A 105,273-nucleotide genomic window follows, 5' to 3' on the forward strand; every position below is an offset into this window, starting at 1 on the left:
GGATGAAAATGGTGCAATTACAAGTGTAAACTTATCTGATATTCTTTCTGGTAGTAAGGTGTTTAAAGATTTCTTATCTCAGTTTGTATCTAGTGTTTCTATTGAGGAAACAGTAACTACACTGGATAAAAAAGACAAAGGTGTTTATACTTACACAAGTGAGGATAAGACAATCACTAACATCGACATCATTGCAGATGTAAATACCAATTTTGGAGATATTATCAACAATGAAGAGGTAAAGAACTTACTTAATCAATACTTTAAAGATAATGTACCTGCAGGAGTTGTAACCTACGTAAAAGAAGGCGATAACTATGTGTTTAAGTACATTAATGAAAAAGGCGAAGCAGTAGAGATTGATCTAGCTAGTGATTTAATAAACAACCAAGAATTTATTGATAATATTATCAATAAGCTAGGCGGACTTTATGGAAATGTGGTTTATAATAACCAGGATAAAAAGTTCTATTATATAGATGGCCAAGGTGCTCAGCAAGAGATAGATTGGAGCGTTTTAGATACAACTAACTCAAGCTTTACTTTAGAAGGAGATTTCTTAACCATTACTGATAGTAAAGGAAACACTGTGAAATTAGCAGTGGAAGAGATCGCTTCTAACTCCACTTTTGTAACTAATCTAGCAGGTAACAAAGAGTTTGTAACCAAGTTAGGGGATAACATTGATTTTGTAACTAACGTAACAAATAACCAAGAGTTTATTGATAATATCATCAACAAACTAGAGGGAACTTACGGTAATGTTGGTTATGATAGCACTACTAAAGAGCTTTACTACTTTGATAAAGATGGTAATAAGGTAACTGTAGACTGGAGCGATTTAGATACAACTAACTCAAGTTTTACTCTAGAAGGAGATTTCTTAACCATTACTGATAGTAAAGGAAACACTGTGAAATTAGCAGTGGAAGAGATTGCTTCTAACTCCACTTTTGTAACTAATCTAGCAGGCAACAAAGAGTTTATAACTAAGTTAGGAGACAATATTGAATTCATTACACAGGTAACAGAGAATAAAGATTTCATCGAAAATATTATCAATCAGTTAACTGGTACTTATGGTAATGTTGGGTTTAATCCAACAACAGGTGACTTCTATTACCTAAATGAACAAGGAGAAAAAGTAGCTATTAATTTCCAAGAAATTGTAGCCTCAGCTGAGACTCTAACTAGTTTAAGTGGAAGTAACTTAAATGAAGAAGCTTTACTTAACTACTCGGATGAAAATGGTGCAATTACAAGTGTAAACTTATCTGATATTCTTTCTGGTAGTAAGGTGTTTAAAGATTTCTTATCTCAGTTTGTATCTAGTGTTTCTATAGATGAGACAGTAACTACACTGGATAAAAAAGACAAAGGAGTTTATACCTATACAAGTGAGGACAACACAATCACTAACATTGATATCATTGCAGATGTAAATACCAATTTTGGTGATATTATCAACAATGAGGAAGTTCAAAAGATTTTGAATAAATACTTCGAAGATAATCGACCAGAGGGTAGTGTGACTTATGTAAAACAAGGGGATAACTATGTGTTTAAGTACATCAATGAAAATGGAGAAGCAGTAGAGATTGACTTAGCCGATGTTATAAAACTTTATGAGACAGAGACTACTATGACTCCGCAGAAATACACCATGTATGTGTACATGGATTTTGTAAACGGCCAGTATTTGGAAGTTCATGAAGATAAACTTAGGGAACCGGTTGCAGGAGAGATAGAGGTAGATCCTATTCGAACTTATGAATCAACAATGTTTGTTTATAAAAATGAGAAAGATGTTGAGGTGCAGATCAAAGGTAGTGATCTTTTTGGAGCTACTGGAAGTGAAGGAGGAGCTACTTTAGAGACTGTCACCAAGTTAGAACTTGTAGATAACTATGCTGATTTAGGTAAAGCTTTAGTTTATACGAATGAAGAAAAAGTGGAAGCTTCTATTTTCATAGATGATCTATTCGAGAATTCGGAAACCCTAACTACTCTTGAGGCTAAAGCGGATACCCGTGAATTGGTTTATACCAATGAGAAGCAAGAAAAGACAATCATTCCTTATAATGATATTGCTCAACAGCCTTGGAACACAGGTAGAGATGTACCTGCTACTTCAAACGATCAAGATATATATACAATGGGTTGGGTTGGAATTGGTTATAAAACTAAATCTGATTCTCCTAATGAGATGCTAAGAGTAAATGGTAGTATTACAGCGACCAATAGTTATTATGCCGATTATGTGTTCGAAAGTTATTTCGATGGATATTCTGAACTTAATTACGATTATAAGTTTAATGACTTGGAGTCTGTGGATACATACATTAAGAATAACAGACACTTACCTGGTATTACACCAATTAGTGAATTAAAACTTACAGAAACTGGTTACTCTTTTAATATATCCGAATTATCTATTCAATTGTTAGAGAAAACAGAGGAGTTATTCCTTCACGTTATTGAACAACAAAAATCTTTAGATGCAAAGTCGGATCGTATTGACAACTTGGAAAATCAGGTAAATGATTTAACCAAACGCTTAGAAGCTCTAGAGGCTATGATGAAATAGTTCTTATATAATTCAAAATTAAGATTGATGAAAAATACTAGTAAAGTGGTGTTTAAATTAGTTTGGATGGTAATTGTAGCTATGTTTTTAAACATAGCTGCAATCTATGGGCAGACTAATAATTATACCACTAAAATAAAGGATGGTAGTGTTGCAAATAGCGCACCAACCGCCATAGCAAACTCTTTATTAGAACTAGAGAGTTCCAATAAAGGATTTTTACTGCCAAGAATGTCTACAGCTGATAGAAATAAGATTTCTATCACAGATAAAGAAAGAGGTAATGGGTTGGCAATATACAATACCGATACGGATTGTGTAAACTATTGGAGTAAAACCGGTAATAGATGGTTAAGCTTATGTGGGACTTTGTCTCCTGCTATTATAGAATTACAAGATTGTAGTAAAATAACATTGAATGCCTCTGGAGATAAGATGCTTCAGCAAGGTAAGTATTTGAGAGATAGTGATATATTGTATGTTAGTTTAAATGTATTAGAGCCTGGAACTTTCGACATTAGTGCAATGACTGATAACGGTTATTATTTCTCTCGTGCAGGGAGTTTTGATACCTCAGGACTATATACTATAGCATTAGAAGGATTAGGAACTCCTATGAATGGAAATGAAACTGTGGGGGATTTAGTAACCTTTACAATAAATGGAAAGCAGGCTACAAATTGTAATAATTTCCGAATCAAAGTTAGACAATCAAATATTGATTATACCCTTGTAGAGCCTCAAGACATAACTGTGGATTGGAATGCTTACATAGGAATGGCTTTAAATGCAAATGACCATAAAGTAAAATTAAAAGTAAACGTAAAATCTGTAGGAGTTTGGAGAATTCAAAGTACTCAGACCATAAACGGGATGTCTTTTAGTGGTTCAGGAGAGTTTATCCAAGAAGGGGAACAAACCATTGAGGTTTTAGGACAAGGAGTACCTGTTGCTGCTACAGCTATCGGAGCGCCAAATGTCTTTAGTTTCACTACTAATTCCGCTACTAATAACAACCCTACTAATGTAAAGGTAAGAGTAAATGTAAAACCTGTAGACTATAGTTTGGTTTGTGATGACCAACAAAATAAAATAGAGATACGTGGAGAATTTAAAGAAGATTCAAAATTAACAGGAAACAATTCTATCTTAATACCTGTCAAGGTACTTGCTCCAGGGCAAACAACTATTGAGTTAAGAGGTAATTTCATTACAGCAAATGGACAAAGTCCAGTTACTTTTAAGGCAGAGAATGTCAACTTGACTTTTAATGCTAATCGTAATAATATTCAATATGTGACTCTGTATGCTAATGATGTAATGATTCCAAAAGGAACTACACAGATCAAGTTCTCTTCAATTACTCCAAACAATAGTGCAGTTTGTAGTTCATTTCCTACTATTTCTGTGGAGAGTCAACCTATACGTTATTCTATCCTTTGTAATACAATTCGCGTTAATGGAAACTATACTGTAGGAGGGAAATTTTCTCAGGATAATTATATTGAATTAGATGTTGATGTGGATTATCCAGGAGAGTATAATATTCAAACGGATGAAATAAACGGTGTTTCTTTTAGTGGACAAGGTAGTTTTACAGGTAAAGGAACTCAAAAAATACGCCTTACTCCAAAAGGAGAATATAATGATGCGGATAATCTAGTATATACTGTTACTACAAACAGTCAAGCAGGTACAACAACTTGTTCCACTACTGTGAGAGTTCAATATAGAGAAATTGTGATTTTAACTTTAGGTAACTATAATTATGGACCTAATACAGGAAATGTTTACGCAGGAGGAGCCATTGCAAATAGCCGTGTTAACTTCGGACCAAATGGAAAAGTAAAAGTTCAGAATATTAGAATATTAACTAGTAACGTACAAGGGGAAGCGCTAAGAACCTTTATTAGAAACAATAAAGTAGATATTATATTCAGCGTGATTGCTTACCCTATCAGTGCTCAAACTTCTAACGTATTAGAGGACTTTATTAAAACAGATAAAGGAGTATTTATATTAAGTGATGAAAGTTATGTAAGAAATTATAGTAAAGCTTTTATTGAGCGTTTAACTGGATCAAGTGGACTAGTTGCTGATGGAAGATTTACAATGACTAACCCTGTTCTTAGTGGTTTAGGTAATAATCCAATTATCAATAATGTCTTTGGAGATTTAAATGGTAAATATCTAGGTAACGATGCTGCAAATGGATGGTATTATCAAAACTTACCTTCTAATGTAATTCCTTTAGTGAGTAAAAGTGGTAATTCAAATGACGTATGGTCTTTTATGCATAAGGATTTAGGATTTGTTTTTGTAGGAGATGGTGGTTGGATTGTTGGAACTAGTAATAATACTAGCTTAAGTATTTGGCCTTCTCGTTTTACCAGTAATGGAACTCCAATTGGTAAACCTTATTATCAAGGCGTGGAGGTTTATAACAGTGTTTATTATGCCAATATTTTAGCATGGGCAATTGACTATGTGAAAACAAATAAAGCAGCAAACTAATAAGCAAACAAAGCAAAAGTATAACCAATAGTAAGGCTAGAGTTTTAGAGATTTTTCTAGCTCTAGCCTTATTTGCTTAAAACAGAACATATGTATTTCATAAAAGCAAAATATAGCTATAAAAGGTTTTTTTATCTGATGTTTTTTACACTGATGACAATTTTTAGTGTATTAGGACAAGAAGGGAAATCTAAAAGTGGGACACAAATTAATGACTTAAGTGTTAGTGGTCCCAATGTTGCTCCACTAGACTTTAGTATTCTAGATTTAAATTCAAATCAACGAGGATTTTTAATGCCGAGGATGAGCACTTATGAGCGCCAGAATATTCCAAAGCTTGCATTGCAAAATGGTTTGATGATTTATAATACAAGTATAGATTGTATTGAGTTTTTTAGTCAGACTCGAGATAGATGGCTAAACTTATGTGGGGAGTTAGATCCTGCAAATATTATTATACAAGATAGTAAATGTAGTGAAATTAAGGTAGTAGGAAACTATTTTCAAGATGCCTTTTTAGAATCTAGGGCTAATATAATTTTGTTGCAAGTAACTGCTTCCACGGCAGGTACGTATCAAATAGAGGCCGATTCTTACAATAATGGCCAAGCAAACGGCTACTCTTTTTTTGCAAGTGGTGTGTTTCCTGAACCAGGTACTTACAGTGTTGTTTTACGTGGAAGTGGTACGCCTATAAAAGGTTATGATAGAGATTTACAAGGAAAACCTAGTAGTAAAGGAGATGAAATACGCTTTATTTTAAATGGGGAGTCTGTGTCTTGTGTAGTGTATAATTTTGTGGAAAAAGAATCTTTAAGATTTAAAATTGACCGTATTGATCAACAGGGAAAAATATATACAAATGTAGATCTACAAGACCAGCGTAGTGGAGAATTAATTGCTGTCATTAAAGACTTTACTATGGGAGGAGAAGCAAAAGTTTACACCATGGATAAAAATGGAATGATCTTTAGTGGTTCCCATATTTTAAGTCCAAGTGAGATTACAAACAATTCAGCAAAAGTAATCTTAAAGGGCCAAGGAGCAGCTTTAATTCCTGTTGAAACATCGTATGATTTTTATACTAACTCTTATGTTCGTCAGGAAAATGGGGAGTCTATAGAGTATTTCCCTGGGAAAGTAAAAATAGAAGTTGTAAATGTAGATTTTAACTGTGAATCTTCTGAAAATAAAATAACTCATCAGGGAGTATTTGCCTATAAACAACCTTTAACCCAGGATAATAAAATAGTTGTTCCAGTACAAGTGTTAGCTCCTGGTAAAGGACAAATTAAAGGGGTAATAGAAGTAAATGGTAGTGGTTTTGGTTTTCAAAGTGAGAAAATAGAGTTCTCCTCTGGAAGCGTTGATTTTGAATTTAATGATGCTACAAATGATATTCAACAAGTGGTTCTAACTCCATTACCTGGGACTGGTATGCCAACTGTAGCAGGTAAAGATATGATAATGGATATTTCAATGGAATCAAAAGGAGCAAATGAATACGATCAAAGCTACCCAATCCAAGAGATTTTTGTTCAAGGTTGTCAGTATGCTATTACTCCTGATGGACTACCTGTTATTTACCAAATTAAAGACATTAAGTTGAACAGTAGTTTTAGATCTATATCTCAAGCTTCTAGAACACCTTATATCACACCAAAAACTTCGATGGGAGACCAAGGAAGTGAGGACTTTAAATTAGATGTTACCATTGAGGCTAGTTCACCAGGGGAATATCATATTAAAACCGATGAGATTAATGGTATTTACTTCGAAGGTTCTGGTATAATTGAAGACATCGATGTAACCAACAAAAGTAAAGTAGTCAGTCTAAAAGCTTTTGGACGATCTAACATTGATTTACCTTCCTCTGAGGCTAGATTTACACTTACCACAAATAGTACAGAACAACAAAATATAGTTGATGCAATAGATGTGGATTTTGTGTATAGACCTATGACAATGTACTCTTTGGGACATGGTGCAGGATTAGGATGGCATATTGGTGGAATTACAGGACACCTTTATTCCGGATTACCCAATGCAATACGTAGAGCAAATCATTTTGGATGGAATGGAGTTGTCCGTATTGATAAGCTGAACTTGATAGATTTGCCCAATTTTGAATCTGGTGGTATAAGTAACTATGGAGAACTTAATAATAGGAATACATTTTCTAATAAATTAGGACAGTCGGATATGGTATTCTTCGGAAGTGGAGGCTCAATAGTTTCCAATGATGTTAAAGATCTATTGATTGACTTTATGAAGAATGAAAATGGGGTAGTGGTTATGGCAGATAGCGATCAAGCTAATGCAAAATATATTATAGACAGAATTTCAAGTTCCGCATCTACGCTATCTTTTACTTCCTCTACTCTAACATATAGAAATAATGCCAATAGAGTTGTTAGTGATTTAAGTGCTCAGAATCAAGCAATTTTAGGAAGTGAGAATAATTATTTTGGTAAAGAGTATTTGCCTTTACAAAACCTATTGTTGGGAGCGCATGACACAACAGGATTCTTAATTAATCAATTACCTGAAGACTTTGAAACAATTGCATATTTAAATGGATCGAATGCAGGCAGTAGAAATAATGTGTATTCCTATGTACATAAAAAGTATGCCTTTATTGGAATAAATAACCGATATGCAATGGGAGGATATACATCAGTAAATGCAAATACGGGACTTTCTACTAATAGTAATAGCTACCCATCTGCTTCTAGGCTAGGTACTGGTGAACCAGTAGCAGTGTCTTATGCAGGAGGTCATGTTTGGAACTCGTTGTTTTTTATGAACGTAGTTCACTGGGCGATTGACTATGCTCAAGAGCATCAGGAGAATAAAGTAAAATAGTAAAATAGTTGCAGGGCAAGTTTTTGCCCTGCATTTTAAAACAAAATGCTATGAAATATACACACATATATATAAGCTTTTTTTCGAGTTTATTCTCCATGGGAATGCTCTCTCAAGAAAAGCCAGAGCCTATTATTTCCAATAGTGGAGTCCTTTATATAGGGTCAGAAAAAGAAATTACTGTCAGTGAAGATTTTGACAATAAACAAGGTGGGCAAATGATTGTTGATGGAACAGTTTATTATCAAAAAAACTTCAATAATGATGATTTATACTACTACTCTAAAGGTAAAAATACTTCCAAAGCAATTTTTCAAGATGATTTGAAAACTGGTGTAATACAAAAGATTACAGGAAGTAGTCCATCGGAGTTTTATGATATAGTTTTTGAAAAAGATAATGTTGATGACGATGTAGCTTTTAATCTTCAAAACGATATTAATGTCTTTGGTACAGCCTATTTCAATAATGGACGAGTAGCTACAAATAATAGAGAGTATGGATCCATGGTTTTTCACCCTGGGTCTCACACTAAGAATGCTTCCAATGATAGTTACGCAAGTGTTGTCATGGAAAAAATAGGAGATGAACCTTTTATGTTTCCTAAGGGAAGTAATAAATCATTGGGGTATGTTCGAATCAGTGCACCACCAAAATCCACAGATGTTTATGGTGCATATTATTTTAATGATAATGAAAACTTTTTAGTAACTCGTGTAGATAAAGAGCCTCATATTGATGTTATTAATGAATTTGAGTATTGGTTAATCACTAAATCTGAGGTTACCAAGCAGGACCAAGGAGTTTATATCACCTTTAGTGTAAGGGAGCCAACTCCTTTAGAATTATTGGAAGACCAAGGCCAATCTTTACGAGTTATTTACTGGAATGAAACTAAAAATATTTGGGAAGATAAAGGGGGAATTGTAGATATAGCAAATAAAGAAATTACTACAGGAGAGCCTATTACAGAACTTGGTTTTTTTACTGTCGCAACTATTAAACCAGAGGACCCACTACCGGATGATATTATAATTTATAATGCTGTATCGGCTAATGATGATGGACAAAACGACTATTTCTTTATTGAGAATATAACTCGTTTCCCAGAAAATAGGGTGCAAATTTTTAACCGTTGGGGCCAACTAGTATTTAGTACTACCAATTACGATAGTAATGGTAATGTATTTACTGGTGATGCTCAAGGAAAAGGAGTTGTATTAAATAGCTCAGAAAAACTTCCTTCTGGAACCTATTTTTATTTAGTAGAGTATACTATCGAAAATGAGAATGGAAAACGCGCACTCAAAAAATCGGGTTATTTACATTTAGAAACCAACTAGTTTTATACAATTTTAGTTATGCGATTATTTAAAAAAATTATAATGATGGGATGTGCTTTATGTGCTTTTGCTGAGGTACATGCCCAACAAGATCCCCTATATACTCAATATATGTACAATACAACTGCCATAAATCCCGCCTATGCTGGCTCAAGGGGGACTTTGAGTGCATTTGGACAATATAGAGCGCAGTGGGTTAATTTAGACGGAGCACCAAAAACAGCCAATTTTAGCGTTCATAGCCCAGTTGGAGATTCTCCAGTGGGGTTAGGAGTTAATTTTACCAATGATAAAATTGGTGCAATGAGTGAAAATAATATTTCTATTGACTTCTCTTATACCATTGATCTTAATATGCAATACAAATTGGCTTTTGGTTTAAAAGGAACTGGGAACTTACTATCAGTAGACTACACTAAATTGGATATATACCAGGAAGATCCAATTTTTCAGAATAATTTAAAGAATGAGTTTAATCCGAATTTTGGTGTGGGAGCATATCTATATTCGGATAAAAGTTATGTTGGTATTTCCATTCCAAGTATGTTAAATACAACTAGGTACAAAGACAATGACTTTAGTTTAATGCGAGAGAAGATGCATTTTTATGTAATGGGAGGTTATGTATTTGACCTGGGATATAACTTAGATTTTAAACCTGCTTTTTTAGTTAAAGCAGTCTCAGGTGCTCCTGTGCAAGTAGATTTATCTGCCAATTTCTTGATGTATGAAAAGGTAACTGCAGGTATCGCATATCGATGGGATGCTTCTGTGAGTGCTTTGGTAGGATTTCAAGTAAACCAAGGATTGTTTATTGGTTATAGTTATGATGCGGATACCTCTAATTTACGCAGATATAATGCAGGATCTCATGAGATTTTAATGCGATTTGAGTTGAAAAACATGTTCAAAAGAGTATCCTCGCCGAGGTTTTTCTAAAAATGAAATGATATGATTAAACAGATAATTCGATTTGCTTTGTTAAGTTTTTTTCTAAGTTTAAGCCTTTGTAATTATGCTCAAATTAGAAGAGAAAAAAAAGCCGATCAAGATTTTGAACGCTTAGCTTTTGTTGATGCGATAAAGATCTACGAACAAATTGCAGATAAAGGGTATGTAAATACTGTGATCTTGCAAAATTTAGCAGATTCCTATTATTTCAATGGAAATTTGATACAAGCCTATAAATGGTATTCTTTACTTTTTGAGGGAACTTATCCAGATAAAGAAATTGCTTCACTGGCCTCGGAGTATTACTATCGTTATGCTCAGACATTAAAAGCAGTAGAGAACTTCTCTAAGGCCCAGGAGTATATGGATGCCTTTGCTAATATGGAACAGCAAGACACTCGGACTTTGCTTTATAAGCAAAACCCTAATTACTTAGAAGAATTACAAAATAAAGAGGAATTTTACAAAATAGCTTTACTAGATATAAATTCAGATTATTCGGATTATGGAGGGGTTATTTTCGGTAAGCAATTAATTTTTACGTCCACAAGGGCTACTAATACAAAAAATGGAGGTTTGATAGATCCTTGGACCAATCAAAGTTATAATAGTTTGTATAGCTCTTTAATCAATCAGGATGGATTCTCAGAACCAGAATTGTTTGTTTCCGATTTAGAATCACAGGTAAACGATGCTTCTGCAGTATTTACAAGTGATAATAAAACGATGTACTTTACTCGTAATAATTCAAAAACAAATGGTAGAGGAAAAGCTAATAAACATCATGAATCAGTTTTGAAAATCTACAAAGTATCTAAACAAAGTGATGGTAAATGGGGACAGATCCAAGAATTACCTATTAATTCGGATGATTTTAATACGGCTCATCCAGCCTTGACCCCAGATGGCAAATGGCTTTATTTTTCTTCCGATAGAAAAGGAACAGTAGGACAATCCGATATATTTAGAGTACCTATATATGATGCAGAAGTTTATGGGCAGGTAGAGAATTTAGGTCCTATTATAAACACAGAAGGCAGAGAAAACTTTCCTTTTATTTCCTCCGATTATAAATTGTATTTTTCCTCTGATGGACATCCTGGTTTTGGTGGTTTAGATGTTTTTATGTGCCAGTTGTACTCAGATGGAACCATTGGAAAAGTAAATAACTTGGGTACACCAATAAACAGTAGCCTTGATGACTTTTCTTTTTATTTAGATGAAAGTTTAAAGAAAGGGTTTGTAAGCTCTAATCGCTTAGAAGGTAGAGGTTCTGATAACATTTACTTTATAGAACAAAAACCATGTAAACAAGTGGTTTATGGGGAAGTTTTTGATAAAGATACCAAAGATGCATTAGCCAATGTTAGGGTAATAGTATCTAATGATTTACAGCAAAATATCGATACAATTTATACCAATTCAAGTGGTTCTTTTGAAACAAAGTCTTTAAATTGTGATCATAAGTACCGTTATAGAGTAGAGTTAGAAAAGTATGCAACAACGGAAGTATTGTTTACTGTACAAGAAAAATTAAAAGATAAAATTTTCTCCATAGCTATGGAAAAGAATCAAATACAGATTTCCTTGGAAGATGATTTATTTACTAAGCTAAAATTAAAACCTATTCTATTTGACTTTGATAGCTCAGCAATTGATAGGCAAGCAAGTATGGAGTTAATCAAAATTGTAGAAGTAATGAAGGCTCATCCTTCTCTTACCATAGATATTCGTTCTCATACCGATAGTAGAGGGCAGGCTAAGTACAATATGAATTTATCCCAGCAACGTGCAAATTCTACAAGAGATTGGATAATAGCCCAAGGGATAGATCCAAGGCGTTTAACTGCTCGAGGATTTGGTGCAACACAATTGATAAATCAATGTGATAAGACACAAAATTGTAGCGAACAAGACCATCAAGAAAATAGAAGAAGTGAGTTTATCATTTCCAACATGTAATCTTAATTTCACTATCTATAATTCATCTTTAAAGCCTAGAATAGCAAGACACTACTTTAGGCTTTATATTCTGATGAAAAAAGTTTGTATATAAAAAATCACCCGTTGTAAAATTACAACGGGTGATTTTTTATAGTTTAAATAGATTCTCTATTATTTGCTAGCTAAATAACGCTCAGCATCTAAAGCAGCAGTACATCCGCTACCAGCAGCTGTAATAGCTTGACGGTATTCTGAATCTTGTACATCACCACAAGCAAAAACTCCTGGTAAAGAAGTTTTACTACTCTTACCAGATGTAATTAAATACCCTGTTTCGTCCATTTCTAATTGTCCTTGGAAAATATCTGTATTAGGTTTATGTCCAATAGCTACGAAAAATCCAGTTGCAGGAATAACTGATTCAATATTAGTTTCTTTATCTAATACTTTAACTCCAGTTACTACTTGACCATCTCCTAGAACTTCTACTGTATCTGTGTTCATTAGAATTTCAATATTAGGCGTGTTTCTAACACGTTGTTCCATAATAACAGAAGATCTAAATTTATTTGAACGAACAAGCATAGTTACTTTCTTACATAATTGAGATAAGTAATGTGCTTCTTCACAAGCTGAATCTCCAGCTCCAACAATAACTACTTCTTGGTTTCTGTAGAAAAATCCATCACAAACCGCACAAGCAGAAACTCCTCCACCTAAATTAAGGTAGTGTTGTTCTGAATCTAATCCTAAATATTTAGCTGTAGCCCCTGTTGAGATAATAACTGTATCTGCGTGGATTTCAATGGTATCATTGATCCATACTTTTTTTACATCTCCACTTAAATCTGTTTTAGTTGCCCATCCATCGCGAACATCTGTACCAAATCTTTTAGCTTGTTCTTGGAACTGCATCATCATTTCTGGTCCTGTAATTCCTTGAGGGTATCCAGGGAAGTTCTCCACATCGTTTGTTGTAGTTAATTGACCTCCAGGTTGCATCCCTTGGTATAATACCGGTGACATATTAGCACGTGCAGCATAAATAGCAGCAGTATATCCAGCAGGCCCTGACCCAATAATCAAACACTTTACTCTTTCTATAGTAGACATAATTGTATCTTTATTTGTTATTAGAACAAAAATAGTTTTTTTATACTCTAAATAAAATAAGAACACCACAATTTTATTAATACCCTTATAAATAAAAATTATTGTTTTTTTTCTTGCGTAGTATATATAATGTTTATATATTTGCACTCGTTAAAAACAAAGACCGTACTCGGGGTGTAGCGTAGCCCGGTCATCGCGCCTGGTTTGGGACCAGGAGGTCGCAGGTTCGAATCCTGCCACCCCGACAAAGCCACTGAATTTTCAGTGGCTTTTTTTTTTGTTCTAATCCCAAAAAGTATTTTTCATAGATTAAGTAGGTTCAAGCATAAAAAATTATAGACTATCTAAAATGTTGTGTTAACCTTAATAGGAGAAAAACGTTGTCTATAACTTTCCTATATATAGTTCTAAAGTGCTTGCTTTCTGCATTAGCAATTTTCTGCTTTCATTAAAGTAACTCAGGATATGCCCCTTGTATACTGTCAAAAAATAAGTCTATTGTTGTGAAGCGAAAAAAAGAAGGTTTTATTGTCACGATGTTCCCAATTTTAAAGAAGAGTCTTCCTTGTTTTATGTAAAATAGTGTTTTTTCGATTATACCTTATTAGTAATTAAAATTCAGATAGAGGTAAGAGAAATAATTACTTTTCACTCAGTGTAACTGTTTTTCACGAGCATTCTACTTCTAAAGAGGATCTATTATGCAACTTGTCTATAATAAAAAGATACATTAAAAATATATTAACTTTATTAGTCAATAGCGTCTAAAGTAAATTTAAGGCATAAAATTTCCTCCACTTTTTAAAGATAATTTGTTTTATTGAATTTTGAAATAAGCGTTTTTAATTTCACTTAATACTGTAAATATAGGTATAGGAATCAATAAGATTTGGCCACATGTCGTATATTAGCTTACTTAAAAAAACAACTACTTTATTTTAAAATTATAATGAAAAAAACATTCACATTTCTTAGCTTACTTTTTTTTACTACTCTTTCTTTTGGACAAAATCCAATCGTATTAGGGGAGGAGTATTTATTAGAGATTTTAGACCTTGATTTTACTAGAGGAGTTACTGAGAAAGTTCAAGTGAGAAAAATGGCCGATTATGCATTGTATAAAAGAGTTAAGCAAGGCGTTAAGCGTCAGGAGTATTTTTCAAAAGAAGATATAAAAAAAGCTAATGAAACTATTCCTTTTATCGGAGAAAAAGGAAAATATGTATTAAATAATGGTTCTCAAGAATTTCATTTTAATTTGGATGAGAATGGTCGTCTTTCTGGAAGAGGGAGTCTTGTGGTAACCAAAGAGGAGAACAAGGCTTATTGGGATTTTGAATTCGACGATGCAAAAGTAACGAGTGTTGAAATAAAAAACGAGCCTCAAGGTAAACCTATTATGATAATGAGCTTTGGTGATTTAGATTTTATGTTACAGAACTTTGACCCACAGACTGGTAAGCTTGTAGAAAAGCAGACTCTTCAATATTTCGAAGATTCTGAAGACTTCATTGAGAGTACATACAATCAAGCAGATATTTTAGTTAACCAAACCAATAGTAAACTAGCAACGGAAAAGACTTTTTATGACAATGGTAAACTAAAAATATCTCACAATCTACTTTCAGGAGATAAGCTTTATTATGATGAAACAGGTGATGTAATCCAACGTTCTTATATCCTTAATAGCTTAATTTATGATGAGTTTTATGAAAATGGAGTACTAACTTCTAAGAAATCTAAAAATTATATCGGATCTATAGAAACTCAGTATTACTATAGTAATGGAAATTTAGAAAGCTACGAAGTTTTTGATCATAAAATTGGTGAGAGTAGAAAGTATGATAAGAATGATACTTTATTGAGCACCCAGCCAATTGGAGCTGTAGCTTACTAATTCAGGGGATTTTATTTTAACCCTACTGTTCAACTTTTGCTAAAAAGCAGTTAAGTTAAGACTTTAGAATATTGGCTTGTCCTACAACTAATTTATAATACCACTGGAATGAAAAAACTATTTACTTTGTTTTGCCTACTTTTTTTTACCTCGTTTTGCTTTGGACAGGATGCAATTGAATTAAGTAAGGAATATTTTTTAGATTTTAAGAATATAGATCATTTTAAAAAAGGTAGCGAGCAACTACAAGTAAAAGAAAGAGTTAATTATGATTTGTATCTACAAGTAAAGGAGGCTTTTAAGTATTCTAAAGGCCCAGAGGGATTGGATTTGAAAAAAGCCTTTGAAATGACTCCTTTTAAAGCAGAGAAGGCAGAATATATTGTAAATAATGAATACCAGCAATTCCATTTTAATCTAGATGAAAATAGTCTTCTTAGTGGAAATGCAACACTTGTGCAAAGTGAATATAGAGACCAATACTATTGGAATTTTAACTTCGATGCTGGGAAACTAAAGAATGCTGAAGTTAAACTGGACCCTTTGGGTAATACTATTAGAAGAGTAGATATTAATGATTCAATTTTTATGGTACAGTTTTTTAATAAGAATACTGGAAACCCTACAGGAAAAAGGGTAATTAAAAACTACAAGGATCCGGCTAACTCTATTGATATTACTTATGATAAAGAAGGTAGTATAGTTGAAGAGAACAATAAACAACTAAAGACCAAGAAGACTTTTTATCCTAATGGGAATTCCAAAACATATGAAAATGCCTTAACCCAAGAAAACATAAAGTATGATGATATGGGAAGAATAACACAGCATTATTATATTGTTGATGATAAAGAAGGTCATCTTGAAACTTACCAACAGGGAGTTATACTTAGTAAAAAGTCTCGAAGTTTAGATGGGTCTGAGCTCACTGAGTATTATTATAAAGACGGCAACTTAGAGGGCTATAAGGTTGTTGATTTTGTCAATGATCAAACTAGGACCTACGATAAGAATAAGAAGTTATTGAGTACAGAAACTAATGTTTATAAAAACTAATGTTTATAAAAACATACAATCCTTTTACATATTCCGGTAATATAAAAGTCTTATGATAAGGGATGCCCTTAGAGAGTTTTACTATGTGTTGTCTTTTCAGATCAAAGTCAGTATTTAATAGGAGGTCTTTTGTAGCCTTTTTTAAAATCGATTAGTCTTTTTTGGGGAGTGTATAGTTGGAAGGACTATGGAATAATTATAAATTAATAGACTTAAAATTAAAGCGCTATGGATAGTTTATGTTGTAAAGAGTGTGATGAATCTATTTTGCTAGAAAGGGCAGAGAAAAACAATGGGTTTTGTGACTCTTGTTTTGAGCAAAGGTACCCAGTATATTTTGATTGTAAAATTAATGTCTTACACCGTAAAGGTATATTTAACTGTGGGAGTTGTTGGAAGGCATTTATGGTAGATTTTGCAACACACACACAGACTTTTTTTACAGAAGATTCAAAAGAATATTCTATTTTGGACCTTTCTCAAAACGCAAAATTCGTAGCAACTCTTGTAAATACCTTTACAGCTAAGGATAGATATTTGAAAATTATAGATGTTGCTACGAGGCAGGTTGTCTTTCAGACCAATGCCTTTTTTACTTATGAAGTTCTATTTACTTCTGTGGAGGACATTATCATTTGTAGGGCGGCTATAAAGAAAAGTAAGACGGAGAAAACATTTGTTTTCAACTTTAAAACCCAAGAAATTCTATATACTTTCCCAGTAGGAAAACCTTTAGAATATGGAAATGTAAACTTTGAGAATCATACTTTTACTTTTTCTAGCTTTAAAACCAAGGGAACATTCATTACTATAGATTTAAAAAGCTTAGAAACAACTACTACATTTATAGAATCTTGCAATGTAATACAGCGTATTTATCGTTTAAATAATAAAACCTGTTTTATTATTGATAGTAAGTATAATATAATGAGGTTAAAGGATAATGAAATAGTGTGGAGGACAAAATTAGACTTGGGACAAGCGTTACATTATGCCCCAGAGTTTTTGATCCATCAAAATAAAATTATCTTCACAACACCTAACTATAAAGCTAAACAAAGCAATATAGAAAAAGATCACAGGTACTTCTTTTCTATTTTGATGGAAGATGGTCATTTAGAGCTAATTCAGATTCCTTTAGCAGCAAAAATAGGTAAAATTATGCCATTTTTGGAAAATAGCGCAATAGACAATTTTGGAAATATTTTTAATTTTGACACTAAACTCTTGAGCAAATTTCCAATAGAAGAGTATTGTCCTTGAGTATAGTTAAATACAATATAAGCCTTAATCAAATAGCCAAGCATCCTTTGGGTTAGACCCTAAAAAGTGAAATAAAACTTTACTTAAAAAAGAAATTCTACCTTTGTTGTAAAGCAGGATAAATAGGAAGCTACTGGCTGATTTAGGTTTGGAAAAAGGAAAAGTGAGCTTAGTAGAGCATAGTACTTTGTGGGAAAAATATGCTAGGCAAACCATCGTTGAGTTAAAAGAGATATTTGGCATATACGCTTTAGATATTCAGCATATTGGCAGTACGGCCATTCAAGGCATTAAAGCCGAGCCTATTATCGATATAGTTTTTGGAGTAAAGACTTTAAGTGATGTTGCAAGCTTCAAAGATAAATTAGAAGATAGAAACTATATATCGACCATTAAGAGATAATGATGAGTTTTTTATAAAAGACAGTTTACCTCAAAAAATAAGGTCACATCACATCCACATTGTAGAACATAAAAGTGAGCTGTGGAGTAATTATATTAATTTCAGAGATTACTTAAATACTCACCCAAAGCAAGCAAAACTCTATCAAAGATTGAAGCAAGAATTACAGCAGACTTATGCAAATAATAGGATAGAGTACACTAAGGCTAAGGAGAAATTTATTCTGGATATTTTAAAAAAAGTAAAAAAATAACCTACTATAGAAATTGGGGGAGTCTTTGAGGTGTTTTTTAGTCTTTAAAAGACCTCTTTCATTGTAGTAAAGGTTTTGTAACTTTGTGTGTATAGAATACAGCAGGAGTTTTTGAATCGTTCAAAGTATAGATGTACCTTTTTTAGAGTACAATTTACATTCTCCTTGTTTGGATTTTCACTGCCGAATTTTATTAGTCCTTTTGGGCTAATTAATATAAAAACAACCATATAATGAAAAAAAAAGTAGCCCATTCCATTTTAGAATTAGCTATTGTCTCTCAAGACAGTACTTTTAAACAAACCTTAGATAATTCTTTGGCTTTGGCAAAAGTGGCCGAGCAAACAAATTATAAAAGATATTGGTTTGCAGAACACCACAACTCTGACTCTGTTGGAAGTAGTGCTACTTCTATTCTTATAGGTTTTGTGGCAGATAATACATCTACTATTCGCGTTGGTTCTGGAGGAATAATGCTTCCTAATCACTCCCCTTTAATAATAGCAGAGCAGTTTGGTACCTTAGCGCAGCTCTATCCCAATAGAATAGACTTAGGTTTAGGCAGAGCTCCTGGTACAGATCAATTAACGGCCCAAGCAATTCGATCTGACTTTATGCAAGCAGCTCATAATTTTAAAGGGGAAGTAAATGCTATAGAAAAATATTTTTCTACACAAAACCGCACAGCTAAAGTTCGCGTAGCTATAGCAGAGGGTACAAATGTTCCTATTTATATACTAGGGTCAAGTACTGATAGTGCGCATTTAGCCTCTGAAAAAGGACTGCCTTATGCTTTTGCAAGCCACTTTGCAAGCAATCATTTATTAAATGCTTTAGAAATTTATCGCAATAAGTTTCAGGCCTCTGAGCATTTAGAGTCTCCTTATGTTATTGCAGGGATAAATGCAATTGTTGCTGATACTGACGAGCAAGCACAGCGTTTGTTTACCTCTTTAATTAGAATGTTCTATGGTTTAGTAACAGGAGGTAGTACAAGATTATACCCCCCTGTGGAATATACCCAAGATTTGCAGGGTATTTTTATGCATCCGCAAATTCATCAGATGCTAAAATATTCCTTTGTTGGTAGTAAACAGACCGTTAAAAAACAAGTTAAGGAGTTTTTAGAATTAACCCAAGTGGATGAATTAATCGTTGTATCCAGTATGTATGACATAGAGGATCGTTTAAAATCAGCACGTTTATTCGCCCAGGTGATGCAAGAAATAAATCAAGAATAATAATATAAACACAGAAAAAGCTACTGATTATCAGTGGCTTTTTTTGTGTTTTACCTAATGTAAGCTTATTTATATAAGGTTTTGTAAAATACTAGTTGTATTTAAATAAAGGGATGAATAATTTTAATTGTAAATTTGTTAAAAGCATATCGTTTGTAAAATTTAAATAAAAAATGAGTATATTATATATTAAAAATATGGTTTGTAACCGTTGTATAATGGTGGTAGAAGATCAAATGAAAGCTTTAGGTATAGACATAAAAGATATTAAACTAGGAGAAGTAAGTATTGTAGATGAATTAAGCCCTAAGAAGAAGGCCACTCTACAAAGTAGGTTAGAATCTTTAGGATTTGAGCTACTTGATGATAAAAAGAGTAGAGCTATTGAACAAATCAAAACCATTATAATCGATTTGGTGCATCATCAAAATAGTGAGATAAAGACTAATTTATCTGAAGTTCTAAGTAAGCAGCTTAATCATGATTATAATTACTTATCTAATTTATTTTCCGAAGTGGAAGGCACCACTATTGAGAAGTATTTCATCGCTCAGAAAATTGAGAGAGTAAAGGAGTTACTAGTTTATGATGAATTAACCCTTAGTGAAATAGCTATTGCTTTAAATTATTCTTCTGTAGCTTATTTAAGTAATCAGTTTAAAAAGGTGACAGGATTAACTCCTAGTAAATTTAAGCAAATTAAGCAGGACAAACGAAAACCTTTAGATAAGGTATAAGTAAAAGTTACAAAACCTATCCATAGTTTTATAACAAGGTTACACTAAATATTGTTCATTTTTGTATTGTAGAATTTAAACAACCCATAATATGGCAACAAATAAAGAATTAATCTATATTCCTTTAGAGGATGTAGATAGTCAGCATTGTGCAATGATCGTTGAAAAAGGATTGGCGCAGGTTAAGGGTGTTGATACCCAAAAAGTAGAACTCAATAACAATAGAGCAGTTATAACTGTAGAGGATAACGGTATTGTACAACAAGCTGTACATGCTATTAAAGACCTTGGTTATGGAGTTGCTTCGGTAAAACAAACTTTTCCACTTTTAGGAATGAGTTGCGCTTCTTGTGCAGGTAGTGCAGAGAGTATCGTAAAGTTAATTCCAGGGGTAGTAGATGCTTCGGTAAACTATGGAACAGGTAATTTAACTTTGGAATATCTTCCAAATATGTTAACTGCACAGCAGATTAAAAATACCCTTATAGAAGGTGGGTATGACATATTGATAGAAGAAGAGAGTAAGCAACAAGAAACTTTAGAAACTATCCAAGAGGAAAAATACCAAAAACTTAAAAACAAAACTATTTGGGCAGTTGTTTTGTCTTTACCAGTGGTAATAATAGGAATGTTCTTTATGAACATGCCATATGGTAATGAAATTATGTGGGCTTTTTCTACTCCAGTTGTATTATGGTTTGGAAGAGATTTTTTCATCAATGCCTTCAAACAAGCCAAGCACCGCTCCGCTAATATGGATACTTTGGTAGCCTTAAGTACAGGTATAGCCTATGTATTTAGTGTTTTTAATATGCTTTTTGCTAACTTTTGGATTAAAAGAGGTTTAGAGCCTCACGTATATTTTGAAGCAGCAGCAGTTATTATCGCCTTTATTTTATTGGGTAAACTATTAGAGGAAAAAGCCAAAGGAAATACCTCTACTGCTATTAAAAAACTAATGGGGCTTCAACCTAAAACGGTTACTATAGTAGAAAAGGATGGTACACAGATTCAAAGGGACATAGACATGGTTAATGTAGGAGATGTTATCCTTGTAAAACCAGGGGAGAAAATTGCCGTAGATGGCCTAGTAGTCTCTGGTAATTCTTACGTAGATGAGAGTATGTTAAGTGGGGAGCCTATTGCTGTTTTAAAAGTCGAAGGTGAAAATGTGTTTGCAGGTACTATTAACCAAAAGGGAAGCTTCCAATTCAAAGCGGTTAAGGTAGGAAAAGAAACCATGCTTGCTCATATCATTAAAATGGTACAAGATGCCCAAGGTAGTAAAGCTCCAGTACAAAAATTAGTAGATAAAATAGCTAGTATTTTTGTACCTGTTGTTATGGGGATTGCTGTTTTAACTTTTATATTGTGGATTATATTGGGCGGGCAAAGTGGTCTAGTTCATGGATTATTAGCTGCAGTAACGGTTTTAGTAATTGCTTGTCCTTGTGCCCTAGGTTTGGCCACTCCAACTGCTATTATGGTAGGTGTTGGTAAAGGGGCTGAAAATGGTATCTTAATTAAAGATGCAGAGAGTTTAGAGCTAGCTCAAAAAATTAATGCAGTTATTTTAGATAAAACAGGAACTATTACACAGGGTAAGCCTGAGGTTAGTCAGATGCAATGGTTAGACAATGATAAGCAAAGCCAGAACATCTTATACAGCATAGAAAAACAAAGCGAACATCCACTTGCTTTAGCGGTAATTAAGCATCTTGATACAGCCCAAGATATAGAGCTTACAAATTTTGAGAGTATCACTGGAAAAGGAGCAAAGGCCGATTATAAAGGGGAAACTTTTTATGTAGGTAATCAAAAGTTATTAGAACAGAATTCTATTTCTATAGATGCTTCTTTAAAAGAGCAAGGTGAAAAATGGACAGGGCAATCCATGACAGTTATTTGGTTTGCAGATAGTAAAAAGGCATTAGCTGTTGTGGCAATTGCCGATCAAATCAAAGCTACTTCTGCTGAGGCAATTCAAGAATTACAGGCAATGGGTATTGATTTATACATGCTTACTGGGGATAATGTGGCAACAGCTAAAGCCATTGCAGAGCAAACAGGTATTAAGCATTATAAAGCAGAGGTAATGCCTCAAGATAAAGCAGACTTTGTCAAAGAATTACAAAGCCAAGGTAAGATAGTAGCAATGGTAGGAGATGGTATTAATGATAGTACTGCTTTGGCTACAGCAGATGTGAGTATAGCTATGGGTAAAGGAAGTGATATTGCTATGGATGTAGCAAAAATGACTATTATTTCTTCTGACTTAACTAAAATACCTCAAGCTATACGCCTTTCTAAACAGACCGTAGCTACTATAAAACAAAACTTATTCTGGGCATTTATTTATAACTTAATTGGTATTCCAATTGCTGCAGGTATACTTTACCCTATCAATGGCTTTTTGCTAAATCCTATGATTGCTGGTGCAGCAATGGCTTTAAGTAGCGTAAGTGTAGTAAGTAATAGTTTGCGTTTAAAATGGAAAAAATAAAATTGGATTAAAAAGCTTTTTCTCCGTCAATAATAATAAAATAAAAATTTAAAATACATTAAGGCAATTAAAAACCAAGGCCGTAGCCTTGGTTTTTAATTATGCCCAAACAATTCAATATGGGACACGATCACGGGCATACCACTGGTAGCGATGCCAATAAAAAAACTTTAATTATTAGCCTAGTTATTATCACTATTTATATGATCGTTGAGGTCATAGGAGGACTACTTACCAATAGTTTGGCTTTACTAGCCGATGCGGGTCATATGGTAAGTGATGCGGCTTCTTTACTGATTGCCTTAGTTGCTTTTTCTTTAAGTGGAAAAGTAGCCGATTATGGAAAAACCTATGGTTATAAGAGATTTGAAATATTGGCAGCCGTTTTCAACGGAGCCACTTTAATAGCAATTTCTGCTTATATTATTTACCAAGCTATTTGGCGATTTACTCATCCAACACTGATTGCATCTAAAGGAATGCTAATTATTGCATTTATTGGATTGTTGGTCAATATTTTAGTTGCATGGATTATGTTTAAAGGAGCTGATGTAAAGGACAATTTAAATATGCGTAGCGCTTATTTACATGTCATTAGCGATATGCTTGGTTCTGTCGGAGCCATTATTGCAGCTTTACTTATTATGTTTTTCGGATGGCAATGGGCAGACCCTGTAGCTAGTATTTTGGTATCGGTTCTTGTTTTAAGAAGTGGATATTTAGTGACTAAGTCTTCAGTGCATATATTAATGGAAGGGACTCCAGAGAATGTGGAGCTGGAAAAAGTAACGCAAATAATTTTACAAACTCCAGGGGTTAAGCAAGTACATGATTTGCATGTTTGGACTATCACAAGTGGATTAAATGCCTTAACTTGTCATATAGCAGTAGATAAAGAAATGACCATCGTACAGAGCGAAAAATTACTTGAAAAGATAGAGCATGATTTACAGCACTATCATATTGATCATGTTACTATACAAGTAAACACTCTAGTAAAGCAAGAAGGACATTCTGTTTTATGTAGCGCAAAGGCTATCCCTTTAAAAACGGGACATGTGTGTCATTAATCTAGTTTTAAAAACTGTAAAAGTCATAAAATAAACAAGAAATAATGTAATACTATTTAGCAATAAAAAGACGAATTTTGTATTAATATAAAACACGAAAAAACAAACACTATGGGAAATATAGAATTTAAATTTAAAACAAACCTTAATTGTGGGGGATGTACCTCTAAAGTACAGGCAGATTTTGATGCAAATACAGGAATTAGCTCTTGGGAGGTAGATACTGCTAACCCAAGTAAAATTTTAACGGTTGTCTCTAATGGGATTTCACAGCAAGAAGTGATGGATATCGTTAAGAAAAAAGGATTCAATATAGAGCCTTTAGCATAAGAATTAAACCTATTTATAAAAAAACCTATTTATAAAAAAACCCTATTGCAATTTTGCAATAGGGTTTTTTTATCTATATAACGGATATAATTATTCTTACTTCGGCTTTGTTGCAGTGTTATTTTTGATGTCTTAAGGTACTTTGATTGTTTTTTAGAACAATTTCTTGATCTTTAAGACTTACAATCTGCCAAACAATGGTATCTGTGCTAGATACTTTATTACCAATACTCTCTTGTACTAAAAATAGAGAGTCCTTATTTTGCCACCATTTCTTGTATTGCAAAGTAGCCATATTAATACTCTGTGCAGTACCATCTTTAAATAATCTAACCCCTTGGTTTTGGTTTTGATCAATTGGATTAGGTTCTACCCAATCTCCTACTAAGGGTTGAGTTTGTTCTACATTTTCCTGTTTGTCTTGGGCTATATTTTCATTGTTTTGTTTACAAGAAATAAAACAGATAAAAGCTAAAGGGATAAATAGAAATTTTTTCATTTTCATTGGATTTTATAGGAGAGTTTTACTCAAGTAAAAGTACAAAATATTTTGTTTTATAACTACTGTGAGCTAGACTTAGTCAGGAAGCTTTCAAAAAAGTTTAGTATCCCCTAATAAAAAGTAGAGCTTTAGATATTTTTATTTCTATTTAGCTAAAAAAACCTTAATTTTAGAAACTTATTAAGTAATAAGGTTAAATAAAGTGAAATCTATTTTAACTTCATAAAAGCGGTAATTACACCTGGTCTTTTAAGAATTTAAAGTTAGCTATTACCCTTATCCTACTAACACTAGAAAATTGATATTAGTTTTTAAACAAAATGGCTAAGCAAATAAAGGTATTAAAATGTCCTCAATGTGGAAGTACACAGCCGCTTTCTATAGCAAAAGATCACTTTCGTTGTAGCAAATGTGATTCCGATTTTATCTTAGATAATGATGAGATCAATATTAATGTGAAACATACTTTCTCTGGACATCCACCTGTTAGAAAGATCAATTATAAAGCTATTGGAATAGGGATTTTCCTAGTAGTTATTTTCCTTATGGTTTATCCTTTTGGCTCTACATCGAGCATTAAGCAGGTTATTGCTCCAAGTACAAACTCTTATTACCATGAGAATATAAAACCCCAAAGTATTGATCTATTTAATACATCTAAGGGACTAGTTGTTTTTTACATGGAGTCCCGTGATATGGCTCAAAGACAAAACGATGGTGTATTTGGGATATTTTATGATCCAAAGACTAAGCAGGTTTTAAGTGAAATACAACTATCTAGTGATAACTCGGCTAAGATAAAGACAAGGCATTTCCCTAGTCAAGAGAAATTTTACTGTATAATAGATGGCCAGAAAATAGCCGTAGTAGATCCTCAAACATTGACTATAAAGGATTACACAAATAGCATTTCCTTGGCTAAACCAGCCTTAGAGAGCGGTTTTTCGAAGGTGGATTTTGTAGATTCTAATAAAGGAGATGGCTTAATTTTGACTACCAATTTAGATAGAACTTTTTATTACTTCCCAAGCCAAGATCAATTATATACTAAAAAAGCCTTTGAACACTTAAGTGAAAGTGGAAATAAAGGAGTTAGTAAAACTGACATTAATAATACAACTTATTTGTTTGTAAATAGTGAAAATATGGCCTCTAGCAATATAGCTCAACTCTTTAGAGTAGAGTATAAATATGCCAATGGAGCTCCTGAGAATAAGATAACTTCCTTAAAAGAACCTACTTTGACTGCTAGACAAAAGGATATGCATCGCATTGTTGATCTGCAGCCAATTACCGAGCAATTTATATGTTTTAGTCCAAAGGTAGTTTATCAAGATAACCAAGAAGTAATCATTACCTATAAGCCAACTTTGGCCCAAAATGCTGCTTCTATTTTAGAGCTAGTATCTAAAGATGGGAAAAGTTTATGGAAGGTAGATTATCCCTCTGGTACTAGCTTTAATAGCGCAGTAAAGGTGGATTCTACCTATTATTTACTAATCGGGAATGATAAAATATCACAAATCAATACGCAAGGGGAAAAGTTAGACTTTGACCTTTTTTAATAGAATAAAAATATAGCTTATTAATACGATATAATTATGGGATTAAAATCATTTTTTAAAAGACAACTAAGTACGGTAGTCGAATGGAAGGACCAAGAATCTAATTATTTATTTTATAAAATTCCTACTCCTACTAGTGAGATTAAAAATGCCAGTAAGTTAATTGTATCTCCTGGACAAGGATGTATCTTAGTATATGATGGAAAAGTACAAGATGTACTAGATACTCCAGGAGTTTATTTACTTTCAAGTAAGAACATACCTTTTATCACTACTTTATTAAAGCTTAGCCAAGCCTTTGAGAGTGAGCATAAGATGCATCTTTACTTCTTTAGAACAGCTGAGATAGTTAATCAATCATGGGGTACATCTAATCCTATTAAATATATAGATAGCCAATATAATATCCCCATTGAATTAGGTGCTTATGGAAATTATTCAGTAAGAATGGAAAAACAACAAGAGCTGTTTACTAATGTAATAGGATCTAAGGATGTTTTTACTACAGAGGATTTACGTGAAATTATCACTGGACGTATTATTGCTTCTCTTACTTCTTATTTGGCACAAAGTGCTTTTTCTTATAATCAAATAGATGCTCATCTAATTCTAATGTCTGAACAAATTAAGGCCAATCTAAATCAAACTTTAGATAAGCTGGGTCTTGTTTTGACAGATTTTCAAGTAGAAAGCTGTTCTTTTGATGAAAACACCAAGGAGCATATTCAAAAAATAGCTTCTATGACTACTGAGGCTCTTGCAGCCGAGCAAGTAGGAATGAATTATATTGAACTAGAAAAGCTTCGTGCTTTACGTGATGCTGCTCAAAATGAAGGTGGTTTAGCTGGTGCAGGCTTACAAATGGGAGCAGGTTTTGAGTTAAGCAAGACCATAATGGATCAAAAACCAGATAGCTTCCAAGGTGCAGTTGGGGACAAAGATCCTATTGAGCAATTAAAAGCATTAAAGGAATTGGTAGATCAACAGATCTTAACCCAAGAGGAGTTTGAAACTAAAAAAAGAGAAATTCTTTCCCGAATCTAAGCCCATGATCAGTCTGAGAAAATTTTTACTAAGCCTTTTGTTGTTTCTATTGTTTATACCTATGTATGGACAATATACTGGAGGAGTTTCCTTAGAGGATGGTGTTTTTCAAGGTGTTCAAATTTTAAACGGACAACCCCAGAATCAATCTGTTTCTATAGAGCAAACTTCATTGGGTAATGGTGTTCAAGTTTATAAAAACAGCAAAGATCAAAGTAATATTAACGGTACTTATTACCTTATTTTAAGTCCCAACGGACTAAGTACTGGTGTATTGCATTTTTCTAATGGTTTATTAGATGGCTTATCAAAGGTTTATTACAAAGAGCAATTAGATAAGGAGTTTAATTATCAAAAGGGGAAGCTACATTTACAGAGTAAGAATTATTATGACAATCAAGCTTTAAAAAGTGCCAAGTCTTATAATAATGGGGTATTGGAAAATGCTATATACTACCATCAAAATGGTCAAGTAGAAAAGCAAATAACCTATGATAAACAAGGTTTACAAGATGGTTTGATGGTAGTATATGACCCTGAGGGGAATTGGATAGAAAAATCCAATTATAAACAAGGTTACTTACATGGAGAAAGCCAAAGAATCTTAGAGGATAATTCCAAAGTAATAGCCCATTATCAAAAAGATGTTTTAGTTGGTGATTACAAGGAGTATTATGACAATGGACAGTTAAAATACCAAGGAAAATTTGACAAAGACGCACAGTATACTTCCCTTTGGAAACACTATAGAGTAGACGGGGTATTAAAAGAGACTTCTACCTATGAAAACGGAAAGCTAAATGGGGTTTCTATCACTTATTTCGATAAAGATAAAATTCATCTTTATAGGGAATACAAAGATGAAAAACTCCATGGTAAGGCACAAGAATATGAACAAGAACCTTATGGACTAGTGATGGAAACAACCTTTAATGAGGGAGAATACCATGGAGTTTATAAGGCTTATTACCAAGGGTTTTTATGGAGAGAATCTATGTACAATCAAGGGGAAATGATTTGGGAAAAGCAATATCTTAATGGTAAGTTAGACAAGGTTAGAATGTTAGATGAGTCTGGCGTTTTAGTGGATGTACTAAAATATGACTCAGTAGGTAAGCCCACTTATAACAATAAGAATTATAAGAAGAACAAAGAGGTACTATTCTTAGAAGACCAGTATGGAATTATAGATTTAGTTCATTAAAATTAAGCCGCTTTTTATGCAAACAAAAATATTATTATTACTGCTATTTTGGGTGTGTTACTCGGGGAGTGTACAGAGTCAAATTTTGGACAAACAACACTATAAAGGCTTTGTTATCTCCAATAACAATATAGATAAGGCACCCGAACTTATAAGGATAGATGTGGTTAAAAACCCTTTAGATACTACTTTTATGCTTTATGATCAAAATGGGAAAGCTTTAAATGGGGAGTATCACCTTATAGTTAATCCTACTAAACACATAGAGTTAAAGGCTTCAAAGGGATATATAGACGGAGAGTTAAAGGTGTTTTATTATAATGTAGAACAAGAGAGATATCAACTTAAAAAAGGGATTTATCACGCAGAGCAATCTATTTTTGTTACTAACGAAAAGTATCTTGCTGATAATGGGCAAATTACAGAGTATTGGCTTTATTATCCCAATGGGCAATTACAGAAACATCTAAAGTATACCCAAGAAAAGATTAATGGACCTGTGACAGAGTATTTTCAAGATGGTACTATTAAAAGCCAAAAGAACTATATAAATGGGAAGTTAGATGGACAAGTAATTCAAAGAGATCTTACAGGTAATACAGAATTATTAACCTATAACAACGATGCGTTACATGGGCCTTATCAAAAGAATTATGTAGATGGAAAACTTGCCCAAAAAGGCAATTATGCAAACAATGAAAAAACAGGTTCTTGGATTTCTTATTTGCCCAATGGAGACATAGAATTAGAGGCAAACTATTTAAATGGGAGATACCACAATGAGGTTATACATTACCAAAAGGGGAAGATATATACCCAAGAGCAGTATGATAACGGCCAATTAGAGGGACAAAAACTGGTCTATTCTCTAGGCCCAGGTAAATTAAGATTGACTCAAAAGGAGTTCTACCAAAACGGCAAAAGACAAGGGACACAAAACTATTATAACTCCAAAGAAGTACTTTATTTACAAGTAGAATACCAAGATGGAGTTCAAGTAAGTTCTAAGGAATTTGACCCTATAAGTGGGGCTTTAATTGGAGAAACTCTTTTTAAGGATAATAAAAGTTTTGCATATAAGAGTTATGATAAAAATGGTTTACTAAACCAGGTGCAACTTCGCGATGAGAATGGCAATTATGTAGTTGTACTTGAGTATAGTCCAAAAGGAGAGATTATAAAGAAAAACACTATTTTTAAAGGGAAACCTATTGTAAAATTAGTGGAGGATCAATGGGGGATTATTGATTTACAATAATCCAATTAATTTAAAACACACACAGGCATATGAAATATTTTATTGGAATTGTAGTAGCACTACTATTATTAATAGGAGCTATTTTAGGAATATTGGCTATTTGGGATATTTTTCTGGTTTCTTGGGATGTAGTATTTAAGGCATCCATTAGCATTGTAATATTTGTTGGATTTATCGCTTTTGCCATTATGGTATGGGGTGCATTTTTCAAGAAAGAATCAAAGCAAGACAAGGGGAATAATGCCCATCCTATAAAGTAATAAACTGTAAGAGTATTAAAGTACTTTTTACGTTTTTTTAATCAGAGTAGTTTAAAAAGACTAACAAGAAGTAGATGCAAAACAAATGGTCCCTTATTAGGGGCTTTTTTGTTTTATATCTAATTTATCTTTGAAATAAGATCTAACTAAACATGTATGTTGGTAATTGTTATAGAGCTAATTTAAAGGTGGTTTTAGCTATATTCAGGGATTGTATGCTTATTGGAAAAGGCCTTAATTTGATTTTTAAATAAAAACAAATATGGCTAATACAAAAGTAGAATGTTCTAAGCATGGGACCAAGGGAATAGGTTTGTTATGTACTCATTTAGCACATAGTTTATTTGATCCAAGCCCTTTGGGCTTTTTTGAGCACGATCAAGGAGATACTGCTCGCGCGGATGCATGGTGTCAAAAATGTGAAGATAGATGGGCATTAGCCCAAAATGAAGAGCAGAGGGAGCAGTGGTTTTTGGATTGTGACTTTAAGCTCTTATGTGAGAGTTGTTGGGATCAAGCCAAAGAAATTAACCTATAATAATATAGTCTTTACTATAAAATATCTTATAGATTTTGACTTTGAAGCCTTAATCTTGGAAAAAGAAAAGGCTAATGGGCATGCTGTTTTGTAATTTATAGGGTATGTAACTACCAACTATATAGAATAATTTTAAAACAATATATTCAACAATAAAATTGGCATGCTAACCAAGGAGAATATTTAAATTGAGTTAGAAACTTAGAAATAATAAAGATATGAAAGATAGCGCTTTAATAGAAAAAAGATACCAGCGATTCTTAGAAAAAATTTGTGAAAACCAGGTGGTGTATGCTTTAAAATCCACCTCTGGGTTTGCTTATCTTTATTCGAACCACTATGAGGATTCTGATGGAGATAGAGCTGTAGCACTCTGTTTTTGGTCTAAAAAAGCTTATGCTAAGGCTTGTCAAGAGAAGGAATGGGAGGATTTTGAGCTAGTGGAAATTGCCTTGTATTCATTTTTGAAAAATTGGTGTATTGGAATGGATAAAGATGAGACTATTGCAGCAATAGATTCAGATCCTAAGCTGTATTGTGCAGAAACAAAACCCATGGAATTAGCCCTTTCTATTTTAGAAGAATTAACTAATCAAGGTAATTTAGAGCATTTCCCAGAGTATTATGCCATTATTGGAGATCACTTAGATAAAGACTAAAGGTGTCCTTGTCCTTATAGTAAAAGACAAGTATTTGTCCTGTAATAAGTATAAATAATATCTATTTAGGACTAGAAGAAGTAATGGATTTAGATTAAAACTGTAGAAGAATCACCAAGTATATCACAAGTAAAAGCTTATTGTTTCTAGTTGATTTTTAAGAGAATAAAGATATATTGTCAAGAAAAAACACTACCTTTAGTTAGATGCTCTACGTTAAATTACAGAGATATTGTTATAAAATTAAGAGTATTTGGTTTTGTTTTTTATTTTAATCTAGATGAGCATATGAAGTATATTGTTGGAGTCGCAGTTATTTTAATTGTTTTAATGGGAACTGTTTTAGGGATTGTATCCCTATGGGATATGTTTTTAGTTTCTTGGGATTTAGCATGGAAAGCTGGTTTTTGTATTGTTATTTTTATAGCTTTTATAGCTTTCTGCGTTTTTGTAGCAAAGGTTTTCTTTAAAAAAGGTGGATTGGAGAGTAATTCATCCCAGTGAAAGTAAAAAACATTAACTTTTTTTTATTGCTTATATTCTTGGCTAGGAATACTTAGAATCTGCCATTAGGGATGTTTCACTAGAATTGTTTTGTAAAATAATTTTCTATTTGGCGCATTTTTACTTGCGTTATGATCTACCTATGCACTAAAATATAAACATAAGATTGTGGATCATTTATTCTACAGAATACTTTTTTGTAGAATAAATGGTCCATTTCGGATTTTACAGCTGATCCTTTTTTTAGACCTTTGTAGTATAAAGCTAGCTATTATGAAAACCCAGGACGCTATAGATTATCAAAGAATTGCAAAGGCAATTGACTATATCATAGAAAATTTCCAAGACCAACCCTCTACCGAGCAGATTGCTCAAAGTATACATCTTAGTGCTTCCCATTTTAAACGCATATTCACTAAATGGGCTGGGACCACACCTAAAAGGTTCCTGCAATATATAAGTATACAGTATGCCAAAAGTGTACTAAAACAAAAACAAGCTACCTTACTTTCTACAAGTATAGAAGCTGGTTTTTCTAGTACGAGTCGTTTACATGATTTGTTTATCAGTATAGAGGGAATGACTCCATTGGAATATAAAAATGGAGGAAAGAATCTTTGTATTAATTATAGTTTTGCTTCTAGTTTATTTGGTAATCTACTTATTGCCTCTACGCAAAAAGGAATTTGCTATATGGCCTTTGTACAAGATGAAATAGGTGCTTTACAGCAACTTAAAGCAGAATTTCCCAATGCTATTTTACAGCAAAAAACAGACCAGCTACAGCAAAATGCTTTAGGTATTTTTCATAAAGATTGGAGGGAATTACCTCAAATTAAGTTGCATTTAAAAGCAACAGACTTCCAGTTAAAAGTATGGGAGAGTCTACTTACAATTCCTTTAGGATCCCTGTGTACTTATGGTAGTATTGCACAAAAGATTGGCAATGCAAAAGCCTGTAGAGCTGTTGGTAGTGCAATAGGAAGTAATCCCGTAGCATTTTTAATACCCTGTCATAGAGTGATTCAATCCTCTGGTAACTTTGGAGGCTACAAATGGCAACCTAATCGCAAAACGGCTTTAATAGGGTGGGAAGCTGCCCAAGTAAATGAGTAAGTTTAAAAGTAAGCCATTAGCGGTAAATTTTAAATTCTAGCCTAGGGTGCTTATTTGTAAAAGTGCGATGGAATAAAGGATTACTTTGTAAAGCTTTTGCACAATTAATTGTTTTTGAAGCTTAACTATGCACTGTTTTTAGTGGAATGAATTTTGTGTGCAATTACTATATAATACTAGATAAAAATGAAATTATTTGATTTTGAAAGTGACCCAGCTAAAAATTGGCTGCCCTGCCAAGGAGAGGTTTATTACTATGGTAAGATATTTGACCAAGAAACAGCAGATTATTTTTTAGACAAGCTCTTACAGGGAATTGAGTGGAAGCATGATCAGGCAATTATTTTCGGTAAGAAAATCATTACTAAGCGAAAAGTTGCATGGTATGGTGATCAAAGTTTTCAATACACTTACTCCAATACCACCAAGCATGCCTTAGCTTGGACTAATGAATTATTGGAATTAAAAAAGATAGTAGAACAACACAGTCAGGAAACCTTTAACTCTTGTTTGCTTAATTTATACCATAATGGACAAGAGGCAATGGCCTGGCATAGTGATGGGGAAAAGGATTTAAAGAAAGATGGAGCGATTGCATCTGTGAGTTTTGGAGCTGAGCGAAAATTTGCTTTTAAACACAAACAAACCAAAGAGAAAATAGATCTTTTCTTGGAGCATGGAAGTCTTTTAATAATGAAAGGAACCACCCAAAGCAATTGGTTACACCGTTTACCTCCAACTACAAAAATAGATAGCTTAAGGGTGAATCTAACCTTTAGAACAATAGAGTTGTAATAATCAAATAAGTAAAGGGGAGAGGTTCCATATAGCTTTAAAAGAAGGTATATCGCAGTTATATAGAGGCAGAAGGAATAAAAAAACCTCGCTCAATAAAAATTAAGCGAGGTGGATTGTATTTCTTTGTTTAAATTAAATCTTCTAAGTACTCAATGTTTTTGCAAGATAAACCCATAGAGGTGCTGCTATAACAAATCCGATTACACTTACTGTTAAACTTGAGGTAGCCTCACGAGTATACACATTGTATTTTCCAGAAATGATTACACCAGAGAATGCTGGTGGTAAAGCAACTCCTAGAACCAGCATTTGTAATACAGTTCCACTTAAACCAAAAGCTAAACCTGCTGCTAAGAAAGCTCCAGGCATTACAATTAATTTAAAAAAGGTATTATAAGCAATCTCCCAATCTAATTCAAATTTGTAAGCAGCTAAGGTAAGACCAGAAGCAAATACAGCTACACTGGAATTGGCCTGTGCTAGTAATTGAAAGGTTGGGTCAACTTGAGCAGGCACTTTGATACCAACAAGAACAAAAACAACTGCAAGAATTGGAGCCCATACAACGGGTTGTTTTAATGAGCTAATAATTGCGCTTAGATTAGAAGGACTCTTACCGTCCTTATCTGCATTTAGTCCAGCTGCATTTAATAGATACAGTCCAATAGGAAGGGTAATTGCATTTACCACAATAGCAATAATGGCAATAACTAACCCTGTTTCTACTCCTGTTCCGTACAATGGGTCCAAAATGGCATAACCTAAAAATCCAATAGTTGGAGATCCAGCTACTAAAGCACATACAGCTCCTTCTGCTTTTGTACGTTTAAAGAATCGTTGTATGGTAAAGTAGGAAAGCATAAACAATACTACTAGTCCAACAACAGTAATTATACTCAAAGTTGCATTTGCAAATAACATCTGTCTATCGGCTCTAACAATAGAAACAAATAAAGCCGATGGTAAAGCATAATCTAATACTAGCTTATTAAAAACTTGAGATTGACCTTGTGCAAATATATTCTTTTTAGCACTGAAGTATGCAATGAGTAAAATAGCCAAGATGGGTATTAAGTCATTGAATATCATTTTAGACATAAACTCTTCCATATATCTATATATATAATGTTGAACATTTATAAGATAAGTGAACCAGCAGTAGCTTAAAGGTTAGTGCTAGGTCATTTATCTAATTTTTTAATCAGCAAAAATTAGAAGATTAACCTTTGACAATTGTTTGGTATTTTTGACGTAAAGAATCAATAAAAGGTTCTTCAATATCTAAGTGACCACTAACAATATCTTTAGGAGTAAGAGCTAGCCAGTTATTAAGCGATACATCTCTATATTTACCTGTGTGGAAAACGTTTAATACTTTTACAGGTTCGTCTCCTGTGTTTTCAATATAATGGGATAATGTTCTAGGTACATATCCAACGTCTCCAGCTTCATAATCAAATGTTCTAGCGTTATTTACTGCATCAAATACAGTCATACGCGCTTTCCCTTTGATATAGAATTGTAATTCATCTGCATCTGGGTGCCAGTGAATTTCTCTCATTCCACCTGGTTCTAAGTCAATGATTAATGCTGCAAGATCTGTAGCTGGGAAGTTTACATTATCCACTACTTGTGTTGCACCACCTTCAAATTTGTTTTTAGTCTCTTTAGAAGCTCTAAATACATATTTGCTAGTGAAATTAACCGCTCCTAATTCCTTACGAGCCTCTTCTATAGGTCCTGGAACTGGAAGGCGGAAAATATATTTTTGGCTTTTTGGAATACCATTAAATGCTGATTCAGGCACTCCAAAGTTTTTAGCTAAAACTTCTTTTGGAGTATGAGCAAAAAGTTCCGTTACTAATAGTGTTTGGTTTTCAGAGAAGTTTCCGTCACTAAATACTAAAACGAACTCTGTTCCTTCTCCTTCTAATCCTTGAATAGCGTGTGGGAATCCTGGAGGTGCATACCAGATGTCTCCTTCTTCTAAATCTTCAATTAATACATTACGTTGATCGTCTACTAAATAGAATCTTACTTTTCCTTTTAATACATAAGCCCATTCTCCTTCTTTATGCCAGTGAAGCTCACGAATAACTCCTTCTGGTAAGCGCATATTTACAATAGCTAGCTCTTTTAAGCTTCCCATTTCTCTTTGAGTAACCTCACGGGCCCAACCACCATCTTCTAAACGGTTATGTGCCATTGCAAATGGAAACTTTAAGTTTGGTATTCCTCCGCAGTCTGTTTCTGGTGGTAATAAAATGTCTGGGTTTTTATCTTCAATTCCAAGATTACGAGGTCCGATGATATCTGCCCCTTGGGTTCCGCGAATAGGTTGTTTATTTTTCATAATTAAAATATAAATTTTATGATTTTTAAAATCGTTAATGAAGTACTAAAATAGGTAAAAATGAAATAGAGTCAAAATATTTTGATGATTAATTATTATTAATGTGAAAAAATAAAAATATAGTTCATTTATTATCTTAATTATACATTTTCCTTGTGTATTTTAGTGGTTTTAGGTATAAAATTTTTCTAAAAAACATTGGAATGTTTTTTATTGGCGTATTCTATAAAAATACTTAGCTCTCACTTAATTTATTTACTATTTTCTTAAATACTGAGTATCTGGTAGTTATGAGTTCTTGGTTTAGATTTACTATTCCTAACTCTATTTAACTAAGGCTTAATTATGGTTTTTCAATTACCTATATTAGACGATGCTTTATAACCTACTAGCGGATTTGCATTTTTGTTGTCTTTACCATTAAGCAATATAATTTACCCTTTCAATAATGGGGTGTCATATATATTGGGCCCAGATTTAGACGTTCTTTCTAATTTGTTTTACAAGTAAATTTTACCGTTGATAGCCTTTAACTACTTAAGTATCCTCTTGAAGTAAAAAAATAAGTAAACGGCTTACTTGACAATAATTGGAAACCAAATTGCTGCTTGACCAGCTATTAGTTGATCTTGATTAATCCAAGTATAAGGAGCTGGAATCTGGCAGATGGACTGTACAGCCTCTTTTTGTTTTTCTGCTAAAAGAGTTGGTGTGAAAACTACAGGTTCCGGACCGTAAATACCACAAGAAGTAAATCCATTGTCATATCTACCTCCACAAACTACCCACATTTGATTAAGGGTTGCAGCGGCATAAGAAAAATAATCTGCTTTACCTGTTGGTGGATTTGCAATAGAATAAAGTCCTTTATCAATCTGTACCTTTAAGGTTGATGGTAATCCAGCTGGGGCTGCTAAGACATCTGCACGTAAAGCACAAAGCATTCCACCAACTTCTGAAATTTCTAATTCATAAGCTGCTGCTAGGCCAATTCTTCCAATGCTCGTTGAGATAACCGCTGCTTTTTCTCCAGGAGTAGCCCATTTAGCGTCTCTTTCATTTAAGTGGGTTACGCGGTATCTACTTATAATTTTTCCACTAGGGTCCCCAAGTACTATAGTATGGTAGTACTTACCATTATCTACCTCAGGATAGCTACCTACAATATATCCTTGTCCTTTAAGGGCAATTTGGCACAGTTGTTTTTCAAATGGTCCATCTTTACTCTCTGCCTTACTTTTTATAATAGTAGGGTCATCTGTGTATTCAAATCCAGAAAACTCAGGTAAAACCACTAGTTCCTGTTTTTGTACTTCAATGGTGGAAAGTTTTGTTTGAGACCTTGTCCATTGTATAGCCTTTAAAGTGGCTTCTACTTTAGTTTTAGTAGCATTAATATCCGTTGGCACTCGGTGTAATGCTAAAAGGGGATTATATAGCTCTGGGCGGCGACGTTTAAGAATTCTTTCTTTAGCGGCATCGGCCTTAGAAACATCAATGTGAGCAGTATATATTCCATGTAAACCATTTGGTAGTACCACTGGACCTATTACAGGTGCTTGGGCGATTTTCTCCCCTGAAGGATTCCAAATACTAGAACCTCCATTGTAGTATACCTGACTATTATTGTTTGGGTTTGTCTCTATACCACTTCTTGTAGCTCCTACTACCCAAACTCCATTTAAAGCGCTTAGATGCTGTACGTGAGCAACTGTGGAGTGGTCGCCTAGTTTTTCTTTTGCACTTGCATTTGGCATTACGCGATCAGATACAGAATGCCAAGCAATAATTTGAGCTCCTTTTAGCATTGCAATACGTGCATATTGCCAATAGGTATCATCAAAGCAAATTAATAAGGCTATTTTGCCAATTGGAGTATCAAATACATTTATGTCGGTATTTCCAGGTCCAAATACTTTTCGATCTTGAGAGTTGAGACCTATTTTTCTATAGGTTCCAATAATTCCCTCAGGCCCCATTAAAACTGCAGAATTGTATGGAATATTAGTTTGTGTATCTTTTTCGGCTATTCCAACACTCATATACATATTATACTTTTTTAATAAAGGTAGAATAGCATCTGTTGTTTTTCCTGGAATAGTATCTAGAAAAGGAGTTAGTTCCTCACTATCTGTAAATAGATAGCCACTTTGTGCAGTTTCAGGGAAAACAGCAAAATCTACGCCTTGCTCTGCAACTTTTTCCACAGCTTGTACTAAATTGGAGATATTGGTCTGTACACTTCCCCAAGCAGGAACAAAGTCCACTGCTGCAACTTTAATTTGATCTTTCATTGTTCGATGTTATGGTTATATATGAGTATTTACCTAACTAAAAAAGGACACATCAAAATTACTTTATTGGATTGCAGCTATTATCTATAAATAGATAATAGCTGCAATCCAATAAGAAGTCTTTTTAATTATTAATTTATGTGTGTGTATTTGTCTACTTTCCTGTTATTTGTTAATGTTACTATTTTGTTTTATAATAATTTTAGATAAATATATATATAAAATATTTTAAAATAAAAGTTTAATTAACCTAAAATTTTGCTATGATGATAAGTAATGTTGTGAATTTACATACAATATGTGTTTTTTTTAAGTGTAAAAGTACAATGAATGTTATATGGCATATATAAATAAAACAGCTGTACCAGGGTAGTGGGATATCCTCTTTATAGATTGAAATAGTCAAAAAGGGGACAGGTGGAAATATCCGATTAGTTAAAAAAATCATCACCAATAAAACAGTATTTACTCCATTTGATTTGTTGTATATTTGCCCCTTATAACATTTGTAAATCCCAATCATATATTTAATGTCTATGAGGGAACTTATAAAAGTAGAACTAGCTTAAAAACAAAAATGTCTACCTATTGTGTTTTAGCAATAAACAAATATTATTGTGTTTGTTAACTAATGTAAGGCTATGTAGGGATACAACTTTAGATTTGCTTTACAAATGAATTATATACTTATATAAATATTAAAATAACGATAAAATAGATGAGATCTGAAATTTGTAGCTGTCAAGGCTTTAATAGCAATTGTGAAAAATGTTTTGGAAGTGGAATTATTCCTATTACAACGGGGGAAAAAACTGCCAATCACAAAAAACAGACGAAAAAACAAAAATTCGAATCGTTTCTTCCTGAAAATTTAGATCTTTTGTCAAAGAGTGAAATTGATGAACTTGCAATTAAAATCATTGCTAGTTTAGACCTAAAATCGAAGAAACAAATGCAAATTTTAAACTCGATTCCGTTTAATACCAATACATTTAGAAGAGATTTTGGTGATAAATTTGAGTTGCTTGGTTCAATAGAGGAGCAGAAACAACATTTAAGAAGTGAACTTTTAGCCATTGATCAAGAAATCCTAGTTAAAAATTATAGAAGTACTTTTAATTTTAAGCATTTTTTATCGGATAAAGACGTGGATGTTACCTCAAATCGCCAATTAAAAGAATTAATTCGCGCATATAAAAGAATAAAAAACAGTTAGGCATCGCTTATATTGGAATTTAAAATAAAATGAGCTCGGTAGGACACCGGGCTCATTTTATTTTATAATAAATAGAAGGTATAATTGGGTTACTATTATACAAAGAGGGCTATAGCTGGGTATTGGATAAAAGCAAAAAAGCAGATTTAGAATGCAACTAATAGAATGATACGTCATTTTTATTATCTATTTGTTGTGCAATAACAGCAGTGTTTTTATATTTAGTCCAATAATCTACTTAGGTAACAAGGTGATATTCAAAGGAATTAAAATGTTGTATAACTGTAGATTAATAACACCTATAGATAAGTTGATTATTAGATGTAAACTGGGTGTCACTGGTTTTTATAGAAAGCTTACTTTTTAAAAGCATTTAAGTAAGGGTATCTATAAGGGATATAACTGCAAACAACAAAAGGTATAATGGTAAGAATTGCAAGACAAAATGAAACAAATAATATTAGATAGGATGCACGCTTTAGGTGCGGATATAAGTAGAGTAAAGGGAAGATTTTTACAAGAAGATATTCAAAGCATTACTTTTAATAGCGTTTTATATCCAAAACCAGAAGATACACCTTGGGCATTAGAGCAAGATCAAGAACCTATTTACGGTTTAAGTGAATTTATAGATGATAACCAAGATTTGATACAAACAGATAGAAAAGCTTTTTTTGATAAAATGCTTAAGTATTATTTTGTTGATACAAAACAAGGTAGGGGACAGATGTTTTGGACTGCAACGCCTTTCACTCCTTTTCAAGAAGGGACAGAGGATTATGAGCAGTGGAATCAAGATTTCTCTGACCCGGATGTTGTCAATTTAAGCCCAATTGAAAAAGTAAGTGGAACCCAAACTCCTACAATGATACAGCTATTTTATAGTTACGGTTTTCCTGATCACTACTATATTTGCTTAGAAGATCCAAATCAAGAAAATCCAACTGTCTTTGGTACGGATCATGAAGAATTCTTTTGTGAAATAACCAATGAGGGAAACCTACAGGAGTTTATGCAAGGCTTTTTAACTCCAGAGGAGTTAATTAGTATAGTAGGTAAAGCATTAGACAAATAGGATAAGAGGTAAACAGGAAAATCAATGTTTTAAATAGGTAAGGAAGATTGGCCTTCAAAGAGTATTTTCAAGGAACAACACTAGAGTCCGTTCTTTTTTATTTAAAGTGATATACATATGATAAATACATTATCTTTTAATTTGAAAATTGGAGTCATCTTCGCAGGTGATCAAGAGTTAGCTCCATTTCTACCTCTATTAGAGAATTGTCAGGTAGAATCTAAAGCTATGCTTAAATTCTATAAAGGAAGTTTTAAAGGATTGGAAATTATTGCTTTATATTGTGGAGTATGTAAAACAAATGCTGCTTTAGCAACACAGATCTTGATAGATACATTTGGGTGTAACACCGTTATTAATGGTGGAACCTGTGGAGGAATTGACAAAGGGATTAAATTGTTTGATACTATTGTAGCGACAGAGACTGCTTATTGGGATGTTGCTCAAGACATATTAACAGAGTTTCATCCATGGATGGATACTATTTACTTTTCTTCTGACTCTAATCTTGTAGAATTAACTAAGGAAATAGTCAATGAAAATCAATTAGATAATATCTATTTTGGAAGAATTATTTCAGGGGAAAGTTTCATTGAAAACAATCATAGAAAAGACATAGAAGAGAAATTCTCACCTCTTTGTGTGGATATGGAAACCGCTGCAATAGCTCATGTTTGTTATGTAAATCAAGTGCCTTTTTTATCGGTTAGAACTATTACAGACACTTTAGATGCAATTGGAATAGATGAGTTTGATAAGAATTGCGATAAAGCTTCTGAAATTTCCGTTGGTGTACTACAAGCATTACTACTTAAATTAGATAAACAAAGGCAAGTGTAATACGAACATCTGTGGACTCTAATATTATGTTTAAATCCACTTATTAAAAATAAAATTAGAGATTTTTACACTGGAATAACATCCCCAATTCTACAATAAATCTTTTACACTTTTGGTTCTTAATACTAAATTTATACGGTTTATTTCTTTGATACAGTGTTAGATAATGAGGTGAGGTTTTTTACAAGCTTGTTAGTTTTTAAAACATCCTTAATTCTAGCAGCTGTTTGTGTACTACCTAAGTGATATAAATGACTTTCCAAATTCTGTTTTTCTTTGATTTAAGATAATTTCTTAGTGTTGTTAGAGGCGAATTAAGTATGACTATGATTAGTTAAGTTGTTTAAAAACAACATAATAGCATGTTTTATGATATTAATATTCGTATCTTTGTGGTGAGTAATTATAACTTCTCGTTTTATTAAATATTCGGTGCTAGAGAAAAAACTTAAGAAAATCGGATGTTTCGACACCGGGGAGTTAATGAATGGACATCCTCTATGATATAGTCCAATCACAGATAGCTACTTTAAGATGAGTAATCACAGAAGTCAAGAAGTTAAAAAAGGTACAGAGAAAAGTATTTTTAAAGATTCGGGCTTAAAGTCTTAATCATAAATAATTGTAATTTAAAAAACATCAAACATCATGAAAACAGTAAAAGCTTTTATAGAAAGAGGAACAGATGGTACTTATGGAGTATATGTTGACTTGGAAGATAAGACATTAAATTATGGAATTCATGGAGAAGGATATACAGTTAATGAAGCTGTGAATGATTTTAAAAAATCATATGAGGAAATGAAAGCATTTTACCAGAAGAAGGAAAAAGAATTTGTAGAAGCGAATTTTAGTATTGCTTATGATATACCTTCATTCTTAGAGTATTATAGTAAAGTAATTTCTTTAGCAGGCTTAGAGCGCCTCACTGGAGTTAATCAAGGGCAATTAAGCCATTATTTAACAGGACATAGAAGACCAAGTAAGAAAACTACAGAAAAAATTCAGTCCAAACTACATGAGTTCGGAAAAGAATTAGTTGAATTAGAATTAATCAATTAAAATATAATAGCAGTTTGCTGTTTTACAGAGGTAAGGCACTTCATTTTCTAAGGTATTTTCTTTTACTATTAGCTCCCTTTATCACCTATAGTATCTAAAAAAATGTGAGGAATATTAATTAAAAAGTAGGGGTAACTTATTGAGTAGTATGTTTTTTTTGGGGTGTTGAAGTGAAAGTATATTTTGTTAATCAAAATATTGCGCTTAAATTTCAACATAATAAAACATAAGATTATGTTAGTAATAAGTTTGTCAGATTTTAGAAAAGATATAAAATCATATTTAGATAGAGTTTCAAAGAATTTTGAAAGCTTAATTATCAACAGGGAAAAAGATTCTGGGATTGTTGTCATGTCGTTAGAACAGTATAATTCATTAATGACAACAAATCATGAACTATCTTCGCGAATCAATGAACTAAGGCTTGATTCAGCAATCGAAAAATTAAAAACTACTCAGCCTTTTGAAAGAAAGTTATCAAAGAATAAATGAGATATATTTTCGTCGATCAATCTTAGGAAGATTATTTTTCTGTAAAAAACTGGTAAGAAAATAGTACAACGAATCAATGATTTATTAAAATACATTTAACTTACACCTTTTATGGGAATTGGTAAACCAGAGCCATTAAAGCATAAATACTCTGGTTTTTGGTCACGTAGAATAGATGAGGAACATCGTTTAATTTATAAGTATGAAGATGGACAAATATTAATAGCAAAGTGCTGTTTTCATTACTGATTAAATTGTTAAACTATAACTTGACATTCTAGCAAAAGTATACCAAACTGGTGTAGATCGTAATATCTAATTATGTATTCTAATCAAAGTGCACAGGTGAGATGTGATTCGTAACCAAACTTTAGACAGGAATATTAATTATTTATTGACATAAAAAAAACCGATAACAATTGTTATCGGTTTTTCTTTGCGGAGAAAGAGGGATTCGAACCCCCGGACCTGTTACAGTCAATAGTTTTCAAGACTACCGCAATCGACCACTCTGCCATTTCTCCAAGGTTATTCCTTTGGTCTAACTGGGTGCAAATATAGAATATTTATAGCACTATACAAGGCTAAAATCAAATAAAATTCATTTTTTTAATCGGTAGTGTTGTAAGTTATTTTATATGAGGAACTTAATTTTATAAATTTTTTTTATAAAACTTGAAAACGCATGATTTTCTCTTCTAAATAAGTAATCCAAATAGAGTAATCAAGGCTTTTATAAGCTTACTATCTCAATTGTAGTAAGAATTATGATGGGGAAACTTTATAAAAACAATAAGAGATGGAAAATCCATCTCTTATTTTTAGTTTTAATTATTTAGAGTTTAAGTATTCAATTGCTTGATTTAATACTTTGTCATCAAAATCAACAGAGTTCATTTGAGACATTTCCTCTGGAGTTAATGGAGTTACAGGGAACTCAGGTTTAATTCCAATTCCTTCTACTACTACTCCTTTAGCATCTTTCATTGCTAGAAGAGGCATGTAGAAAGATAGTTTTCCTCCTGCAATAGCATCTCTTGTACCACCGTTGAAGTCATCTGTTGTTCCTAAACCAGCAGTTGCACCAGCACTATAATCTCCTACACTTACAACTTGATCTCCTTGAGATTTTAGCATTAATGTTGTAATCTCTGACATACTTGCACTTCCTTTGTCTGTTAAGATAGCAATAGGAATGTTTGCAGGTATTCCAAATTCATGTGGATGTGTAGTGGCCTCTACCCATGGTGTGTAGTTAAATCTACCATTACCTTCTCTTGTTCTTTGGTAAGCAAATACTTCACTAGAAGTAATGAATCTATCTGAAATAAAGCGAGCGTCAATTACAGCTCCACCACCATTAGAACGTAAGTCAATAACAATTTTCTTAATATCTCCTTTATGTAAAGGGTTTAAGAATACTTGGTAGAACTCCCCTCTGGTTAATACTTGAACAAGACCATTGTTAAATTGGGTAAAGTTATATCCGAAATTTACGTGATTGGTCATCAATCCAATAAAATCACCTACATAATCTGCTGTTTGAGCATTATAAGAAGGTCCATAAGGTCCAATAGTATTGAATTGTGGTAATTGCATATAAGCTACATAGGCTCTTTGAGCAGCCACCATAAGCTCGTCACTTACAATTTCTGTAGCATTGAATTTAGCTACCTCTGCCATATAATTTGCGAATACTTCCGAATTAGGAAATGAATTATATGTCTCTAAAATACCAAAGGTGATATCTCTGATGTTTTCTCTTACTGCCTGGTCCTCAATTGCCTTTAAAGACTCTAAGTCATTTAAAATATCTTGGGTTAATAATAAAGCATTTCCAGGGTCAGGGTTTAAATAATTTTCTGCTAAAGTTATTTTTAAAGTACTTGTTACATTAAACTGATTGTAAGTCAAGTAGAAAATCTCCGGATTTTCTTGTAAACGACCCGCAATGATACCTAAGTTTGTATTGTTTAATACAAAAGCATCTTTCTGAACTCTGTTAACCATATAATTAAACTTCGGAATAAAAGGATAATTAGTTGGTCTTGTTTCCGCTAGCATACCTCCATAGAAAGTAACTGTTCTAATAACATTTTTACTTGTTGCTGGAAATTGAATTTTCACATTAAAGTGTTGGTCGATGATAGGGTCGATAATTTGTTCAAAATACGATTCTGCCATTAGGTAATCCTCGTTAATTTGTCCGTCGTCTTCACCTGGTCTTCCATAAGTTTTTAAGGCTGCGAATTTAGGTAAATACTCTTTATATATAGCATCCCAATCCATACCTTGTTCTTTTTGCTCATAGAAATAATTGTATTGTTGGTCCATTGTTTTCCAAAAGACTACAAATAAATCCTCGTAAGATTGTACATCTGCTGCAGTAAATCTTCTTGGGTCTGTAATGGTAGAATCATCACTAGAACAAGAATTTAATACCGTTAAAGAGGATAAGGCTAAAAGGGAAAACCCTACGATTGCTATTTTATGTTTTATTCTTCTCATTGTCGATGATTTTATTAAAATTTATACGCTGCTCCTAAAGTAACCATGTAAGTGTTTCTTACTACTTTAGAACCTGGATGATCATATTTATAGGTGTCTGTTAGACCATGCAGATAACTATACCCTGCATAAAAGTCAAGTTCCTTAATGGAGTATCCAAGTTGGATTTGTCCTTGTAATCCCATAGACATTCTATGGTATTGGTTCTCATTTTTCTTCCAGTCATATTTCTCTGAAGCATCCACAAGTGGGAAACTTCCATCAGGTTGTAATTCAGCAAATAAAGGGTAGGTACCTTTTACTTTTGATTTAGCCCAATATTCTGCATAGATTCCTCCTGCAACTTTAATCCAAACTCCATCTGAGGTATAAGGGTTGTTTAATAGATACCCCCCAATAGATAAAGGAACTGAGATAAAATCATTATTGTACTTTGAATGCCAACCTTCGCGAGAATTAGTTCTTTCAAAGTCGTAGTTTCTTTGCATATAAGAAATACCAGAAGCTACAAAAAGGTCTTTATACACATTCATCTCAAAGCTTGTGTTGATAGCAAAACCTCCTCTTGAAGTGTACTTAGAGTCCACAAGGTTAGAAATATTTGCGCTTAAATTGGTATTAGTATACCCGGCATCTAGCCCAACTTTAAAGCGCTTGACTTTTTGATCTGTTTGATCATTTGGTTGTGTTTGTGCATGCATTGCCATGCTGAACACAGACAGAATAATAGCGGTTAACCCACTAAATTTTGAAGAAATCATAATTTACTATTTTTTGATTGCTCCAAAATAGCACTATTTTACTTAATTTTAAATTAAAATTAACATAAAATTTACTTGGGTGTTTCTGGAAACAAATGTATATAAATTATTAATGTGCTGTATTTTGGTAAAAATGTACTTTTTTTATCTGTTTATTGTTTAAATAGTAAATAAAATTCGTATTCGTATTAAGAAGTTGGATTTTTATTACTCTATTTTAATTAGAAGTTTAACGTATAATTGCACTAAGAAACTTTTTTAGTATATAAGTAGAACCAAAATTCAAAAAGGACTATTTTATTTAAAAGATAAATACCGATTATTATGCAGTTTTAATGCATATAGAAAACTAGTTGCTAAAACAAAAAATCCCTCTATTTTAAATAAATAGAGGGAAGTCTTTGAAAGTACTAATCCTTTATAAGGCTTAATAAAGCTATTTATACTTTTATAAGTAGTAATTCTTTTTTATAGTTAGATAAAGCCTGAATGCTACTTTGTAATTGCTTATCAAAGTAATCTACATTGTGCTGAATAAGTTCTTGATAATATAGGATGCCTTGGAGCAGATTGTCTTTGAAGCTTTGTAGCTTTTTTGCTTTTTGCTTAGCATCAGCGACACTTGTGTTTTTTAATTCCTCTTTAAAGTAATCTACATACATTCCAAGTTCTTTGATAAAGAAGTTGGGGCGATTGGGATGATTGATAAGATCCCTTTGACCATAGATATGTTCAATCATTTGCTTTAAGCTTACTTGTTGATTAAAGTAAGCCATATTAGGACCAGGACAAATAACAACTCCTTGTTTTTGACCTTTCAAATCAAGGTTATGTTCCATTAAACTAGGATTAGATAATCCAATACAAAGACATGCTTTTTGTGTGATAGCCTCTTTTTTGTTTTGGTAGACCATCAAGCTAAATTCTTTTCTTTGCGCTTCGAGCTTTTCTAGGGCAATTTTCTGAAACTTAGAAGAAGCACTACAAAGTCCCTTTGGATCATGGCTAGTATCTAAAGCAAGATACTTACGTGTACATGCGCTACCTGGTTTTTCTTGTTTTATACGTTGGTTTTTATAGTAATCATTACTACTGCCTCTTATGGTATTAAAGGGGATGCCTAAAGGAGAGTAGTTGCTTAAAAAAAGATCCTTCTCTTGTGCTTTTTGCAAAAGTTCTCTAGTTGCTTTATCCACCGAAGTAGCCTCTTCTACTAATAAAAAAGGACTGCCCCAACCCACGGAGTCTACCTTGTAATAGTCCAGCAAAAGTTGATGCTCGGCATTTGTTCCCACTCCACCTTGAGCAGATATTTTAATTGGCATTTTATGGGTTGGTACTCTTAACCCTTTTTGGGTTAATGCCGTTTGTAAAAGGGCAAAAGTAGTCTCTTGAAGCTTTTCTTTATTGTCTTTAAATTCTTGTAAGATTGGCCCAAGTAAATAGCCTTGAGTTGCAAAGGCATGTCCTCCACAATTTAAACCAGATTCCACTCTGTATTCACTTACCCATAATCCCTTTTTTGCTAAATAACTTCCTTGTAATAAAGCAGAGCGGTAATCACTTACTTTAAGTACGATCTTTTTGTTGAGCTCTCCCTTTTCACTCGGGAAAAAGTCAGGGAAGGATTCAAAATAAGAAAATAATTTAGGATTCATTCCAGCTGATAAAACAACACTAGAATGCAGATTGCTTTGGGCATATCCCCTTAAAGCAGCATGCGCATCATTGTATAAAGTAGGTAAGGGGGTGTTTTTATCGAAAGCCTGTCTATCTACTTTGGTCATAATATTTACATCTATATCTCCTCCGTGTAAGTGGGTATCTAAAAAATCTTTGATTTTTCTAGAGCAAATATGACCATCTATATACTTTTGAAGTTGCTCTTTTATTACAGAACTCTTAGGTAACATTCCTATAAAGTCTGTAATGGACCCTGGATTGTTTAATAAGTTTTGTTTTAAAGACTCCAAGTTCTTTTTCACAATAGTATCTAAAGTGTTGAGGTAATTGGTTATTCTTTTGGCTCTGAAATCTTCCATTTTTCTGGATATTTTCTCATATGGCAATTTGAATTTTTCACTGTAAAAACAATTGAGTTGTTCCATAAGTTCATCGTCCATCACAGAAACCACAGAAGAGATTCCATATTGGGCTACTCGTATTGGAGTATCAATGGTATAGGCTAATCCCATTACAGGAATGTGAAAAGATTGCATGGGTATTTTCATGGGTGTAGTTTTTTAAAATCCCGGTAAGTTTGGATTAAAAAATAATTTTAACCTTGATATAAATCATAGGATATTTGTTTTCTTTAATGTATTTGCCTTGAGGTGTATAGATGTGTTTTTGTAATTTAGAAATAGCTTTAAGCTTTGATATACCGTGTTTTTAGTGGGAATTTTATAGCAGTGAACTGCATAGAAAAGCACCAAGAAAAATACAATGCTTTTATAAAAATGTAGTAAAATAGTAGCGCTAGGATAAAAAAATAGATATTAAAATCTAGTTTCGTTTTCAAATATGTTATTATTATTATATTTGTATCTCATAAAAAATAATAATGTTAGTACTTAAGAATATATCGTTTAGTTATACACCCGGGAAAACCATCATAAAAGATATTGATTTAGTTTTAGAAAAAGGCGTACACGTGGCTTTAATTGGAGAAAGCGGCTGTGGGAAAAGTACTTTATTAAAACTTATTTATGGTCTGCAGGATTTGGATAAGGGTAATATTTATTGGAATAATAAACCAGTACTTGGTCCAGCTTATAATCTAATTCCAGGAGCAGAAAAGATGCATTACCTAGCTCAGGATTTCGACTTAATGCCTTATACAACAGTAAAGGAAAATGTAGGTAAGCATTTATCTAATACGAACTTACAGGAAAAGGAAGAGCGTATTGATCAGCTTTTAAAGATTGTTGATTTACAAAAGTACGCAGATCAAAAGGTGAAAAATCTAAGTGGTGGACAACAACAACGTGTAGCTCTTGCTAGAGTACTAGCAAGTGATCCAGAGTTGCTTTTATTAGATGAACCATTCTCTCATATTGATTACTCTAAGAGAAGTTCGCTTCGTCGTGGACTTTTTAGTTATTTAAAACAACAAGGTATTAGCTGTATTGTAGCCACACATGATAGTTTAGATACTTTAGGCTTTGCAGATCAAACGATCGTCTTAAAAGAAGGGGAAGTAGTAGATTTAGGACCTACTCATGAGGTATATGAATACCCAAGTAGTAAATATGTAGCTTCTTTATTTGGAGAGGTAAATGAATTGTATTTCTCTGACTTTATGGATAATCCTCAAATTGATGAACTAATGTTAATCTATCCTCATCAGTTAATGCGTAGTAATACCAAAGGTAAATTAGATGTAACCATAGAGGATAACTACTTTAAAGGAGATGGCTATTTAGTTAAATGTGCTTTGACTCCTGAGAGAAGTATTTGTTTTGATAGTCCAGTATATATTCAGCCTGGAACACAGATCAAATTAGCTTTAAAGAAATACCAATAATACCTTAGGTATACCAATATAAAAAAATGTAATCTACTTTTGTGGATTACATTTTTTTTGCTCTATACACAGAGTATAAATTATGTCGCTTAAGAGAAGGTTACTTTATCAGTACCCACGTTGCTCAGTTATATGTGTTTTTTAAACTTATTCTTAACGTTGTCAGATTGAAGGAAGCATTGTTTGATAGTTTGAAATATATCCTCTCTCATTTCTCCCCAGATATGATAATCTGATCCTTCATTGGGGTATTGTATAGTCAAAGCTTCTTTAGAGTAAAAATCTAATAGGTGACCATATAGGTAAGTTTTCAATGGGAATGATTTACCGCATTTGGTCACTTCCTCATCAGGTCGTATAATAAAACAATTAAAGTTCGCATGAGGTAATTCACAACATCCTTTTTCTATTTCTGAATAAGAGGGAACAAAATCTTGACTAGAAGGTAATGATGCAATTATAGACTTGTCTTCATTAACGCTTACTACTAAAAAATATTTAGGCTTTGCTGGCTTGCCATTCTTGAAATAGAATGGATCAAAATATATTATATTACCAGGAACTAACATCTTAATGTGTTTCTAAATAGTCTTTGTAAATTCTTTGCTTCATTTCATCGTGTGCTATTAGATGAGAAAAATCCAAGACAATCTCCGTGTTATTAATTTTTTCTGTATTTAATAGCTCTAACACATTATTCTCTACTGCAGCAATATACCATGGGGCATTTTCTCTATGTGTTATATTAACTAAATCTTTAACTGTATATGTTCCATAGGACGTAATAACCTGATTCATTAGTTTGATATCATTATTACTAAACTCATCATCATTGAAATCGTTTATAGCAATGAAATTACCTTCCTCGTTTTTAGAGATAAAAGACTTTAATATTGATAAATCTTCATTTAAATCAATGAAAATCTCCTCAGAAACTGGACCATACTTCCATACTTTATATTGTAAGTTGAAGAATGGAATCCCACTTTTTTTAATAGATATTTCATCTAACAAGTAAAGCAGCTTTAATATTTTTGTTTTGGACATTTCTCCTAAAGAATTTGATAAATAGATTAAAGTATTACCTATTTTATCAATCTGTTCCTCCGTTAATATAACATACTCTTTCTTAGTCATAAGGGTGAAGTTTTAAGAAGTTATGTTTGTTTTGATATATCATTGTATTTAACTTAAATACAATGAGTTACTTTGTTTTAGTATATGTTGCAAATGTACACATTTTAAATGTTAAAACTAATATAAAACTAATGCAAAAGTGATAAATACCTAACATAGAGTTAAGACACACCTAAGGATAGATAGGAGGTATATGCCAATATAAAACTTTTAAAACGCAATCGTACAGATACTAAAAACCTAGGATGACTCTAATTTTTGAATCATTTTTAGTAATAAAATACTTGAATATATAAAAAGATGTAAAGAATTTATCTACTATAAAGGGTCTAAAATAACAAAGGGGCTGTCTCAACTGAAACAGCCCCTTTTTATGCTTTTATTATTTTTTGTTTTTTAAGTGTTTTTCTAAGAATTGATCTTGCTCCCATAAAGTGTGCATGATGTTTTCTTTAGCAACATATCCATGGCTTTCTTTTGGTAGGATAACCATTCTAACTGGAGCTCCTAATCCTTTTAAAGCTTGGAAATAACGCTCTGTTTGAAGAGTGAATGTTCCAGAGTTGTTATCTGCCTCTCCGTGGATTAATAACATTGGAGTTTTCATCTTCTCTGCATTCATAAATGGAGACATATCGGTATACACCTCAGGTGCTTCCCAATAGTTTCTTTGCTCTAATTGGAATCCAAAAGGAGTAAGAGTTCTATTATAAGCCCCACTACGCGCGATTCCTACAGCGAATAAATCGGAATGTGTAAGTAAGTTAGCTGTCATAAATGCTCCATAAGAGTGACCTCCAACTCCAACTCTTGAACGATCAATGTATCCAAGGTTGTCTACTGCATCAATAGCCGCTTTACCATTGGCAACTAATTGCTCAACGAAAGTATCGTTAGGCTCCTGTGTACCTTCTCCAACAATTGGGAAAGAAGCGTCATCTAATACTGCATATCCTTTATTTACCCAGTAGATAAATGAACCATAGCTAGGGAAAGTAAAAGCATTAGAGTTATTAGTTACTTGTGAAGCACTATTTCTATCTTTAAATTCTCTTGGGTAAGCCCAGATTAATAAAGGTAGTTTTTCTGTTTTATTTTCTTTATCATATCCCTTAGGAAGGTATAATGTTCCAGAAAGTGGAAGACCATCTTCTCTTTGGTAAGTAATGATTTCTTTGTGTACTCCTTCTAAAGCCTTGAATGGATTTTGGAAGTGAGTAATTGGTGTTAAGCTATTTTTCTTATCAATATTTAATAAGTAATAGTTAGGATATTCTGTTGGACTTTGGATAGAAACTAGCACTAATCCTTTTTTAATATCTTCTATACTTTGAATATTTTCAGCTTTATCTGTATAAGTCGACTGATAAAGTCTTTTTGTTTTTAAAGTCTTTGTATTGAACTGATCAATAAAAGGGAATTGTCCTTTTGGTGTGAAACCACTTCCAATTAAGTAAAGGTTGTCATTGTTAATAAGTAAAACATTTCTACCAAATTGGTTTCTAGTAAATTCAAAATTTCCTGGATCACTATAGGCATCTTGTGAGTTTCTATCCTCGATTAAAACACCTGAGTCTTCTTTAGTAGGGTCGAATAAGAAAGCTTTGATATTACGAGTGTCAAACCACTGCTCATATACTACTGCTAAGTGCTCATTCCCCCATCCAATTCCTGAGAAACGTTGTTTTAATTTAATTAAAGGTTGTGGATTTTGGTTAAATGGTGCATCCCAAGAAAACAGTTGGTCTCTATATTCAACCTCGATATTTGGATCTCCTTGATCTAATGCCTCTACGTAGTATAAAGTAGCAGCTTTGTCTGCTCTCCAGTTCATGCTTCTTTTCCCTTCTCTAACAGCCATAAAACCTTTTGGAGAAATTTCATTAAGCTCCAATTGGTTTACTACCTTAATTAAGTTCCCATTTAAGTCATAAACTGAACTTTGCATTGGGAAACGGTTTAATGGCACTAGGTAAGAGAATGGTTTTTGTAATGCACTAACTAAAACATATTGTCCATCAGGGGAGAAACTTTGATTTAAGTATAAATCTCCTTTTTTAAACAAAGTGCTATTACCTTGCATATCCACTGTGTGAAGTTCAGAAGTAACTAAGGTTTCAAAGTTAGCTTCATCAGCCTTGTTTTTAAGTAAGTCTTGGTAAGTTCTATTAGAAGAAACTACTCCTTCACTTACAGAAACAATTGGTCCTGCAGGTATATTTTTACTTGTATCAATTAATGGTTTTCTATTAGATGGAATAACATTAACTAAGATTCTTTTGTTGTCATTATACCAAGAAATAGGATTCCCTAAGTTGGCATTTAATGTAGCATCGGTTAATTGGGTTGCAATGGCTGTTTTTACATCCACTACCCACAATTGTGTTCCGTTAGCTACCGAGTTTGTAAAGGCAATTTTACTTTGATCTGGAGACCATGTAATATTGCTAATGCGAGCTTTAGCAGGTAAGTTTTTTACTTGAACCTCTACTGTAGAGCCAACTTGCCCTATTTTAAGGTTAGTTACAAATGTAGTTGTGCTAGAAATGTTTGCATCTACATTGATTCGAAGTCCAGCTAATTTGATTTCATTTAAATTCAGGTCTTCCAAAGTTTTGTAAGTATCGCGATAAGATAGCAACATATATTGCATGTCTTTATCTATTGATACAGCTGGGGCTCTTTGGAATTCTGCTAATTCTAAAATCTCAGATGATGGCATCTGGTAGGTAACATTTTCTTGTGCGTACATGGCGCTTACTAGGAATAAGGATAAAATTGTTGTTCTGATTATTTTCATTAACAATAGGTTTGGTTAGTGGCACGAATATAGATTAAATATTTGAAATCTACTTGCTTATAAGCCTAATTAATCCCTAAATAGGGCCACCTTGATTGAATTATTGTTATTTTTGTTAGGTAATTAAATCAAATTCAACCAATGTATAGATCTAAAATAACAGGATTGGGTTACTATGTTCCAGATAATATAGTTACCAATGATGATTTATCCAAGATTATGGATACCAACGATCAGTGGATTAGAGAAAGAACAGGTATACAAGAAAGAAGACATGTTTCTTTACCAGAGGATAGTACCTCTACCATGGGAGTGAAAGCTTCAAGAATTGCAATGGAGCGTGCAGGTGTAGAACCTAAAGACATTGATTTTGTGGTTTTTGCTACATTAAGTCCGGATTATTATTTTCCTGGACCTGGAGTTACTTTACAAAAAGAATTGGGATTAGATACTGTAGGAGCATTAGATATTAGAGCCCAGTGCTCAGGATTCGTTTATGCTTTATCCGTAGCAGATCAATATATTAAAACAGGGATGTACAAAAACATCTTAGTAGTAGGTGCTGAAGTACAATCTAAAGGATTAGATTTTACCACTAGAGGAAGAGCTGTTTCTGTTATTTTCGGAGATGGTGCTGGTGCTGCGGTTTTATCTCGCAGTGAAGATCAAAGTGGGATTTTATCTACCCATCTTCACTCGGAGGGACAATATGCCGAGGAACTTGCCTTAACTGCTCCTGGTATGGGAGGTAGATGGGTTAGTGATATTTTAGCCGATAATGACCCTTTAGATGAGAGTTATTTCCCACATATGAATGGTCAATTTGTTTTTAAAAATGCAGTAGTTCGCTTTAGTGAGGTAATCAAAGAAGGTTTAAAAGCAAATAACTTAGAGGTAAAGGATATTGATATGCTAATTCCTCATCAGGCCAATTTGAGAATCTCTCAGTTCATTCAGCAAAAGTTCGAATTAAGAGATGATCAGGTATTTAATAACATTCAATATTTTGGAAACACAACCGCTGCTTCTATTCCAATTGCCCTAACTCAAGCCTTTGAACAAGGTAAGATTCAAAAAGGGGATATCGTAGTTTTAGCCGCTTTTGGAAGTGGATTTACATGGGGAAGTGTTGTTTTAGAATGGTAAAAAACGTATATTAGCTTAAAGTTAAGTTAATATTTGTATGAAATTCGAGAAAATTAACAATAAGGGTCAAGCTAGATTATTTGAGAATCCTTATTTAGAGATGCTAACAAAGGGGAATCCTTTGGTGATTTGGGGAATGTATATTCCGCTACTTTCGTATATATTATATGTAGGATACTCTACCTATTATCTAAGTGGTTTAGCTTTGGTAATATTGTTTTTTTCAGGAGTTCTTTTTTGGACGTTTTTTGAATACTTAGCCCATAGGTATTTGTTCCATATGGTAAGTGAAAACAAAAGTTTAGCTCGAGTAGCGTATATTTTTCATGGTAATCACCATCACTTTCCAAGGGACAAACAAAGGCTTTTTATGCCACCAGTACCAAGTATATTGTTGGCAGGAATTATTTTTGGTATACAGTATCTAATTCTAGGAGGATACACCTTTGGGTTCTTTCCTGGTTTTATGATTGGGTATTTACTATATGCTTCTATGCATTATGCTATACATGCATTTGCTCCACCATTTAAGTTTATGAAGCCTTTATGGAGAAATCACCATCTTCATCATTATAAGGATGAAGAGTTAGGATTTGGGGTAAGTAACACTTTTTGGGATAGAGTCTTTGGAACGATGTTTGACTTAAACAAAGAAAAAGAGGACAAGGAAAAAGTGAAAGAGCTAATGTTTGAGAAAAAACAAAAGTAAAACGTATCTTTTAAGAATATAGAAAAATAAATATCACTTATACATTTTAAGTAAAACAGGAAAGTATGGCTTTGTCTTTATAAAAGATAAGGCCATATTTTTTTTAGTAGCGTTTATTAATAAAATAATAAGCAAGTCCTCCCAAAAAATAAAGAACTACATCTATAGGATCTTGCGTGTATCTAAAGGTTACTTTTGGAAGGTAATATTCAAAATACACACTATAGAAACTAGCTACTAATAAAACCAAATAGATAGGTAAAGTAAGTAAAGGATCCCTTTTTATTTTTCTAACAATAAATAAACTTATACTTAAAATAATAGGCAGGGTTAAAAAGTCATTCACATAATTGTTGATCCAAGGATAAAGCGGCATACCTGTTCTTTGGCAAATGTAAATACTAGTTGCAATAAAGACACATAACCCCCAAAGAAGCTGTTTAAAGGATATATTTAGCAAAAACTTATCTTGGCTCATAAAATGGTTTTAAGCTAGTATCATGGAGATTATATAGGCAAAAATAGCTCCGATTGTCATCACCACAACATATACTCCTTTTATTAGACGAACTACACCTCTTACAAGAATATTGGAGTGGTTTTCTAGGGCTTGAATCTTCTTTTCAATTTTAGTGGGTGGGCGATTAATTTCCTCTTGAATTCTTTTCTCCACCACCTTTTTTTGAGCAAGTTCTCTTTTGAGTTGAATGTTTATTATTTCATTGCAATTCGAGCAGTAATCTTGGTTTACATTTTCTGTTCTACAATTTTGACAAATAATATAATGTTTAGACATCTTAAAAGATCTGATTAAAATTAATTTTGCAAAGATGCGTATATTAATAGGTTAAAAAAAATGCTTTAAAAAACTTCGAATTCTTAACCTATTTGTCAGTAGCAAAATCCATAGATATTTAAAAAATAGCAATAGTTTGTTATTACTCCTTCTCTATTTTTTCCCATAAACTTGGTGCAATCAAGTTTGCATTTATTTGTTCTCCCCAAATTAAATTGGCTAAATGAGGGTTGTCAATAAAGGGATTTCTATTGCCTTGGGCATAGGTGTTTTCTTTATTACCATGATACAGGTTTCTTTGTAGCTCAATAATAGAAGGGGGATCTTGTGCATTCCATTTTAAAAGTAATTGTACCATATCTCTTTGACCTGTGATAGGGTCTACAAGTAAAGGTAAACTAGCAATATTGGTTGGCAAACACTGCTGATCATATCTAAGGTACATATATAAAAGCATACGAGCTACATCTCCTTTCCACTCATCTCCAGGATACCACATACCATTGGCTAAAGCCCTAGAGTTACCTTGAGCATCTCCAAATTTCTTATTTCCTCTTTCTTCATTAATTAGTCCATTAATTGGACGTAAGTTATGGGCATCATTTCCTGCTACATAAGCAATAGTGAGATCCATGGTAGAGTTACTTGTTTGCAAGGTTGGATTAGCTCTACTTTTGGCATATACGTGTTCTCTTTCCCATTTTTTCCAACGCTCATTGGCAGTAGTATACCTTTGATCCTTTGGAAAGGAGCGAAGTTCCGAAATGGTTTTCTCCTGTCCTTTTGGCCATCCGTAAATAAGTAAAACATTATCCGGATTATCTGGATCTTGGTCGGTTATTTTACTAGCCTCCCATATACCTGGTGTATAAGAAAGGGGAGTTTGGGTTTTAGTTACTAATTCGCGTAACGCACTTTGTAAAGCAACTCCTCTTAGGGTGAAGTCTATTTGTTTATAGTAGGCCTTTTGATCTTGTTCTATTGGAATATAATCGGCATTATTTTCTCCAGGTTTTTCTGGAGGAAGAACAGGATCTGTAGGAGGCTCAGGTTTTTCTACCGGTGGGGTAGTCTCCACTAAGGTATCGTCCGAAGAGGAACAACCATGGATAGATAATATAAAAACACTAAGAAGTGGTAAGAGTATTTTTCTGAACATAAAGCCGATAGTTTAAAGTGGGAATTGTTAATTCTGCTACTAAGTTATTAAGTATTTAGTAGTTAAAAAAAACAATTCCACTTTTTTAACCTATTTTAAGTTCTATTTTCTATTGAGTTCTTGTTCTACTCTAGAGGTAGATCTACTATTTTTAAGGCCTTTGTCGATGGTGTAAATTACATTTAAACTAAGTGCTCTGCTATCCCAATAATTGAAAAAAAGCAAGGGGACTCCATTGCTTTGTCCATAGTTTCTTGGCATACTCTTGAAAATATCCGTAGCTCTTAAAGTAATATGAAGTTTGTTTTTTAAGAGCTTTAAACTCCAGTTCATATCTAAGTTAGAATAGGGGGACTCATGGGAATTTTGGTAAACACTTTTAAAGTAGTAAGTATAGGTAAAAGAGAAGGCTAAGGTTTTATTCGAGTTTAAATTAAAGGAGTTTGAGCTAGAGGCATAGGCACTCCATCCCTTGGTATCTGGATCTGTTTTTTGTATAATTCGCGTCTTCTTATAGCTAAAGCTCAGCTCATTAGAGGTGTTCCAAAAGGGTAAGGGCTGTAAAGCATAGTTTTGAATAAGGCCAATTTCTTGGGTGTTTAAATAATTCATCCATATAAAGTTGTTTTCATTGGTATCTGGGTTTATTTGGGGCACTTGAGTAAAGAGATTTTTATACTTATTGTAAAATAAAGTGGCATTATAATTGGAAATCACACTATGAATAGCAATACTTTGGGTTTTAACAGGAGTTAAAAATGGATTGCCCTCATTATAGGAATAATAGGTATTATACACTCTTGAAGGATTAAGGCTCTCGAAGCTTGGACGTTGTAAACTTCTATCATAAGAGATGCTCCATTGGTTGTTGCTCTTATCTTTATAGGAAAACAATAAAGAAGGTAGGTAGTGAAAAAAGGATTGTTTTAGCGGTGTTTGCTTGGTTAGTAATAAGGAATTAGTTTGCATAGCCTCTAGTCTAAGGCCTACTTTGAAGTAGAGATCTTGTGTTAATTCTCTGGCCATTGAACCATAAATACTTTGATTATTCTCCTTATAGATATAAGTGTCATTAATTAGTTTTATTGGCAGGTTTTCTAAAGTATGATCTTCTAGCATGCCACTTAGGTTATTTGTGCTTTTAGAATGCCATAAACGACCGCCAAAAGAAAGGGAGTTTTTACCAAAAATAAGGTCTGTGTCTACTTTAAATACAATGCTGTTAACTTTGTTTTTGTTATAGCTACTACTTTGCATTAAAAGTTCCTGGTATGAGGGATTGGGGAAATTCACATAACTATCTGTGGAGTTACTCTCTGGACTATTGTTGGAGATTTGGCTTAAATCTACCGATAATTTACTACCCAAGGTATCTATGGTGTAAGTAGTATATAGACTAAAGATGTTTTGTCTATAGTTTTGCTTTGTCGCCCCTGGGCCTGTGAGGGTTTTTATAAGGTTTTTATCTTGTATTACTTTTGTGTTTTCGTTAGTAATACCTTTGTAATTGTAGGAATTATTACTATACTGTAATCCCACCTCCCATAAAGAACTTAGTTGCATAGAAGAGAAAATGCGAAAATTGTAGAATAAATTCTTAGCGTTGGTTTTACTTTTTGACTCCCAGGTTTGCAGAGGATAAAAAATATTGTTATTCCACTGTCTTAAAAACCTTCTATCTCCTAGATTGCCTTGAGCTTGTAAATGGAAATTATCTTTGTTCAAATTTAAAGAGGCGTTATAACTTTGAGAGGACTTTTCGGATCTTCTATAATTACCACCAAAACTAGCATAATAGGTTTGTTTAAGTGGTTTTTTAGTAATTATATTCACCACAGCTACATTACCACTAGCTTGGTACTTAGCCCCAGGGGAGCGCAGAAGCTCAATGGATTTGATATCTGAGGCGCTTGTATTTTGAAGGTATTGGTTTAGTTGTTCCTGGCTTAAGTAGGTCTGTTTGCCATCGATAAGTAAGATTATACCACTTTTACCACTAAGGTGTAGTTCTTGGTTTTTTATAGTAAATCCAGGTAATAACTCCATAGCCTCCATGGTATTTAAATTTATAGCAAGGGGATTGTTTTGCACATTATAAATGACCTTGTCTTTGCTGTGTTGTAGAATTTTTTCTTTAGTTGTAATAGTGATGTTTTCTAATTGGGTATCTAGTGAGTTATCGGTATCTAGGAAGATCTTACCTAGATCCAAGTCACTATTTAAAAGAATGTTTTTTTGCCAAAATAAATTATTCTGTTCTATCAATAACAGGTATTCTCCCTTTTCTAGGGCTTTGTGAAATCTTCCGTCTTGCTCAATTTTGGTTGGATAGGATATAAGATTGGAAGTATTGATGATTTCTAAGGTGTAATTTGTATCTTGTTGCTCAAGGTTTACAAAGTTTCCCTTTACGACTACTTCTTGGGCGCAGAGTAAGAAACTACATAATAGTAATACAATAGTAAAAATAATATTTCGCATGATGTTTTTTTCAAATATGATTATTCTACTACTGGTTTATTCTGCTTTTTCGACCAAAGGTCTCTTTTATGCGTCCTCTTAAACTAACCATGTATTTTATGCTTTAAAGTAGTAAAGTGGGCTTTAGTCGTAGTTTATTGGTAGTTGGTCGAAAATAGACAGTAAAAGTGGTTGTTCTAGCTTATATTTGAGGGATAAATTTTATTAATTGTATATGCCAAAGTCTACCATAATTTGGATTCATAGTGTGTTTTGGGTGCTTTTTATTTTAAATGCAGGGTTAGTACCCAACACTAATGAGACTTATGATTTACTTTTTGATTGGACACTAAAAAAACAGGATGAACTGGGATCAGTATTTTATTTCCGTTGGTATGAAGCTTTTTTTACATTAATCTGCATGATTAGCTTCTATATTAATTACTTTTTTGTCATCCCTAAATTCTTCTATTCCAAAAATATTGGGCGTATTTTACTAGGGGTATTATGCGCCTTTGCTAGTTTTATCATTGTTCGCTTTATAGTGGAAGAGCTTCTACTTTTATGGTTTATAGGTGTAACAAATTATAATAAAGGTGTTGGTCCTTTATTTTATATCTATGACAACTTATATTACGGTAGCTATTCTGTTTTCTGTTGTATTATAATGTGGCTTTATGTGCATTATATGCAAGTTCAAAAGGATTATATTCAAGCTTTAGAGAATAAAAACAAAGCAGAAATGAGTTTCTTACGATCTCAGATTAATCCTCATTTTATGTTTAATACATTAAATAATATCTACTCTTTAGTATATCAAAAGAAAGATACAGCTTTAGATGCCATAGAACAGCTTAGTGAATTAATGCGTTATGTTACCTATTATTCCCATAAGGAGCAGATAGAATTAGAAAAGGAAATAGCCTATATTCAAAGTTATATTGAATTGGAGGAGCTCAGGTTTGCTAGTAAAAGCAATGTAGTATTTACCACAGCTATTTGCAATGGCTCGGTTTTGGTATTCCCACTTTTATTTATTCCTTTCGTTGAAAATATTTATAAACACGCACTCTTAGATGATACTAACTTTACTACGATAATCTATTTAAAACAGACTTCAGAAAAGATTGTTTTTAAAGTAGAGAATCACTTTGTTGAAAAGCAAAAGGATCACCAAGGTGGAGTAGGGATAGAGAATGTAAAAAAGAGATTAGCTCTTTTTTATCCTAATAAACACTCTATCTGTATCGTTAAGGATAAAGATAAGTATACATGTGAAATGCAAATTAATCTATGAACAAGTTAACCTGTTATATTTTAGAAGATGAGCCACAGGCTATTTCTCTTTTAGAACAATATATATTAAAAATACCCGCACTAGAGCTTATAGGCTCAAATACTAGCGCTTTAAAAGGGGTTAGTTTTTTACAAGACAATCCAGTAGACATTGTTTTTATTGATATCCAGATGCCCGACTTAACAGGGATTCAAGTGATGAGTATACTAGGGAGTAATCAGAAATATATTATAACCTCTGCCTATAGTGAATATGCTTTAGAAGGCTATAAGCACAACGTGCTAGATTATCTATTAAAGCCCATTAGCTTTAATCGTTTTTTTGCCAGTTATACTAAAGTGAAAAACTTATTGGAAAGCTTTGTAGTTGCAAAGGGAGAGAAAGAGGTCCTTGGGCAAAGTTCAAGAGAACAAACCTTGGAAAGGCAAGAAGAGTTTTTGTTTATTAAAACAGATTTAAAGTGGGTGAAGATTGCATTTTCGGACATTTTATTTGTACAAGGACTAAAGGATTATTTACAAATTCACCTAGAAAATGAAAAGCTGATTAGCCTTGGAACCATGCAAGGGTTACTAGATAAGTTAAAGGGAGACAACTTTATGCGTATTCATAAATCCTATATTGTAAACTTAGCAAGGATTGATAGTATAGAGAGAAATCGTTTGTTTATACAAGAACATATTATCCCTATTGGTTCTACTTATCAAGGGGAGTTTCAACAGTGGTTTGAAGGCAATAGGTGTTAAGTAGACTATTAGGTAGGTATATAAAATAATAAAGTCCGTCTTAAAAAAGACGGACTTTATTATATAATTAATTGACTCTAGTTTAGTTCCAAAGATTTTCTGCCTTTGGTCCACCCCAAATTTGGGTAGCTAAATTAGGATTGTCAATAAATGGGTTTCTGTTCCCTTGAGCAAATTCATTCTCTAAATTTCCTAAGTAGTCGTTTCTTTGTACTTCTACTTGGGATACTGGATCTTCTGCATTCCACTCTAAAAGGATGTTAACCATATTTGGATCCATTTCATTTGTTTGCCCAATAGCAACTCCTGTAGGTAGACATTGGTCTTGGTAGCGAACATACATGTACATCATCATTCTAGCTACATCCCCTTTCCACTCATCTCCAGGGTACCATCCGTTTTCTACTTTACCAGAGAATCCTTCTCCATCGATGAACAATAAGTTTCCACGAGCTGCATTCCATTGTACATCACTTGCTCTTAAGTTATGTGCATCTGTTCCTGCATCTGGAGATCTATTACTTCCAATTAATTTTGGAGTAGCTAACGATTTTGCATAAACGTGTTCTCTATTCCAATCCCCTTTGTTGCCACTATTTTTGTTTTTTCCTCTTGTATAAGCTTGTTGACCTGTTGTCACACCTTTATGTCCATAAAGTAAATAAACCTCATTTCCCTCTGGGGTTAAGTCGGTATTTTTAATATGATCCCACATATAGTTAAGTTCTCTAGTGTGAGCATCTTTAGTTAAAAGGTGTAATTCTGAAAATAACTGCTCTCCTGTTTTTGAAAAATCTACTGATTGGTAGTATTCCTTTAAATCTGCAGGAATAAGGTAAGTAGAATCATTTGGTTCACTAGGTTCATTCGGTTCACTAGGCTCATTTGGCTCATTTGGCTCATTCGGCTCATTAGGTTTTTCAATGCCATCTAAATGTGCTTGGTCACTATTTGAACAAGAAAAAGCGCTAAAGCTTAATGCTAAAGCCAATACGATAAAAGAGATTTTTTTCATTTTAAAAATCTAGGGGTAATTTTAATAGGTTAGTATTTGTTTAAAAAGAAAAAACTATTTGTTTTTTCTGTGCAATAAAGCCATATAGAATCCATCAAAACCAGATTGGTGAGAAAGAATTTTGTGGTCTTCCACAAATTCGAAATCTTTTCCAGCCTCGCTTTGTAAGAACTTTTGGATTTGATCCTGGTTCTCTGATGGTAAGATAGAACAAGTAGCATAAACAAGTTTTCCTCCAGGTTTTAAGATTTTAGAATAATCTTGTAATACCTGTTGTTGTACTTGGCGGATGTTTTCTACAAATTCTGGTTGTAATTTCCATTTACTGTCTGGGTTTCTTTTTAGAACACCAAGTCCACTACATGGAGCATCAATTAGAACACGGTCTGCTTTTTCGTGTAATTTTTTAATGGTTTTTGTTCCCTCAATAATACGGTATTCGATATTGAAAGCAGCATTTCTTTTTGCACGGATTTTTAATTGCTTTTGTTTACTTTCGTAAATATCCATAGCAATAATTTGTCCTTTATTTTGCATTAAAGAAGCTAAGTGAAGTGTTTTTCCACCTGCACCAGCACAAGTATCCACTACGCGCATACCTGGTTGTACATCTAAAAGAGGTGCAACAAGCTGAGAAGAAGCATCCTGTACTTCAAAAAGTCCTTCTTTAAACGCATCGGTTAAAAATACGTTTGCTCTTTCCTTTAAAATTAATGCATCTGGGTAATCTTGTGGTAGAATAGTTTCAATATCCAAGTCCATTAAGATTGCATGTAATTTCTCTCTTGTAGTTTTAAGGGTGTTTACACGTAAAATAACCTGTGCAGGTTGATTTTGTGCAGCAATTTCCTTACTCCAAGTTTCTTCTCCTAATTCTTTTACTCCTAATTCATCGATCCAATCTGGAATAGCTTCTTTGAACTTTCTAGTTTTAGTAAGTTCATCAAAACGTCCTTTGATACGACGAGCTGGAGTGTTTTCAAAATACTTCCAATCTGGAAGAGTAATTCCTCTTAAAACAGCCCATACTGCGAATATGCGCCAAATATCATCTCTAGTATATGGTTCTTTTACCTCGGCGATTTCCGCGTACAGTCTTTTCCATCTAACGATCTCGTAAATTGTTTCTGCAACGAATTTACGGTCGGTAGATCCCCATCGTTTATCTTTTTTCAAAGCTCTAGCAACCATTTTATCTGCATATTCTCCTTCATTGAAGATTGCCATTAAAGAGTCGATTACTGTAAATACAAGGTTTCTGTGTAGTCTCATTATTATAATGTATTTTATAAAAATAGCCCACAAAGATACGTTTTTGTGGGCTATTAACTATTAATATTAAGTTATTTTATAGGGTATCTCTCCTTTAAAATTACTTATTTTCTCTATACTTCTTGAGTAAACTACGATTAAAATCATCTTCTGCCTTTTTTAAGATCAAAATCTTCTTATTGGAAATCACCTTTTGGGCATCTTTAATGAATTGTTTTCTAGTGGTAAAATAATCACTATCAAAGTTTAAAAGCTCATTTACTTTAGCTGTTGCCTGACTTTGGGACAAATCTTCAATAGCCGATATATCCGAGTCTTTTATAAAACGCACAATATCATTGTGACGTAATTCATGCATTTTTTTATCGTAATTGGTGTAGATAGGCCAAAATTTCTCTGCTTCCTCTGGTGTTAGATCCATAACAGAGCTTAAATGGGCAATTTTTAAGGAACGAATCTGATCCGCTTTGTTTTGTCCTATAAGTTGAAAAGAGCCTAAAAAGACGATTATAAGGAGGATAATTTTATTCATTGTTAATCAATTAAGTAATACTCAAGGTCTAAATTTGTTAGTACGTAGTCGTTTAATTCCTGATTGTTAATACGGATATTTTTTTCTAATTCTAAAATATCCTCTTGATCGAAGGAATTAATAAATTCGGTAGATAATCCAAGGTGAGTATCATACTGAATATAGTCTTGTAATTCATCATTGCTAAAAGCATTCTTCGAATTACTTAGCTGGATGATTTGCAGTGCCAAAACAAGCAATATACTTGCTGCGATGCCCATGTAATAGTATTTTCTTTTAGTTTTAAGCTTTACTATTGTAGGTTTTTGGACATTTTGGTCTTGTTCAATTTTATTTAGCAGTCTTTTTGAAAAGTCATCAAAGTACTCTTGTGATGGCATTTTAAAAGGCTGGTTGTTGTTAAAAGGATCTTTTTGCATAGGTAATGTATTATAACCTTTTCTTGTTAGACTATTATTTTATCTAAAGGTTTAATGGTCTTTTAAAAAATGTTCTATTTTTTTTACAGCGTGGTGGTAAGAGGCCTTTAAGGCGCCAACACTAGTTTGTAATATATCGGACATAGATTGATAATCCATGTCTTGAAAATACTTCATTTTAAAGACGAGTTGTTGTTTTTCCGGAAGTGCATTTACCGCTTTTTGCAAGAGAATACTGGCATTAGAGTAATCAAAATACTCATCTTGCTGTAAGTCTTGTATAATAATTTCGTTGATTTCTTGGTTGGATATTTTATTCTTTTTGGCTTTGGCCTTTAAAAAGTCCAGGCTCTGGTTTGTGGCTATGCGATACATCCACGAGAATAACTGGCTTTCTCCTTTAAAGGAATCTATATTTTGGTAGATTTTGATAAAGGTCTCCTGTAGTACATCATCGGTATCGTCATGATTTAAGACAATAGTTCTAATATGTAAGTACAACCTTTTTTGATAAAGCTCTACTAACTGGGCAAATGCAGTATGCTTTGTCAAGGGGTCTTGCAGTTGTTTAAGTAAAGTATCGTGGTTATCGTTCAAAAATACAGGGTATAAGAATAGTTATTCATGTAAAAATGTAAAAATAGATAAACAGATGGATATTTAGCTATAGGATGCTTACTTTTGTAAAAAAAATTATAAAATGATACGTACAGTTATTTTTGATATGGATGGTGTTATTGTAGATACTGAACCTGTTCATCATTATGCCTACCACCAACACTTTGAAGAATTAGGGATTGATATGACTCCACAGATGTATAATTCTTTTACTGGAGGATCAACAAAGAATACTTACGATAAAATTAAACAAGTATTTCCTATTACTATAGATACGGGGGAACTTGTGTTGCGTAAACGAGCTATTTTTAATGATGCTTTTGATACTAAACCAGATTTGGAATTAATCCAAGGAGTAGAGAAGTTAATCCACGATTTACATGCTCAAGGGTTAGAATTAATTGTTGCTTCTTCTGCTTCAAAGAGTACTATTAACCGCGTTTTTAAGCGTTTTAACCTATACCCTTATTTTACCCATATTGTAAGTGGGGAGGATTTTGAGAAAAGTAAGCCAAATCCAGCTATTTTTGTGCATGCTGCTAGTTTGGCAAAATGCAGTGAGCATAAAGAGTGTATTGTAATTGAAGACAGTACCAATGGTATTAAAGCTGCAAACGCTGCGGGAATAAAAGTAGTAGGGTACAAGAGTATAAATTCTAAAGACCAGGATTATTCAACGGCGGATTTTATAGTGGAGTGCTTCACCCATATTGACGTTCCTTACATACAAGGTTTATAATACAAAGACAAGGCTTTTCTATGGTCCTTTCCTCTTGGATTTTAGTAGACAAAAGTATAATAATCCAAAAGCCTATACCTTTTTCAAGACATAGGCTAGGGTAAGAGCCTTAGGTTTAGTGTGCAAAGTAATTCAAAGCGCTTTTTGTTTTAAAAATGCGGCTTTTTTATTAACTTTGCTTTTTTATAACATTAGTAAAATACATAGATGTTTCACAGATATATTAAATTAGGTATCGCTGGAGTATTATTTGCTTTAGCTATTTGGCAGTTTGTTGAGAGTAATATTGGGAATGGAATTTTCCTTTTATTTTTAACAGCAATCGTAATCTTGTTATATTACAAGAATGAATTTATTTTATTGGCATTTTTAAAACTTAGAAAGCAAGATTTCGAAGGAGCAAAAAAATGGTTAATGAAAATTAAAGATCCAGAAACTGCACTTGTACGCAAACAAAACGGTTACTATAACTACTTGCTTGGTATTATGAGTTCTCAGACTAATTTAAATGCATCAGAGAAATACATGAAAAAAGCCGTTGAGTTAGGTCTTAATATGGACCAAGACTTGGCTATGGCTAAATTACAGTTAGCAGGTATTGCAATGACTAAACGCAGAAAGATTGAAGCTACTAAACTTTTATCTGAAGCTGTTAAGTTAGACAAACAAGGTATGTTAAAAGACCAAGTTAAAATGATGAAAGAGCAAATGAAAAGGATCTAATTCCTTTTTATAGAAATATTAAAAAAAGCTGAGTTAGTTTTCTAACTCAGTTTTTTTTTTCACCTACCTAGAAGGGTGATTTACTGTCCATATTATGGTTTATCTTATTACAATTTCTTATAAGCAATATTCTAGAATTACCATATCTTTTAATTGTATGCCATTTTCCACAATTGGCTTGTCATAGTTTTGGATAAAGAAATTTTTTCGTACACCACTTTTTACAAAGCCATTTTTTTGATAGAAGTTAATTTGTCGATCGGCAATATCTGGTGTGCCTACAATTAACTTTTCATATTTCCCCTTTAGCAACTCTTTAATGAACTGCATGAAAACAGTGCCATATCCTTTGTTTTGAAACTTTGGATCTATAGCTATGTTTTTTAACTCCACTGTACCAGAGTCTATTTTGTAAAGGCAAAATACCCCTATGGTTTGCCTTTGCTGTTTTCCAAGGTAGACTTTGGAGTCAAATACATATTTATCTATTGCCTGTTTTGTCTCATCTGCTAGTAGCAAAAGGCTATAAGGAGTTGGGCTTTGATTGTCTAATAATTCAAATTCAATAGTGTTTTCTAACATGATAAGGCGCTATAAAAGGAGTGTTTTTCTATAAAACAAATATAACACAAAGCCAGGGGAATGTATAAAGAAGTAAGGAGGGATTCATTGCATGAAAAAAGAGAGAACTTCAATCTATCAGCTATCTACTCACTTTGAATATTGTGTTGACTAAAATTTTCTAGTAAACTAAAAGATTACTAGGTGTTTGAATAAAATAAAAGCACCCTAAGTAAATTTACTTAGGGTGCTTTTATATCTATTACTTTTACAAAAGTATTATTGTATTTTCTCTGAAGTAAAACGAAGTTTTACACTTGGGAATTTACTTTGTGTCATTTGGATAGAGAACTCACTATCGGCTAAGAATACTAATTGACCTGATTTATCATGAGCTAAGAATTTTTGCTTGATACGCTTGAATTCTTTGAACTCTTCATTCTTTGGATCATCAGGACTTACCCAACATGCCTTATAAGCAGGGAAGTTTTCATAGATACACTTTGCTCCATATTCATGCTCTAAACGGTATTGAATTACTTCGTATTGAAGAGCACCAACTGTTCCAATAACTTTACGTCCGTTCATCTCAAGGGTGAATAACTGAGCAACTCCTTCGTCCATTAACTGGTCGATTCCTTTTTCTAATTGCTTAGATTTCATTGGATCGGCATTGTTAATATAACGGAAGTGCTCTGGAGAGAAGTTAGGGATACCTTTAAAACTCATGATTTCTCCTTCCGTTAGGGTGTCTCCAATTTTGAAGTTACCAGTATCGTGTAATCCTACGATATCTCCTGCGAAAGAAATATCTACAATTTCCTTTTTCTCTGCAAAGAAAGCATTAGGAGAAGAGAATTTTAGTTTCTTCCCTTGTCTAACGTGTAAATATGGTTTGTTTCTTTCAAAGGTTCCAGATACAATTTTCACAAAAGCCAAGCGGTCTCTGTGCTTTGGATCCATGTTAGCGTGGATTTTAAATACAAAACCTGAGAAAGAATCTTCTCTTGGTTCAACTACTCTTGTGGTAGATTCTTTTGCAGTAGGAGAAGGCGCGATTTCAATGAAACAATCCAAAAGCTCTCTTACTCCGAAGTTATTTAAAGCAGAACCAAAAAATACAGGCTGAAGTAACCCATCTTTGTATTCTTGAGCATTAAATTCAGGATAGATACCCTCTACAATTTCTAAGTCTTCTTTTAAAGTATTTGCACTTTTATCTCCAACAAGGGCATTTAATTCTGTAGAGTAGATGTCTTTAATGGAGATAACATCATCAATATTTTTACGACTATCATCGCTAAAAAGGTTGACGTTTTTTTCCCATATATTATAGATACCTTTAAAATCAGCTCCCATTCCAATAGGGAAGCTAAGTGGGGTTACTTTTAATTGTAGTTTTTGCTCTACTTCATCCATTAAATCAAAAGCATCACGACCTTCTCTATCTAATTTGTTGATAAAGACAATCATAGGGATGTTTCTCATTCTACAAACTTCAACTAATTTCTCGGTTTGTTCCTCTACCCCTTTAGCCACGTCAATTACAACAATAACACTATCTACAGCAGTTAATGTTCTAAAAGTATCTTCAGCAAAATCCTTGTGTCCAGGTGTATCTAAAATGTTTATTTTTTTATCTTTATAATTAAAGGCTAAAACAGAGGTAGCAACTGAAATCCCTCTTTGGCGTTCAATTTCCATAAAGTCAGAAGTAGCTCCTTTTTTTATTTTATTGTTCTTCACTGCTCCAGCCTCTTGAATAGCTCCACCAAAAAGAAGTAACTTCTCTGTCAAAGTTGTTTTACCAGCATCCGGGTGCGCAATTACCCCAAATGTCCTTCTGCGATCGATTTCCTTTAAAAAACTCATTATTAAAAATTTTAGTCTACAAAAGTAGGTATATTTCCTTGAAATAGGTAGTTTTTATTTTATAAGGATTTTGTAAAACTAAATACAACGGGGTTTTGGGCGGTTTTTAAAACTAAATAATATATTAAAATGTTAGGTTTTCCAGCTCTAAACCACTTATTTTGAAATTAGCATTACATATTAATAGCAACATTAGAGTATTTGACTATTTTTGTAGGTGCATTAAAATCAATCTACCTGACTTAAACGCATATAAAGGATGAAAAAAACAAATTATTGGATAGGCAGTGTTTTTCTAATAGCGATGGCTTTTTTACAGTCCTGTACTACTCCTAATGCAACCCAGCAAAGCCAAGATGCTTTAGCAAGGGTAGGGGATAAATATTTACCCAAAGAATCCTTGGAGGTTTTTGGGCAAAATTTACAAGGTTCCAAAGATAGTATAGTGGTGGTTAATCGTTTTATTGAAAAATGGGCTACCAAAGAGTTATTATCTAATGTAGCGGAGTTTAACCTATCTCCTGTGGAACAGGAGCAAATACATATTTTGGTAGATAACTATGCTAAGGATCTAAAGATTAAAGCCTATTTGGAAAATATGGTACAAAGTAAAATCGATACCCTTGTTGTAGAGAGCGATTTAGAGCGCTATTACAAAGAATTCGAAAAGACTTTGACAGTAGAGGATATGTTAGTGCAATTGGCCTATGTGAACGTTTTAAAGGATAATGCAAATTATGCCAGTATTAAAAAGAAGTTCAATAGTTCAAAAACAAATGAGTTTGCCTCTTTGTCAGAGCAAACCCTTCAGATGAAATCCTATGGATTAAATGACTCGGTATGGGTAGATGTAAACTACTTATACCAAAAATTACCTTTTCTAAATCCTCAGAATAAAAGTGGTTACTTAAAAAATAATACAATTTTTGAGGTAGATGACCAAAATAGTACTTATTTTGTCAAGGTAAAAGAAGTGAAAAATAAAGGAGAGCAAATTCCTTATGATTATATAAAGAATTCTTTGCGTTTACTGGTTTTAAATCAGCGCAAGGTTTCTTTGTTAAAGCAAATACAAGAAGATATTTTAAATGATGCAAAAAACAATAAAAAGTATGAAGTTTTTTAAAGCCACCACGTGGATAGTTTGTGCAATGGCCTTGTCTTTTATTGGCCTATCACATGGTCAAAATGCCCCTCAAGGCAAAAGAAAGATTGATGGAGTTGTTGGTGTAGTTGGTAAGTATATTATTTTAGATTCAGAAATAGATAAAACTTTACTAGAGTTAAAAGCTCAAAATGCCCCAGTAGATTACCTTTCTCGTTGTGAGATTTTTGAGCGTCTTTTAGAAGATAAATTATTTGCTCACCAAGCTGTTCAAGATAGTTTAGATGTGCCAGATAGTGAAGTTACTTCTTTTATGTCCGAGCAAATTAACCGTATGATTGAAGGAGTTGGTTCCATGGATAAGATTTTAGCTTTTTATAATAAGTCAAGTGAAGAGGAATTCCGTTCTTATTTCTTTGATATTGTAAAGCAAAATAAGTTAACTGAAAATATGCAACAGCATATTGTGAAAAAAGTAACCATTACTCCAGAGGAAGTAAGACAGTTCTTTTTAAGCATTCCAGAGGATAAAGTTCCTATGGTAGGGGATGAGGTAGAGATTGCTCAAATTGTTATAAAACCAGAGGTAAGTAAAGAACAAAAGCAAAAGGTAATCGACCGTCTTAATGAAATGAGAGACGATGTATTAAACAATGGAGCTAGTTTCTTTAGTAAAGCGGTACTATTTAGCGAGGATCCAGGTTCTTCCTCTAATGGTGGGTTTTATTCTATTACTAAAAAAGACCCTTTCGCAAAAGAGTTTAAAGAGGTTGCTTTTAGTTTAGCTGAAGGAGAAATTTCTGCACCTTTTGAAACAGAATTCGGTTATCATATTATCTATTTAGAAAAGATTAGAGGACAACATTTAGATGTTCGCCATGTATTAATTGCACCTGTAGCTACAGATCAAGCCTTAGAAGAGGCTAAACAAAAGCTAGCTGGTATTCGCGAAAAGATAGTTAACAAAGAAATTACCTTTGAGGAAGCAGCTGCATCTTCTTCGGATGATAAAGATACCCGTTTAAACGGAGGTATAATGAAAGAGCCAATGACAATGGAAACTCGTTTTGAGTTAAACAATATGGAGGATCGTGAATTATACCAATTAGTAGCTGGTTTAAACCAAGGAGAGGTATCTCCTGTAACAATGAGTTTTGATCCAAGAATGAATCAAAAATCTTTCAAAATTGTAACTGTGAATAAAAAGTATGCTGAGCATAAAGTAGACTTTGTAAACGATTATACTAAGGTTCGCACCATGGCTTTAAACAAAAAACAAGCCGAGGAAGTACAAAAATGGGTAGCTAAGACCTTAAAAGATGTACATATCAATATTCAAGGTGAATTTAGAGATTGCGAATTCCGTAATAATTGGATGAAAAAATAAGAATATTATAATCCATATAATCAAAAATGACATTTTAGTAATTATCTAAAATGTCATTTTTTTATTAAAACAAGTCTAAAATTTACAAAATGTTATTTTAAGCATTAAATTTTAAATGAAATCAAAAAAACGGACTCGAAACATTAAACACATTGAATTTTTATCATCAAAATAGAATCTTTATAAATAATAATTCTCTGATTTGTAGCTTTAAGTAAAAATTTTTGAATATGAATTACTTTGATTAAATTTGCGTTGATTAAAAATAGGGAATCCTAAGGCTGCCTTGTTTTTACCCTGTGTTTACCTAGTTTGTGATAGGGATAATTACTCTTTGTTTAGGCAGAGAAAATTACCTTGAAGCTTTCTTTTTTTAACATAGTTTGGTAAAGGGAAAGTTTGGCATTTGAGGATTTGCTAAAAAGTAGAATGTATAATTTTTAAGAGGTTGATTGGCAATAAAAGGTTCGGATCTTTAAACACCAGTTAGCTTCTTGTATTCAAAAGATAATAATTATGAGCCTTTATAAGGATTACATCAACGAAATTGAAGAAAGAAAAAAAACAGGATTAAATCCTAAGCCAATTGACACCGCTGAGTTATTAAGCGAGATTATTGAGCAAATTAGAGATATCAATCACGCAGATCGTGCGGAATCTTTACGTTTATTTATCTATAATGTTTTACCAGGTACTACAAGTGCTGCTGGAGTAAAAGCTAGCTTTTTAAAAGAAATCATTTTAGGTCAAGTAAAAGTAGAGGAAATTACTCCTGACTTTGCATTTGAGTTATTATCTCATATGAAAGGTGGACCTTCTATCAAGGTTTTATTAGACCTTGCATTAGGAAATGACCTTGCTATTGCAGAGCAGGCAGCTAAAGTACTTAAAACACAAGTATTCTTATACGATGCAGATACAGACCGTTTAAAAGAAGCTTTTGAAAAAGGAAATGTAATTGCTAAAGATATTATTGAGAGCTATGCTAAAGCAGAATTCTTTACAGAATTACCAGAGGTAGCAGAAAAAATCCAAGTAGTTACTTTTATCGCTGGAGAAGGGGATATTTCTACCGATTTATTATCTCCAGGTAACCAAGCTCACTCTCGTTCGGATCGTGAATTACACGGACAGTGTATGATTACTCCTGAGGCGCAAAAACAAATTAGAGCTCTACAGGCTTTACATCCAGATAAAAGTGTAATGTTAATTGCAGAGAAAGGAACAATGGGTGTTGGTTCTTCTAGAATGTCAGGAGTGAATAACGTAGCTCTTTGGACAGGAAAACAAGCTAGCCCTTATGTACCATTTGTAAACATTGCTCCAATTGTTGGAGGAACAAACGGAATCTCTCCTATTTTCTTAACAACAGTAGATGTTACTGGTGGTATTGGTTTAGACCTTAAAAACTGGGTAAAGAAAACAGACGCTAATGGAGAAGTACTTAGAAACGAGAAAGACGAGCCTATTTTAGAGCAAGTTTACTCTGTAGAAACAGGTACTGTTTTAACTATTGATACAAAAACAAAAAAATTATATAACCAAGATACGGAGTTAATCGATATCTCTAAGGCTTTAACTCCTCAGAAAATGGAGTTTATCAAAGCAGGAGGATCTTACGCTATTGTATTTGGTAAGAAATTACAAACATTCGCTGCAAAATTATTAGGAATTACTCCACCACTTGTTTACGCTCCATCGAAAGAGATTTCTGTAGAAGGACAAGGATTAACTGCTGTGGAAAAAATCTTCAATAAAAATGCTGTTGGAGTTACTCCAGGTAAAGTATTACACGCTGGATCGGATGTTAGAGTAGAGGTTAATATTGTAGGATCTCAAGATACTACAGGATTAATGACAGCTCAAGAATTAGAAGCTATGGCTGCAACGGTAATTTCACCAATTGTAGACGGTGCTTACCAATCAGGATGTCACACTGCATCGGTTTGGGATAAAAAAGCTCAAGCAAATATTCCTAAGTTAATGCGCTTTATGAATGACTTCGGTTTAATTACTGCTCGTGACCCTAAAGGAGAATACCACTCAATGACTGACGTTATTCACAAAGTATTAAACGATATTACTGTGGATGAATGGGCTATTATCATTGGAGGTGACTCTCACACTAGAATGAGTAAAGGAGTTGCTTTTGGAGCCGATTCAGGTACAGTAGCTTTAGCTTTAGCAACAGGAGAGGCTTCTATGCCAATTCCAGAGTCTGTAAAAGTTACTTTCAAAGGAAGCATGAAAGAGCACATGGATTTCCGTGATGTGGTACATGCTACACAATCTCAGATGTTACAACAATTTGGTGGAGAGAACGTTTTCCAAGGTAGAATCATCGAGGTACATATTGGAACTTTATTAGCTGACCAAGCCTTTACATTTACTGACTGGACTGCAGAAATGAAAGCAAAAGCTTCTATCTGTATTTCTCAAGATGATACTTTAGTGGAATCTTTAGAAATTGCTAAAGGTCGTATCCAAATCATGATTGATAAAGGAATGGATAATGATAAAGCAGTATTAAAAGGTTTAATCAATAAAGCAAACAAGCGTATTGAAGAAATTAAATCAGGTGATAAACCAGCTTTAATGCCAGATGAAAATGCTAAATATTATGCTGAGGTAGTAATTGACTTAGACATCATTGATGAGCCAATGATTGCTGACCCAGATGTAAATAACGAAGACGTATCTAAGCGTTACACACACGATACTATTAGAGAGCTTTCTTTCTACGAAGGAGATAAAAAAGTAGACTTAGGATTTGTTGGATCTTGTATGGTACACAAAGACGATTTAAAAATTGTTTCTCAAATGCTTAAGAATATTGAGGCTCAAAAAGGAACAGTTACTTTTAATGCACCTTTAGTGGTTGCAGCTCCAACTTACAATATTATTGATGAGTTAAAAGCAGAGGGAGACTGGGAGTTTTTACAAAAATACTCTGGTTTTGAGTTCAGCGATCTTTTACCTAAAACAAATACTCGTACAGAATATGAAAATATTATGTACTTAGAGCGCCCTGGTTGTAACCTTTGTATGGGTAACCAAGAGAAGGCTGCTAAAGGAGATACTGTAATGGCTACTTCTACTCGTTTATTCCAAGGACGTGTAGTGGAGGATTCAGAACGCAAAAAAGGAGAATCTTTACTTGCTTCTACTCCAGTGGTAGTTTTATCTGCTATTTTAGGTAGAATTCCAAATGTACAAGAGTACAAAGATGCAGTGAAAGGAATCAATTTAACTAAATTTACTCCAATCTCTACTACAAAATAATAGACTTTTTCTTTGAGATAAAGTACTTATATAATTTAAAAGGCTGTCCAGAATTGGGCAGCCTTTTTTGTTTTGTATAGGGGATTTTTTAAATACTTCTAAGAGGATTTAGGGGATTGTTTACGCTTTAATAAAGGGAAAGACTTTTGAATTGATTAAAGGGCGTAAAGGGTGTTTATTTACTTTATAGAAGGTGTTTTTGCTTTTGATAGGAGATTCAAATAGTAAAAGGCAAATAAAATAGGAAGGTGTTTTTCAATACAAATGGAGTCAAATATGTTTTTTAAATATATTAGTTCTAAATAAAGGGCTAACACTTGATTTTAAGGACTTAATGTCGGTATTACAGTAGAATATTTGCTAACTTGTATACCATTACCCAAAACATTAAAAAACTTTTTATTATGGCTTTTGATATTGAAATGATTAAGAAAGTGTATGACAAGATGCCGGATCGAGTGGCTAAGGCTCGTGAGCTTGTAGGGCGTCCGTTAACCCTTTCAGAGAAAATTTTATACACTCACCTTTGGGATGGGACTCCATCCAAGGCTTTTGTTAGAGGTAAGGATTATGTGGACTTTGCACCAGATCGTGTTGCTTGTCAAGATGCCACTGCGCAAATGGCACTTTTGCAGTTTATGCATGCTGGAAAGCAAAGTGTAGCTGTTCCTACTACGGTACATTGTGATCACCTTATTCAAGCTAAAGTTGGCGCTGCTACGGATTTAAAAGTGGCAGAAAAGCAATCTTCTGAGGTTTTTGACTTTTTATCTTCTGTGTCTAATAAATACGGCATTGGGTTTTGGAAACCAGGTGCTGGAATTATCCATCAAATCGTTTTAGAAAATTACGCTTTTCCAGGAGGCTTGATGATTGGAACGGATTCTCATACGGTTAATGCAGGAGGTTTAGGAATGCTTGCCATTGGTGTTGGAGGAGCTGATGCTGTGGATGTAATGTCAGGAATGGCATGGGAGCTAAAGTTCCCTAAATTAATTGGAGTTAAGTTAACTGGTAAATTAAACGGATGGACTTCTCCTAAAGATGTAATATTAAAAGTAGCAGATATTCTAACGGTTAAAGGTGGAACAGGTGCTATTGTAGAATACTTTGGAGAAGGTGCTAAATCAATGAGTTGTACTGGAAAGGGAACCATTTGTAATATGGGTGCCGAGATTGGTGCAACAACTTCGACTTTTGGCTACGACGACTCTATGCGCCGTTATTTAAGCGCAACAGATAGACAAGACGTAGTGGATGCTGCAGATAAGGTAGCTGAGCACTTAACAGGTGATAAGGAAGTATATGATAATCCAGGGGAGTATTTTGACCAATTAATTGAAATAAACTTATCAGAATTAGAACCTTATATCAACGGGCCATTTACACCAGATAGAGGTACTCCTGTATCTAAGATGAAACAAGAGGCTGTAGCAAATGGTTGGCCATTAAGAGTAGAGTGGGGATTAATTGGATCTTGTACTAACTCTTCTTATGAAGATATGAGTAGAGCTGCCTCTATTGTTAAACAAGCAGTTAAGCATGGTATTACTCCAAAGGCAGAATTTGGAATTAACCCTGGATCAGAGCAAATTCGCTATACCATAGAAAGAGATGGTATTATCGATATTTTTGAAAAAATGGGTACTAAGGTATTTACCAATGCTTGTGGGCCTTGTATTGGACAGTGGGATAGAGCAGGAGCAGATAAAGAAGAGAAAAACACCATTGTACACTCTTTTAACCGTAACTTCTCTAAAAGAGCCGATGGTAATCCTAATACACACGCTTTTGTTACCTCTCCAGAAATGGTAGCTGCTTTAGCTATTTCAGGAGACTTAACCTTCAACCCTATAACGGATACTTTGTTAAATGACAAAGGAGAAGAGGTTAAATTAGAAGCTCCTTTTGGAGATGAATTACCAACAAAAGGATTTGATGTAGAAGACCCAGGATACCAAGCTCCGGCTAAGGACGGTTCTAAAGTGGAGGTAGTGGTTTCGGATACTTCTTCTCGTCTGCAGTTATTAGAGCCTTTCGCTCCTTGGGATGGTAAGAATATCCAAGGTGCAAAATTGCTAATTAAAGCATTTGGTAAATGTACAACAGACCATATTTCTATGGCTGGACCATGGCTACGTTACCGTGGGCATTTAGATAATATCTCCAATAATATGTTAATTGGAGCGGAGAATGCTTTTAACCATAAAACCAATTCAGTTAAAAACCAACTTACCAAAGAATATGGTACAGTTCCAGCAACTCAAAGAGAGTACAAGGCTGCAGGAATTCCTACTATTGTTGTAGGAGATCAAAACTACGGGGAGGGTTCTTCTCGTGAGCATGCTGCTATGGAGCCTCGTCACTTAGGAGTTAGAGCTGTACTGGTAAAATCCTTTGCACGTATACACGAGACGAACCTTAAAAAACAAGGGATGTTAGCCTTAACTTTTGTAAATGAAGCAGATTATGATAAAATCCAAGAGGACGATACAATCAACTTCTTAGACTTAACAGAGTTTGCTCCAGGGAAAACTTTAAAGATAGAGTTTGTTCATAGTGATGGTAGCAAAGATATAATAGAAGCAAATCATACCTATAACCAAAGCCAGATAGAATGGTTTAAGGCTGGTTCAGCCCTAAATTTGATTGCTGCTGGTAATTAAGTAGGTGTTATATTGTATAACCTATAAGGAAGGATTCAGCTTTTAGCTGAATCCTTTTTTTGACTAAAATTTTTAAAGTGCTTTAAATAAAACTTAGGCAGTATTAATGTTTTTACTTAAGGTATGGCTTTAGATTATGTGTTATATTTGTGGGTATATACAAATGAGCCTATCCAAGGTTTAGGGGGATTTTCTTTTAAAAAGTTGTAAAAAAGGAAAATCCTTTGTTTTAATTAAAAAGTAAACACTTAATGGTATAATGTGTTTTTAATTTATAGAACTCTCGGAGTATATTAAGAATAGAGTAGAATCCAATGATTATTTAAAAGTTATAATGCAAGAAAAAAGTAAGAAAAAAAAGATTATAGGTAATATAATATGGGTGGTGGTTATTTTACTGCTTTTATTTACTCCTGTTGGTACTTCATTTAAAGTATGGATTAACCGTCTGATTGCCATGAGTCCTTCTTTAGAACATAAAGAAGATTATCAAAGTCTTCAGTATGGACAATGGAAAATTTATGATCAGAATGGGGAGGAGTTCAATTTAGATCAATTGCAAAATAAAGTAGTGATTATTAATTTTTGGGCTACTTGGTGCCCTCCTTGTTTAGCAGAAAAACCAAGCTTCCAAGCCTTATATGATGATTATAAAGATAAAGTGGTCTTTTTGTTTTTAACTGATGAAGATCCAGAGGTTGTAGCAAAATTCCAAAGTAAACATCAGTATGATCTACCTGTTTACTATACAGCTAATGCTGCTCCACCTGCAGTGCTTTATTCACAAACTCTTCCTGCTTCTTTTGTTATTGATAAAAAAAGTAATGTTGTAGTAAAGAAATTTAGAGCAGCCGATTGGAATAGTGCTAAATTCAGGGTAGCTTTAGATTCGCTTATTCAGCAGTAATTCTTTGGAGCTTTAACCCCAAAGTACTTGGTTTATTTCCTGTGGAATATCCCATGTGAAATAGTCTTTGCTTTAATGTAGAAATATAGCATATCACATAAAAGGTTAAGTGTAACCTTTAAAAAAAAAGCCCCAAACATTGTTTGGGGCTTTTTGTATTGTATTACTCTTTAAAAGAGTAGTATCTACTAGTAGTAAGTAAAACGTCTAACTTGAGAAACGTATTTAGCTAAGCGGATAACTTGGTGGCTATATCCATATTCGTTATCGTACCAAACGTATAATACAACGCTTTTTCCATCTGCAGAAACAATAGTAGCTTTACTATCGTAGATAGATGGAGCAGAAGTACCAACAATATCAGAAGAAACAAGTTCGTTGTTGATAGAGTATTTGATTTGCTCTACTAAATCACCTTGTAAAGCAGCATTGTGCATTACTTTGTTTAATTCTTCTAAAGAAGTAGCTTTTTCTACATCTAAATTTAAAACTACTAATGAACCATTTGGAACTGGAACACGAATAGCATTAGAAGTTAATTTACCTGCTAATTCTGGTAAAGCTTTAGCAACTGCACTACCTGCACCAGTTTCAGTGATAACCATGTTTAATGCAGCAGCTCTACCACGACGGTATTTCTTATGCATGTTATCTACTAAGTTTTGGTCATTTGTGTAAGCATGGATTGTTTCTAAGTGTCCTTTAACAACACCGAAGTTATCTTCCATTACTTTTAATATTGGTGTAATAGCATTTGTTGTACAAGATGCTGCTGACCAAATATTTACAGTTTCTGGATCGTACTCTGCATGGTTAACTCCATGTACGATGTTAGGAATACCTTTTCCAGGAGCAGTAAGTAATACTTTGCTAGCACCTTTTGAAGATAAATGACGAGCTAATTCTTCTTCTGTTTTGAATACACCTGTATTATCGATAACTAAAGCGTTGTCAATATCATATTTAGTATAGTCAATATCCTCTGGAGAGTTAGCAGAAATCATGTGAACAGTATGTCCGTTGATAATTAATGCTTTGTTTTCTGGGTCTGCAACTACAGATCCTTCGAAGTCACCGTGAACAGAGTCATATTTTAATAAAGAAGCACGTTTTTCAAGTAAAGTAGCATCGTCTTTATCACGAGTTACAATAGCACGTAAACGCATTTGTTGTCCTTTACCAATTTTGTTCATTAACTCACGAGCTAATAAACGTCCAATACGACCAAAACCGTAAAGAACTACATCTTTAGGAACGATTTGCTCTGTATCTTTAGCACCTTTTAATTTATTAACAACAAAAGATAATGCATTACCATCATTGTTTTCTTCTAATTGATACTCATAAGTTAATTTACCGATATCAATTCTAGATGGTGGTAAATCAGCTTGTTGGATTGCTTTAGCAATTTCAACTGTATCAAAAATATTAATTGGTTTACTTACGAATTTAGCTGCATATTCGTGAAGGTTAATGATATCATTAACGCTACGGTCAATTAATTGATTACGGAACATTAATAACTCGATAGATTTATCATACCATAAATCGCTAGCGATTTTGATAAATTCTACACATGCCTTTCTACGGTCTGCTTGAAAAGCTAATTCCTTTTCGTATAAACTTGTATTTTTCATGGATTAGATTGTGTTGTATAAATTATTGCAAAAGTCTATATTATAAATGAATTAATCAAGTGTAAAAGTTAAAAATAGCTTTTTTCAAAGAAGCATTTCTTTTTAAAAACATTTATAACAATAAGCTAAGATATTGTCCTTTTTTAGATATTATATGTAGTTTAACCTTTTGCTTGTTAGATAATTGCTCAAGTAAACTTTTGGCTTGTTGCCAAGAGTCTATGCTTATATCATTTATAGACAGCAAGATACTACCTTGGAGTTGATTTTTATAGGCTGCATATTCCGCATTATTAACCTCTTTTATTTTTATTCCATAGTTCAAACCAAGTTGTTGCTTTTCACTTGGAGTTAAGTCCTCGAATTCAAAGCCTTTATAGGTGGTAGTCTCTAAGGGTTGTTTAATTAAGGTAAGATTAGTTTGGTGTTGTTTATTATCTCTTATATAGGTGATTAAGACAGTATCCTGTGGACTTTTATGGCTTAATATATTCTTTATTTCTATGAAAGTAGTGATTTTTTTGTTGTCGATATGGGTGATAATGTCTCCAACTCTTAAGCCTTGGTTTTGGGCATTGGAATTTGGATCAATAGAGGCGATATAAAACCCTTGGGTTGTTTGTACATCTAGTTCTTTGGCTAAGTATTGGTTTAGTTCTTGCCCGCTTATGCCTAAAATAGCTTGCTGCACATTGCCAAATTGCATTAGATCTTGTACTATTTTTTTGGTTAGGTTGGAAGGTACAGCAAAACCATATCCTACATAAGATCCTGTATTGGAGGAGATAAGGGTGTTTATTCCGATTAATTCACCTTTGTTATTTACTAAGGCTCCCCCGCTATTACCTGGGTTGATTACTGCATCGGTTTGTATAAAGCTTTGAATACCACTTTGGGAAAGGTTACGCGCTTTAGCCGAGATAATACCAGCGGTTACTGTTGAGGTTAAATTAAAAGGATTACCAACAGCTAGTACCCATTGGGCTAATTCTATTTTGTCGGAGTCTCCAAAGATCAAATAGGATAATTCACTACTTGGTTCAATTTTCAATAAAGCAATATCACTTTGTTTATCTGTTCCTATTAACACCGCCTTATATTGGGTATTGTCATTTAAAGTAATTTCAATTTCAGAGGCGTTGTTAATCACGTGATTATTAGTTACAATATATCCGTCAGGGCTTATAATTACACCTGAACCCATTCCAATTTGGGCCTTTGGTTTACTATTTTGATTTGTTCCATAAAAGTAATCTATAATACTCGATGGACCAGCCTTGGTATAACTAACATTTTTAACGTGAACTACGGCCGTTACTGTACTTTGAGCCACGTGAGTAAAATCACTAGGGGTAGTAAAATTAGGGAGTTCCATTTTAGTTTGACTCTCTAAAGTAGGGGTAGAGACACCAGTGTAGATTTGAGGTTGGAAAAAATAGGTGTAACCTAAAAGGGTTAAAGCACCACTTAAAATAGAAATAAGTAATAGGGAAAAGAAATTTCGCATAAATAGATCTGTTTTTTAAAGTATTAGAGTAAAAATATTAAAGAATTTATCAAGATGTGCTACCTTTAACCCAAGGTTAACAAGCAAAAATTGTTCACCTGCGAAAAAAGGTAGATTTTAGTAGTATAAAGTAATTAAAAATATGTTGGAATTTTATAAATACCAAGCCACGGGTAATGACTTTATTTTAATTGACAATAGAGACAATACCTTTGATAAAAACAATAAAGAATTAATCGCTCATTTATGCGATAGACGTTTTGGTATAGGAGCAGACGGACTTATTTTAATTCAAAACGATATCCTTACTCACAGTGATTTTGAAATGATTTACATCAATTGTGATGGCAATCCAAGTAGTATGTGTGGCAATGGTGCAAGGGCAGCAGTAGCCTTTGCAAGAGATTTAGATATAATTTCCGATAGTTGTAACTTTCAAGCCAATGATGGGGGGCATAATGCCACTATTGAGGGAAATCTTGTAAAGGTGCAAATGAAAGACGTATCTCAAGTAGAAATTTATCCAAAATATAGTTTTGTAGATACAGGTAGTCCACATCATGTTGCTATAGTGAGAAACTTAGATCATTTTAGTGTATATTCCAAAGGCCAGGGAATAAGCCAAGGTGAGTTATATAAGCCCCATGGAAGTAATGTAAACTTTGTAGAACAAGAGGGGCCTAATCGCTTTAATATTCGTACCTATGAAAGAGGCGTGGAGGATGAAACCCTTTCTTGTGGAACAGGTGCCACAGCGGTGGCATTGGCTATGTATGCTTTAAAAAAGGCGGACGCCACCTGTATTGATATAAGCGTATTAGGAGGGGATTTACAAATAGAGTTTAAGCACAATAATGGGGAGTTTACCCAAATATTTTTAAAAGGCCCTGCTGAATTTGTATTCAAAGGGGAGGTTAAAGTTAATTAATACCATGTTTATACAAGGACAAACAATCTTTTTGAGAGCTTTAGAGCCGGAAGACTTAGAATTTATCTACCAAGTGGAAAACGATAAAAACCTATGGGAGGTAAGTGGAACACAAACTCCTTATAGCCGATTTTTAATTAAGCAATACTTAGAGAACGCTCATATGGATATTTATACAGCAAAACAGCTTCGCCTTGTTATTTGTTGTACTAAAACCCATAAAACCCTAGGACTTATTGATCTTTTTGATTATTGTCCATTAAACCAAAGAGCTGGAGTAGGTATTGTTATCCAACATGAAAAAGACAAGCAAAAGGGATATGGAAGCATGGCTTTACAAATGGTTATGGATTACGCAAAAGAAGATTTATATTTGCATCAATTATACGCCAATATTTCCACGGACAATGAAGCTAGTTTAGCTCTTTTTGAAAAAAAGGGCTTTTCATTAGTAGGAGTAAAAAAGCAGTGGACTAGATCAAAGGACGTATTTAAAGACGAAGCATTATATCAATTAATATTTTAAACAAACAATGAAGATTAAAAACATTGTCGTTCTCTTATCGGTAGTAGGAGTATTTGGACTTTTAGGTTATTTATACTTTTGGTACCAAAAGGCTTTCTCTCCAAATTTACAGGGATGGGACGAGGAGCAGTACGTTTACGTGAAGGATTCGGATAATTTTCACGACGTTTTAAACGTTATTTCTCCTTATTTACAAGATAAAGAAGGATTTTTAGAAATTGCAGAACAAAGACAATACCCTTATAATGTTAGTGGGGGTAGATTTAAGCTTAGAAATGGTATGAATAGTTATGATATCATTGAGGCTTTGAGAGTTAATTTACCTGTTCGCTTAACCTTTAATAACCAAGAGCGCATTGAGAATTTGGCTCAGCGTATCTCTAGCCAAATCCAGGCAGATTCTCTGGAAGTTCTACAAGCTTTTTACAGTCCTAAATTCTTGGAGGATAATGGCTTTACTCAGCAAAATGTTTTAGCGGCTTTTCTACCAGATACCTATGAGGTATATTGGAATGTGAATCCTACTAAACTAAGAAATAAATTACATGGTGATTATCTGCGTTACTGGAATAAGGAAAGAAGAGCTAAGGCGGATTCCTTAGGGCTTACACCTGTAGAGGTAGCTATTTTGGCTTCTATTGTTCAAAAGGAAACAGTAAAAGTAGATGAAAGACCTAAAGTTGCTGGGGCTTATTTAAATCGCCTTAAAATAGGAATGCCACTTCAGGCCGATCCTACTTTAGTATATAGTTATAAATTAGAAAACCAGGATTGGGATACCAAAATATTCCGTGTTTTAAACAAGCACAAGGAAATTGTATCTCCTTATAACACTTATTTAAATAGTGGTTTACCTCCAGGGCCTATCACTATGCCAGATAAAAGCTCTTTAGAGGCAGTATTAAATCCAGAGCAGCACGATTATATCTACTTTTGTGCAAGTGTAGATAGAATGGGATACCATGAGTTTGCAAAGACTTTGGCTGGGCACAATGCCAATAGTGCAAAATACCACCGTTATTTAAACCAACAAGGCATTCGATAAGCATTATTTTACAATAATATATAAGAGTCCTTTTTCTTTATTTTAAAGAGAAAGGACTTTTTTTATTCTAGCAAAGTTGTAAAGTATATAAGTAAGTGGAACTGACAAAGTAGTAGGCAGGATCTTTTTTAAGTAGTTAGGATAGCCCAAGTGCAAGCAGCTTTACTTAGAATAATTCCAAGGTAATAGGTTGTGGTGTTAATTGGCTTTTTTAAACTTTAAAGCAAAGGCATTTACAAGACAATATTGGATTTAAATGGGTGTATTAGTTTTTTAATAGATCTACGCCTGTGTATGTGTTTTATGAAAAAGAGGTTTTACTTCAAGTAATTAGACCGGCTATTAATCCTTGAAAATGGTCTTTTTAACAAGAGGATTCTACTGTGTTTTTGTCCTTTATTGAGCTCAGGTTCATTTATTTAGATTAATTATAAATTTTAAATGTTTTTCTATTTTTTCCTATAATGGAGTGTTTTGTCTTTTATTGCTTTGAAAATAATTAGGTAGAAGAAGTGGCCTTGTTTTTGTATATCGGACAAGAATGACCGTTAAGGAACTGGTAATCAGTTAAAAAAGAAAAGAGGCCTTTGAAAAAGGCCTCTTTAAGTGAGTTTTGTTGTATGTGAGTTTGGCTATTTGTTACTCAATACTACAAAAAATATCTTTATTAGACAATAGGTTAGGTGTTAATCCCATCCTCCACCAAGGGATTTATATAGTTTAACTCTTGAGAGAAGTTTCTTTTGTCTAAACTCATTTAACCTCAATTCACTATCAAGCATATTCTTTTGAGCGTTAATAACTTCTATATAAGTTGCGAATCCACTATTGAATAAAAGGTTGGATTGTTTTACTCCTAAACGAGAAGTAGTTACTTGCTCTTGTGCAATTTGAATTTGCTGTTCAACGGTCTGTAAATTAGTAAGAGCGTCGGTTACTTCTGTAATAGCAATATATACTTTTTTCTGTAGATCTATTTCCGCATTTTCTCTTTCTATTTTAGAAACTTCAAAGGCAGTTTTTAGGCGCTTTTTATTAAATAAAGGACCAGCAAGATTAGCTGCTAAATCTCCAAATAATGCACCAGGGATATTGAACCAGTTTTTACCTAGCATAGCATTAACTCCTCCACCTACATTGATGTTTAAAGAAGGGTAGCGGCTTGTTTGTGCTACTCCTACTGCTGCATTTTTAGCATCTAATTCATATTGGGCACTTTGTACATCAGGTCTACGACTTAACATAGCAAGAGGTATCCCTGTGGTTAAAGCCTCATTGCTTTTTACAGTAGATAACTTTGTATCTCTTTTAATAGAGGTAGGTAGTTGTCCTGTTAATATACTAAGGGCATTTTCTTGGATGGCAATGTCTTGTTCCAATTTAGGGATAAGAGCTTTGGCCACTAGCATTTGGTTACGGGTTTGTTGAATAGCCAAAGAGGTGATTTGTCCTGCATCTCTTTGTAATTCTACAATGCGTAGAGTGTTTTTAGTAAGCTCGTAGTTACTTTGAGCCACTTCCATTTGTGCATCTAGTAGAAGTAGGTTATAATACCCCGTAGCTATATCGCTGATTAAAGCAGTTTGCACTGCTTTTTTAGCCTCATTTGTTTTTAAATATTGGGCTAAAGCCATAGCGCTTCTACTTTTAATTTTCCCCCAAATATCTAACTCCCAACTCAAAGCTAGTCCAGTTTTATGTTGGGAAGCATTTAAGTACATGTTTGTTGGAACTTCTTTATCTTTATAATACTTAGAAGAAGCGGTATTGTATACATCTTTTGAACGGTAAGCATAGTCAATTCCAGCTATAGTAGCATTAATAGATGGTAACCACTCTAATTTTGCTTGGCTAGCTTGTAATTGAGCCATTTCTAAATTATTTAGAGCCATTTTGAAATCAAAGTTAAAGGCTAGACCTTGTGTTATGAGTTCTACTAATTGTTCATCTTCAAAAAATTCTTTCCACTCAATAGAAGCAATACCCACAGAGTCTATAGGAGAGCTCAGGGTGTCTTGTCCTTTATAATGATCAGGTATATCTAATACAGGTTTTTTATAGTTGCTTTGTGGGGCACATCCTACACTTAGAAGTAAGCCGCCACCAAATAAAGCATATAAACCATATCGTAAAATTTTAGTATTTGTTTTCATATAGTTTATTTAATCGTTGGTGAATTTTGATTTTAATTTCTCATCCCAGTTTTGGAATACATAGTATAATACAGGGATAAAGAAAATACCAGCAGCTACCCCAAATATCATTCCTCCAGCAGCACTAAAGCTAATTGAGTGATTTCCTTGAGCCGATGGTCCAACCGTAAACATAAGAGGTATTAAACCAGCTACGAAGGCAAAAGAGGTCATTAAAATTGGACGTAGACGCATTTTAGCTCCTTGTATAGCTGAGTCAAAAATAGATAAACCATTTTTACGCTGCTGAAGGGCAAACTCCACAATTAAGATGGCGTTTTTGGCTAGTAGTCCAATTAACATAATTAATCCTACTTGTACATAAATATTGTTCTGTAGTCCAGCTAGATTCACAAATAAAGCCACACCTAATATACCCGTTGGTACACTTAATAAGATGGCAATAGGCAATAAGTAACTCTCGTATTGTGCACATAATAAAAAGTACACAAACACAATACTTAAAGCAAAGATAATTGCAGCTTGGCTACCAGAATCTTTTTCCTCTAAAGACATTCCTGTAAATTCATAGGAATAGTTCCCTGGCATATCTTGAGTCACCTCTTCAATAGCCTTCATGGCATCTCCAGTACTATACCCTGGTGCAGGGTTAGTTTTAATAGAAATAGAATTATATAAGTTATATCTAGTTACTGTCTCAGGTCCTAATACTTTTTTAAGCTTAATTACCGTATTGGCAGGGATCATATCACCATTTTTATTTCTAACGAAAATGGAGTTAAAACTCTCTGGGTTTTCTCTGAAATTTACATCAGCTTGCATATACACTCTATAGGTACGTCCAAAACGGGTAAAATCTCCAGCTTTTATACGCCCGTAGTAGTTCTTAACGGTATTCATTAAGTCCTTTACACTTAAACCTAAAGTTTTTGCCTTTACATAATCAATCTCCATTAGGTATTGAGGGAAATTGGCCTTAAAGGAAGTAAAGGCTGTACTGATTTCTGGTCGTTCATTTAATGAGGCGATAACCTGTTGGGCAACATCACTAAATTCATCGAATCCACCTCCCATACGGTCTTGTAATACGAATTCAATTCCTCCGAAATCTCCAAATCCAGAAATTGTAGGACGTGGGAATACGTTAAAACTAGCCTCGTTAATTACAGATAAATCCTTGGAGATATCCTCAATTACACCATCAATATCCTTGATCTTACCTCTTTCTTTATAAGGTTTTAAATTAATATACCCTACAGCAAAAGATGGACTGGCATTACCATCAATAGCATTATATCCTGAAATAGCGGTCATTCCAACTATATCCTCTCTTTGTTTTAAGATACTATCTGCTTTAGCAAGAACTACTTTAGTACGAGCTAAAGAGGCTCCAGCTGGCATAGCTAGGGAATAAGTAATAAAACTATCGTCTTCTCTTGGAATAAAGGAAGAAGGGGTGTTTTGTAAAAATACTACTCCAACACCTATAAAAAGAGCAAGCCCTGCAAGGGTCACTTTTTTATTGGTGATTAATTTTTTAATGGCCTTTACATAAGTATTGGTAAAGGAGTCAAATGCGGTATTGAATGCAAAGAAAAACTTAGCTAAACTGCGTTTAATAGTATTTTGCTTTTTAGCATCCATATATTTTTTGTCCCCCTTAGCCTCTAAAGGCAGTTGTTGGTTTTCATTATGTGGTTGCTTTAAAAATAAAGCACATAATGCAGGAGCCAAAGTAAGAGCATTTATCGCACTAATTAAAATAGCAAAAGCTAAGGTATAGGCAAACTGTTTATAGAATATACCTGCTGGACCTTGCATAAAACCAACTGGTAAAAACACGGCAGACATTACTAAAGTAATAGAGATAATTGCTCTTGTAATCTCCGACATGGTTACTAAAGTAGCTTCTTTAGCCTTAAGACCAGTTTGATGCATTTTCTCATGTATGGCCTCGACCACCACAATGGCATCATCCACCACAATTCCTATGGATAACACTAATGCGAACATAGTCAGTACGTTAATAGAGAAGCCCATTAAGTAGATGAAAAATAAAGTTCCAATTAGGGAGATAGGAATTGCAATAACAGGAATAATAGTAGATCTAAAGTCTTGTAAGAACAGATAAACGATGATAAATACTAAGATAAAAGCCTCAAAAAGAGTGTGTTTTACTTGGTTGATTGATTCGTCAATTTGGTCTTTTACCGAATAGGTAATTTCATATTTTATACCCAAAGGGAAGGTTTTAGATACATTTTCTAATACCTTTCTCACAGCAATATCAATATCTCTTGCATTAGATCCAGCCGTTTGTGTAATGTTCATGGTTAATCCCGGATAGCCATTCACACTATTATCACTTCCAACGTTAGATGCTCCAAATTCTACTCTTGCTACGTCTTTAAGCATAAGAACAGATCCGTCAATATTGGTTTTAATTACAATATCTTCATATTCCTCTGGTAGACTAAATCTACCTTTATGTTTTAATGCAGTTTCGAAAGCTTCATCCGAGGTCTCTCCAAAGTTACCTGGTGCAATTTCAAAGTTTTGGTCTTTAATGGCTGCAATAATATCCTGAGGCACTAAATTATATAGGGCTAGTTTTTCTGGATTAAGCCATGTACGCATGGAGTAATCTCTAGCTCCAACTCTACTTACAGAGGCTACCCCAGGTACTCGAAGTAGTTCTCTATTGATATTAATTTGGGTAAAGGCCTGTAGGAAAGTCTCATCATAAATTTCTTCGGGGTGATCCGAGTAAAAGTTGATGGTCATAATATTTCCACTTTGACGTGGAGTTACAGAAACCCCATTCTCATTTACCTCAGAAGGTAAGTCAGCGGAGGCTTTACTTACTCTGTTACTTACATTTACTGCAGCTTGATCTGGGTCAGTACCAGCTTTGAAAAACACGCTGATAGTTCCTGCTCCACTGTTACTAGCCTTTGAGCTAATGTAGGTCATATTATCCACACCATTAATAGATTCTTCTATAGGTAATAAGACACTCTTGGCTACCGTTTCAGCATTGGCTCCAGGGTAGGAGGTAGATACCTGCACACTTGGAGGGGCAATTTCAGGGAAACGCGTAATGGGTAATAAAGTTAGTCCAACAAGCCCCAATAATACAAACATGATGGATATTACAGTGGCTAATATGGGGCGGTTTATAATCGCTTTTAACATAATTGGCTTTTTTACTTTAATAAAAAGTGTTGGTATATCTTTTTAGCTTCTTTTTTAAAGAAGTTCAGTGGCTTAGTTGCTTGATTTTACAAACATGCCTTCTGTAATTTTATCAAATCCCGTTTTAATAACGCGATCTCCCGTTTGTAATCCTTTTGTTACAATGTAGTTTTTACCAGATACTCCGTCAATTTCAATAGCTTGAAATTTTACTTTTTGATCTTGGTCTATAATGTATACAAAGGTTTTATCTTGAATAGAGGTAGTTACTTCTTGTGGAATTAAAATTACATTTGGTTTAGTTTCTTTTAATTTAATGGTTCCTGTATTACCAGAACGCATTACGTCTTTAGAGTTTGGAAAAGAAGCACGAATAGAAATAGAACCGGTATTTCTGTTTACCTGTCCATTAATCATATCTACTTTTCCTTTTTCAGCATATTCGTGACCGTCGGCTAGAATAAGAGTTACTTCGCGTTCAAAACTTGCATTTGAACCAGCGAAATTTGTAGTGTCTGAATGATTTTCTTTACTAAAATAAAGGAAATCCGATTCACTCATACCAAAGTATACATATACTTCACTTACGTCAGATAATACCGTTAAGGGCTCTTTATCACTTTTAGAAACCAAGTTTCCAATACGCTTTGGCATTCTACCAATGTATCCAGATACAGGAGCTTTAATTACAGTATAATCCAAGTTGATTTGTGCACTTGCTACTGCAGCAGTTGCTTTAGCTAAAGAAGCCTTTGCAATCTCATAGTTACTCTTTGCTGTTTCTAATTGCACTTCAGCGATTACTTCATTGTCAATTAGTGGTTTTAAACGTTCGATCTCTAAGGCAGCATTTTTCAATTTTGCCTTCTCTACGTTTTCCGTAGCAATCATATTATTTAAAACCTCTTGGTAAGGTTGTTTGTTGATTTGGAAAAGTGGCTGTCCTTCTTGTACAAAGGAACCTTCATCTACGAAGATTTGCTCTAAGATTCCTTCCACTTGTGGACGTATCTCTACGTTTACTTTTCCTTCGATGCTCCCAATGTAATCCTTTACTGTTACTGCCGTAGCTGTGTCTACTACAATAGTAGGTAAGGCAAGGGCATTCTCTTTAGGATCAAGATCTTTGTTAGTGCCTATATTACAACTATTGATACCGATTAATGTTCCAATCATTATAAGGGCGGATAATCCAACTAGGATAGTTTTTTTATTTGTTATCATTGATGAAATATAATTTTATTAGTTAAGGTGATGTATTGTATTTGTTTAAGTTAAACAATTGCCATGCCAAAAAAACTCCTATCTATCTTTATTATTTATTAAGAATAACGTAAATAACTGTTTGTTAATGGGTTGTGTTGTTTTGTTATTTACTTTATTATTAAAATTAAGATATTATTTGCATTATTTTAGTATAATTTAGTAATTAAATTTTTCAATTATAGGCAATAAACAAAAACTTAACCTTCTTGTACTGTGGTTATTGTGGACAAAATGCCATTTAACATAGGATAAACAGAATACAGATAGCTATAAAGGCTAAAAAATCACGTATAGCTAAAAGCTAACGTGATTTTTAGTATAATAATTAGTGTGAGCAAACACACTATTGTTTTGTGTCTGTGGTATTTGGAAATATTCCAATAGCACTAGCGTATAACGCAAAGTAGGTACTAAATAAAAAAGGTAAACTTAAAAATATACCCAATACTAGGAAAAAGGGACCTAACCCTAGACTAAGTAAAAGCATGACTACCATTATAATAGCTAGGTAGTTAAATAGTATTACCAAAATAAAGGCAAATGGTTTTTTATTAACCACCATTACACTATTGGAGATTGCTTTAAATGGCGACATATCCGTAAATATAATAAGTGGTACTACAAAAACAAGTAGAATATTGATTAGCGAATTTATTGCAAGTGCCACTAAGTTTAATCCCACTAATTGTAAAGCAAAACTAATGGAAGAAAAAATAATACTCATAGAAAACTGGGCAATAAAAATGCTTAGGGCTTGTTTTTTGATTATAAAACGAAATAAATCAAACATTCTAGGCATTTGTAAAGCACTCACTTTATAATTGGAGTAAATAAAACCTCCTACAAATATACTAGCCACCGCCGATACTATAGAACCCACTAATAGGTAAATAGCCATTTCAGAAGAGGTTAAGCTCAATGGGTCAAAGTTTAAGAACATCTGGCTTACTTGTTCTGGATCTTTACTTACAAAACGTATCAATACTGTGCTGAGTATAAAAGAAAAAGCAAAACCTAAAAACATCAGACCAGAGGCACTGCTTAAAACGGTTCTTTTATAGTACTGAAATGATAATTGTAAGATTTGACTAGGACTTATCGCTAGCCCATTTTCTTTTATCTCTTGTAATTTTTGCTCAATAGTTGTCATAGTCACATTGCTATATAATAGCCTTGATTTAAAATTGGTGAAACAAATCCTTAGTTTAGTAATTCAAAAGTATTGCCTTGTTTGATATCCTTGGTGTTATATCCTTTTAGAAACCATTGTTGTCTTTGCTCACTTGTTCCATGAGTAAAGGACTCTGGGTTAATTTGACCGCTATGTCTTTGTTGAATAGCATCATCACCAACAGCAGAGGCAGCGCTTAAAGCAATAGTAATATCCTTAGGTTCTAAGTATTTTTGGATATATCCTGCCCATAGACCAGCATAAAAATCAGCTTGTAATTCTTGAGCTACAGATAATTCATTGGCTCTAACTTTAGAGGAGTTAGCCTGTAGTTTTCTAACTTTTTCATTGGTTCCTAGTAAGTATTGTACATGGTGACCAACTTCATGGGCAATAACATAAGCTATGGCCATGTTACCTCTTTGAGCTCCGTATTTGGTATGAAGTTCTTCAAAAAAACCTAAATCCATATAAACTGTTTGATCTGCTGGGCAGTAAAACGGCCCTACTTGCCAAGAGGCAGACCCACAAGCAGTTTGTACTTGGTTTTCAAATATCTCCATTTTAGGTTCTTTGTATACAATGCCGTTTTCTTGGAATACCCTATGCCATACATCTTCGGTGTCTGCAAACATTACTGCTACCATTTCTCCCATTTGCTTTTCTTGCTCTGTTAATTCTCTTGTGGAAGTAAGAGCAGTAGTCTGGGTGGTTTGTTGTGCAACTTGTTCTAAAACTGGAGCGATTTTAGCTCCTGTATCTCCTCCAAATACATAAAGTAAAGTAATGACGATACCTAATAAGGCTCCTCCGATAGCGGTTTTACCAGCAGATGATTTACCCCTAGAATCTTTGACATTATTACTTTGTCTTCTTCCTTCCCATTTCATAGTATAAAATTTTTACACAAAAGTAACAAAAATCTATGGCAATACCACTATTTATAGGCATTGGCTGTTATTAAATACCAAGAGTAGATGAAAGAACCTGTGTCTATATGGGTTGTGTAAAAGGATTTATTTACCATAGGCTTTATAACATAAAGTAAATAAGTCTACACTAGTAGTGAAATAAAAAATGGGTTATCCCTATTTTAAATAAGAATAACCCATTAGGTAAGTATTTTGTTAGCAATTATGCCATTGTAGTAAATACGTTTTGAACATCGTCGTCTTCTTCGATCTTCTCTAATAATTTGTCTACATCAGCTTGTTGCTCTTCTGTCAATTCTTTAGTTACCTGTGGAATACGGTCAAATCCTGAAGAAAGAATTTCAATATCTCTAGATTCTAATTCTTTTTGAATTGCTCCAAAGCTTTCAAATGGTGCATAAATCATTACTCCATCTTCGTCTTCAAAGATTTCATCGATACCAAAATCAATTAATTCTAATTCGAATTCTTCTAAATCCATTCCCTCTTGTGCAGGAATACGGAAGTTACAAGTATGATCAAACATAAATTCCACTGAACCAGAAGTCCCTAGAGTACCATTACATTTGTTAAAGTAACTACGGATGTTAGCTACAGTTCTGTTATTATTATCTGTAGCACACTCAATTAAAACAGCAATACCATGAGGACCGTATCCTTCGAACATTGCTTCTTTATAATTGGCAGTATCTTTATCTGTTGCACGTTTAATAGCACGCTCCACATTGTCTTTAGGCATGTTAGCTGCCTTAGCATTCTGGATTACCGCACGTAAACGTGAATTAGTCTCAGGGTTAGGTCCACCTTCTTTTACAGCCATTACAATGTCCTTACCGATTCTTGTAAACGTTTTTGCCATAGCAGACCAACGTTTTAGCTTACGTCCTTTTCTAAATTCAAACGCTCTTCCCATAATAATTCTAACTTAATTTTTAGTAATGCAAAAATATAGCTTAATTTATAGAAATCATAAAAAAAATAGGAGCTTATTTTTAAGCTCCTATTATTTGATGGTTTTATTTTTTGTAGAAAGGTGTTTTAACCACTTTAGCTTCTACGTCATTTTTACGAATACGGATAAAAATAGGTGTGTCCACTGCAGCTAAAGCTGTTGGAACATATCCCATTCCGATTGCTTTTCCTGTAGAAGGAGACATAGTACCAGAGGTAACTATACCTACTTCGTTTCCATCTGCATCTACAATTGCGTAACCTGTTCTTGGAATTCCTTTTCCTACTAATTCAAATCCAATTAATTTATTTTGGATTCCTGCTTCTTTTTCAGCTTTTAAAATATCACTAGCAATAAAGTCTTTAGTGAATTTTGTTACCCATCCTAAACCAGCTTGTAATGGAGATCTCTCTTCATCTAGTTCGTTACCGTATAAACAGTATCCCATTTCAAGACGTAAAGTATCACGAGCTGCTAATCCAATTGGTTTGATTCCAAAAGATTCTCCAGCTTCAAATACTTTATTCCAGATGTTTAAAATATCTTGGTTTTTCACATAGATTTCAAAACCTCCTGAACCTGTGTATCCAGTTGCAGAAATAACTACATCTTGAACTCCTGCAAACTCCCCAATTACAAAATTGTAAAAAGCAATATCGCTTAAGTTGATGCTAGTTAAACTTTGCATAGCCTCAATTGCTTTAGGACCTTGGATAGCTAAGATAGAATAGTCATCTGAAAGGTTTTCTACTACTGCTCCAACTTGGTTGTGCTTGTTAATCCACTCCCAGTCTTTATCGATATTTGAAGCATTAACTACCATTAAGTACTCTTGGTCGTTTACTCTATAAGTAATGATGTCATCAATTACTCCACCTTTCTCATTTGGAAAGTAGCAGTATTGTGCTTTTCCATCTACTAAAACAGATGCATCATTGGAAGTAACTTTTTGGATTAACTCCAAAGCGTGAGGACCAGAAATTTTGAAAATACCCATATGGGAAACATCAAATACTCCAACACCGTTTCTAACGGTTTCGTGTTCTGCATTTACCCCTTCATATTGTACAGGCATATTAAAACCTGCAAATGGAACCATTTTTGCTCCTAAACCTACGTGAATGTCGTTTAAAGTTACTTGTTTCATTGTGTTGTTATCTATTAATTACAAATTATGTGCTAAAGTAAGTTTTTTTTTATGGATTCAAAAAATAAAAAAGCATTTGTATTAATTATAGATATAATTAATACAAATGCTCTGTATGTATAAGGAAGTCTTTAATAGACTTTGTAGTCAATAAGTCAATCTACTTAGAAAAAAGTAAGGATCCACTCTACGATATAATTAAATACTCGGGTTAGAATAAGTGTCATAATTTTTGGTGTTATATGGTTTAGTTAGGTAAGGGTAAATGTACTAATTATTAGGTTATTAAGAAAATATTTACTTAAATATTATATCCTTATTAACTAAGAGTTTTCTTTAAAGGTAGAATTATCTCGCTAAAAACGCCGTTTTTATTTTGTCAAATACGTAGTAATGGACATTAAAAAGTGATATATGTGAAAAATAAATAAAATTTATTTGAATAAATACGCAAGGTATAGGGCTTTTTGTTTACTATTTGTTATTTGTATGTAAATGGTATTATTTAATGTAGTAACTTTATAAACAGTGAGTTAAGTTATTTGTTTTGGAATGTTAATTAGAAAGATTCCATTTTAAAGCAAAGTTGCTTCTAGTGAAAATTGGCAAGAATACTTCATGGAGTTGCTGCTGCGCCTTCATTTTTAATCTTATTCTGTGCAGTGTATAGTGCTTTGTTTTTAGTTAAAGATACCTTAGTAAGTAGGTATATATAAACAAAGACTTGTAGGTTAATAAAGGATCTATTTATTCAAAATGTAGAGTAGTAGATCTTGGTTATCTTCAAGTAGGATGGGGATTCATTCTATTATAGGTGTCTTTTATTAGTTGAAAATCCTGTGAAATCTAAGCAAGCATTTAAGGGTAAGCTATTAGCATTTGGAGATCTTTGAATTTGTTTTCAGGCAAAAAGAATGAGGTTTTAGGTGGAATTGATTTAAAATTAAAATTATGGAAGATATGCAGGAATTTATAGATTCACTCCAAGAATTGTATAAAGGGCACCCAGATGTAGCGGTGAGCTTAGATTCTATTGAGAAAGAGTTAGAAGCCGCCTTTGTTTTACATAGAAACAACAGGGCGATGCGAAACAAGATAGTTTCTGATCTAATTGTTCAAAAAGTAATCCTCTTACATGGGTATACTGATGCTAGACCTAGTGAGGTGGCAAAGTCCCTTGAAAAGTATGTACACGAGCTGGTGTATAGTAATGAAGATTTTTTCCTAGAATTTGCGAAAATTTTCTTTAATGGGAAAAAATTAGATGCTCTCTTAGTTTGCCTTAAACAGTATTTTGATGAGGCGGATACCTTTACTGTAAATGCTATGGGTGCTAGATTTTGGTATAATGCTTTATTGATATTAAGAAGTGGATTTTCTTTAAAAGGCAAAATACAATCTAATCAAATTGCCTTAGAGCAACTTATCTTACAGTTAGAAAAGAATTTTTTCCATGTTTTGTCTATTTCGAAAAATAAGTATATCACAACTGCTAAACGTTGTATAAAGGATTATCCCACTTATGCTTTTGGATATTACTATGTTGGATTGAGCCACTTTAGAAAAAACGAATATGATCTAGCAGCAAAATACTTAAGGTTATCTCTACAACAAGGATTTTCGGCTTATGCTGCTTATTATTATATACTGTGTTGGTGGGAGTTGAAAAGTCCTATTGTACCTTTTTCCTTTGGAGAGAATCTCCCTTCGGAAATAGTCAATTTAGCATATATCATAAGAGCAAAACGCAAGAGCCCTGAGTTAAAAAACAAACATTATAAACGAACATATTACAAATTAATGTATAAGTTTTACAAATGTGCTTGGGATAATTATAGTTTATATTTTTATAAAGACACTTTCCTAAGCAAGCATATGTACAAAATGCTTGATTGGATGATGTGTGGAGAGGATATCGCAAAAACATGTTTAGAATTAAAGTGGTATAAAAGGGCTTTATATTATGTTGATCTCTCTTTGGACATGGGAGATTATTTTCCAATGCATCAACTAAAACTAGAGTGTTTAATAGCATTAGAAGATTTTGATCAAGTAGTACAGTATTATGATAATTATTTTGAAAGAGAACACCCTTATGAAATAGAGGAGTTGTCTAAGTTGTATTTAAAGTCTTTTTATCTCAAAGCAAAATTATGTAAAGGAGTAATCACAAACTTGTACTCTGAGGCGGAACACACGCTAAAAATTCTTAATGAAAAAACCATTCCTATTTCCAAGGTAGAAGAGATAGGAGACACTTCTTTAGATGACTTAGGCTTTTTACAAGAAGCTTTAATCAAAGAAATAGAATTAAGTAGGACCACCTTAGAAGATATCCTCAAAGCAGTACCTAATAATTAAAATAATAAGACAAGACACAGTAATAGATTTTTAGGCTATATGCCTTAAGGTATGTGAGGATTTTATGGATTAAATAACATAGGAAATTCTGTTTGTTTATGGTGGGTATGGAATAAAAAAAAGGATATTTTTTATTTGGCTTATTTGCTCGTAGCTTTGCTTTTTAAATAAATAGGGTGTATACCTTAAATAGGGAACTAGGTAATGAATAGTATTTTAAAAAGAGCATTAAAAAGAGAACTTAAAGCATGTGCAGAATTATCTTTAAGGGAGTTAGAACAAACCTCAAAGGGACATTATATCTGCTTTGTAGATGATAAAGAGGACTCTTGGGATGTGCAAGTTGTTTTACAAGGTGAAAAATTACAAACCTCGAGTTGTGATTGCCCTAGTGAAAAGCAACATTGTATACATGTTTTAGCAGTTTTAAAACACTTAAGCTCTGTTAATGTGCAGCAGCAACCTAGTGAAGAAGTACAAGAAAAAACTGCCAAATCTACTTCTAAACCCCTTAAGAAGACCCCTAAGAAAAAAACCTCTGTAACCCAGGATTTACTCCAAAGTATGGATAAGAATACCCTTCAAGAATGGGTTTTAGAGGTGTTTAAGAAAAATAAGGCTTTAGAAAAACAGTTTGTTTTGAGTTTTGCCAAAAAGGACATAACCTATGACCCTGAAAAGGTAATAGAAATTACCCAAGGGGTTATTTTAAGTGTAAGAGGTAAGCGAAAAACCCTTGAGGCCATGAAAATTAAAAAGATCATCGATCTTTTGCAAATTGCCATTGAACCGATCAACACCTTTATGTTCATTCATATTGATTCCCCTGTGGCTTATGAATTATTTTGCGCCTTCTTAGATACTTTAGATGACTTTGATAAAAGTATTGTACACCACAGTAAAAGGTTGGGTATATTTTGCGATAATTATATTGAGAAGTATGCCTTAAGTGTACATCAAATTAAAGATCCTAAAGTTTACAGCCAGCAAATAGCTTTTTATCTAAGCAGCATTTTTGTAGAAGATTATCGTCTTTTAAAGCAGCACTGTTTTATATTAATACAACAGTTATATATTCAAGCCACCACTGAGCAAAAGAAAGTTTTTGCTACAGCTTTAGAAAGTGAATTAAGTAAGCACTTAGGCAAAAAGTATTACTTCAAAGGAGAGTTCTCTACCTTTTTATTAGAAGTAAGTAAGCGCCACGAGTTTTACCCAAAGGTAAAAGAGTTCTTTGCAAAACAATATTTTTTCTAAGCTTTTATATTTTTAGTATTGGTGTATTACTAAGTTGTTTACCCTGCCTTATTTTTACAGGCTTTGCAGAAGAATTTAAAAGTAAGAAATAGGGTGGATTTAGTTTCTTGTTACCTTGGTATAAGTTAATAGACAAGGGGATATAAAATCTAAAAGAATGCTTCTTTAATAAAAAAGAAGTTATTACCTTGTGCCTAACTAACACACCATAATTATGTTTGATACACAAACCTATATAAATAGAAGACAAGTATTAAAAAAGAATTTCCCACAAGGTGGTATTTTACTTTTTCTAGGGAACATAGAAAACCCTATTAACTTCAGAGATAACACTTACCGTTTTAGACAAGATAGTACCTTTTTGTACTACTTTGGTATATCAGCTCCGAATTTAGCGGCTATCATTGACTTAGACCAAGATAAAACTATTGTCTTTGGAGATGAAATGTCCATGGATTTAATTGTTTGGATGGGACGTCAACAAACTTTAGAACAAAAGAGTTTGCTTTCAGGGGTAAATACTACTTTACCTTTCAATCAATTAAAAGATTACCTTGCTAAAGCTATAGCTACCAATAGAGCAGTACACTATTTACCAGCCTACCAAAGCTATAATCAAATTTTATTAAGTGATTTATTACACACTCCAATAAAAGATTTAAAAGCTTCAGTAAGTTTTATTAAAGCAGTTGTACAACAAAGACAATATAAAGAGCCTCAAGAAATCCAACAAATAGAAAAAGCTTTGGCTGTTTCTGTGGATATGCATCTTTTGGCTATGAGAATGACTAGACCAGGAGTTAAAGAATATGAGATTGCTAGTGCAATAACTCATTTAGCTGCTTCTAGAAATTGTGAGCTAGCTTACCCAAGTATTGTAACTATTCATGGAGAGATTTTACATAACCACTACCAGCAAAATACTTTAAAACCAGGAGAATTATTATTAAATGACTCTGGAGCAGAAGTTGCTAGTGGATATGCTTCAGATTTAACACGTACTATTCCTGTATCGGATACTTTCTCACCAGTTCAAGCTCAGGTATACAATATCGTTTTAGAGTCCTTTAATCAGGCTAAAGCCATGTTAAAACCAGGAACTAGTTTTAAAGATATTCACTTACATGCAAGTAAGGTATTATGTGAGGGATTAATAGATATGGGTATTATGAAAGGTAATGCTCAAGATGCAGTAGATATTCACGCACACACTATGTTTTTCCAATGTGGTCTAGGTCATATGATGGGACTAGATGTACACGATATGGAAGACTTAGGAGAACAGTATGTAGGATACACAGATACTTTGAAAAAGGAAACCCAGCAGTTTGGATTGAAATCTCTTCGCTTAGGAAAAGAACTTGAAAAAGGACATGTTGTAACTATTGAGCCTGGTATTTACTTTATTCCGGAGTTAATCTCTAGATGGAGTAAGGAGAATAAATACAGTGAGTTTATTAATTACGATCGCTTAAACGATTTTGTTTCTTTTGGAGGAATTCGAATAGAGGATAACTTCTTAATAGAAAGTTCTTCTTATCGTCTACTGGGTCCTGAGTTAATTAAAACGGTAAAGGATATCGAACAATATAGAGCAGATCACCGTTAAGAATTACTGGTAGAACAACTTATTTAAACATAGATAAAAATCCTCTTTTAAAGCCCTGGTTTTAAAAGGGGATTTTTTGTTTTGGATAGAAAGTGATTTATCTCAAGAGTAAATAAGATATAGTATTATCTAATAGCGATTTATTGTTAATGTTTTTTGCTAAGTAGGCAGGTTATTGGCTTTTTGTGTTTTTTAATTTTAAAATAATTTCTAAATATTATAAAATATAGTTATATTTATGTAATCAAAAACCATTTTACTATGATTAAGAAAATTTCAGGTATGGCAGCCCTAGCAATGTGTTTAACATTTGCTTTTGTAAGCTGTGCAGATAAAAAGGAAACACCGGCCCAGGAGCAGCAAGAGGCTGCCGCTACAATGGCTAATACTTCTATTTATGTACTTGTACATGATGGGCATGGACAAAACACTCCACAAAACTACGTTCAAGTAGCTGTAGTTTTAGAAGGAGAGAATAATCAAACAGCACAGATTGTGGTTAGTTCACCACCTGAAAATACCCAAACAAGCTGTTCTTTACAAACAACTGCTAAGAAAGTTAGTGATACACAATACCAGGCTACCTTACAAGGAGTTCCAGTTAATTTCTTTTTTGAAAAAGATATGTTGACAATTGATACAGAACTAGAAGGAGATCGCGGTGTTTTACGTGAATATTGTCTAGAGGGTGCTTCTTTGTTAGGAAACTATAAGTTAGCAGCTCAAAACTAAGTTAGACTATGGTAGGCATTCCTTTTAAAAACTATAATTATTGGTTTTTTTGGGGTATAAATACATAATTTACACAATAAAAAAGGTGATAAGGCTTTTTATAATAAAGCGTTTATCATCTTTTTTTATTTTTAATTCTATTTGTTATGCATTATTTTGAGTTATATCAGTATCTAAAAGAATTGTATAATTCTACTTCTAACCCAAGTGTAAGTAGTTCTTTAGGGGTTCAAATTCAGCGGTATGATTTTACCTCCTTATCGGCTAGTGGCATACTTCTAGGTGGGCCAGAGTTATTTTGTACCTCCCATCAAAAGAATTTTACTAGTACAGTTAAGCAAAAGGATAAAGATTTTTCTACCGAACACTCTTTAAATGCGCCAGATTTTAGTGTCAAAGAAAATCTAGACTTCCCAATTTGTGTAATGAGGGATTTATCCCCTTTGCCAAGCACAGAGGTTATTGTGCTTTTTCACGGTTTAAACGAAAAGAGATGGGATAAGTATCTACCTTGGGGATATGAACTGGTTAAAAAAACAGGTAAAGCAGTAGTGTTTTTCCCTATTAGTTTTCATATGGAAAGAGCACCTTTACACTGGTCAGATCGAAAATTAATGTTCGAAGTAGCCAATCAAAGAGCAACAGATGTAACCAAAAATGCAGATACTAGTTATGTTAATGCAGCTATTTCTACGCGAATGCAAGAAGATCCAAGCCGCCTTTTCTGGTCTGGTTTGCAAACTTTTTATGATTTTTTGCAGTGGATAGAAGCCTTGAGACAAGGGAAATTTCATGGCCTGGATAAAACAGCTAGTATTGATTTATTTGGTTATTCCATTGGATCCTTTTTGGCAATTATTTTAAAACTAGCCAATCCAAAAGGAATCTTAACTAACTCTAAGTTAGTTTGTTTTTGCGGAGGAATGACCATAGATAGAATGTTTCCTGTATCCAAGTATATTATGGATGCCAAGGCCACTATAGCAATGCAAAAAGTATTTGCCGAGTTATTGACCACCAATTTTGCTTCTAATGAAAGGCTTGCCCATTACCAGTGTGAGGTGTCTCACCCTGTGGAAAGTTGGTTTAAAGCCATGTTAAGGTATAATCATTTTCAAGAGCAAAGGGAAGATAGGCTAAGACAAATGGAAGATCAAATCTATAGTATTAATCTTTTAAAAGATGAGGTAGCCCCGCCGGTGGAGGCTTTAAATATGCTTCAAGGACCTTTTAGAGATATTGGTATTAAAGTAGATATACTAGATTATCCTTTTAAATATTCTCATATGCTACCTTTTTCTTTGTCTCAAAAAGAGGCAACACAAGTGGATGAGCATTTTAATAACACCATGCAAAAAATCGCAGATTTTTATAATAAAGACTTCTTTAGAGAAAAATAAGGCTTATGGAAAGAAAGGATGTACTATTAGAGGCTATCAAAAAGATGGAATTACTATTGCAGGCTTTAAGTAAAAAAATTACCCATGATCAGACACCTGCCTTTATCGGCCAAGTATTTTTAAAGGATTTAAACTTGGATCTATTTTCAGAGGATATGGAGGATTTTTCTAAACAGGTTCTTTTATTACAAGGTATGGATCAAAATAATTTCTTATCCCTTATGGCTTTACTACAGTATTTAGAAAAAAGTCCGGTTAATAATTGTTTTGCTTTAGAGCAAAAGATGCAAGTTGTAAAGCAAGTTTTACAACAAAACTACAAGGTTTTTGTGTTTTAAAATAAGCTTTGAATAAGCAAGGTCGCCTTGTAGGTTGAACCTTATTATTGACTTTATTGCAAGGGGTATCTTTTTGTATTTAGGCTAGAATAAACAGGCGAGAGGGCTATATAAAAATCCTTTGAATAGGAGTTAAAAATAGAATACTCGGCATAAAGAGACAGAAATAGGGCTTATGGGTGTTATTTCTGTTTTATTTTATATGTAGGTTTTATCCAATAAAGCACATATCTGTATTTGATTTTTTGTTAATTGTTCATGTAATAATTTTAATAAAGTGACTTTAATAGGTGATTTATTAAGGTTATTGTTGTTTATGTAATTTTGTTATCTTTCGATTTTACATAAAATTAATTAAATGGATAATACGTCTAAAAAAAGTTTAGTAGATAGATTCTTATCTGGAGTAGAGAGAATGGGGAATATGCTACCCCATCCAGCAACCTTATTTGCTGGTTTTGCTTTATTGGTAATATTGCTTTCATGGATAGCAAGTTTCTTTGACCTCTCGGTGATACACCCTGGGACACAACAAGAAATTAAAGCCTTTAACTTAGTTAGTACCGAGGGACTTCATAAGATTTTAACCCAGATGGTTACTAATTTTACCAACTTTGCTCCTTTGGGTACTGTGCTTGTTTCTTTATTGGGAATTGGTATTGCTGAAGGGTCCGGTTTAATTGGTACTTTATTAAAGCGCATTGTATTAGCAGCTCCTCCAAAACTACTTACTTTTGTGATTGTATTTGCAGGTATTTTGTCTAATACAGCAAGTGAGGTAGGATATGTACTTCTTGTACCTTTAGCTGCCATTATATTTTTAGCTGCTGGAAGAAATCCTATTGCTGGTTTAGCAGCTGCCTTTGCAGGAGTTTCAGGTGGATATAGTGCCAATTTACTCTTAGGAACTATTGATCCATTATTGGCTGGTTTATCGGAAGAAGCAGCCAGAATTATCAACCCTACTTATATAGTGAATCCTGCAGCTAACTATTACTTTTTATTTGTTTCTACTTTTGTTATTTCTGGTTTGGGAACTTGGGTAACCGAGAAAATAGTAGTGCCAAGATTAGGGAAATATACAGGAGATGAAAAAGCAATGCCTATTGAACCCTTAACTAGCTTAGAAAAAAGAGGGTTGTTATACGCAGGTATAGCAGCCTTAGTTTTCACTGGATTTATTCTAGGGGGATTAATCCCAGAGGATGGGTATTTAAGAGGGAGTGATGGAGGTATTTTAAAATCTCCTTTTATGTCTAGTATCGTTTCTTTATTATTTATTGGTGCTGCCATTGGAGGTATTGCCTATGGTATTGGAGCCAAAAGTATAAAGAGTGATGCAGATGTGATGAAGGGAATGTCTAAGAGTATGGAGACTCTAGGCTCCTATATTGTACTGGTGTTTTTTGCGGCACAGTTCGTAGCTTATTTTAACTGGACTAACCTTGGCCTTATCTTTGCTATAGAGGGAGCTGGAACGCTTCAAAAATCAGGATTAGGTCCTATTCCTTTAATGTTAATGTTCGTTTTAGTATCTGCCCTTATTAACTTAGTAATGGGAAGTGCTTCTGCCAAGTGGGCTATTATGGCTCCGGTATTTATTCCAATGTTTATGTTACTTGGTTATTCCCCAGAACTTGTACAAGTAGCCTATAGAATAGGGGATAGTGTTACTAATATTATTTCTCCAATGATGAGTTATTTTGCTTTGATTGTTGCCTTTATGCAACGTTATAATAAAAGTGCAGGTATTGGAACTATTGTATCCACGATGTTACCGTATTCGATGGTATTTTTAATTGGATGGTCTATTCTATTAGTTATTTGGATATTATTAGGACTGCCATTAGGCCCAGATGGTCCATTATATTATACTGCAAATTAATGTAGTGTAATCTTAATAGCATGCCAATTAAAAGCCCTTTACTATAGTGGACTGACCCCAAAAAGTTGGACGAAGTTATGCAATCTTTTTAATATAATGAGCTCGGTATTCCACCGGGCTCATTCCATTTAAATTAATACGTATTCGCTCGTTATTATAATATTTTATATACTGTTTTATTTCCTGTGTCAACTCCAGTATGGAGTTGTATTTCTTTAGATAAAATAGTTCTGATTTCA

General features: G+C 33.4%; 85 protein-coding genes, 2 tRNA genes and 1 pseudogene. 55 read left to right on the top strand and 33 right to left on the bottom strand.

Going from position 1 to position 105,273, the window contains the following annotated elements; all coding sequences use genetic code 11:
* From ACYSNM_RS09385 to ACYSNM_RS09410, 6 genes are all read left to right on the top strand, one after another.
* Positions 1 to 2,587: hypothetical protein (locus tag ACYSNM_RS09385; RefSeq protein WP_461756654.1), on the top strand; the 2,587-nt coding region annotated here is incomplete at its 5' end.
* 27 nt (positions 2,588 to 2,614) lie between these two features.
* Positions 2,615 to 5,101, top strand: a complete 2,487-nt coding sequence (locus tag ACYSNM_RS09390) for a hypothetical protein (protein ID WP_461756655.1) — start codon at positions 2,615 to 2,617, stop codon at positions 5,099 to 5,101.
* Between the two features lie 153 nt (positions 5,102 to 5,254).
* Entirely contained in the window at positions 5,255 to 7,966 is a 2,712-nt protein-coding gene (locus ACYSNM_RS09395) for a hypothetical protein (RefSeq protein WP_461756656.1), read from the top strand.
* 50 nt (positions 7,967 to 8,016) lie between these two features.
* The gene (locus tag ACYSNM_RS09400) at positions 8,017 to 9,309 is read left to right on the top strand and encodes a gliding motility-associated C-terminal domain-containing protein (RefSeq protein ID WP_461756657.1); all 1,293 of its coding nucleotides are present in this window, start codon (positions 8,017 to 8,019) and stop codon (positions 9,307 to 9,309) included.
* Positions 9,310 to 9,327: 18 nt separating this feature from the next.
* Positions 9,328 to 10,248, top strand: a complete 921-nt coding sequence (locus tag ACYSNM_RS09405; protein WP_461756658.1) for a PorP/SprF family type IX secretion system membrane protein — start codon at positions 9,328 to 9,330, stop codon at positions 10,246 to 10,248.
* A gap of 12 nt (positions 10,249 to 10,260) precedes the next feature.
* Positions 10,261 to 12,222: an OmpA family protein gene (locus ACYSNM_RS09410; RefSeq protein ID WP_461756659.1), complete on the top strand. Its 1,962-nt coding sequence runs from the start codon at positions 10,261 to 10,263 to the stop codon at positions 12,220 to 12,222.
* Between the two features lie 153 nt (positions 12,223 to 12,375).
* Here ACYSNM_RS09410 and trxB read toward each other — a convergent pair whose 3' ends face one another.
* Positions 12,376 to 13,317: a thioredoxin-disulfide reductase gene (trxB, locus tag ACYSNM_RS09415; RefSeq protein WP_461753033.1), complete on the bottom strand. Its 942-nt coding sequence runs from the start codon at positions 13,315 to 13,317 to the stop codon at positions 12,376 to 12,378.
* Between the two features lie 170 nt (positions 13,318 to 13,487).
* On the opposite strand from trxB, the gene ACYSNM_RS09420 reads away from it, so the two are divergent.
* The 11 genes from ACYSNM_RS09420 to ACYSNM_RS09470 all read left to right on the top strand — a co-directional run bounded on the left by ACYSNM_RS09420 (position 13,488) and on the right by ACYSNM_RS09470 (position 24,070).
* Positions 13,488 to 13,562: transfer RNA gene (locus ACYSNM_RS09420), tRNA-Pro, on the top strand.
* A 704-nt stretch (positions 13,563 to 14,266) separates the two neighbouring features.
* Positions 14,267 to 15,214 carry a toxin-antitoxin system YwqK family antitoxin gene (locus ACYSNM_RS09425; protein WP_461756660.1) on the top strand — a complete coding sequence of 316 codons (948 nt, stop codon included), beginning with the start codon at positions 14,267 to 14,269 and terminating at the stop codon, positions 15,212 to 15,214.
* A gap of 108 nt (positions 15,215 to 15,322) precedes the next feature.
* Positions 15,323 to 16,270, top strand: a complete 948-nt coding sequence (locus tag ACYSNM_RS09430) for a hypothetical protein (protein WP_461756661.1) — start codon at positions 15,323 to 15,325, stop codon at positions 16,268 to 16,270.
* A gap of 228 nt (positions 16,271 to 16,498) precedes the next feature.
* Positions 16,499 to 17,533, top strand: a complete 1,035-nt coding sequence (locus ACYSNM_RS09435; RefSeq protein ID WP_461756662.1) for a hypothetical protein — start codon at positions 16,499 to 16,501, stop codon at positions 17,531 to 17,533.
* 148 nt (positions 17,534 to 17,681) lie between these two features.
* A complete protein-coding gene (locus ACYSNM_RS09440; protein WP_461756663.1) occupies positions 17,682 to 17,936 on the top strand; it encodes a GrpB family protein in 255 nt (84 codons plus the stop codon).
* A 52-nt stretch (positions 17,937 to 17,988) separates the two neighbouring features.
* Positions 17,989 to 18,189, top strand: coding sequence for a GrpB family protein (locus ACYSNM_RS09445; protein ID WP_461756734.1), 201 nt, complete (start codon positions 17,989 to 17,991; stop codon positions 18,187 to 18,189).
* 230 nt (positions 18,190 to 18,419) lie between these two features.
* Positions 18,420 to 19,430 carry an LLM class flavin-dependent oxidoreductase gene (locus ACYSNM_RS09450; RefSeq protein WP_461756735.1) on the top strand — a complete coding sequence of 337 codons (1,011 nt, stop codon included), beginning with the start codon at positions 18,420 to 18,422 and terminating at the stop codon, positions 19,428 to 19,430.
* A gap of 173 nt (positions 19,431 to 19,603) precedes the next feature.
* A complete protein-coding gene (locus ACYSNM_RS09455) occupies positions 19,604 to 20,167 on the top strand; it encodes a helix-turn-helix domain-containing protein (protein WP_461756664.1) in 564 nt (187 codons plus the stop codon).
* Positions 20,168 to 20,258: 91 nt separating this feature from the next.
* Positions 20,259 to 22,670 (top strand): heavy metal translocating P-type ATPase, encoded by a 2,412-nt coding sequence (locus tag ACYSNM_RS09460; protein ID WP_461756665.1) that lies wholly within the window; start codon positions 20,259 to 20,261, stop codon positions 22,668 to 22,670.
* A gap of 101 nt (positions 22,671 to 22,771) precedes the next feature.
* The gene (locus ACYSNM_RS09465) at positions 22,772 to 23,740 is read left to right on the top strand and encodes a cation diffusion facilitator family transporter (protein WP_461756666.1); all 969 of its coding nucleotides are present in this window, start codon (positions 22,772 to 22,774) and stop codon (positions 23,738 to 23,740) included.
* A 111-nt stretch (positions 23,741 to 23,851) separates the two neighbouring features.
* Positions 23,852 to 24,070: a heavy-metal-associated domain-containing protein gene (locus ACYSNM_RS09470; RefSeq protein ID WP_461756667.1), complete on the top strand. Its 219-nt coding sequence runs from the start codon at positions 23,852 to 23,854 to the stop codon at positions 24,068 to 24,070.
* 118 nt (positions 24,071 to 24,188) lie between these two features.
* Here the strand turns inward: ACYSNM_RS09470 and ACYSNM_RS09475 are convergent, their stop codons facing one another.
* The gene (locus ACYSNM_RS09475) at positions 24,189 to 24,569 is read right to left on the bottom strand and encodes a lipocalin-like domain-containing protein (protein WP_461756668.1); all 381 of its coding nucleotides are present in this window, start codon (positions 24,567 to 24,569) and stop codon (positions 24,189 to 24,191) included.
* A 323-nt stretch (positions 24,570 to 24,892) separates the two neighbouring features.
* Here ACYSNM_RS09475 and ACYSNM_RS09480 point away from each other — a divergent pair, with 323 nt between their 5' ends.
* The 10 genes from ACYSNM_RS09480 to ACYSNM_RS09525 all read left to right on the top strand — a co-directional run bounded on the left by ACYSNM_RS09480 (position 24,893) and on the right by ACYSNM_RS09525 (position 33,515).
* Positions 24,893 to 26,137, top strand: coding sequence for a hypothetical protein (locus ACYSNM_RS09480; protein ID WP_461756669.1), 1,245 nt, complete (start codon positions 24,893 to 24,895; stop codon positions 26,135 to 26,137).
* A 36-nt stretch (positions 26,138 to 26,173) separates the two neighbouring features.
* Positions 26,174 to 27,181, top strand: a complete 1,008-nt coding sequence (locus tag ACYSNM_RS09485) for an SPFH domain-containing protein (protein WP_461756670.1) — start codon at positions 26,174 to 26,176, stop codon at positions 27,179 to 27,181.
* 61 nt (positions 27,182 to 27,242) lie between these two features.
* The gene (locus ACYSNM_RS09490; protein WP_461756671.1) at positions 27,243 to 28,385 is read left to right on the top strand and encodes a toxin-antitoxin system YwqK family antitoxin; all 1,143 of its coding nucleotides are present in this window, start codon (positions 27,243 to 27,245) and stop codon (positions 28,383 to 28,385) included.
* Positions 28,386 to 28,401: 16 nt separating this feature from the next.
* Positions 28,402 to 29,643 (top strand): toxin-antitoxin system YwqK family antitoxin, encoded by a 1,242-nt coding sequence (locus tag ACYSNM_RS09495; RefSeq protein WP_461756672.1) that lies wholly within the window; start codon positions 28,402 to 28,404, stop codon positions 29,641 to 29,643.
* Positions 29,644 to 29,672: 29 nt separating this feature from the next.
* Entirely contained in the window at positions 29,673 to 29,903 is a 231-nt protein-coding gene (locus tag ACYSNM_RS09500; RefSeq protein ID WP_461756673.1) for a hypothetical protein, read from the top strand.
* 262 nt (positions 29,904 to 30,165) lie between these two features.
* Positions 30,166 to 30,441 (top strand): hypothetical protein, encoded by a 276-nt coding sequence (locus ACYSNM_RS09505; protein WP_461756674.1) that lies wholly within the window; start codon positions 30,166 to 30,168, stop codon positions 30,439 to 30,441.
* 218 nt (positions 30,442 to 30,659) lie between these two features.
* The gene (locus ACYSNM_RS09510; protein WP_461756675.1) at positions 30,660 to 31,100 is read left to right on the top strand and encodes a DUF2750 domain-containing protein; all 441 of its coding nucleotides are present in this window, start codon (positions 30,660 to 30,662) and stop codon (positions 31,098 to 31,100) included.
* Positions 31,101 to 31,388: 288 nt separating this feature from the next.
* Positions 31,389 to 31,604, top strand: coding sequence for a hypothetical protein (locus ACYSNM_RS09515; protein WP_461756676.1), 216 nt, complete (start codon positions 31,389 to 31,391; stop codon positions 31,602 to 31,604).
* Positions 31,605 to 31,877: 273 nt separating this feature from the next.
* Positions 31,878 to 32,720 (top strand): methylated-DNA--[protein]-cysteine S-methyltransferase, encoded by an 843-nt coding sequence (locus tag ACYSNM_RS09520; RefSeq protein ID WP_461756677.1) that lies wholly within the window; start codon positions 31,878 to 31,880, stop codon positions 32,718 to 32,720.
* Between the two features lie 186 nt (positions 32,721 to 32,906).
* A complete protein-coding gene (locus ACYSNM_RS09525) occupies positions 32,907 to 33,515 on the top strand; it encodes an alpha-ketoglutarate-dependent dioxygenase AlkB family protein (RefSeq protein WP_461756678.1) in 609 nt (202 codons plus the stop codon).
* Positions 33,516 to 33,659: 144 nt separating this feature from the next.
* Here ACYSNM_RS09525 and yfdV read toward each other — a convergent pair whose 3' ends face one another.
* The 3 genes from yfdV to ACYSNM_RS09540 all read right to left on the bottom strand — a co-directional run bounded on the left by yfdV (position 33,660) and on the right by ACYSNM_RS09540 (position 38,165).
* Positions 33,660 to 34,616 (bottom strand): transporter YfdV, encoded by a 957-nt coding sequence (gene yfdV, locus ACYSNM_RS09530; RefSeq protein ID WP_461756679.1) that lies wholly within the window; start codon positions 34,614 to 34,616, stop codon positions 33,660 to 33,662.
* A gap of 121 nt (positions 34,617 to 34,737) precedes the next feature.
* Positions 34,738 to 35,871: a cupin domain-containing protein gene (locus ACYSNM_RS09535; protein WP_461756680.1), complete on the bottom strand. Its 1,134-nt coding sequence runs from the start codon at positions 35,869 to 35,871 to the stop codon at positions 34,738 to 34,740.
* Positions 35,872 to 36,446: 575 nt separating this feature from the next.
* On the bottom strand, positions 36,447 to 38,165 hold the full coding sequence (locus ACYSNM_RS09540; protein ID WP_461756681.1) for a nitrilase-related carbon-nitrogen hydrolase: 1,719 nt from the start codon (positions 38,163 to 38,165) through the stop codon (positions 36,447 to 36,449).
* Positions 38,166 to 38,883: 718 nt separating this feature from the next.
* Between ACYSNM_RS09540 and ACYSNM_RS09545 the strand changes: the two genes are divergently transcribed.
* From ACYSNM_RS09545 to ACYSNM_RS09570, 6 genes and pseudogenes are all read left to right on the top strand, one after another.
* On the top strand, positions 38,884 to 39,381 hold the full coding sequence (locus ACYSNM_RS09545; RefSeq protein WP_461756682.1) for a hypothetical protein: 498 nt from the start codon (positions 38,884 to 38,886) through the stop codon (positions 39,379 to 39,381).
* Between the two features lie 445 nt (positions 39,382 to 39,826).
* Positions 39,827 to 40,456, top strand: a complete 630-nt coding sequence (locus ACYSNM_RS09550) for a hypothetical protein (RefSeq protein WP_461756683.1) — start codon at positions 39,827 to 39,829, stop codon at positions 40,454 to 40,456.
* 117 nt (positions 40,457 to 40,573) lie between these two features.
* Positions 40,574 to 41,296, top strand: coding sequence for a 5'-methylthioadenosine/S-adenosylhomocysteine nucleosidase (gene mtnN, locus ACYSNM_RS09555; RefSeq protein ID WP_461756684.1), 723 nt, complete (start codon positions 40,574 to 40,576; stop codon positions 41,294 to 41,296).
* A gap of 648 nt (positions 41,297 to 41,944) precedes the next feature.
* A complete protein-coding gene (locus tag ACYSNM_RS09560) occupies positions 41,945 to 42,358 on the top strand; it encodes a helix-turn-helix domain-containing protein (RefSeq protein ID WP_461756685.1) in 414 nt (137 codons plus the stop codon).
* A gap of 234 nt (positions 42,359 to 42,592) precedes the next feature.
* A complete protein-coding gene (locus tag ACYSNM_RS09565) occupies positions 42,593 to 42,850 on the top strand; it encodes a type II toxin-antitoxin system Phd/YefM family antitoxin (protein WP_461756686.1) in 258 nt (85 codons plus the stop codon).
* Positions 42,847 to 43,099: pseudogene (locus ACYSNM_RS09570) on the top strand (Txe/YoeB family addiction module toxin). Before ACYSNM_RS09565 ends, ACYSNM_RS09570 begins: the two are co-directional and overlap by 4 nt.
* Before the next feature lie 190 nt (positions 43,100 to 43,289).
* On the opposite strand, the gene ACYSNM_RS09575 reads toward ACYSNM_RS09570, so the two are convergent.
* The 4 genes from ACYSNM_RS09575 to ACYSNM_RS09590 all read right to left on the bottom strand — a co-directional run bounded on the left by ACYSNM_RS09575 (position 43,290) and on the right by ACYSNM_RS09590 (position 48,350).
* Positions 43,290 to 43,374, bottom strand: a tRNA-Ser gene (locus ACYSNM_RS09575).
* A 307-nt stretch (positions 43,375 to 43,681) separates the two neighbouring features.
* Positions 43,682 to 45,358: a S41 family peptidase gene (locus ACYSNM_RS09580; RefSeq protein WP_461756687.1), complete on the bottom strand. Its 1,677-nt coding sequence runs from the start codon at positions 45,356 to 45,358 to the stop codon at positions 43,682 to 43,684.
* 14 nt (positions 45,359 to 45,372) lie between these two features.
* On the bottom strand, positions 45,373 to 46,119 hold the full coding sequence (locus tag ACYSNM_RS09585) for an outer membrane beta-barrel protein (protein ID WP_461756688.1): 747 nt from the start codon (positions 46,117 to 46,119) through the stop codon (positions 45,373 to 45,375).
* A gap of 440 nt (positions 46,120 to 46,559) precedes the next feature.
* Complete coding sequence (locus tag ACYSNM_RS09590) at positions 46,560 to 48,350, bottom strand: hypothetical protein (RefSeq protein ID WP_461756689.1); 1,791 nt, start codon at positions 48,348 to 48,350, stop codon at positions 46,560 to 46,562.
* Between the two features lie 332 nt (positions 48,351 to 48,682).
* Between ACYSNM_RS09590 and ACYSNM_RS09595 the strand changes: the two genes are divergently transcribed.
* Entirely contained in the window at positions 48,683 to 49,645 is a 963-nt protein-coding gene (locus tag ACYSNM_RS09595) for an ABC transporter ATP-binding protein (RefSeq protein WP_461756690.1), read from the top strand.
* A gap of 128 nt (positions 49,646 to 49,773) precedes the next feature.
* Here the strand turns inward: ACYSNM_RS09595 and ACYSNM_RS09600 are convergent, their stop codons facing one another.
* From ACYSNM_RS09600 to ACYSNM_RS09610, 3 genes are all read right to left on the bottom strand, one after another.
* Positions 49,774 to 50,214 carry a hypothetical protein gene (locus tag ACYSNM_RS09600; protein ID WP_461756691.1) on the bottom strand — a complete coding sequence of 147 codons (441 nt, stop codon included), beginning with the start codon at positions 50,212 to 50,214 and terminating at the stop codon, positions 49,774 to 49,776.
* Between the two features lies 1 nt (position 50,215).
* Positions 50,216 to 50,782: a Panacea domain-containing protein gene (locus ACYSNM_RS09605; RefSeq protein ID WP_461756692.1), complete on the bottom strand. Its 567-nt coding sequence runs from the start codon at positions 50,780 to 50,782 to the stop codon at positions 50,216 to 50,218.
* A 382-nt stretch (positions 50,783 to 51,164) separates the two neighbouring features.
* Positions 51,165 to 53,582 carry a S9 family peptidase gene (locus ACYSNM_RS09610; RefSeq protein WP_461756693.1) on the bottom strand — a complete coding sequence of 806 codons (2,418 nt, stop codon included), beginning with the start codon at positions 53,580 to 53,582 and terminating at the stop codon, positions 51,165 to 51,167.
* Positions 53,583 to 53,723: 141 nt separating this feature from the next.
* Between ACYSNM_RS09610 and ACYSNM_RS09615 the strand changes: the two genes are divergently transcribed.
* Both ACYSNM_RS09615 and ACYSNM_RS09620 read left to right on the top strand, forming a co-directional pair.
* Positions 53,724 to 54,728 (top strand): 3-oxoacyl-ACP synthase III family protein, encoded by a 1,005-nt coding sequence (locus ACYSNM_RS09615; protein WP_461756694.1) that lies wholly within the window; start codon positions 53,724 to 53,726, stop codon positions 54,726 to 54,728.
* Between the two features lie 37 nt (positions 54,729 to 54,765).
* Positions 54,766 to 55,437 (top strand): sterol desaturase family protein, encoded by a 672-nt coding sequence (locus tag ACYSNM_RS09620; RefSeq protein ID WP_461756695.1) that lies wholly within the window; start codon positions 54,766 to 54,768, stop codon positions 55,435 to 55,437.
* A gap of 103 nt (positions 55,438 to 55,540) precedes the next feature.
* Here ACYSNM_RS09620 and ACYSNM_RS09625 read toward each other — a convergent pair whose 3' ends face one another.
* The 4 genes from ACYSNM_RS09625 to ACYSNM_RS09640 all read right to left on the bottom strand — a co-directional run bounded on the left by ACYSNM_RS09625 (position 55,541) and on the right by ACYSNM_RS09640 (position 59,873).
* Positions 55,541 to 55,915: a hypothetical protein gene (locus ACYSNM_RS09625; RefSeq protein ID WP_461756696.1), complete on the bottom strand. Its 375-nt coding sequence runs from the start codon at positions 55,913 to 55,915 to the stop codon at positions 55,541 to 55,543.
* Positions 55,916 to 55,924: 9 nt separating this feature from the next.
* Positions 55,925 to 56,233: a hypothetical protein gene (locus ACYSNM_RS09630; protein ID WP_461756697.1), complete on the bottom strand. Its 309-nt coding sequence runs from the start codon at positions 56,231 to 56,233 to the stop codon at positions 55,925 to 55,927.
* A gap of 142 nt (positions 56,234 to 56,375) precedes the next feature.
* A complete protein-coding gene (locus ACYSNM_RS09635) occupies positions 56,376 to 57,392 on the bottom strand; it encodes an endonuclease I family protein (RefSeq protein ID WP_461756698.1) in 1,017 nt (338 codons plus the stop codon).
* A gap of 102 nt (positions 57,393 to 57,494) precedes the next feature.
* A complete protein-coding gene (locus ACYSNM_RS09640) occupies positions 57,495 to 59,873 on the bottom strand; it encodes a TonB-dependent receptor domain-containing protein (RefSeq protein ID WP_461756699.1) in 2,379 nt (792 codons plus the stop codon).
* Positions 59,874 to 60,087: 214 nt separating this feature from the next.
* On the opposite strand from ACYSNM_RS09640, the gene ACYSNM_RS09645 reads away from it, so the two are divergent.
* Entirely contained in the window at positions 60,088 to 61,149 is a 1,062-nt protein-coding gene (locus ACYSNM_RS09645) for a sensor histidine kinase (RefSeq protein ID WP_461756700.1), read from the top strand.
* Positions 61,146 to 61,895: a LytR/AlgR family response regulator transcription factor gene (locus ACYSNM_RS09650; RefSeq protein ID WP_461756701.1), complete on the top strand. Its 750-nt coding sequence runs from the start codon at positions 61,146 to 61,148 to the stop codon at positions 61,893 to 61,895. Before ACYSNM_RS09645 ends, ACYSNM_RS09650 begins: the two co-directional genes overlap by 4 nt.
* 82 nt (positions 61,896 to 61,977) lie before the next feature.
* Here the strand turns inward: ACYSNM_RS09650 and ACYSNM_RS09655 are convergent, their stop codons facing one another.
* From ACYSNM_RS09655 to ACYSNM_RS09675, 5 genes are all read right to left on the bottom strand, one after another.
* Positions 61,978 to 62,910, bottom strand: coding sequence for an endonuclease I family protein (locus ACYSNM_RS09655; RefSeq protein WP_461756702.1), 933 nt, complete (start codon positions 62,908 to 62,910; stop codon positions 61,978 to 61,980).
* Positions 62,911 to 62,964: 54 nt separating this feature from the next.
* On the bottom strand, positions 62,965 to 64,182 hold the full coding sequence (locus ACYSNM_RS09660) for an RsmB/NOP family class I SAM-dependent RNA methyltransferase (protein WP_461753000.1): 1,218 nt from the start codon (positions 64,180 to 64,182) through the stop codon (positions 62,965 to 62,967).
* 100 nt (positions 64,183 to 64,282) lie between these two features.
* Positions 64,283 to 64,714, bottom strand: coding sequence for a hypothetical protein (locus tag ACYSNM_RS09665; RefSeq protein WP_461756703.1), 432 nt, complete (start codon positions 64,712 to 64,714; stop codon positions 64,283 to 64,285).
* 2 nt (positions 64,715 to 64,716) lie between these two features.
* On the bottom strand, positions 64,717 to 65,133 hold the full coding sequence (locus ACYSNM_RS09670; RefSeq protein ID WP_461756704.1) for a hypothetical protein: 417 nt from the start codon (positions 65,131 to 65,133) through the stop codon (positions 64,717 to 64,719).
* Positions 65,134 to 65,184: 51 nt separating this feature from the next.
* Positions 65,185 to 65,730 (bottom strand): RNA polymerase sigma factor, encoded by a 546-nt coding sequence (locus tag ACYSNM_RS09675; protein WP_461756705.1) that lies wholly within the window; start codon positions 65,728 to 65,730, stop codon positions 65,185 to 65,187.
* A 103-nt stretch (positions 65,731 to 65,833) separates the two neighbouring features.
* Between ACYSNM_RS09675 and ACYSNM_RS09680 the strand changes: the two genes are divergently transcribed.
* Together ACYSNM_RS09680 and ACYSNM_RS09685 are read left to right on the top strand one after the other, a co-directional pair.
* Positions 65,834 to 66,490: an HAD family hydrolase gene (locus ACYSNM_RS09680; protein WP_461756706.1), complete on the top strand. Its 657-nt coding sequence runs from the start codon at positions 65,834 to 65,836 to the stop codon at positions 66,488 to 66,490.
* Positions 66,491 to 66,697: 207 nt separating this feature from the next.
* Positions 66,698 to 67,213 carry a DUF2892 domain-containing protein gene (locus ACYSNM_RS09685; RefSeq protein WP_461756707.1) on the top strand — a complete coding sequence of 172 codons (516 nt, stop codon included), beginning with the start codon at positions 66,698 to 66,700 and terminating at the stop codon, positions 67,211 to 67,213.
* A 117-nt stretch (positions 67,214 to 67,330) separates the two neighbouring features.
* Here ACYSNM_RS09685 and ACYSNM_RS09690 read toward each other — a convergent pair whose 3' ends face one another.
* Positions 67,331 to 67,795 (bottom strand): GNAT family N-acetyltransferase, encoded by a 465-nt coding sequence (locus tag ACYSNM_RS09690; protein ID WP_461756708.1) that lies wholly within the window; start codon positions 67,793 to 67,795, stop codon positions 67,331 to 67,333.
* Positions 67,796 to 68,053: 258 nt separating this feature from the next.
* Positions 68,054 to 69,646 (bottom strand): peptide chain release factor 3, encoded by a 1,593-nt coding sequence (locus ACYSNM_RS09695; RefSeq protein ID WP_461756709.1) that lies wholly within the window; start codon positions 69,644 to 69,646, stop codon positions 68,054 to 68,056.
* A gap of 259 nt (positions 69,647 to 69,905) precedes the next feature.
* Here ACYSNM_RS09695 and ACYSNM_RS09700 point away from each other — a divergent pair, with 259 nt between their 5' ends.
* The 5 genes from ACYSNM_RS09700 to ACYSNM_RS09720 all read left to right on the top strand — a co-directional run bounded on the left by ACYSNM_RS09700 (position 69,906) and on the right by ACYSNM_RS09720 (position 78,993).
* Positions 69,906 to 70,772, top strand: coding sequence for a hypothetical protein (locus tag ACYSNM_RS09700; protein WP_461756710.1), 867 nt, complete (start codon positions 69,906 to 69,908; stop codon positions 70,770 to 70,772).
* On the top strand, positions 70,759 to 72,138 hold the full coding sequence (locus ACYSNM_RS09705) for a peptidylprolyl isomerase (RefSeq protein ID WP_461756711.1): 1,380 nt from the start codon (positions 70,759 to 70,761) through the stop codon (positions 72,136 to 72,138). The genes ACYSNM_RS09700 and ACYSNM_RS09705 overlap by 14 nt, the downstream gene beginning before the upstream one ends.
* Positions 72,139 to 72,654: 516 nt before the next feature.
* Positions 72,655 to 75,420 carry a bifunctional aconitate hydratase 2/2-methylisocitrate dehydratase gene (locus ACYSNM_RS09710; RefSeq protein ID WP_461756712.1) on the top strand — a complete coding sequence of 922 codons (2,766 nt, stop codon included), beginning with the start codon at positions 72,655 to 72,657 and terminating at the stop codon, positions 75,418 to 75,420.
* Between the two features lie 404 nt (positions 75,421 to 75,824).
* On the top strand, positions 75,825 to 78,086 hold the full coding sequence (locus tag ACYSNM_RS09715; protein WP_461756713.1) for an aconitate hydratase: 2,262 nt from the start codon (positions 75,825 to 75,827) through the stop codon (positions 78,084 to 78,086).
* 334 nt (positions 78,087 to 78,420) lie between these two features.
* Positions 78,421 to 78,993, top strand: a complete 573-nt coding sequence (locus tag ACYSNM_RS09720; protein WP_461756714.1) for a TlpA family protein disulfide reductase — start codon at positions 78,421 to 78,423, stop codon at positions 78,991 to 78,993.
* Between the two features lie 188 nt (positions 78,994 to 79,181).
* Here ACYSNM_RS09720 and ACYSNM_RS09725 read toward each other — a convergent pair whose 3' ends face one another.
* Entirely contained in the window at positions 79,182 to 80,630 is a 1,449-nt protein-coding gene (locus tag ACYSNM_RS09725) for a glyceraldehyde-3-phosphate dehydrogenase (RefSeq protein WP_461756715.1), read from the bottom strand.
* Positions 80,631 to 80,742: 112 nt separating this feature from the next.
* Positions 80,743 to 82,137 carry a trypsin-like peptidase domain-containing protein gene (locus ACYSNM_RS09730; RefSeq protein WP_461756716.1) on the bottom strand — a complete coding sequence of 465 codons (1,395 nt, stop codon included), beginning with the start codon at positions 82,135 to 82,137 and terminating at the stop codon, positions 80,743 to 80,745.
* A gap of 142 nt (positions 82,138 to 82,279) precedes the next feature.
* Here ACYSNM_RS09730 and dapF point away from each other — a divergent pair, with 142 nt between their 5' ends.
* From dapF to mltG, 3 genes are read left to right on the top strand one after another with little or no spacing between them, the layout of a single operon-like run.
* The gene (gene dapF / locus ACYSNM_RS09735) at positions 82,280 to 83,065 is read left to right on the top strand and encodes a diaminopimelate epimerase (RefSeq protein ID WP_461756717.1); all 786 of its coding nucleotides are present in this window, start codon (positions 82,280 to 82,282) and stop codon (positions 83,063 to 83,065) included.
* A 4-nt stretch (positions 83,066 to 83,069) separates the two neighbouring features.
* The gene (locus ACYSNM_RS09740; RefSeq protein ID WP_461756718.1) at positions 83,070 to 83,591 is read left to right on the top strand and encodes a GNAT family N-acetyltransferase; all 522 of its coding nucleotides are present in this window, start codon (positions 83,070 to 83,072) and stop codon (positions 83,589 to 83,591) included.
* A 7-nt stretch (positions 83,592 to 83,598) separates the two neighbouring features.
* Positions 83,599 to 84,636 carry an endolytic transglycosylase MltG gene (gene mltG, locus ACYSNM_RS09745; protein ID WP_461756719.1) on the top strand — a complete coding sequence of 346 codons (1,038 nt, stop codon included), beginning with the start codon at positions 83,599 to 83,601 and terminating at the stop codon, positions 84,634 to 84,636.
* 686 nt (positions 84,637 to 85,322) lie between these two features.
* Here the strand turns inward: mltG and ACYSNM_RS09750 are convergent.
* The 7 genes from ACYSNM_RS09750 to gcvT all read right to left on the bottom strand — a co-directional run bounded on the left by ACYSNM_RS09750 (position 85,323) and on the right by gcvT (position 95,452).
* Complete coding sequence (locus tag ACYSNM_RS09750; RefSeq protein WP_461756720.1) at positions 85,323 to 86,789, bottom strand: TolC family protein; 1,467 nt, start codon at positions 86,787 to 86,789, stop codon at positions 85,323 to 85,325.
* Positions 86,790 to 86,798: 9 nt separating this feature from the next.
* Positions 86,799 to 89,984 (bottom strand): efflux RND transporter permease subunit, encoded by a 3,186-nt coding sequence (locus ACYSNM_RS09755; RefSeq protein ID WP_461756721.1) that lies wholly within the window; start codon positions 89,982 to 89,984, stop codon positions 86,799 to 86,801.
* A 72-nt stretch (positions 89,985 to 90,056) separates the two neighbouring features.
* Entirely contained in the window at positions 90,057 to 91,208 is a 1,152-nt protein-coding gene (locus tag ACYSNM_RS09760; RefSeq protein ID WP_461756722.1) for an efflux RND transporter periplasmic adaptor subunit, read from the bottom strand.
* 385 nt (positions 91,209 to 91,593) lie between these two features.
* Complete coding sequence (locus tag ACYSNM_RS09765; RefSeq protein ID WP_461756723.1) at positions 91,594 to 92,400, bottom strand: hypothetical protein; 807 nt, start codon at positions 92,398 to 92,400, stop codon at positions 91,594 to 91,596.
* A gap of 50 nt (positions 92,401 to 92,450) precedes the next feature.
* The gene (gene ypfJ, locus ACYSNM_RS09770) at positions 92,451 to 93,311 is read right to left on the bottom strand and encodes a KPN_02809 family neutral zinc metallopeptidase (RefSeq protein WP_461756724.1); all 861 of its coding nucleotides are present in this window, start codon (positions 93,309 to 93,311) and stop codon (positions 92,451 to 92,453) included.
* A 244-nt stretch (positions 93,312 to 93,555) separates the two neighbouring features.
* On the bottom strand, positions 93,556 to 94,266 hold the full coding sequence (locus ACYSNM_RS09775; protein ID WP_461756725.1) for a YebC/PmpR family DNA-binding transcriptional regulator: 711 nt from the start codon (positions 94,264 to 94,266) through the stop codon (positions 93,556 to 93,558).
* A 103-nt stretch (positions 94,267 to 94,369) separates the two neighbouring features.
* Positions 94,370 to 95,452, bottom strand: coding sequence for a glycine cleavage system aminomethyltransferase GcvT (gene gcvT / locus ACYSNM_RS09780; RefSeq protein WP_461756726.1), 1,083 nt, complete (start codon positions 95,450 to 95,452; stop codon positions 94,370 to 94,372).
* Positions 95,453 to 96,403: 951 nt separating this feature from the next.
* Here gcvT and ACYSNM_RS09785 point away from each other — a divergent pair.
* The 7 genes from ACYSNM_RS09785 (at position 96,404) to ACYSNM_RS09815 (ending at position 105,034) form a co-directional block, all read left to right on the top strand.
* Entirely contained in the window at positions 96,404 to 97,813 is a 1,410-nt protein-coding gene (locus ACYSNM_RS09785) for a hypothetical protein (RefSeq protein ID WP_461756727.1), read from the top strand.
* Between the two features lie 204 nt (positions 97,814 to 98,017).
* Positions 98,018 to 99,070, top strand: coding sequence for an SWIM zinc finger family protein (locus ACYSNM_RS09790; protein WP_461756728.1), 1,053 nt, complete (start codon positions 98,018 to 98,020; stop codon positions 99,068 to 99,070).
* 214 nt (positions 99,071 to 99,284) lie between these two features.
* Positions 99,285 to 100,679: an aminopeptidase P family protein gene (locus ACYSNM_RS09795; RefSeq protein ID WP_461756729.1), complete on the top strand. Its 1,395-nt coding sequence runs from the start codon at positions 99,285 to 99,287 to the stop codon at positions 100,677 to 100,679.
* Between the two features lie 261 nt (positions 100,680 to 100,940).
* Positions 100,941 to 101,411, top strand: a complete 471-nt coding sequence (locus ACYSNM_RS09800) for a hypothetical protein (protein ID WP_461756730.1) — start codon at positions 100,941 to 100,943, stop codon at positions 101,409 to 101,411.
* A 146-nt stretch (positions 101,412 to 101,557) separates the two neighbouring features.
* The gene (locus ACYSNM_RS09805; protein WP_461756731.1) at positions 101,558 to 102,811 is read left to right on the top strand and encodes a DUF6051 family protein; all 1,254 of its coding nucleotides are present in this window, start codon (positions 101,558 to 101,560) and stop codon (positions 102,809 to 102,811) included.
* A 5-nt stretch (positions 102,812 to 102,816) separates the two neighbouring features.
* The gene (locus ACYSNM_RS09810; protein ID WP_461756732.1) at positions 102,817 to 103,149 is read left to right on the top strand and encodes a hypothetical protein; all 333 of its coding nucleotides are present in this window, start codon (positions 102,817 to 102,819) and stop codon (positions 103,147 to 103,149) included.
* 358 nt (positions 103,150 to 103,507) lie between these two features.
* Positions 103,508 to 105,034: an AbgT family transporter gene (locus ACYSNM_RS09815; RefSeq protein ID WP_461756733.1), complete on the top strand. Its 1,527-nt coding sequence runs from the start codon at positions 103,508 to 103,510 to the stop codon at positions 105,032 to 105,034.
* A 75-nt stretch (positions 105,035 to 105,109) separates the two neighbouring features.
* Here ACYSNM_RS09815 and ACYSNM_RS09820 read toward each other — a convergent pair.
* A partial coding sequence (locus tag ACYSNM_RS09820) for an IS3 family transposase (protein ID WP_461756392.1) occupies positions 105,110 to 105,273 on the bottom strand: 164 nt, incomplete at its 5' end.

The sequence above is a fragment of the Myroides sp. LJL116 genome (assembly GCF_054871685.1).

Excerpts from the sequence above, each read along its gene's own strand:
- ACYSNM_RS09390 (WP_461756655.1), top strand. The coding sequence starts at position 2,615 with ATGAAAAATACTAGTAAAGTGGTGTTTAAATTAGTTTGGATGGTAATT.
- ACYSNM_RS09395 (WP_461756656.1), top strand. The coding sequence starts at position 5,255 with ATGACAATTTTTAGTGTATTAGGACAAGAAGGGAAATCTAAAAGTGGG.
- ACYSNM_RS09400 (WP_461756657.1), top strand. The coding sequence starts at position 8,017 with ATGAAATATACACACATATATATAAGCTTTTTTTCGAGTTTATTCTCC.
- ACYSNM_RS09405 (WP_461756658.1), top strand. The coding sequence starts at position 9,328 with ATGCGATTATTTAAAAAAATTATAATGATGGGATGTGCTTTATGTGCT.
- ACYSNM_RS09410 (WP_461756659.1), top strand. The coding sequence starts at position 10,261 with ATGATTAAACAGATAATTCGATTTGCTTTGTTAAGTTTTTTTCTAAGT.
- trxB (WP_461753033.1), bottom strand. The coding sequence starts at position 13,317 with ATGTCTACTATAGAAAGAGTAAAGTGTTTGATTATTGGGTCAGGGCCT.
- ACYSNM_RS09425 (WP_461756660.1), top strand. The coding sequence starts at position 14,267 with ATGAAAAAAACATTCACATTTCTTAGCTTACTTTTTTTTACTACTCTT.
- ACYSNM_RS09430 (WP_461756661.1), top strand. The coding sequence starts at position 15,323 with ATGAAAAAACTATTTACTTTGTTTTGCCTACTTTTTTTTACCTCGTTT.
- ACYSNM_RS09435 (WP_461756662.1), top strand. The coding sequence starts at position 16,499 with ATGGATAGTTTATGTTGTAAAGAGTGTGATGAATCTATTTTGCTAGAA.
- ACYSNM_RS09455 (WP_461756664.1), top strand. The coding sequence starts at position 19,604 with ATGAGTATATTATATATTAAAAATATGGTTTGTAACCGTTGTATAATG.
- ACYSNM_RS09460 (WP_461756665.1), top strand. The coding sequence starts at position 20,259 with ATGGCAACAAATAAAGAATTAATCTATATTCCTTTAGAGGATGTAGAT.
- ACYSNM_RS09465 (WP_461756666.1), top strand. The coding sequence starts at position 22,772 with ATGCCCAAACAATTCAATATGGGACACGATCACGGGCATACCACTGGT.
- ACYSNM_RS09470 (WP_461756667.1), top strand. The coding sequence starts at position 23,852 with ATGGGAAATATAGAATTTAAATTTAAAACAAACCTTAATTGTGGGGGA.
- ACYSNM_RS09475 (WP_461756668.1), bottom strand. The coding sequence starts at position 24,569 with ATGAAAAAATTTCTATTTATCCCTTTAGCTTTTATCTGTTTTATTTCT.
- ACYSNM_RS09480 (WP_461756669.1), top strand. The coding sequence starts at position 24,893 with ATGGCTAAGCAAATAAAGGTATTAAAATGTCCTCAATGTGGAAGTACA.
- ACYSNM_RS09485 (WP_461756670.1), top strand. The coding sequence starts at position 26,174 with ATGGGATTAAAATCATTTTTTAAAAGACAACTAAGTACGGTAGTCGAA.
- ACYSNM_RS09490 (WP_461756671.1), top strand. The coding sequence starts at position 27,243 with ATGTATGGACAATATACTGGAGGAGTTTCCTTAGAGGATGGTGTTTTT.
- ACYSNM_RS09495 (WP_461756672.1), top strand. The coding sequence starts at position 28,402 with ATGCAAACAAAAATATTATTATTACTGCTATTTTGGGTGTGTTACTCG.
- ACYSNM_RS09500 (WP_461756673.1), top strand. The coding sequence starts at position 29,673 with ATGAAATATTTTATTGGAATTGTAGTAGCACTACTATTATTAATAGGA.
- ACYSNM_RS09505 (WP_461756674.1), top strand. The coding sequence starts at position 30,166 with ATGGCTAATACAAAAGTAGAATGTTCTAAGCATGGGACCAAGGGAATA.
- ACYSNM_RS09510 (WP_461756675.1), top strand. The coding sequence starts at position 30,660 with ATGAAAGATAGCGCTTTAATAGAAAAAAGATACCAGCGATTCTTAGAA.
- ACYSNM_RS09515 (WP_461756676.1), top strand. The coding sequence starts at position 31,389 with ATGAAGTATATTGTTGGAGTCGCAGTTATTTTAATTGTTTTAATGGGA.
- ACYSNM_RS09520 (WP_461756677.1), top strand. The coding sequence starts at position 31,878 with ATGAAAACCCAGGACGCTATAGATTATCAAAGAATTGCAAAGGCAATT.
- ACYSNM_RS09525 (WP_461756678.1), top strand. The coding sequence starts at position 32,907 with ATGAAATTATTTGATTTTGAAAGTGACCCAGCTAAAAATTGGCTGCCC.
- yfdV (WP_461756679.1), bottom strand. The coding sequence starts at position 34,616 with ATGTCTAAAATGATATTCAATGACTTAATACCCATCTTGGCTATTTTA.
- ACYSNM_RS09535 (WP_461756680.1), bottom strand. The coding sequence starts at position 35,871 with ATGAAAAATAAACAACCTATTCGCGGAACCCAAGGGGCAGATATCATC.
- ACYSNM_RS09540 (WP_461756681.1), bottom strand. The coding sequence starts at position 38,165 with ATGAAAGATCAAATTAAAGTTGCAGCAGTGGACTTTGTTCCTGCTTGG.
- ACYSNM_RS09545 (WP_461756682.1), top strand. The coding sequence starts at position 38,884 with ATGAGATCTGAAATTTGTAGCTGTCAAGGCTTTAATAGCAATTGTGAA.
- ACYSNM_RS09550 (WP_461756683.1), top strand. The coding sequence starts at position 39,827 with ATGAAACAAATAATATTAGATAGGATGCACGCTTTAGGTGCGGATATA.
- mtnN (WP_461756684.1), top strand. The coding sequence starts at position 40,574 with ATGATAAATACATTATCTTTTAATTTGAAAATTGGAGTCATCTTCGCA.
- ACYSNM_RS09560 (WP_461756685.1), top strand. The coding sequence starts at position 41,945 with ATGAAAACAGTAAAAGCTTTTATAGAAAGAGGAACAGATGGTACTTAT.
- ACYSNM_RS09565 (WP_461756686.1), top strand. The coding sequence starts at position 42,593 with ATGTTAGTAATAAGTTTGTCAGATTTTAGAAAAGATATAAAATCATAT.
- ACYSNM_RS09580 (WP_461756687.1), bottom strand. The coding sequence starts at position 45,358 with ATGAGAAGAATAAAACATAAAATAGCAATCGTAGGGTTTTCCCTTTTA.
- ACYSNM_RS09585 (WP_461756688.1), bottom strand. The coding sequence starts at position 46,119 with ATGATTTCTTCAAAATTTAGTGGGTTAACCGCTATTATTCTGTCTGTG.
- ACYSNM_RS09590 (WP_461756689.1), bottom strand. The coding sequence starts at position 48,350 with ATGAAAATACCCATGCAATCTTTTCACATTCCTGTAATGGGATTAGCC.
- ACYSNM_RS09595 (WP_461756690.1), top strand. The coding sequence starts at position 48,683 with ATGTTAGTACTTAAGAATATATCGTTTAGTTATACACCCGGGAAAACC.
- ACYSNM_RS09600 (WP_461756691.1), bottom strand. The coding sequence starts at position 50,214 with ATGTTAGTTCCTGGTAATATAATATATTTTGATCCATTCTATTTCAAG.
- ACYSNM_RS09605 (WP_461756692.1), bottom strand. The coding sequence starts at position 50,782 with ATGACTAAGAAAGAGTATGTTATATTAACGGAGGAACAGATTGATAAA.
- ACYSNM_RS09610 (WP_461756693.1), bottom strand. The coding sequence starts at position 53,582 with ATGAAAATAATCAGAACAACAATTTTATCCTTATTCCTAGTAAGCGCC.
- ACYSNM_RS09615 (WP_461756694.1), top strand. The coding sequence starts at position 53,724 with ATGTATAGATCTAAAATAACAGGATTGGGTTACTATGTTCCAGATAAT.
- ACYSNM_RS09620 (WP_461756695.1), top strand. The coding sequence starts at position 54,766 with ATGAAATTCGAGAAAATTAACAATAAGGGTCAAGCTAGATTATTTGAG.
- ACYSNM_RS09625 (WP_461756696.1), bottom strand. The coding sequence starts at position 55,915 with ATGAGCCAAGATAAGTTTTTGCTAAATATATCCTTTAAACAGCTTCTT.
- ACYSNM_RS09630 (WP_461756697.1), bottom strand. The coding sequence starts at position 56,233 with ATGTCTAAACATTATATTATTTGTCAAAATTGTAGAACAGAAAATGTA.
- ACYSNM_RS09635 (WP_461756698.1), bottom strand. The coding sequence starts at position 57,392 with ATGTTCAGAAAAATACTCTTACCACTTCTTAGTGTTTTTATATTATCT.
- ACYSNM_RS09640 (WP_461756699.1), bottom strand. The coding sequence starts at position 59,873 with ATGCGAAATATTATTTTTACTATTGTATTACTATTATGTAGTTTCTTA.
- ACYSNM_RS09645 (WP_461756700.1), top strand. The coding sequence starts at position 60,088 with ATGCCAAAGTCTACCATAATTTGGATTCATAGTGTGTTTTGGGTGCTT.
- ACYSNM_RS09650 (WP_461756701.1), top strand. The coding sequence starts at position 61,146 with ATGAACAAGTTAACCTGTTATATTTTAGAAGATGAGCCACAGGCTATT.
- ACYSNM_RS09655 (WP_461756702.1), bottom strand. The coding sequence starts at position 62,910 with ATGAAAAAAATCTCTTTTATCGTATTGGCTTTAGCATTAAGCTTTAGC.
- ACYSNM_RS09660 (WP_461753000.1), bottom strand. The coding sequence starts at position 64,182 with ATGAGACTACACAGAAACCTTGTATTTACAGTAATCGACTCTTTAATG.
- ACYSNM_RS09665 (WP_461756703.1), bottom strand. The coding sequence starts at position 64,714 with ATGAATAAAATTATCCTCCTTATAATCGTCTTTTTAGGCTCTTTTCAA.
- ACYSNM_RS09670 (WP_461756704.1), bottom strand. The coding sequence starts at position 65,133 with ATGCAAAAAGATCCTTTTAACAACAACCAGCCTTTTAAAATGCCATCA.
- ACYSNM_RS09680 (WP_461756706.1), top strand. The coding sequence starts at position 65,834 with ATGATACGTACAGTTATTTTTGATATGGATGGTGTTATTGTAGATACT.
- ACYSNM_RS09685 (WP_461756707.1), top strand. The coding sequence starts at position 66,698 with ATGTTTCACAGATATATTAAATTAGGTATCGCTGGAGTATTATTTGCT.
- ACYSNM_RS09690 (WP_461756708.1), bottom strand. The coding sequence starts at position 67,795 with ATGTTAGAAAACACTATTGAATTTGAATTATTAGACAATCAAAGCCCA.
- ACYSNM_RS09695 (WP_461756709.1), bottom strand. The coding sequence starts at position 69,646 with ATGAGTTTTTTAAAGGAAATCGATCGCAGAAGGACATTTGGGGTAATT.
- ACYSNM_RS09700 (WP_461756710.1), top strand. The coding sequence starts at position 69,906 with ATGAAAAAAACAAATTATTGGATAGGCAGTGTTTTTCTAATAGCGATG.
- ACYSNM_RS09705 (WP_461756711.1), top strand. The coding sequence starts at position 70,759 with ATGAAGTTTTTTAAAGCCACCACGTGGATAGTTTGTGCAATGGCCTTG.
- ACYSNM_RS09710 (WP_461756712.1), top strand. The coding sequence starts at position 72,655 with ATGAGCCTTTATAAGGATTACATCAACGAAATTGAAGAAAGAAAAAAA.
- ACYSNM_RS09715 (WP_461756713.1), top strand. The coding sequence starts at position 75,825 with ATGGCTTTTGATATTGAAATGATTAAGAAAGTGTATGACAAGATGCCG.
- ACYSNM_RS09720 (WP_461756714.1), top strand. The coding sequence starts at position 78,421 with ATGCAAGAAAAAAGTAAGAAAAAAAAGATTATAGGTAATATAATATGG.
- ACYSNM_RS09725 (WP_461756715.1), bottom strand. The coding sequence starts at position 80,630 with ATGAAAAATACAAGTTTATACGAAAAGGAATTAGCTTTTCAAGCAGAC.
- ACYSNM_RS09730 (WP_461756716.1), bottom strand. The coding sequence starts at position 82,137 with ATGCGAAATTTCTTTTCCCTATTACTTATTTCTATTTTAAGTGGTGCT.
- dapF (WP_461756717.1), top strand. The coding sequence starts at position 82,280 with ATGTTGGAATTTTATAAATACCAAGCCACGGGTAATGACTTTATTTTA.
- ACYSNM_RS09740 (WP_461756718.1), top strand. The coding sequence starts at position 83,070 with ATGTTTATACAAGGACAAACAATCTTTTTGAGAGCTTTAGAGCCGGAA.
- mltG (WP_461756719.1), top strand. The coding sequence starts at position 83,599 with ATGAAGATTAAAAACATTGTCGTTCTCTTATCGGTAGTAGGAGTATTT.
- ACYSNM_RS09750 (WP_461756720.1), bottom strand. The coding sequence starts at position 86,789 with ATGAAAACAAATACTAAAATTTTACGATATGGTTTATATGCTTTATTT.
- ACYSNM_RS09755 (WP_461756721.1), bottom strand. The coding sequence starts at position 89,984 with ATGTTAAAAGCGATTATAAACCGCCCCATATTAGCCACTGTAATATCC.
- ACYSNM_RS09760 (WP_461756722.1), bottom strand. The coding sequence starts at position 91,208 with ATGATAACAAATAAAAAAACTATCCTAGTTGGATTATCCGCCCTTATA.
- ACYSNM_RS09765 (WP_461756723.1), bottom strand. The coding sequence starts at position 92,400 with ATGACAACTATTGAGCAAAAATTACAAGAGATAAAAGAAAATGGGCTA.
- ypfJ (WP_461756724.1), bottom strand. The coding sequence starts at position 93,311 with ATGAAATGGGAAGGAAGAAGACAAAGTAATAATGTCAAAGATTCTAGG.
- ACYSNM_RS09775 (WP_461756725.1), bottom strand. The coding sequence starts at position 94,266 with ATGGGAAGAGCGTTTGAATTTAGAAAAGGACGTAAGCTAAAACGTTGG.
- gcvT (WP_461756726.1), bottom strand. The coding sequence starts at position 95,452 with ATGAAACAAGTAACTTTAAACGACATTCACGTAGGTTTAGGAGCAAAA.
- ACYSNM_RS09785 (WP_461756727.1), top strand. The coding sequence starts at position 96,404 with ATGGAAGATATGCAGGAATTTATAGATTCACTCCAAGAATTGTATAAA.
- ACYSNM_RS09790 (WP_461756728.1), top strand. The coding sequence starts at position 98,018 with ATGAATAGTATTTTAAAAAGAGCATTAAAAAGAGAACTTAAAGCATGT.
- ACYSNM_RS09795 (WP_461756729.1), top strand. The coding sequence starts at position 99,285 with ATGTTTGATACACAAACCTATATAAATAGAAGACAAGTATTAAAAAAG.
- ACYSNM_RS09800 (WP_461756730.1), top strand. The coding sequence starts at position 100,941 with ATGATTAAGAAAATTTCAGGTATGGCAGCCCTAGCAATGTGTTTAACA.
- ACYSNM_RS09805 (WP_461756731.1), top strand. The coding sequence starts at position 101,558 with ATGCATTATTTTGAGTTATATCAGTATCTAAAAGAATTGTATAATTCT.
- ACYSNM_RS09810 (WP_461756732.1), top strand. The coding sequence starts at position 102,817 with ATGGAAAGAAAGGATGTACTATTAGAGGCTATCAAAAAGATGGAATTA.
- ACYSNM_RS09815 (WP_461756733.1), top strand. The coding sequence starts at position 103,508 with ATGGATAATACGTCTAAAAAAAGTTTAGTAGATAGATTCTTATCTGGA.